Annotated in this window: 95 protein-coding genes and 2 tRNA genes; 43 read left to right on the top strand and 54 right to left on the bottom strand. The window is 57.7% G+C overall.

What is annotated here, in order from left to right:
* Positions 1 to 686 precede the first annotated feature (686 nt).
* Both HJW02_RS05400 and HJW02_RS05395 read right to left on the bottom strand, forming a co-directional pair.
* Complete coding sequence (locus HJW02_RS05400) at positions 687 to 1,193, bottom strand: hypothetical protein (protein ID WP_102721587.1); 507 nt, start codon at positions 1,191 to 1,193, stop codon at positions 687 to 689.
* Position 1,194: 1 nt separating this feature from the next.
* Positions 1,195 to 7,005 carry an RHS repeat-associated core domain-containing protein gene (locus tag HJW02_RS05395; protein WP_240454362.1) on the bottom strand — a complete coding sequence of 1,937 codons (5,811 nt, stop codon included), beginning with the start codon at positions 7,003 to 7,005 and terminating at the stop codon, positions 1,195 to 1,197.
* A 109-nt stretch (positions 7,006 to 7,114) separates the two neighbouring features.
* Here HJW02_RS05395 and HJW02_RS05390 point away from each other — a divergent pair, with 109 nt between their 5' ends.
* Complete coding sequence (locus tag HJW02_RS05390) at positions 7,115 to 7,408, top strand: hypothetical protein (RefSeq protein WP_146018249.1); 294 nt, start codon at positions 7,115 to 7,117, stop codon at positions 7,406 to 7,408.
* Between the two features lie 73 nt (positions 7,409 to 7,481).
* Here HJW02_RS05390 and HJW02_RS05385 read toward each other — a convergent pair whose 3' ends face one another.
* The gene (locus HJW02_RS05385; RefSeq protein ID WP_102721707.1) at positions 7,482 to 7,976 is read right to left on the bottom strand and encodes a low molecular weight protein-tyrosine-phosphatase; all 495 of its coding nucleotides are present in this window, start codon (positions 7,974 to 7,976) and stop codon (positions 7,482 to 7,484) included.
* Between the two features lie 192 nt (positions 7,977 to 8,168).
* Between HJW02_RS05385 and guaB the strand changes: the two genes are divergently transcribed.
* The 7 genes from guaB to HJW02_RS05350 all read left to right on the top strand — a co-directional run bounded on the left by guaB (position 8,169) and on the right by HJW02_RS05350 (position 15,310).
* Positions 8,169 to 9,620, top strand: coding sequence for an IMP dehydrogenase (gene guaB, locus HJW02_RS05380; protein WP_102721588.1), 1,452 nt, complete (start codon positions 8,169 to 8,171; stop codon positions 9,618 to 9,620).
* A 12-nt stretch (positions 9,621 to 9,632) separates the two neighbouring features.
* Positions 9,633 to 11,156, top strand: a complete 1,524-nt coding sequence (gene guaA, locus HJW02_RS05375; protein ID WP_102721589.1) for a glutamine-hydrolyzing GMP synthase — start codon at positions 9,633 to 9,635, stop codon at positions 11,154 to 11,156.
* 272 nt (positions 11,157 to 11,428) lie between these two features.
* Positions 11,429 to 12,235 carry a methyltransferase domain-containing protein gene (locus HJW02_RS05370; RefSeq protein WP_102721590.1) on the top strand — a complete coding sequence of 269 codons (807 nt, stop codon included), beginning with the start codon at positions 11,429 to 11,431 and terminating at the stop codon, positions 12,233 to 12,235.
* Between the two features lie 69 nt (positions 12,236 to 12,304).
* Entirely contained in the window at positions 12,305 to 12,907 is a 603-nt protein-coding gene (locus HJW02_RS05365; protein WP_022396388.1) for a sugar O-acetyltransferase, read from the top strand.
* The gene (locus tag HJW02_RS05360; protein WP_102721591.1) at positions 12,904 to 13,551 is read left to right on the top strand and encodes an HAD hydrolase-like protein; all 648 of its coding nucleotides are present in this window, start codon (positions 12,904 to 12,906) and stop codon (positions 13,549 to 13,551) included. The genes HJW02_RS05365 and HJW02_RS05360 overlap by 4 nt, the downstream gene beginning before the upstream one ends.
* A 54-nt stretch (positions 13,552 to 13,605) precedes the next feature.
* The gene (locus HJW02_RS05355; RefSeq protein ID WP_022396390.1) at positions 13,606 to 14,592 is read left to right on the top strand and encodes an AEC family transporter; all 987 of its coding nucleotides are present in this window, start codon (positions 13,606 to 13,608) and stop codon (positions 14,590 to 14,592) included.
* A gap of 235 nt (positions 14,593 to 14,827) precedes the next feature.
* Positions 14,828 to 15,310, top strand: a complete 483-nt coding sequence (locus tag HJW02_RS05350; protein ID WP_102727931.1) for a hypothetical protein — start codon at positions 14,828 to 14,830, stop codon at positions 15,308 to 15,310.
* Positions 15,311 to 15,450: 140 nt separating this feature from the next.
* Here HJW02_RS05350 and HJW02_RS05345 read toward each other — a convergent pair whose 3' ends face one another.
* The 8 genes from HJW02_RS05345 to HJW02_RS05310 all read right to left on the bottom strand — a co-directional run bounded on the left by HJW02_RS05345 (position 15,451) and on the right by HJW02_RS05310 (position 21,356).
* A complete protein-coding gene (locus HJW02_RS05345) occupies positions 15,451 to 16,518 on the bottom strand; it encodes a 3-deoxy-7-phosphoheptulonate synthase (RefSeq protein ID WP_022396392.1) in 1,068 nt (355 codons plus the stop codon).
* A 158-nt stretch (positions 16,519 to 16,676) separates the two neighbouring features.
* Positions 16,677 to 17,318: a prepilin-type N-terminal cleavage/methylation domain-containing protein gene (locus HJW02_RS05340; protein ID WP_022396393.1), complete on the bottom strand. Its 642-nt coding sequence runs from the start codon at positions 17,316 to 17,318 to the stop codon at positions 16,677 to 16,679.
* Positions 17,319 to 17,483: 165 nt separating this feature from the next.
* The gene (gene secG / locus HJW02_RS05335) at positions 17,484 to 17,963 is read right to left on the bottom strand and encodes a preprotein translocase subunit SecG (protein WP_022396394.1); all 480 of its coding nucleotides are present in this window, start codon (positions 17,961 to 17,963) and stop codon (positions 17,484 to 17,486) included.
* 41 nt (positions 17,964 to 18,004) lie between these two features.
* Entirely contained in the window at positions 18,005 to 18,343 is a 339-nt protein-coding gene (locus HJW02_RS05330) for an aspartate 1-decarboxylase (protein ID WP_067569353.1), read from the bottom strand.
* A 73-nt stretch (positions 18,344 to 18,416) separates the two neighbouring features.
* A complete protein-coding gene (gene ribF / locus HJW02_RS05325) occupies positions 18,417 to 19,352 on the bottom strand; it encodes a riboflavin biosynthesis protein RibF (protein WP_102721594.1) in 936 nt (311 codons plus the stop codon).
* A gap of 4 nt (positions 19,353 to 19,356) precedes the next feature.
* Complete coding sequence (truB, locus tag HJW02_RS05320) at positions 19,357 to 20,073, bottom strand: tRNA pseudouridine(55) synthase TruB (RefSeq protein WP_240454363.1); 717 nt, start codon at positions 20,071 to 20,073, stop codon at positions 19,357 to 19,359.
* Between the two features lie 14 nt (positions 20,074 to 20,087).
* A complete protein-coding gene (locus HJW02_RS05315; RefSeq protein WP_146018248.1) occupies positions 20,088 to 21,101 on the bottom strand; it encodes a bifunctional oligoribonuclease/PAP phosphatase NrnA in 1,014 nt (337 codons plus the stop codon).
* Between the two features lie 87 nt (positions 21,102 to 21,188).
* Positions 21,189 to 21,356, bottom strand: a complete 168-nt coding sequence (locus tag HJW02_RS05310; RefSeq protein WP_022396399.1) for a hypothetical protein — start codon at positions 21,354 to 21,356, stop codon at positions 21,189 to 21,191.
* A 220-nt stretch (positions 21,357 to 21,576) separates the two neighbouring features.
* Here HJW02_RS05310 and HJW02_RS05305 point away from each other — a divergent pair, with 220 nt between their 5' ends.
* Together HJW02_RS05305 and HJW02_RS05300 are read left to right on the top strand one after the other, a co-directional pair.
* A complete protein-coding gene (locus HJW02_RS05305) occupies positions 21,577 to 22,428 on the top strand; it encodes a metallophosphoesterase (protein WP_102721597.1) in 852 nt (283 codons plus the stop codon).
* A gap of 112 nt (positions 22,429 to 22,540) precedes the next feature.
* Positions 22,541 to 23,575, top strand: a complete 1,035-nt coding sequence (locus tag HJW02_RS05300) for an SIR2 family protein (protein ID WP_180971088.1) — start codon at positions 22,541 to 22,543, stop codon at positions 23,573 to 23,575.
* Positions 23,576 to 23,588: 13 nt separating this feature from the next.
* Here HJW02_RS05300 and HJW02_RS05295 read toward each other — a convergent pair whose 3' ends face one another.
* The 4 genes from HJW02_RS05295 to rfaD are packed head-to-tail and all read right to left on the bottom strand — an operon-like array spanning position 23,589 to position 27,598.
* The gene (locus HJW02_RS05295) at positions 23,589 to 24,572 is read right to left on the bottom strand and encodes a glycosyltransferase family 8 protein (protein ID WP_102721599.1); all 984 of its coding nucleotides are present in this window, start codon (positions 24,570 to 24,572) and stop codon (positions 23,589 to 23,591) included.
* A gap of 21 nt (positions 24,573 to 24,593) precedes the next feature.
* On the bottom strand, positions 24,594 to 25,619 hold the full coding sequence (locus HJW02_RS05290) for a glycosyltransferase family 2 protein (RefSeq protein ID WP_102721600.1): 1,026 nt from the start codon (positions 25,617 to 25,619) through the stop codon (positions 24,594 to 24,596).
* On the bottom strand, positions 25,616 to 26,590 hold the full coding sequence (locus HJW02_RS05285; RefSeq protein ID WP_022396404.1) for a glycosyltransferase family 9 protein: 975 nt from the start codon (positions 26,588 to 26,590) through the stop codon (positions 25,616 to 25,618). Before HJW02_RS05285 ends, HJW02_RS05290 begins: the two co-directional genes overlap by 4 nt.
* Before the next feature lie 21 nt (positions 26,591 to 26,611).
* A complete protein-coding gene (gene rfaD / locus HJW02_RS05280; RefSeq protein WP_102721708.1) occupies positions 26,612 to 27,598 on the bottom strand; it encodes an ADP-glyceromanno-heptose 6-epimerase in 987 nt (328 codons plus the stop codon).
* A gap of 301 nt (positions 27,599 to 27,899) precedes the next feature.
* On the opposite strand from rfaD, the gene HJW02_RS05275 reads away from it, so the two are divergent.
* From HJW02_RS05275 to HJW02_RS05250, 6 genes are all read left to right on the top strand, one after another.
* Positions 27,900 to 29,054: a glycosyltransferase gene (locus tag HJW02_RS05275; RefSeq protein ID WP_102721601.1), complete on the top strand. Its 1,155-nt coding sequence runs from the start codon at positions 27,900 to 27,902 to the stop codon at positions 29,052 to 29,054.
* 27 nt (positions 29,055 to 29,081) lie between these two features.
* Positions 29,082 to 29,888, top strand: a complete 807-nt coding sequence (locus HJW02_RS05270; protein ID WP_102733212.1) for a hypothetical protein — start codon at positions 29,082 to 29,084, stop codon at positions 29,886 to 29,888.
* A 452-nt stretch (positions 29,889 to 30,340) separates the two neighbouring features.
* Positions 30,341 to 31,615 carry a glycosyltransferase gene (locus HJW02_RS05265; RefSeq protein WP_146017830.1) on the top strand — a complete coding sequence of 425 codons (1,275 nt, stop codon included), beginning with the start codon at positions 30,341 to 30,343 and terminating at the stop codon, positions 31,613 to 31,615.
* A 122-nt stretch (positions 31,616 to 31,737) separates the two neighbouring features.
* The gene (locus HJW02_RS05260; protein WP_102721709.1) at positions 31,738 to 32,736 is read left to right on the top strand and encodes a glycosyltransferase family 10; all 999 of its coding nucleotides are present in this window, start codon (positions 31,738 to 31,740) and stop codon (positions 32,734 to 32,736) included.
* A gap of 92 nt (positions 32,737 to 32,828) precedes the next feature.
* A complete protein-coding gene (locus HJW02_RS05255) occupies positions 32,829 to 34,904 on the top strand; it encodes an acyltransferase family protein (RefSeq protein WP_180971087.1) in 2,076 nt (691 codons plus the stop codon).
* 158 nt (positions 34,905 to 35,062) lie between these two features.
* Positions 35,063 to 36,094, top strand: coding sequence for a glycosyltransferase family 10 (locus HJW02_RS05250; RefSeq protein ID WP_022396411.1), 1,032 nt, complete (start codon positions 35,063 to 35,065; stop codon positions 36,092 to 36,094).
* 39 nt (positions 36,095 to 36,133) lie between these two features.
* Here HJW02_RS05250 and HJW02_RS05245 read toward each other — a convergent pair whose 3' ends face one another.
* The 7 genes from HJW02_RS05245 to HJW02_RS05215 all read right to left on the bottom strand — a co-directional run bounded on the left by HJW02_RS05245 (position 36,134) and on the right by HJW02_RS05215 (position 42,811).
* Positions 36,134 to 36,646: a hypothetical protein gene (locus HJW02_RS05245; RefSeq protein WP_102721605.1), complete on the bottom strand. Its 513-nt coding sequence runs from the start codon at positions 36,644 to 36,646 to the stop codon at positions 36,134 to 36,136.
* Positions 36,647 to 36,731: 85 nt separating this feature from the next.
* Positions 36,732 to 36,968, bottom strand: a complete 237-nt coding sequence (locus HJW02_RS05240; protein ID WP_022396413.1) for a hypothetical protein — start codon at positions 36,966 to 36,968, stop codon at positions 36,732 to 36,734.
* 123 nt (positions 36,969 to 37,091) lie between these two features.
* Positions 37,092 to 38,957: an SLC13 family permease gene (locus tag HJW02_RS05235; RefSeq protein WP_102721607.1), complete on the bottom strand. Its 1,866-nt coding sequence runs from the start codon at positions 38,955 to 38,957 to the stop codon at positions 37,092 to 37,094.
* A 231-nt stretch (positions 38,958 to 39,188) separates the two neighbouring features.
* Positions 39,189 to 39,274, bottom strand: a tRNA-Tyr gene (locus HJW02_RS05230).
* Between the two features lie 208 nt (positions 39,275 to 39,482).
* Positions 39,483 to 39,968: a bifunctional nuclease domain-containing protein gene (locus HJW02_RS05225; protein WP_022396415.1), complete on the bottom strand. Its 486-nt coding sequence runs from the start codon at positions 39,966 to 39,968 to the stop codon at positions 39,483 to 39,485.
* A 19-nt stretch (positions 39,969 to 39,987) separates the two neighbouring features.
* Entirely contained in the window at positions 39,988 to 40,515 is a 528-nt protein-coding gene (locus HJW02_RS05220; RefSeq protein ID WP_240454364.1) for a gamma carbonic anhydrase family protein, read from the bottom strand.
* A gap of 136 nt (positions 40,516 to 40,651) precedes the next feature.
* Positions 40,652 to 42,811 (bottom strand): transglutaminase-like domain-containing protein, encoded by a 2,160-nt coding sequence (locus tag HJW02_RS05215; protein WP_146018247.1) that lies wholly within the window; start codon positions 42,809 to 42,811, stop codon positions 40,652 to 40,654.
* A 358-nt stretch (positions 42,812 to 43,169) separates the two neighbouring features.
* On the opposite strand from HJW02_RS05215, the gene HJW02_RS05210 reads away from it, so the two are divergent.
* On the top strand, positions 43,170 to 43,823 hold the full coding sequence (locus HJW02_RS05210; RefSeq protein ID WP_102721610.1) for a nitroreductase family protein: 654 nt from the start codon (positions 43,170 to 43,172) through the stop codon (positions 43,821 to 43,823).
* An 8-nt stretch (positions 43,824 to 43,831) separates the two neighbouring features.
* Entirely contained in the window at positions 43,832 to 44,404 is a 573-nt protein-coding gene (locus tag HJW02_RS05205) for a tyrosine-protein phosphatase (RefSeq protein WP_102721611.1), read from the top strand.
* An 82-nt stretch (positions 44,405 to 44,486) separates the two neighbouring features.
* Here HJW02_RS05205 and HJW02_RS05200 read toward each other — a convergent pair whose 3' ends face one another.
* On the bottom strand, positions 44,487 to 46,418 hold the full coding sequence (locus HJW02_RS05200) for a beta-galactosidase (protein WP_205597360.1): 1,932 nt from the start codon (positions 46,416 to 46,418) through the stop codon (positions 44,487 to 44,489).
* 203 nt (positions 46,419 to 46,621) lie between these two features.
* On the opposite strand from HJW02_RS05200, the gene gpmA reads away from it, so the two are divergent.
* The 5 genes from gpmA (at position 46,622) to HJW02_RS05175 (ending at position 53,344) form a co-directional block, all read left to right on the top strand.
* Positions 46,622 to 47,386, top strand: coding sequence for a 2,3-diphosphoglycerate-dependent phosphoglycerate mutase (gene gpmA / locus HJW02_RS05195; RefSeq protein ID WP_102721613.1), 765 nt, complete (start codon positions 46,622 to 46,624; stop codon positions 47,384 to 47,386).
* Positions 47,387 to 47,402: 16 nt separating this feature from the next.
* Positions 47,403 to 48,425, top strand: a complete 1,023-nt coding sequence (locus HJW02_RS05190) for a 2-hydroxyacid dehydrogenase (RefSeq protein WP_102721614.1) — start codon at positions 47,403 to 47,405, stop codon at positions 48,423 to 48,425.
* A 1,081-nt stretch (positions 48,426 to 49,506) separates the two neighbouring features.
* Positions 49,507 to 50,397, top strand: coding sequence for a hypothetical protein (locus tag HJW02_RS05185; RefSeq protein ID WP_102733210.1), 891 nt, complete (start codon positions 49,507 to 49,509; stop codon positions 50,395 to 50,397).
* A 264-nt stretch (positions 50,398 to 50,661) separates the two neighbouring features.
* Entirely contained in the window at positions 50,662 to 51,819 is a 1,158-nt protein-coding gene (locus HJW02_RS05180; protein ID WP_102721617.1) for an acyltransferase, read from the top strand.
* A 115-nt stretch (positions 51,820 to 51,934) separates the two neighbouring features.
* Positions 51,935 to 53,344, top strand: coding sequence for a DHA2 family efflux MFS transporter permease subunit (locus tag HJW02_RS05175; RefSeq protein ID WP_102721618.1), 1,410 nt, complete (start codon positions 51,935 to 51,937; stop codon positions 53,342 to 53,344).
* A 28-nt stretch (positions 53,345 to 53,372) separates the two neighbouring features.
* Here HJW02_RS05175 and HJW02_RS05170 read toward each other — a convergent pair whose 3' ends face one another.
* Positions 53,373 to 53,840 carry an acyl-CoA thioesterase gene (locus HJW02_RS05170; protein WP_022396427.1) on the bottom strand — a complete coding sequence of 156 codons (468 nt, stop codon included), beginning with the start codon at positions 53,838 to 53,840 and terminating at the stop codon, positions 53,373 to 53,375.
* Between the two features lie 178 nt (positions 53,841 to 54,018).
* Between HJW02_RS05170 and HJW02_RS05165 the strand changes: the two genes are divergently transcribed.
* The 5 genes from HJW02_RS05165 (at position 54,019) to HJW02_RS05145 (ending at position 57,852) form a co-directional block, all read left to right on the top strand.
* Positions 54,019 to 54,660 (top strand): hypothetical protein, encoded by a 642-nt coding sequence (locus tag HJW02_RS05165; protein ID WP_102721619.1) that lies wholly within the window; start codon positions 54,019 to 54,021, stop codon positions 54,658 to 54,660.
* Between the two features lie 132 nt (positions 54,661 to 54,792).
* The gene (locus HJW02_RS05160) at positions 54,793 to 55,029 is read left to right on the top strand and encodes a hypothetical protein (RefSeq protein ID WP_146017825.1); all 237 of its coding nucleotides are present in this window, start codon (positions 54,793 to 54,795) and stop codon (positions 55,027 to 55,029) included.
* 381 nt (positions 55,030 to 55,410) lie between these two features.
* Entirely contained in the window at positions 55,411 to 55,980 is a 570-nt protein-coding gene (locus HJW02_RS05155) for a chromate transporter (RefSeq protein ID WP_102721621.1), read from the top strand.
* The gene (locus HJW02_RS05150) at positions 55,977 to 56,543 is read left to right on the top strand and encodes a chromate transporter (RefSeq protein WP_102721622.1); all 567 of its coding nucleotides are present in this window, start codon (positions 55,977 to 55,979) and stop codon (positions 56,541 to 56,543) included. The genes HJW02_RS05155 and HJW02_RS05150 overlap by 4 nt, the downstream gene beginning before the upstream one ends.
* 409 nt (positions 56,544 to 56,952) lie before the next feature.
* On the top strand, positions 56,953 to 57,852 hold the full coding sequence (locus HJW02_RS05145) for an SDR family oxidoreductase (RefSeq protein WP_218957693.1): 900 nt from the start codon (positions 56,953 to 56,955) through the stop codon (positions 57,850 to 57,852).
* 144 nt (positions 57,853 to 57,996) lie between these two features.
* Here the strand turns inward: HJW02_RS05145 and feoB are convergent, their stop codons facing one another.
* The 3 genes from feoB to HJW02_RS05130 are packed head-to-tail and all read right to left on the bottom strand — an operon-like array spanning position 57,997 to position 61,056.
* Positions 57,997 to 60,138 carry a ferrous iron transport protein B gene (feoB, locus tag HJW02_RS05140; RefSeq protein ID WP_102721623.1) on the bottom strand — a complete coding sequence of 714 codons (2,142 nt, stop codon included), beginning with the start codon at positions 60,136 to 60,138 and terminating at the stop codon, positions 57,997 to 57,999.
* A gap of 8 nt (positions 60,139 to 60,146) precedes the next feature.
* A complete protein-coding gene (locus tag HJW02_RS05135; RefSeq protein WP_102721624.1) occupies positions 60,147 to 60,371 on the bottom strand; it encodes a FeoA family protein in 225 nt (74 codons plus the stop codon).
* A gap of 28 nt (positions 60,372 to 60,399) precedes the next feature.
* A complete protein-coding gene (locus tag HJW02_RS05130) occupies positions 60,400 to 61,056 on the bottom strand; it encodes a metal-dependent transcriptional regulator (RefSeq protein ID WP_022396434.1) in 657 nt (218 codons plus the stop codon).
* Positions 61,057 to 61,249: 193 nt separating this feature from the next.
* Between HJW02_RS05130 and HJW02_RS05125 the strand changes: the two genes are divergently transcribed.
* Entirely contained in the window at positions 61,250 to 62,272 is a 1,023-nt protein-coding gene (locus HJW02_RS05125) for an alginate lyase family protein (RefSeq protein ID WP_102721625.1), read from the top strand.
* 94 nt (positions 62,273 to 62,366) lie between these two features.
* Here HJW02_RS05125 and HJW02_RS05120 read toward each other — a convergent pair whose 3' ends face one another.
* On the bottom strand, positions 62,367 to 62,960 hold the full coding sequence (locus HJW02_RS05120) for a thermonuclease family protein (protein ID WP_146018246.1): 594 nt from the start codon (positions 62,958 to 62,960) through the stop codon (positions 62,367 to 62,369).
* Positions 62,961 to 62,966: 6 nt separating this feature from the next.
* Here HJW02_RS05120 and HJW02_RS05115 point away from each other — a divergent pair, with 6 nt between their 5' ends.
* Positions 62,967 to 63,170 (top strand): hypothetical protein, encoded by a 204-nt coding sequence (locus HJW02_RS05115; RefSeq protein WP_146018245.1) that lies wholly within the window; start codon positions 62,967 to 62,969, stop codon positions 63,168 to 63,170.
* A 69-nt stretch (positions 63,171 to 63,239) separates the two neighbouring features.
* Here HJW02_RS05115 and HJW02_RS05110 read toward each other — a convergent pair whose 3' ends face one another.
* The 5 genes from HJW02_RS05110 to HJW02_RS05090 all read right to left on the bottom strand — a co-directional run bounded on the left by HJW02_RS05110 (position 63,240) and on the right by HJW02_RS05090 (position 66,233).
* The gene (locus HJW02_RS05110; protein ID WP_102721627.1) at positions 63,240 to 63,434 is read right to left on the bottom strand and encodes a hypothetical protein; all 195 of its coding nucleotides are present in this window, start codon (positions 63,432 to 63,434) and stop codon (positions 63,240 to 63,242) included.
* Between the two features lie 17 nt (positions 63,435 to 63,451).
* Complete coding sequence (locus tag HJW02_RS05105; protein WP_022396438.1) at positions 63,452 to 63,967, bottom strand: ParB/RepB/Spo0J family partition protein; 516 nt, start codon at positions 63,965 to 63,967, stop codon at positions 63,452 to 63,454.
* Complete coding sequence (locus tag HJW02_RS05100; RefSeq protein WP_102721628.1) at positions 63,964 to 65,259, bottom strand: DUF3440 domain-containing protein; 1,296 nt, start codon at positions 65,257 to 65,259, stop codon at positions 63,964 to 63,966. Before HJW02_RS05100 ends, HJW02_RS05105 begins: the two co-directional genes overlap by 4 nt.
* Positions 65,256 to 65,465: a hypothetical protein gene (locus tag HJW02_RS05095; protein WP_102721629.1), complete on the bottom strand. Its 210-nt coding sequence runs from the start codon at positions 65,463 to 65,465 to the stop codon at positions 65,256 to 65,258. The genes HJW02_RS05100 and HJW02_RS05095 overlap by 4 nt, the downstream gene beginning before the upstream one ends.
* A 693-nt stretch (positions 65,466 to 66,158) precedes the next feature.
* A tRNA-Asn gene (locus HJW02_RS05090) sits at positions 66,159 to 66,233 on the bottom strand.
* Positions 66,234 to 66,398: 165 nt separating this feature from the next.
* Between HJW02_RS05090 and leuB the strand changes: the two genes are divergently transcribed.
* The 4 genes from leuB to HJW02_RS05070 all read left to right on the top strand — a co-directional run bounded on the left by leuB (position 66,399) and on the right by HJW02_RS05070 (position 71,247).
* Positions 66,399 to 67,508, top strand: coding sequence for a 3-isopropylmalate dehydrogenase (leuB, locus tag HJW02_RS05085; protein WP_022396095.1), 1,110 nt, complete (start codon positions 66,399 to 66,401; stop codon positions 67,506 to 67,508).
* A 129-nt stretch (positions 67,509 to 67,637) separates the two neighbouring features.
* On the top strand, positions 67,638 to 68,678 hold the full coding sequence (locus tag HJW02_RS05080) for an FAD-dependent oxidoreductase (protein WP_102721675.1): 1,041 nt from the start codon (positions 67,638 to 67,640) through the stop codon (positions 68,676 to 68,678).
* An 84-nt stretch (positions 68,679 to 68,762) separates the two neighbouring features.
* Positions 68,763 to 69,638, top strand: coding sequence for a rhomboid family intramembrane serine protease (locus HJW02_RS05075; RefSeq protein ID WP_180971120.1), 876 nt, complete (start codon positions 68,763 to 68,765; stop codon positions 69,636 to 69,638).
* Between the two features lie 73 nt (positions 69,639 to 69,711).
* Positions 69,712 to 71,247: a YifB family Mg chelatase-like AAA ATPase gene (locus HJW02_RS05070; RefSeq protein ID WP_102721677.1), complete on the top strand. Its 1,536-nt coding sequence runs from the start codon at positions 69,712 to 69,714 to the stop codon at positions 71,245 to 71,247.
* Between the two features lie 110 nt (positions 71,248 to 71,357).
* Here HJW02_RS05070 and HJW02_RS05065 read toward each other — a convergent pair whose 3' ends face one another.
* The 10 genes from HJW02_RS05065 to lysS form a co-directional block, all read right to left on the bottom strand.
* Positions 71,358 to 71,942 (bottom strand): PEP-CTERM sorting domain-containing protein, encoded by a 585-nt coding sequence (locus HJW02_RS05065; RefSeq protein WP_180976232.1) that lies wholly within the window; start codon positions 71,940 to 71,942, stop codon positions 71,358 to 71,360.
* Between the two features lie 569 nt (positions 71,943 to 72,511).
* Positions 72,512 to 73,801, bottom strand: coding sequence for an aminotransferase class I/II-fold pyridoxal phosphate-dependent enzyme (locus HJW02_RS05060; protein WP_102721678.1), 1,290 nt, complete (start codon positions 73,799 to 73,801; stop codon positions 72,512 to 72,514).
* Positions 73,802 to 73,999: 198 nt separating this feature from the next.
* Positions 74,000 to 75,247: a radical SAM protein gene (locus HJW02_RS05055; protein WP_102721679.1), complete on the bottom strand. Its 1,248-nt coding sequence runs from the start codon at positions 75,245 to 75,247 to the stop codon at positions 74,000 to 74,002.
* The gene (locus tag HJW02_RS05050) at positions 75,240 to 76,301 is read right to left on the bottom strand and encodes a radical SAM protein (RefSeq protein WP_102721680.1); all 1,062 of its coding nucleotides are present in this window, start codon (positions 76,299 to 76,301) and stop codon (positions 75,240 to 75,242) included. Before HJW02_RS05050 ends, HJW02_RS05055 begins: the two co-directional genes overlap by 8 nt.
* 72 nt (positions 76,302 to 76,373) lie before the next feature.
* Positions 76,374 to 77,192: a hypothetical protein gene (locus tag HJW02_RS05045; protein ID WP_146018276.1), complete on the bottom strand. Its 819-nt coding sequence runs from the start codon at positions 77,190 to 77,192 to the stop codon at positions 76,374 to 76,376.
* Positions 77,193 to 77,339: 147 nt separating this feature from the next.
* Positions 77,340 to 77,774, bottom strand: a complete 435-nt coding sequence (locus HJW02_RS05040; RefSeq protein WP_022396104.1) for an exosortase system-associated protein, TIGR04073 family — start codon at positions 77,772 to 77,774, stop codon at positions 77,340 to 77,342.
* A 57-nt stretch (positions 77,775 to 77,831) separates the two neighbouring features.
* Positions 77,832 to 78,842: an NAD(P)H-dependent glycerol-3-phosphate dehydrogenase gene (locus HJW02_RS05035; protein ID WP_102721682.1), complete on the bottom strand. Its 1,011-nt coding sequence runs from the start codon at positions 78,840 to 78,842 to the stop codon at positions 77,832 to 77,834.
* Position 78,843: 1 nt separating this feature from the next.
* The gene (gene plsY, locus HJW02_RS05030) at positions 78,844 to 79,500 is read right to left on the bottom strand and encodes a glycerol-3-phosphate 1-O-acyltransferase PlsY (RefSeq protein ID WP_102752951.1); all 657 of its coding nucleotides are present in this window, start codon (positions 79,498 to 79,500) and stop codon (positions 78,844 to 78,846) included.
* Between the two features lie 269 nt (positions 79,501 to 79,769).
* Positions 79,770 to 80,555 carry a protein phosphatase 2C domain-containing protein gene (locus HJW02_RS05025; RefSeq protein WP_102721684.1) on the bottom strand — a complete coding sequence of 262 codons (786 nt, stop codon included), beginning with the start codon at positions 80,553 to 80,555 and terminating at the stop codon, positions 79,770 to 79,772.
* Between the two features lie 17 nt (positions 80,556 to 80,572).
* Positions 80,573 to 82,054, bottom strand: a complete 1,482-nt coding sequence (gene lysS / locus HJW02_RS05020) for a lysine--tRNA ligase (protein ID WP_102721685.1) — start codon at positions 82,052 to 82,054, stop codon at positions 80,573 to 80,575.
* Between the two features lie 356 nt (positions 82,055 to 82,410).
* Here lysS and nifJ point away from each other — a divergent pair, with 356 nt between their 5' ends.
* Positions 82,411 to 85,989, top strand: a complete 3,579-nt coding sequence (gene nifJ / locus HJW02_RS05015) for a pyruvate:ferredoxin (flavodoxin) oxidoreductase (protein WP_102721686.1) — start codon at positions 82,411 to 82,413, stop codon at positions 85,987 to 85,989.
* 281 nt (positions 85,990 to 86,270) lie between these two features.
* Here nifJ and HJW02_RS05010 read toward each other — a convergent pair whose 3' ends face one another.
* From HJW02_RS05010 to hisF, 4 genes are all read right to left on the bottom strand, one after another.
* Positions 86,271 to 87,338, bottom strand: a complete 1,068-nt coding sequence (locus HJW02_RS05010) for a hypothetical protein (RefSeq protein WP_022396111.1) — start codon at positions 87,336 to 87,338, stop codon at positions 86,271 to 86,273.
* A 1-nt stretch (position 87,339) separates the two neighbouring features.
* Positions 87,340 to 88,995, bottom strand: a complete 1,656-nt coding sequence (locus tag HJW02_RS05005; RefSeq protein WP_146018277.1) for a hypothetical protein — start codon at positions 88,993 to 88,995, stop codon at positions 87,340 to 87,342.
* Positions 88,996 to 89,586: 591 nt separating this feature from the next.
* Positions 89,587 to 91,719, bottom strand: a complete 2,133-nt coding sequence (locus HJW02_RS05000; protein ID WP_102733233.1) for a glycoside hydrolase domain-containing protein — start codon at positions 91,717 to 91,719, stop codon at positions 89,587 to 89,589.
* 54 nt (positions 91,720 to 91,773) lie between these two features.
* Positions 91,774 to 92,541 carry an imidazole glycerol phosphate synthase subunit HisF gene (gene hisF, locus HJW02_RS04995; RefSeq protein ID WP_022396114.1) on the bottom strand — a complete coding sequence of 256 codons (768 nt, stop codon included), beginning with the start codon at positions 92,539 to 92,541 and terminating at the stop codon, positions 91,774 to 91,776.
* A 457-nt stretch (positions 92,542 to 92,998) separates the two neighbouring features.
* Here hisF and HJW02_RS04990 point away from each other — a divergent pair, with 457 nt between their 5' ends.
* The 4 genes from HJW02_RS04990 to HJW02_RS04975 all read left to right on the top strand — a co-directional run bounded on the left by HJW02_RS04990 (position 92,999) and on the right by HJW02_RS04975 (position 98,998).
* Positions 92,999 to 93,772 carry a PEP-CTERM sorting domain-containing protein gene (locus tag HJW02_RS04990; RefSeq protein WP_102721691.1) on the top strand — a complete coding sequence of 258 codons (774 nt, stop codon included), beginning with the start codon at positions 92,999 to 93,001 and terminating at the stop codon, positions 93,770 to 93,772.
* 77 nt (positions 93,773 to 93,849) lie between these two features.
* Positions 93,850 to 96,300: a sialate O-acetylesterase gene (locus HJW02_RS04985; protein ID WP_102721692.1), complete on the top strand. Its 2,451-nt coding sequence runs from the start codon at positions 93,850 to 93,852 to the stop codon at positions 96,298 to 96,300.
* 234 nt (positions 96,301 to 96,534) lie between these two features.
* Positions 96,535 to 98,283: a potassium transporter TrkG gene (locus HJW02_RS04980; RefSeq protein ID WP_102721693.1), complete on the top strand. Its 1,749-nt coding sequence runs from the start codon at positions 96,535 to 96,537 to the stop codon at positions 98,281 to 98,283.
* A 10-nt stretch (positions 98,284 to 98,293) separates the two neighbouring features.
* Complete coding sequence (locus tag HJW02_RS04975) at positions 98,294 to 98,998, top strand: TrkA family potassium uptake protein (RefSeq protein ID WP_022396118.1); 705 nt, start codon at positions 98,294 to 98,296, stop codon at positions 98,996 to 98,998.
* 33 nt (positions 98,999 to 99,031) lie between these two features.
* Here the strand turns inward: HJW02_RS04975 and hrpA are convergent, their stop codons facing one another.
* From hrpA to HJW02_RS04960, 3 genes are all read right to left on the bottom strand, one after another.
* Positions 99,032 to 102,721, bottom strand: coding sequence for an ATP-dependent RNA helicase HrpA (gene hrpA, locus HJW02_RS04970; RefSeq protein ID WP_156340824.1), 3,690 nt, complete (start codon positions 102,719 to 102,721; stop codon positions 99,032 to 99,034).
* A 68-nt stretch (positions 102,722 to 102,789) separates the two neighbouring features.
* A complete protein-coding gene (gene ilvN / locus HJW02_RS04965; RefSeq protein ID WP_022396120.1) occupies positions 102,790 to 103,272 on the bottom strand; it encodes an acetolactate synthase small subunit in 483 nt (160 codons plus the stop codon).
* A gap of 124 nt (positions 103,273 to 103,396) precedes the next feature.
* The gene (locus tag HJW02_RS04960; protein ID WP_208050609.1) at positions 103,397 to 104,860 is read right to left on the bottom strand and encodes a trypsin-like peptidase domain-containing protein; all 1,464 of its coding nucleotides are present in this window, start codon (positions 104,858 to 104,860) and stop codon (positions 103,397 to 103,399) included.
* Between the two features lie 250 nt (positions 104,861 to 105,110).
* Here HJW02_RS04960 and holA point away from each other — a divergent pair, with 250 nt between their 5' ends.
* Positions 105,111 to 106,217 (top strand): DNA polymerase III subunit delta, encoded by a 1,107-nt coding sequence (gene holA, locus HJW02_RS04955; RefSeq protein WP_180971122.1) that lies wholly within the window; start codon positions 105,111 to 105,113, stop codon positions 106,215 to 106,217.
* On the top strand, positions 106,217 to 108,103 hold the full coding sequence (gene mnmG / locus HJW02_RS04950; RefSeq protein ID WP_156340822.1) for a tRNA uridine-5-carboxymethylaminomethyl(34) synthesis enzyme MnmG: 1,887 nt from the start codon (positions 106,217 to 106,219) through the stop codon (positions 108,101 to 108,103). Before holA ends, mnmG begins: the two co-directional genes overlap by 1 nt.
* 354 nt (positions 108,104 to 108,457) lie before the next feature.
* Here mnmG and ribD read toward each other — a convergent pair whose 3' ends face one another.
* Positions 108,458 to 109,513, bottom strand: a complete 1,056-nt coding sequence (gene ribD, locus HJW02_RS04945) for a bifunctional diaminohydroxyphosphoribosylaminopyrimidine deaminase/5-amino-6-(5-phosphoribosylamino)uracil reductase RibD (protein ID WP_102733234.1) — start codon at positions 109,511 to 109,513, stop codon at positions 108,458 to 108,460.
* Positions 109,514 to 109,843: 330 nt separating this feature from the next.
* On the opposite strand from ribD, the gene HJW02_RS04940 reads away from it, so the two are divergent.
* Positions 109,844 to 110,749, top strand: a complete 906-nt coding sequence (locus tag HJW02_RS04940; protein ID WP_102733235.1) for a hypothetical protein — start codon at positions 109,844 to 109,846, stop codon at positions 110,747 to 110,749.
* 91 nt (positions 110,750 to 110,840) lie between these two features.
* Here the strand turns inward: HJW02_RS04940 and HJW02_RS04935 are convergent, their stop codons facing one another.
* Positions 110,841 to 111,554 (bottom strand): hypothetical protein, encoded by a 714-nt coding sequence (locus HJW02_RS04935; RefSeq protein WP_102721699.1) that lies wholly within the window; start codon positions 111,552 to 111,554, stop codon positions 110,841 to 110,843.
* A gap of 480 nt (positions 111,555 to 112,034) precedes the next feature.
* On the opposite strand from HJW02_RS04935, the gene dnaN reads away from it, so the two are divergent.
* Positions 112,035 to 113,135 carry a DNA polymerase III subunit beta gene (gene dnaN / locus HJW02_RS04930; protein WP_022396127.1) on the top strand — a complete coding sequence of 367 codons (1,101 nt, stop codon included), beginning with the start codon at positions 112,035 to 112,037 and terminating at the stop codon, positions 113,133 to 113,135.
* 304 nt (positions 113,136 to 113,439) lie between these two features.
* Here the strand turns inward: dnaN and HJW02_RS04925 are convergent, their stop codons facing one another.
* Together HJW02_RS04925 and HJW02_RS04920 are read right to left on the bottom strand one after the other, a co-directional pair.
* Entirely contained in the window at positions 113,440 to 113,880 is a 441-nt protein-coding gene (locus tag HJW02_RS04925; protein WP_022396128.1) for a hypothetical protein, read from the bottom strand.
* 102 nt (positions 113,881 to 113,982) lie between these two features.
* The gene (locus HJW02_RS04920) at positions 113,983 to 115,041 is read right to left on the bottom strand and encodes a hypothetical protein (protein WP_102733237.1); all 1,059 of its coding nucleotides are present in this window, start codon (positions 115,039 to 115,041) and stop codon (positions 113,983 to 113,985) included.
* Positions 115,042 to 115,343 lie beyond the last annotated feature (302 nt).

Raw genomic sequence — 115,343 nt, 5'->3', positions numbered from 1 at the left:
TGGCAAGTTAATATTTTTATTATATAATCATTACATTGTAAAATTAGAATATTAACGTTTATTATTTTCTTTAAAAAAAACATAAAATAAACCTTTATTTCAGCTCTTTGGTCCGAAAATAAAAATTTCTTATTCTATAGCTTTTCCCAGTTTTTTAATATTTTTCTTAATTCCTTCATGTGATAGATCCAATGAATAACGATCATCTGATAAACATTCTCAAATTCCTTGTCGTCCAGTGTTTCGTTTTTAAATATTTTTATCAAGGAATCCATCTCATTGATAATGTCATCAAGATGAAATGCCAATTCTTCTTTCTCCCGATTACTATATACATTTAGCGACGACGAGTTTTTAAATATTTCAAGAATTTTTTCTGAAGTTATCATAAGATTATGGCCTGGGACATATAGTAATCCAGCCTACGCTCGTCATCGGCATACTCTTTCAAGAAGCAGCACGAATTTTTCTGAGACGTGTTCCCCTCTATTTTAATGGATACTACCAGAAAGATCAGACTTACGAGCTGTCTCCGGCTGAAATACGGTATAGAGCCGTCATATGCCTTAGCAGATGGGATCATGTAATGTAGACTTTCCACATAGCTTCCCGCCCTGTTGAAATTTCCATCACTATCATTTGCATATACAACTTAAACAATATATAGAATTTCCTTTTTAGAAAATTTAATATAACGAAATCCTATTTTTTAGCACATTGTAATTTTCACATAATTCTTTATATAAAATTTTATTATAATTATCATCATCACTTTCCTCTTGTTCCCTTGTGCAGAGATTAAAAACAAAATCAATGCAAAATGGATATAATTTTATTAAATTCAACAATATATCTTTATCTAAATAATCATCTTTATTTAAGAATCCAATATATCTTTTACAAATATTATTTAATCCATAAAAAGACATATAAGTATCTACATCTTCTTCTTCCAATCTTATCTTGAATATGTCCGAGTCAATATAATCAAAAAATGGAATGCAGTAATAAGCAAATGCTTTATTTCCCATATAAGATATTAATTCACTATATAGAAGAGGATCTATTTTTCTGTCTACAAGCAATTTATAGGCATCTTCCGTTGATTTATTTTCAAAAACTTCTAATGCCCACTTAATATCCAAGTCATCTTGTCCATCTAATATATCCTGCCTAGTAGGTAAAAAATTCATATTATTCTCCACATATTTTTTTCATTCTTTTCTTACACTCTCTTACAGAATTAATTCTATTTTTTAATTCCTGCACATGATTTCTTGGATATTTTTGAGCCCCTGGCAAATAATCATCGCAATTATTTTCTAAATATTTCCTTCTGGAATCAACTAAATTTTGCTTACAATTTACACTCTCTTTAAGTTGTTCACAACATGTTCCTGTACAAGGAGGACACCCTTTTTGACTTAATTCGTGATATTCATTATATATCTTCTCACATTCTCTTATTTTTTCAATATTTTCAATATCTACCCGAGGCAAAGCTATAGGAGGTTTAGGAATTACATTCTCCGATATTTTTTTAATAACTTTCTCTGTTGTACCTGGAGCAATAACTTCAGTAATAGCGACAGCAGTTACGGCAACGGCAGCAACTATCAATCCAATTGGATTTAATAATGCCGGTAATGCAAACCCAAACTCTCCTCTTACGTCAATAAAAGCACTAGTTAAATTGTCTACATATCCATATAGATTTTCCTGCGGCCCTTCCATCATTGGATCTCTACTCACCCACCTGCCATCATTTGGATTATAATACCGATAATTGTAAAACATCAGACCAAGTTCGTCATCAGTGTACTCGCTGGAAAACCGGAACGGATTGCCCTGGGCGGCATTGCCTTCCATCTTAAGAACATTCCCATATGCCCCATATTCATACAAGGCACGGCGTCCTGCCTGGATGCCAAACAGGGCCGTTGTGTTTTTCAACAGGTCATGGGTATAGTAGAGGTCTTCGTCATAAACTCCTGTTTCGTTAAATATGGTCATCGCCAGAATACGCGTGGCGACCGGTTCCATCGGATCCCACAGGTAGGTTTTACGCAGGATGGGTACTACCGTTTCCGTTCCATTAGTAGCGTCCAGTTCCGCGATTTGCAGGTACCCGTGATAGATAAAGCGTTTCTTCGACATGAGAGCTTCTCCTTCATAGACGGCTTTTTCTACACGCCTGTTCAAATAATCGTAGCGGCATTCCACACGCTGGCTACCCTGCGTGAAGACAACCGCCTGGTTCAACGCATTATAGACGACTTCCCATTCCCCAGTGGAAGTTTGGAGCTTTGTCTGGTTGCCGTCGGCGTCGTAGGTTGGCACAAAAGGCGTTTCTTCTCCCTGGGTGATGTCCGTGTATTGGTTAAGCCGGTTGGCCGTGTATATCGTGGATAACCCTGCCGCTCCTTCCTGAGAGGTCATGCGGTTTCCGATGTTGTCATACGCATAAGAATACGTTCCTCCCCGGCTCATCGCGTCGGCAATCAGCTCGCTGCGGCCATTGTAGCTGTAACTATGCGTCAGGTCGGGAGCCGGCGTATTGAAGTAGTCCTTCTTTTCCGTGGGACGCCCCAGCGCGTCGTAAGCATAGTCGGTTTTGGCCGGGTAGTTGGCACTGCCGGGACGCAGGTAGTCGATCCTGGTCAACAGGTCCCGCTTCTCTTCCCGCGTGTACCATCTCCTGAGGGTATTGGGATAGTCAAGCGTTTCCAGGAGCCCGTGGCCGGCGTTGTAACCGTACACGAAGGGGGAGGAGACATTGTTGAGCGAGACAGAGGAAAGACGTCCGTAACCATCATATCCCCAGGTCGTTTGCTGGACTATACTCTCCCCATAGTTCAGACTGTAACCCGAGGCACGGCCCAAATTGTCGCGCCGATTATGGAGCGCACTTGCCACCAAACCCGTCGTGTTTTCCGATTCCGCTTCATTGTACTGGTTGTAGGCCAAGATCCGCGTACCGGAACCGTCCGTGACCTGCGTAATCAAGTTAAGGTGGTTGTATGCACAACCGATGGAGGGCGTTGCATCATTGTGAGTGATGGAAACCAGATTGCCCGTCTGCAGGTCGTAGCCGTAGGTGGTCGTCAAAGGTATCGCCTCTTGACCCACCGTCCGCGCCTGTTGTTTGGCCGCCAGCCTGTTCCAGTTGTCATAGGAATAGCTGTCTCCATGGCCGTCAGCATAGGTTTTAGCCGTCATCAGACCGGAGGCGTCGTCGTAGCTCCACACCGTCACATCCCCGTCTGTCCGTTCCCGAGGATCGGTAATGATTGTTTCTCCCGGGATCCGGAACGTCGTGAGGGAAACCAGCCTGTCCGCGTCATCATAGGCAAACACCGAGGGCTGGAGGGCCGTACCGTATTCGGCGGTTTTGCGCCCGCGCACATCATAGGCATAGCAGGCCGTGTTACCCAACGCATCCGTGATGCAGGAGGGGGACGCCGTGGACGGGTCATACTGGATGGTGGTGGTGTTGCCGACGGCATCCGTCCTGACGGTTTCACGGCCGGCCAGGTCAAAGACGACAACGGTGGAATTTCCACGGACATCCGTATAGGTTTCCGTGCTGCCGCTGGCCGTATAGATGCGGGAAGAAGTAGTCACCGTTCCCGCATGATCTTTCCGGGACACGGGGTAACCGTCTATGACAACAGTTTCCGCAATGACGGAAGAAGCCAGAGTTTGCGTTTTCTCCGTCCGTTTGGCCGGCGCCGTGTATTCCGTCCATTGCAGGGTCTCATTTCCCCGTGGATCGGTGTCAATCCTTTTTCCGGCCAGGGAGGCAGACAGGAAGGAAGCCAGCTCGGCCGTGCTTTCCGCGTAAGTCGTTCCCTGGCTGTTGTAGTGGGTCGCCGTTGTCACCCGGTAGACGCCGTCTTCCCGCTGTTGGCAGGCATAGGCGTATTCCGTGACGAGGGAATTGGCGGGAGTGGGGTCTTCGGCCAGCTTGAGCGTGGTTTTGACAATATTGCCAAACGAGTCATAGTCATAGAGCACCGGAGCCATCCCGTCCATTTGCTGCTGTAAAAGCCTGTTGTTCAGGTCAAAAATGCGCCGGTCATGGATAAGGCCGCCGTTGGCATTCGCCCGGGAGATGCGCACTACGTTGTCCCTTCCGTCCGTGACGGTTTGTTCCATCACCACCGGCTCTCCCTTCGCTACGGGAATAAGCGTAGAACGGGCAATGCCTTCTGTAGAGTACTCCGTGCGGTAAAGAAGATGCCTCTGTCCCGTGCCGCTCTGTTTCAACACAGTTCCGTCCGCATGGCGGATGGTGACGAGCGTCGCGCCTGTCGGCGTCGTGACGGTTTCCGTCAGACCGTCCGCACTGTAGGCGTATGTATTGGTCCTCCCCAGTACGTCTGTTTCCTGTGCCAGCTGCCCCAGCAGATCGTAAGCCTTGCTCTCCGTCGTGGTCATGGGTCCAACGTCCCGGCGCGTTTGAAGGATTCTGCCGAAGGCGTCCCGAGTGTAGCTGACGATGGTTTCAGGAGTGGTTTCCGTAGCCGAACGAATGGTTTCCACAAGCTGGCGGGCCGTGTTGTAGGAGTAGGTGGTCACGATGCCGTCTTCATCCTTTTCCCACAGGGGGCCGCAGCACATCATCTCCCGTTCCGTTACCCTGCCGTTGCCCCGCGTGCGCTTGATCCACCGGTTTTCCTTGTCGTATTCATAGTCCGCCGTGTCCGTCAACGCCCAGGTTCCGTCCGTCAGCAGCACATATTTTTCTATGTGCGTGTTGTTGCCCTGCGTGGAGACGTACGTGATTTTTCGCGTGCTGTGCCCCGGCACGGCCTGCCCCGCTATCTGCGTTTCCCTGGTTTCCTTGTAAAGGGCGCCGTACTGGCTGGACGCCTCATAGCGGCAGGCCGTCTGCACGCCGTTGACGGCCTGTTTCATCTTCAACCGTCCCCGGGCGTATTCATTGGGCGCCGTGGGCAGCCACGTTTCCGTCACTTCCAGCTGTTCTCCCTCCGCACCCAACGCCGTGGTGCGTTTTTCCACACGGCGCACATGGTTGGCTTCAGAGTAGGTGTAGTGCGTGTCCGTCAGCCGGGCAGCATTGATGGTGAGCACCACGTACTGGTGCACGATATCCGGATCGGCATGGTCGGAGTAGCGATAGTAGGTGTAGGTTCCCTTCCTTCCTCCGCCTGACCAAGGTTCCATCCGGACAGTTTCACGCCCGAAGGCGTCGTAGGACCAGGTCTTCACGCTCCCGTCGGGAGCCGTTTCCCGGACCAGTTTGCCCATGGCGTTGTAAGCATAAGTCGTTTCACGGGCATAGTCGGTTCCATAGGCCTCAATACGGCTGGTGCACAGGTTGCCGCTGCGGCCCTGTTCATAGGTTTCACACATCCGGGAAATAGGCGTGCCGTTTTCCCCGCGCTGCACAGTAGTGATGAGCTTCCAGAGACCGAAGGAGACCGCCTGCTTTTCCCTGATGGTGTAGATGGCGTCTTCCCCTTCCCCCTGGGACATGCACCACGCCCCTCCCGTTCCCTGCCAGTAGCACGTGACGTAAGGCGCACGCCCTTCCGTTTGTTCCGTAACGGTGAGCTTGTTGGTTTCCGCATCGCCGGCAATGGTGAAGGTTTTAAACGGCGTCCCCGTGACGGAGTAAAGACCGGTGGCGGCGTCCTTGGCCCTCACCTGCTCGGGCAGATAGAAGGCGATCATGTAGCCCGTATCCACCACATTTTCAATGTTGACGAGACCATCCCACAGGTTCCAGACCTGGCGGATGCCGTCGTCAGCGCCCCGGACAACGTCCAGATACTTGGAAAAATCCTGCGCCGTCCAGGAAGAACCCAGTTTGGTCTGGTAGCCGGAGGCCGCCCCCAGGGCGGAAACGGAAGGACCGCCGTACATGACCGTATTGCCCCTGCCGTTGCTGACCCTCATTTCCGCCGCATAGGCGGAAGCGGCGCGGCCGGATACCCCGGCATATGCCATGGAAACGGAACCTGTCCTTTTTTGAGAACCGCCGATGGAGCCCGCACTGGCTGCGCCGGCATAGCAATAATAGTTGGCATTGGTGCCGCCGTTCTGGATCTGGAAGGCCATGTTAGCCCCCAGCGCACCTCCGGGAGGAGGCAGAACGCGGCTGGCCATTGGATGCAAATATTGCAGGGCGCCGGGTGCCCACAACTTGGATGAGAAGTTGTAAGCCACGATTTCCAGCATGCCGTACGGCACACCCTCCATGCCGCGGAAGGAGCCGAAGTTGGTGCGCCAGACCATGCTGGTTTTCCGCGTCTGGGTAGTCACCCGCCTGCCTGCGGAGGAGAACTTTCCATCCACGGAGGCGGATGAAGCCAGGCTGCGCGCCGTGGGCGGACTGCCGGAGCCGCCCCGGTTGTCCGCACAACCGTCCGAGGAAGAGGAATCTTCAGGATCGGGGTCTTCCTCATCTCCGCCGTTGTCATCGTCCGGGCACGGGTTGCTGGAACTGCTGTTGGGGGAACTGCTGCTGCCACCGCTGCTCGTTCCTCCACAGGGATCTTCTTCGCCCTCGTCGTCATTGTCCACAGGGTCCGTTTCCGTCTCCGGAGGCACGTAGGAAGAAGAGGAGCCCGTCTGCTGGTCGGTGATTTCCACCTTCAGGGCGAAGGTGAATTTGGCAATGTTGTAGTCGGGATTGGGAATAGAGATGTTGCTGTAATCCACGTGGGCCTGGTGCGTACCCGGTTCAATACTGAAGGAGATGTCCTGCGGTTCGTAGGTGCCGCCGCCGTATTCGCCGCGCGGACCGATGTCCAACTTTTCTTCTCCGTCCACCGTCAGCTTCGCCAAATCGTCGGCTCCCATGGTTACCTTGCACTCGGCCGTTTCATTCGGTCGCAGTTCCCGGACCTCAAAGGACCAGTCCCAGCTTTTTTCAAAAGCGTCCGTTGGCGCTTTTTCGTCAATCGTGGTGGGCGCGCTGTTGGAACTGCGCATTCCCGTCAGGGAATTAATATCGTCGTTGAATGATTCTTTCATAGTGATAATCGGGTTAATCGTTGGTTATTTTAAAATATTTTGCTCTATTCAGGAAATATCTGAAGTAAATTTCCTTATTTAACGTTTCCCTTTTATCAACTAAATTTCCATGAAGCAATCCCTTAGAAGTTTTTATTTGTCATACATTATTTTATTCTTGAAATATGGATGGGACATCCATCTTGCATTTTCAGCCGGAACAAAAAAATGGCAGCTTCTGCGCCAATTCCATCCGTTGCCGTACCATGGTCGTCTTTTCTCTTTTTCCGGAATATTAGCCACCGGAGACTATCCATTCCTACTTGATGGATTTTTTGGCAAAAAGAGGTTTACGGTAGCCCCAAGGCAAATCACCTATCAAATTTCCGTTGACAATCAACGGAGTCCGAACGAACCGGCATGAACCATCCCTTCCTGTGCTCTGGAAAAGGCTGCCAGGTCAAACGGACAGGCCACTCCGGCATGACTGCCGCTTTTTATACGTTCAGCCTCTTTTCCAATTCTTTCAGCAAATGGAAACAACCGTCTTCCAGAAGCTCTACTACGTGCTCAAAACCTTCCTGCCCTCCATAGTAGGGATCCGGCACTTCCTCATCCAGAAAACGGGTGGTGAAAAAGCACATCGGCACGATCTTGCCTTCCCATTGCCCGTTTTTATCCAGCTGCTTCAATGCCCGCAGGTTTTCCCGGTCCATGCCCACAATCAGGTCGAATTGCTCCAGATCATCTTTCCTCACGGGCCGAGATTTGATACCCGGATCAGCGTATCCGTATTTTTCCAGGGCCGCAAGCATCCTGGCATCCGGAGGACAGCCGCGATGATAGCCGATCATGCCGGCGGAATCGCTTTCAATCAGGCTTTCCAAACCTTGTTCCTTCACCATCTTCTTAAAAATGATTTCCGCCGCGGGAGAACGGCAGATATTGCCCAGGCAGACAAACAGGACTCGGTAGGGTTCGGAAGCATTCATGAGGGACAATTCTTTTTTTCAGGATAGGCAAGACGTTTCCCCGGATCAAGAGGGAAGAGTTTCCTGTACGGAAAACAGATACACGCCGGGACAACGCAGGGAGCAAAGCGCAGAACGCCGCCGTGCCGTCCCAAAATAAGATTCCCCTGTGTTTCGGCTTGCGTCAGAGGGTGTCTGGCTGTAGATTATCGCATGGCAGATTTCCCTCTTGGATTAAGTTTTGATGACGTGCTCCTGCTGCCCCGCCTGAGCGCGATTCTTCCCGGTGATGCGGACATCAGTTCCCAGCTTGTTCCCGGTTTTGACATGAAAATTCCCGTGCTGTCCGCAGCCATGGATACCGTTTCCGAATCGGAACTGGCGATCGCCCTGGCACGGGAAGGCGGCCTGGCCGTCATTCACCGCAATAATCCCATCGACATCCAGGCGGCCATGGTTTCCCGCGTGAAGCGTTTTGAAAACGCGGTCATCCCGAACCCCGTCACGGTGAACAAGGACATGACGCTGGAAGAAGTCCATCAGATCATGATGGACCAGGGTTACTCCGGCTTCCCCGTGGTGGACGCCAACCGCAGGCTGGAAGGCATCGTCACCGGACGCGACATGCGCGGCGTGGACGATTACCAGAACATCCGGGTCAAGGACGTAATGACCCCCCTTTCCCGCCTGATTACGGCGGCTCCCACCACCACCATTGAGGAAGCGCGCCACATTCTTTACACCCACCGCATTGAAAAGCTTCCCCTGGTGGATGAAAACGGCGTGCTGGCCGGCCTCATCACGGAAACGGACATCCAGAAGCGCGCCATGTTTGCAGACGCTTCCAAGGACGAGCACGGCCACCTGCGCTGCGGCGCCGCCGTGGGCGTGGGCCCTGATTACCTGGACCGCGCCAAGGCGCTGGTTTCCGCCGGAGCGGACGCCCTGTTCATTGACGCTGCCACCGGCCACACCACCCGCGTCATGGACGTGGTTTCCAACCTCCGCAAGCTGACGGACCGCCCCATCGTGGCCGGCAACGTGGTGACGGCGGAAGGAGCCTCCGACCTCATCAAGGCGGGCGTGCAGGCCATCAAGGTGGGCGTGGGCCCCGGCTCCATCTGCACCACCCGCGTCATTTCCGGCGTGGGGATGCCCCAGTTCACTGCCATTCAGGAGGTAGCCTCCGTAGCGCGTCCCGCGGGCGTCACCGTCATTGCAGACGGCGGCATCCGCTATTCCGGGGACATCGTGAAAGCCCTGGCCGCCGGCGCTGACCTGGTGATGCTGGGCGGCCTGCTGGCCGGCACGGAAGAAAGCCCCGGCAAGGTGGTCCACTATCAGGGCCGTCACTTCAAGCAGTACCGCGGCATGGGTTCCCTGGGCGCGATGCGCCGCGGCTCCGGCGACCGCTACGGGCAGAACAGTTCCGGCAAGCTCGTTGCGGAAGGCGTGGAAGCGCGCGTTCCATACAAGGGCATGCTGGCGGACGTGGTTTTCCAGCTCATGGGCGGCCTGCGTTCCGGCATGGGCTACCTGGGCGCACACAGCCTGACGGAACTCCGGGACAAGGCCCGGTTCGTCCAAATCACCTCCGGCGGCCTGAAGGAAAGCCATCCCCACGACATCACCATCACGGAAGAACCCATCAACTATTCCTGTTAAACCCTCTCTCACATGGACGACAAGCACCTCGTAGCCGTCATTGACTTCGGCTCCCAATACACCCAGCTCATTGTGCGCCGCGTGCGCGAACTGGGCTACATGGCCAAACTGTACGCGCTGGAAGACCTGGACCAGATTCACGAACCCGGCGCCGTCATCCTTTCCGGAGGTCCCAAAAGCACCACGGACGCAGACGCCCCGGATATTGACTTTGAATGGCTCAAAAGCCTGAACGTCCCCGTCCTGGGCGTGTGCTACGGCATGCAATTGCTGAACATCAAGCACGGCGGTTCCGTCAAGGCCAGCAACAAGCGGGAATACGGCCCCGCCGCCCTGCTTCCGGAAGCCTGCACGGGCCTGTACCAGGACATGTCCCCCTCCTCCCAGGTATGGATGAGCCATTCGGATACGGTGGACCACCTGGCGGAAGGCTGCCGGGTGATCGCCCGCAACGCAGAAGGCGTCCCCGTCTCCCTCCAGTGGGGAGAAGCAACTTTCGGCATCCAGTTCCATCCGGAAGTGACCCATTCCCATGAAGGGCGCACCATCCTGCGCAACTTCCTCTCCTGCGCCGCCAACCTCAAGAAATTCGATATCGGCGACTTCAAGAGGCAGCTCATCCGGGAAATCCGGGAACGCGTGGGCAGCAAGCAGGTGGTCTGCGGCGTCTCCGGCGGCGTGGACAGCACCGTGCTGGCCGTCCTGCTGCATGAGGCAGGCGTGAACATGCGCGCCATTTTCGTGGACAACGGTCTGCTTCGCAAGAATGAGGCCGATGAGGTACGCGCCAATTTCGCCCGCATGAACGTGGAAATTGAAACGGTGGACGCTTCCGAACGCTTCCTGACGGCCCTGGCCGGGGAAGGCGACCCGGAAAAGAAGCGCCGCATCATCGGCGGCCTGTTCATCGACGTATTCTGGGACGCTGTGGGAGACGCGGAAATGCTCGCCCAGGGCACCCTTTATCCGGACGTGATTGAAAGCGCCTCCAACGCCAAGTCCAAGGCCTCCGTCATCAAGACACACCACAACCGCGTGGAGCGCGTGCTGGAACTCCAGGCGCAGGGGAAGGTGCTGGAACCCCTGGCGGAATTGTTCAAGGACGAGGTGCGCGAACTGGGCGCCTCCATGGGCATCCCGCACGACATCCTGTGGCGCCACCCCTTCCCCGGCCCCGGCCTGGCTGTGCGCTGTCCCGGCGTAGTCACCAGGGACCGCCTGGACATCATCCGGGAGTGTGACGCCATCTTCATCGGCAACCTGAAGAAATACGGCTGGTATGAAAAGGTCTGGCAGGCCTACGCCGGCCTCATCCCGGTGAAAACGGTGGGCGTGAAGGGAGATGAACGTTCCTATGAATGGGCCACCAACCTGCGTGCCATCGTGTCGGAAGACGCCATGACGGCGGACTGGGTAGAACTGCCCCCGGCCCTGCTGCGTGAAACCAGCAACCGCATCCTCAATGAAGTGAAGGGCATCAACCGCGTCCTTTACGATATTTCCACCAAGCCCCCGGCCTCCATTGAGTGGGAGTAATACTATACCGCCCCTAAAAGGGAGGCTGTAAAGTCCCATGAATACAGGTCTTTCGATCTCTATTGCATGGCGAGAGGATAAACCCAGCGATGTTAAAGTTTAGTTTATCCTTAACCTTTTGTTTGCCACAAAGCGCAGGCACCGTTCCTTGCCAATGGCAAGGGGCGGTGCACCGCTGCTCCCTGCTGGTAATTTGCAGAATAGCATCGTATATCACTTCCTGCGATGGATGAGTAAAAAAGGTATTTATAATAACAAGAAGGCAATATCGTATGATTGAAATTGAATCTAACAAGCAGGCTTGGGGTAAAATATCAGAAGAGCATTATCATCACTTTAAAGCTTTACTAAGTGATGATGATCTTCACTTGAACTATTATATACAGGAAGAACTGGGTGACATATCAGGCAAGGAAATAATCCATTTACAGTGTAATACCGGTGCAGATACATTGATACTTGCCAAAACAGCTAAAAGCGTGGTCGGGGTAGATTTAGTTCCTGACAACATATTTTTTGCAAATAAACTTGCCGGCGATCTTAATTTTAAAAACGTAAAATTCATTGAAGCCGACATCATGACTTTATCAAAAGTTCATGGTGAAAAATACGATATTGTCTTTACCTCGGAGGGAGTATTGGGATGGCTTCCCGATTTGAATGTATGGGCGAATACCATTCGCAGCCTTTTAAAGGATAACGGCTATTTGTATGTATTTGATTCACACCCATTTTTTCTTTCCTTTGATGAGAGCAAACTGGACAAGGAAGTTTTCGAGATTAAATACCCCTATTTCAGTAAAATTCCCTCTGTGGATAGTTCCATCGGCGGATACGCCTGTGAACCGAAAGATGGCGTAAAATCCTATTTCTGGATGCATACGGTTTCGGATATTATTAATTCATTGACGAGGGCCGGTCTGCACATTGAATATTTTAATGAACATGCTGAAAACTTTTATGATTCTGGAAATATGCAGGCTTCTTCTTCAAAGAAAGGGCTATATGCGTATAGCTGCAACAGGGACAAGTATCCCATGTCATTTAGCTTGAAAGCATCTGCATACCCTGCAAAATGAGCATTCATTCACGATCGCTCGGCAGAATGGCTGCCACAGTCCATAATCAACAACAAAGGGAAAAAGACAATGACTGAACTGGAAAAATGCATGGCGGGCGAATGGTATGACTGCCATGACCCGGTATTTCTGGAATTCAAGAGCAAGACCCACCGGCTCCTGATGAAGTACAATTCCCTGCCTTACGACCATAAGGAGGAAAAGCGCCAGGTGTTGAAGGAAATGCTGGGCAGCATCGGCGCCAAAGTATCCATCGGTCATTCCTTCACCTGCGACTACGGGCGCAACATCCACATCGGGAACAACGTCACCGTCAATACGGGCTGCACGTTCGTGGACTGCAACAGGATCACCATCGGCAGCAATGTGCTCATCGCTCCCAATGTGCAGATTTACACCGCTACGCACCCCATTGAGCTGAATGAGCGCCTCACTCCCGTGGAAACGGCGGAGGGCATGGAATACATTCGCCATACCTTCGCCCTTCCGGTGACGATAGAAGACGGCTGCTGGATTGGCGGCGGCGTCATCATCCTGCCGGGAATCACGATCGGAAAAGGCAGCGTCATCGGCGCCGGAAGCGTGGTCACCAAAAACATTCCCCCCGACAGCCTGGCGGCGGGGAACCCCTGCAGGGTTATCCGTAAAATCAACGGGAATCGCGAACAATGATTAAACTGATCGCTTTTGACCTGGACGGGACGATAGGGGAGACGGTCCCCATGTGCATCCGGGCGTTTGAAAAAGCAGTTTCCCCCTACGCGGGCCGTACGCTGAGCGAACGGGAAATTACGCAGACCTTCGGCCTGAATGAAGTAGGAATGATTAAAATGGTCGCCGGGGAAAAATGGCAGGAAGCCCTTCATGATTTTTACCCGGTTTATGAAAAGATGCATGAGGAATGCCCGGAACCGTATGAAGGCATTCGCGAATTGATCAACACCTTGAAAAAGGAGGGAATATTGGTTGCCCTGATTACCGGAAAAGGAGAAAAGAGCTGCCGCATCACGCTTGAACAATTCGGCATGCAGGATCTGTTCTGCTCTGTCAAGACCGGTGCGGAAGACAGGCCGAACAAGGCGGAAGCCATTGGGGAACTGCTGCATGACTGCCACCTGGCAAAGGATGAATTTTATTACGTCGGGGATGCGGTATCGGATGTAACCGCCTGCAGGAAAGCGGGCGTGACCTGCCTGTCCGCCGCCTGGGGAACTACCGCGGACATCCGCGGCCTGGAAGAAGCCAACCCTTCAAAAGTATTTTTCAGCATCAGGGACCTGTCGCATTTCCTGCTCCGGACGCGGGAAAACACATAACCTGTTCCGTTTTTTTATTTGCCTTAATCAATCGCGCCCTGCAATCCTGCCGCCATGGACACCGGTTCCATCATCCTCACTTCCTTCCTCTCCACCATTCCCGTTTATCTTTTCTTCGCCACGGGTTTCTATCTGCGCCACAAGCAGGTCATCCAGGCGGACCATGACGCGCCCATCATGCGCATCGCGATGGATGTGGCCTATCCCTGCCTCGTCTTCCACAGCATCATGAAGTACATGGTGCTCTCCGGGAATGAAACGCTCAGCAGCGTTTCCTTTTCCCTCCAGGCTATTGCAGCCGGAGCGCTGGAACTTCTGCTGGGCATCGCGTCCGCATGGCTGGTCGCCAAAATGTTGCGCATGCGCATCGGCACGGGCCTGCGCACCTTCACCCTGACGGCGGGGGTGCAGAACTACGCCTTTTTCGTCATTCCCATTATCCAGATGCTGTTCACGGCCAGCAATGACCCCACGCTGGGCGTCCTTTTCGTCCACAACGTGGGGTGTGAACTGGTCGTATGGAGCATCGGCGTCATCATCATCGCAGGCGGTCCGGGCAACCTGAACATGGGCGTCTTCTTCCGCGGCCCCCTGCTGGCGGTCATCGTGGGCCTGGCGCTCGCCTGGTCCGGCCTGGGAACCTATGTAGCCCAGCCGCCTCTCATGAAAACCTTTGAAATGATCGGCAACTGCGCCACGCCCCTGTGCCTGATCCTGTTCGGCTGTTCCATGAGAGACCTGTGGCACAACATGAAGTGGGAGCCCAAACCCATCATCTGCGGGCTGCTGACGCGCTTGGGACTGGCTCCGGCGCTGCTGCTCCTGATGGCCTATTTCCTGCCGGTGGACGACTATATCAAGCGCGTCATCATCATCCAGGCGGCGATTCCCTCCGCCGTCATCCCGGTCATTCTGGCCAAACGCTTCGGCGGCCATCCCGACCTGGGCACCCAAATCCTGCTGACCACTACCGTGGCTTCCTTCCTTACGCTGCCCTGCTGGCTGGCTCTGGGTTCCTCACTGGTCGTGCCGTTGTATTAAAGGCGGCGCGGCAGCGTCATCGCCCGGCTGGGACACGGGGCAGTCAAACGGGCCAGCTCCGTGCTTCCGGAACCTTTCCCGTTCATGGATGCGGTTCCCTTGTTGGATACTCCATCAGCAGAACCATTCCAGTCCTGGAACGCCTTTATTCTTTCTGGGCCCCACCACATTTCCATGCTGAAGCTTTCCCACCTTTGTGTTGACTCCCCCGGCGGATGTGTATTGAATGGGCTCCATGAAGTTTCCTGCTCCCCTTTGCACTGCCGCCGTACTGCCGGTCCTGTTTTCCTGTGCGGAGCAGGTTTCCCGGATTGAACATGTGCGGGAGGTTCCCTTGAAAACCACGGTGGTTCCTGCAGAAGATGTAGGCATGCACCGCTCCCAGGCTACTTACCTGCTGCATGGCGCCGTCTCCCAGCAACAGCGCCTCCAGCGTCTGGGCCAATACTACTTCGTCACCTGGAATGATGCGAACCCGGAACAGGCGGCCACCCTGGTCATGATGTACCGCCAGGGAAAAACAGGTTCAGCCGTCCTGACGAAATCCATTTCCTACCCTGCCGGGAGAAAGGGAGGCACGCAAAATTCCGTTTTTGAATTCATCGGGGATGAAGCCAAAACAAAAGGGGAGATTCTCGCATGGAAGCTCGTCCTGAAGGACAACCACGGCAAAACAATCTCCGAACGCCATTCCTACCTGTGGGGAGACGACCATTGACCCTCCGGCAAAAACGCCGAAGGGCCAATGAAAAGTAACCGGATATAAAGGATTGGAACTACGGCTTCCGGGTACAATCACCCAAGGCGTACCCCCTGGTCCTTAATCACTAGGAATGTCTTCCGCCAACACCGGAAGACTTACGCTTCCTGCCGTTTGGCACGGCGCTTGCGGACGGCGGCGGCAAGGTTTTCCAGCACTTCCACCGTGGTGTCCCAGCCGATGCACTGGTCCGTGATGCTCTTGCCGTACACCAGGTCGGAACTCAGCGGCTGGGCCCCTTCCACGATGTTGCTCTCAATCATCACGGCCACCACCTGGTCGGAACCGTCGGAAATCTGTTCCGCGATGCTGGCGGCCACCGCCGGCTGTTTGCGGTAATCCTTGCAGCTGTTGCCGTGGGAGCAGTCCACCATAATGCGGTTGTTGATGCCGGCCTTCTGCAAGGCTTCCGCTGCTTCCTTCACATGTTGGTCATCGAAATTCGGGCCCAGGGAGGAACCGCGCAGAATCAGGTGGCAGGATTTGTTGCCCGTGGTGGAAACGATGGCGGAAACACCCTGCTTGGTCACGGAAAGGAAGCAGTGCGGGCAGGAGGAGGAAATGATGGCGTCCACGGCAATCTGGAGGCTGCCGCTGGTGCCATTCTTGAATCCCACGGGCATGGAAAGCCCGGAGGCCAGTTCACGGTGCACCTGGCTTTCCGTGGTGCGCGCGCCAATGGCTCCCCACGTAATCAGGTCCGCGATATATTGCGGGGTGATGGTGTCCAGGAACTCCGTGGCGGCGGGAATCCCCATGTCACCCAGGCGCAGCAACAGCCCGCGGGCCATGTGGAGGCCGCGGTTGATGTCAAAGGTATGGTTCATGAACGGGTCATTGATGAGGCCCTTCCAGCCCACCGTGGTGCGGGGTTTTTCAAAATACACGCGCATGATGATCACCAGATCCTTCTCAAAGCGCGCCATCTGCTCCTTCAGGCGGGAGGCATAGTCCACTGCGGCCTGGGGATCATGGATGGAGCACGGCCCCACCACCACCAGCAGGCGGTCGTCGTGGCCGGAAATGATGTTCTCCGCATTCTTGCGGGTCGTAGCCACCATTTTAGCGATTTCCGTGGTCGCCGGATAATCCTTGATCAGGATGGCGGGGGAAATCAGGGGCTCGATGTCTTGAATGCGTACGTCGTCTGTTTTGAACCAGTTCATGTCTGGGACTTATTGAGGGGTTTTTGAGAGTGGTTGAAAAGAAAAAAATACGGTTTGGAGGCAATATGCCTGAATATATCGCGGGGCCTCGCGGCCATAAGCCGGAAGCCCCGCAAAATAAATCGGTCCCGCCTCTCAACAGGCGGTCCCGGAATGCGTTACCAGGAAGTCACGTTGTCTTCCGTCATTTCCGGATTGTTGATGTGGCCATCCTCCGTGCTGCCCTGCTTGTCCTTGCCGACGCTGTAAACGGCCACGTTCTTGGTCACCATGCGGGAACCGACCTGGACGCGGGGGGTGCGGTCGTCGGGATTGGCATTCAAAATGATGTGGTAGGGGGATTCCCACGGGTCCATCAGGCCCACGCGGCCGCGGCTTTCAAAGAACAGGCCGGGAGAACCTTCCACATCCGTGGTCGTGGTGTTGAAATAGGCCGTTTTCTTGGGATTCAGCTTCCTGTCTTCATCCCCGCGGTCCATGTAGTTGGTCAGGATGCTCATGATGCGGCTGTCGTCATCCACGGCGGTCGTCATGTAATACTGTCCGTCCTTGCGGGCCTGCTTGGCCATTTCCCGTCCGCTCCAGGCTACGGGAACGCGGCCGTTGTCCAGCATGTAGTTCTCAACGGCTGTCTGCAAACCGTTGCAATCGCTCCGCGCCGTGGTAACCCGTGATTTTTCCATCACGCCGTTCACCACCGTCATGGCAATGCCGGCCAGCGTCAGGATAATGGCGATCACCACAAGCAATTCAATCAACGTGAATCCCTTGGATTTACGGTTCAAAAAAGGTGCCTTCATACTTTGCCAAGAGTAGCGCAATTACGGTTCAGGGCAAGCGGAAAACAACCGGAACCGCCAATTTCAAAGCGTGTTTCCGGAGCGGCAAACATGCGGCGCATGGCCCCGGCATGCAAACGCCCCGGCTGTCGGAAGACGGCCGGGGCGTTTAAAAAGAACATTCTTTTAATTAGCGGGAGCGGGAGCTTCCGGAGAGACAGGAGCGGGAGCTTCCGGCACAGCGGGAGCCGGAGCCTGTGAAGAAGCGGCTTCCGCCTCAGCGGCGCGCCTGCGCAGCTCCTCCTGCTGGAGTTCTTCCGGCGTCTTGGCGGGAACGGAGGCTTCCTGCTTGGCGGCGGCCTTCATCATTTCCGGGCTCAGCAGGCTTTCCGAGCTCTTGACGTGCTGGCGGTTGATCAGCATGCCCAGCACCAGGCAAAGAATCATGAAGGCGGAGCCGAAGTACACCGTAGCTTTTTTCAGCACATCCGTAGTCCGCGCGCCGAAGGCCTGGTCCGTGATGGCGGCGCCGAAAGCGGCTCCCAGCCCTTCCTGCTTGGGTCTCTGCATAAGCACCACGCCCAGGAGGAGAAGTGACACAATCACCAGAACGGCAAAGAGTAACTGAATGCTGATATTAAGTGAATTTGCTAAAAAAAGGTTCATGAACGCGGGGAGTATGTGTGAATTCAGATGGTTTGTAAAGTCTAGGAAATGATTTCGTTATGCTCGTTGCAAACGATTTTCTTGGGAACGATGGGCTTGTCCGACAGGGCAAAGCTCATGATAACCACCCGTTCGCCCGTCTTGATCAAATGGGCCGCGCCGCCGTTCATGATGATGTTCCCCGTACCGGCAGGCCCCTGCAGGGCATACGTTTCCAGACGGTTTCCGGACGTGACGGACGCCACGAGGACCTTTTCTCCGGGCCACAGGTCCACAGCGGCCATCAAATCGGCAGGAATTTCAATACTGCCTTCATATTGAACATCGCCACGGGTAATCATGGCGCGATGGATTTTTGATTTTAACTGCTCAACCAACATGACGTCCGAACAACAAACCCCCGATCGCTCTTTCGGTCAAGCCGTCATCCTCCATTTTACGGTTTTCTGTGTCTTACTTATCCCGTCTCAACACCTCAGCGGCCTGGGCGGCGTCCCGGGCAAGCTGGCTTTTCAGTTCTTCCAGGGAGGGGAATTTGGTTTCCGCCCTCAGGAACCGGACCGGCACCACTTCCATTTCCTGTCCGTAAATGTCCCCCGGCTGGCCGAACAAATGCGTTTCCAGCAACAGTTCCCCCGCATCCCCCTCCACCGTGGGACGCACCCCCAGGTTGGCGACGCCCCCATATTCCGCCCCGTTCACCCGGGCGCGTACGGCGTAAACGCCATGAGGAGGCTGCAACCCGCAGCCGGGCTTCATATTGGCCGTGGGGTAGTCCAGCAGGCGTCCCAATTGGCGTCCATGAATCACCGGGCCCCTCCAGCGGTAGGGACGGCCCAGCATGCCGGCCGCCTGTAAAAAATCCGCCGCACGCACGGCTTCGCGAATCCGGGTGCTGCTCACGCGCTCCCCGTCCCGCAGGATGGGCGGAACGGCCGTCACCCGGAACCCGTAGCGGCCGGACAAAAGGCGCAGGGTTTCCACATCGCCCGCGCGGCCTCGGCCAAAGTGCCAGTCTTCCCCCACGGCAATCTCCGCCACGCGGCAGGAAGCGCAGAGCTCCCTGATGAATTCCTCCGGGCTCATGGAAGCCAGCCGGGAGGAAAATTCCAGCGTCAGCACCATCTTCACCCCCAGCTCTTCCATCAGGGCGAACTTTTCCGCATCCACCGCCATAATGGCAGGCGGCACGCTTTCCGGGCGGACACGGGCCAGCGGATGAGTGCGGAACGTCAGCACGGCGGCAATGCCTCCGTCACGGGCCGCGCCTTCCACCGCTGCGGCAATCACTCCGGCATGCCCCAGGTGCAGCCCGTCAAACATCCCCATGGCCCAGTGCACGGGGGAAGAAACACCCTTCAGTTCCTTGAACTCCCGGTAAATGACCATGCTGCTACCTGGCAATCAGAATGTCCGCCAGCTCCTCCAGGGAAAGCATGGCCCGGAACAGCTCCTCCCTGGGGGCGGTTTTCAGGGTATCCACCGTAACGGCGCGCTCCAGCGTAAAAGAGCCGGACCTGGTGCGCCGGAGGGCGCTCAAATGCGCTCCGCAGCCCAGCGCCTTCCCGATGTCATACGCATAGGAACGCACGTAAAAACCCTTGGAGCATTGAACGGTAAAGTCCACTTCCGGAACGGCCACGCGGGAAATTTGATGGCCGAACACCTCCACGGGCCGCGGCTCCCGCACAATTTCCTGACCCTTGCGGGCCAGCTTGTACAGCGGGACGCCGTCCTTTTTAATGGCGGAAACCATCGGGGGAATCTGCTCAAAAGCGCCGTCAAACCGGTCAAACGCCTCGCGCACGGCCTGTTCCGTCACGCCGTCCACGGAATACTCCGCCACCACTTCCCCCATGGCGTCCTGGGAAGAGGTCTCCACTCCCAGCGTCAGGGTTCCGGCGTATTCCTTGTGTTCGCACATCAGCTTGTCCTGAAGCTTGGTTGCCTTTCCCACCACCAGCATCAGCAGCCCCGTAGCCATGGGGTCCAGCGTGCCGCAGTGGCCGATCTTCTTAATCCCCAGGGAGCGGCGCGCAATCGCCACCACGTCGTGGGAGGTCATGTCCTGCGCCTTGTCAATCAACAGGACGCCCGAGGGAGCTTGCATGGAATCTGAAGCGTTCATGAAATCTGCTGTTGGAGCACGCGTTCCACTTCCTCCTGCATGGCCTTCAGGATGGTGAGGCGCACTTCTTCAATGGGTCCCCTGATGCGCACTCCGGCGGCCATGGCATGTCCGCCGCCTCCAAAACGGGAGGCAAGCTCCGCCACGGATATTTCAGGGGTCTTGGACCTCAGGGAAATGCGGATGCGGGGATCGTCCGCCGCCTCCTCCAGATAAGCGGCCAGCCAGACCCCCTGCACAGAACGCAAAAGGTCGATCAGGCCTTCCGTGTCCTCCGGACGGCTGCCGATCCGTGCCTTCGCCTCATTCGTCAGGCAGAACGTGCAAATCCTGCCGTCCGGCGTCAGCCTCATGCCGTTCAGCGCCTCGCGCATCAGCTGCATCTTCACCCAGGGCTTTTCCTGGTAAAGCTGGCGGTTGATGTCCTGGACGTCAACGCCCATCCGGATCAAATCCGCGGCCAGCTCCATCACGGCCGCCGTCGTCATCTGGTACTGGAAGGAACCCGTATCCGTGCTGACGGCCACGTATAGGGCGTCACGCATCACCGGGGTAATGGGAACGCCCAGATACTTGAAAAAATAATACAGCACCGCACCCGTGGCGCACTCGTCCGGCAGAACGCATTGCACGTCCCCGAACAATTCATTAGTCTGGTGGTGGTCGATGTTCGCCCACACCTTCACTCCCGCCAGGGCCTTCAGACTGCGTTCGCCCAGCCTCTTGAACGCGCCGTTGTCCACGGAAACGGCCACTTCCACGTCCACCGGCTCATCGGGCGTGGGGATGATATTTTCCACGCCCGGCATAAAGGCCAGATTGGAAGGCACGCCGTCCTCGTTCATCATCACCACCTTCTTGCCCATCTGCTTCAGGGCTTCCCCCAGCGCCAGCGTGGAACCGATGGCGTCACCGTCCGGATGCACGTGCGCAATTACCGCAAAGCTGTCATGTCTGCGGAACAGGTCCGCCAAAGGCGCAAATTCGGGACAATGTTTCCAATCTTCCATATGTTCTGCCGCATTTTTATAGAAAAAGCCGCACTTGGACAATCACCAAGTGCGGCTTGAAAAGTCGTACCTAATCCCGGAAGAGGATTACTTCTTGGACTTCATGACCACCGGAGCCACATCCACGGCGGGCTGGTTCAGGTCATTGAACTTGGGAAGGGGGGTCAGGGGGGGAGCACCCTGATCCTGACAGCAGCAGGAAGCCATGATGCTCGCCGCAAAAGCGGCAAGAGCCATAACGGTAATCTTCTTCATATGCGTGGTTAAATGATGGGTGATAAAGGATATGGAAATATCTTGGAGCATAAAAGCATACCATGCGGGCGCCCGTCAATCAAATTTGCTAAAATCTCCCAAGGGGGCGCCTTTCCGCCTGCTTCTCCCCGCAATCGGGCCTTTCTCAAATGGCAAGACGCATAAATCGCTCGCCTGCGGTCCTCAGGAATTATAGTCTCTGCCAAGCCGCTTCCCTTCCATGCCCTTCTCCGTCAGAATACTCCGGCTTTTCGGCACCCTGCTGCTGGGCGTCTGCGCGCTCGGCGTAGCCGGCATTACCTGGGCGTACCTGATAGAACCCAATCTTCTGTTCGTCCGGAAGGTGGACTACCGCGTCCCCCAGTGGAACGGCCGCGGAAAACCCGTTAAAGTCGTCATTGCCGGAGACCTTCACCTGATGCCCACGGCCTTTGATGAAGTGAGGGCGCTGCGCTACGTCCGGAGAATCATGCAGCTTCAGCCGGACTTGATCCTGCTGGTAGGGGATTATGCCCGCGGCGCCAGCAGAAACGCCAGCATGAGCCCCGCCGCGGCCGCCCGGCTGCTGCGGGGGCTGGCAGCGCCCTGCGGCGTCTTCGCCATCCAGGGGAACCATGACTTCACCTTCGACTGGGACAACTGGCGCAAGGAACTGACCCGGGCCGGCATCACGGTGCTGGAAGACCAAAGCGCGCTTGTCACGTTCAAGGACGGCAGGCAGCTCCAGCTATCCGGAATGCTGGACACCTCGCGCAATTCCAAAAAACGGCTCCCCAAGCGCCAGTCCCCGGATATACCCCATTTCCTGCTTTCCCACCGTCCGGAAGCGGATCACATGCTTTCCCATGGGGACGCGGACATCGTCATCAGCGGCCATACCCACGGCGGCCAGATACGCCTTCCCTTCAATCTCCTGTGGTTTGAAGCCAGCCCGGAACACGCCCAGCCCTACACCTACCCCTGGCATATTTCCGGCGGCAACACCTATCTGATTACCAAGGGGCTGGGAACCAGCACGCTCCCCCTCCGCTTCAACTGCCCTCCGGAGATCTATCTGCTGGAACTGCACTGACGCCGGCAGCCCTTTTCATGCCGGACTAGACGGCGGCGGGAAAAGGATTTTTCTTTGTTTCTTGATTTTTCGCGGCCATGGACCAGCATGGAGAATGGTTCCGCTGTTTTCCATGATGACTCCTTCCACCAATACCAAATCCACCCTCAGAAAGAACGCCGTCCTGTTTGGCAACGGTTTGATCCGCACACTGGGAAGCCCAAGCAGCATTGACCTGCTCAAGGAAACCGTCTGCCCTCCCTGCAACGGCGGTGAAGGCTGCAAGCAAGACATCTATTGCCCGTTCAGAGACCAGGGGGACTATCTGCCTTTTCCCCTGATTTACGAGTATTTGATCCTGAAAAAACAAAAACGGCATCCGGAAGCCGACATGGGCAAAGTATCCTCCGATGTGCGTGACCGGCTCAAGAAGAAACTGGAAGAGTTCACCCCGCAGAAATATCCCGGCTCCGTTTTACACCAGCTTGCCGCCCTTCCAATAGACGACTATCTGACCACCAATTACGACACGTTCCTGGTGCAGATCCTGGAATCACAGCATTACAAGACAAGCCAGCGCCGGAATTCGGAAACCAAATACAGCATCCGCCGCCATGTCTGCATGGAGAAGGAACGCCGCTCCCTCCGCATCTGGAACATTCACGGCACCTATAATGAAAAACCCTCCTCCTTCACGATTCAATACGGGTATGAGCACTATTGCGGCTGCATCGGTAAAATTGACAGCTATTTAAAGGGAACCTACACTTACTGGGTCCAAAAACAGAAAAAAGAAATAGCGGGCATCCCGGAAAAGCTGCGCAAGCCGCAGCTTCAACTGGAGGAATCATGGATTGACCTGTTTTTCTTTTCCAACGTTTACATCATGGGGCTGAATCTTTCTTCGGAAGAAATAGACCTGCTGTACATCCTGAACCTCCGGTCACGATGGCTGCGCGATTCAAAAAAGGCGCGCTGCATCCAAAACCGCATCGTTTTCTACGGCCAGCCCGCCAAAGCCATGAAAGCCCTTCTGGAAGAATTTGATGTGGAGGTTTGCTCTTCTTCGCCCACGCCTCCCGGAAAAAACGCGAAAGGTACGGATTACGAGAAGTATTACCGGGCGGTTTTACGTGATATCCAGTACAGAATAAAACAGGCACATTAACCCGCATCCGGCTTCAGGAGCATGTGCCATCCTCCTTCTCAAACTGCTTTTGCAACCTGAGAATTTTATTCCTGGTCATCCGGTAAACAGGCCGGTAAAGGTGCTTTTTCAGGATGGCCGGGAGGGTTCTTCCGGGCAGCGGGCCATGCAGCAGCCCGGCTTCACGCATGGCGCGTTCGTAACGTTCCCCTTCATAGCGCCAATTATACCGCCAGGGCTTGTGCACCCCCTGGTAATGCAGAATGCCCGGTTCCAGCGCCGCTTCCACCGCCTGGCGGGGCGTCACTCCTCGCCAGAACCGTTCCCTGGGGTCGTTCTTCAGGATGCGGCGCGTCAGGCCGTCATGCCAGTTCCAGCGCGGATGCAGCGGCACGGTCAGCTCGCACAGGGCGCCGTTCAGCGCGTCCTGGTCCGGACAGGTCAGCCTGTCCCGGTGGCTGACGGCATAATCCAGCACGGCCCTGACCAGGTTCTTTTCCCGGAAAACGTCCACATTCATCAGCAGCACGCCGGAATTGAAATACCCCGTGCAGGTCAGCGGCATCTCCAGGCGCTCGTTGAAATGGGAGCCGGGCCTGGAAAAATTCTCAAACACCACTCCCACCGCGTTGCCGGACATATCCGTCCGGAACAGCTCCGTCAAATCCCGGCAAACCAGAACGTCAATGTCCAGATACAGGATGTTGCCCCGCTCCTCCTTCAATAACTCCGGGATGAACACGCGGCCCCAGGCGGGCACGGGCCACTGTTCCGTATGGGGAAAGTCGTGCTCCTCCAGAATGCCGGAAACGTCTATGAACTCCAACCGGCACTCAAACGGGGCCGCCAGGCGCTCAACGCTGTTCCGGTTCTCCCCGTCAATGCCGTCGGAAAGGATGTAAATCTTGTAAAAGGTTTCCGGAGCAGCGGTGCTCAGCAGGGAAAAGACGGTAACGCTCAAAGGCAGGATGCCCCGGTTGTCACTGGCCAGGACGACGGCAAATTCATTCTTCTTCATCGGTCGATCGTTCGGGTGGTGTCAGCGGCGCAGCAGCCGGGCGCCCGCTTTGCGCATTCTCTTCCAGTAATAGGAAAAGTCCAAGCCGGATTTTCCGGCCAGCCAGGTTTTCAGCAGTTTTTCTTCCCGGCGGGACAGGCGGGAATCCTCCTCTCCGGGACGGTACAGGTTTTCTTCACGGAGCATTCGGAACACTTTCCGGGTGACCTCTTTCTGGACGGCATGGGGGGCGTACTTGCGGATATTCCGCACGCCCATCACCAGCATTTTCAGAAAAGCCGCCCTGTATTCCTCCAGGATTCCGGCTCGTTTCCACTCTTCCAGCACCAGTTGCGCCACCGTCAGGTAATCCAGCGACTGAAGGGAACTGCCGGACGCAAAGCCGCTGGTGATGGACCCGGCGCGCTTGCGGTAAACGTATGCCGCCCTGCTGACCACACACACCCTTCTGCACCGCGGAAAGGCGGCATAGTGGAAATACAGGTCCTCGCAGGCAACGCCCTCGGGGAACCGGATGCCATGCTCCTCCACAACGGAACGCCGTATCATCATGCCGCCCGCTCCATGGTGTATTTTACCGATGGTTTCCGGCGTACAGGGAATCCATCCCTTTCCGGGGGGCGCGATGTCCTCCGGCAGGAACCGGTCCTCCCTTCCGGGGTCGGACTCATAATAATACCGGAACCCGCACACCAGCTTGTCGGCGTCCAGCGCCTTCGCACGGCTGTACATCTCCTCCAGCAAATCCGTTTCCAGCCAGTCGTCTGAATCCACCAGCACCAGGTATTCTCCCTGCGCATGGCTCATCGCCAGGTTCCGGGTGCGGGAAAGGCCGCCGTTTTCCGGGGCCTGCACCACTTTCACCCGCTGGTCCCGCTCCGCAAACTCCCGCAGGATGGACAGGGACCCGTCCGTGGAAGCGTCGTCCACGCAAACCACTTCCAGCTCCCGGAGCGTCTGTGCGCAGATGCTTTCCAGGCACTGGGCCAGATACGGTTCCACATTGTAAACCGGAACCAGCACGGAAATTTTCACGGGAGCCGTCATGACGCCTGCGGAGTGGCCGCCATTTTTGCAGGTTCAAGCTCTTCCTGCGGGGGCAGGAAGGGCTCCAGCGTGGACCACGCCTGGTCCACCGTAATTTCCTCAATAGAGCCGGGGGAAATCAGGTTGGAAATGCACCGGGCCGTAATGGCGGACTTGCGCGTCCGGTGGCAGAAAATAGCGGTCACCGGGACCCCGGCATAGGCGCACATGTGCGTAGGCCCCGTATCATTGCCCACACAGGCCAGGGAACGGAGCGCCATCTGGGGAATATCCATCAGGGTGGACTTGCCCAGGAAACTGACGGCCAGGGGGGAGCTGGCGGCAATGGCCTCCACCTCCGCAGCCTCCGCCCGGGTGCCGATCACGACGGAGGAAATGCCCCTTTCCGCCAGGCGCCGGGCCAGGGCGCAGAAATTCTCCACGGGCCAGCGCTTGTAGGGATGGCTGGGGGAACAGCCCGGAATCATCATCACGTAGCGTTCCGGAAGCTCGTCAAAATGCAGCCCTTCCCCGTGCATGAAGGAGAGGTCCGTCAGGACGCGTTCCAGGTGGAACGGTTCCTTCACCACCCTGCCAAACCGGAAGCCGCCTTTTTTCAGCAGCCTGCGCCGTTCCCCGGAATTGCAGGCCACCCAGTCCATGTCATGGTCCAGCAGGAAGCGGACGGCGGGATAATAACGCTTCCTGGTGCGGGAAGATTCCTGGAGGTCGTACACCACGTCAAAATTCCCTTTCACGATGGAACGGATGGCCCCCCACGTGGCGCCAAGCTTCCGGTAGGGCAGGCGGTTGTCCACAATGAAATCGTCAAACACCCCGAGCTGTTCCGCCATGGGAACAAACATCCCCATGGTCATCAGGGTGATATGCGCCTCCGGATGGAGCTCCCGGAGCCGCTTCATCGTCCCCATGGCAAGCACCACGTCGCCAAGGGCGCCGTGCTTGATCATCAGAATGCGCTGTGCGGGCATGGGCGGAAAAAGGAATGCGGGTTAAACGTAGCTGTCCTCCCTGTCCAGATATTTCTGCACGTACTGGCGCACGCCGTCCTCCAAGGAAGTCATGGGGGCTGCATAGCCGGCGGCGCGCAGCCTGGAAAGGTCCGCCTGCGTATAATACTGGTACTTGCCCTTGAGCTCTTCAGGCATCTCCCGGTAGGCGATCTTTTCCTGGAGCCCCAGCGCATTGAACGCCGCCTTCGCCAGATCGTAGAAGGAGCGCGCCTCCCCGGACCCCACATTGAACAATCCGCTCACCTCCGGATGGTCCAGCAGCCAGAGCACCACGTTCACGCAGTCACCCACCCACACGAAGTCCCGGAGCTGCCAGCCGTCCCGGTAGTCGGGATGGTAGGACTTGAACAGCTTCACCGTTTCATTCACCTTCACCTGGGGGAAAATGTGGGCCACCACGCTCTTCTGCCCCCCCTTGTGGTATTCATTGGGGCCGTACACGTTGAAAAACTTGAGCCCGGCGTACTGGGGGGGAACCGGCCGCCCTTCCTTCACCTCCCGGGCCACCTTGCGGTCAAACAGGGCCTTGCTCCAGCCGTACGCGTTCAGGGGGCGCAGGGCATTGACGTGCTCCAGGGAGGAGTCATCGTCAAACCCCATGGAGCCGTCCCCGTACGTGGCCGCAGAAGAGGCGTAAATAAACTGCTTGCCGTACAGGGCGCAGAACTCCCACAGGCGCCAGCTCAGCGTGAAATTCGTCCGGATGATCAGATCGGCGTCCGTCTCCGTGGTGGCGGAAATGGCCCCCATGTGAATGACGGCCTCAATCTCCTCCGCATGCGCCTCCATGTAGTCAAGCATGTCCTCCGGAGGAATCACGGCGCACAGCTCTCTCTTGGCGATGTTTTTCCACTTGTCGGAAGAGCCCAGCTCATCCACCACCACAAGATCCTTTTTACCGGCTTTTTCCAGAGCGGCGACAATGTTTGAGCCGATGAAGCCGGCCCCACCCGTGACAATAATCATAAGAGAAGAATAAATGAAGAAGTTGTACGGCCTTTTGTACCACATCCACCCGGCCCTAGGCAACTGCCATTTGAGGCGTTCCCGGACTCCAAATTCTCAACGAATTTACAATCCGGATACTCCAACCCCTGGCCGGTCCACGCGGAAAACCGTTGGAACGCAATCCCCGCGCATCCCGGGGAATCCCCGGCCTTCATCCCCTCTTTTCATGCTGACAACGTTAAAAACCTTCGGTAATATTTATCTTGCAAAAATTATCATTGACCACGGATTGTAAATCCGTTACATACATTATAAGCTTATGCGTCCCGACGTTTCCATCATCGTTCCCTGCTACAATGTAGCCGCTTATGTGGACGACTGTCTGGACAGCCTGGTTCGGCAGACCCTCCGGAACATTGAAATCATCTGCATCAATGACGGCTCCATGGACGATACCTGGGCGCACCTGCTCCGCTGGAAGGAAAAGGACGGCAGAATCATCCTCCTGAACCAGCAGAACGCGGGCGTTTCCGCCGCAAGGAACGCGGGGCTGGATGCGGCGCGGGGCCTTTACGTCGGCTTTGCGGACCCGGACGACTACGTGGCCCCGGAAATGTACTCCCGCCTTTTTTCCGCGGCCCTGGAACATGATGCGGACATCGTGGAGTGCGGCAACCATGTCTTCGAGGACTCGTCGGACCGGCTCATTGAGGCCAGAAGGAGGTCGCCCTCCTGGCATTTTGAAAAGGACGCCTCCCCGGCCAGCTTCTTCCGGGACTCCATCTGGGGTAAAATGGACATCTGCGTATGGAGCAAGCTGTTCCGGAAAAGCATGCTGGACGCCCACCGCCTCCGCTTCAATGTGAACCTGAAATCCGGCGCGGAGGATGAAACCTTCCGGCTGATGGCCGTCCCCCACGCCTCCCGCCTCCTGTTCATTCCGGACTGCCTGTATTACTACCGCCTCATGCGGAGCGGTTCCCTTTCCCGCCGCTGCAATGACCCCACCTACTTCAAATGCGTGCAGGAATTCCAGCGTCTGCTGTACATCGTGGACTACTGGAAGGAACACGGATGGCAGAATGAAGGCCTGTTCGCCTACGGCGTGCGGAAAATCAGGCCTTTCTTCGTTTCCAAGCATCCTCTTTTCCACCAGATGACCGCCGTTCAGCAACAGTCCCTGCTGGACTGGTGGCACCTGTTCTACCGGAACGCGGAAGGGGCTCGGTTCCTCTCCGTCCTGCCGGGCCGGGACAGGCAACTGGTGGACCTGCTGAACTCGGCGCAGCCGCCATCCAACGGCTGGGGCCGCATCCTGCTGGCGGCCTGTTCCCTGCTTCCCGGACAGAAGGGACGCTATTATTCCTGCAAAAGAATGCTCGCGGAACATTTTTCCCAAGCGCATTCCAACGGTTCCCAAGGGAAAAACGCCTCGCCGGAAGAGCCGTTTGACACATCGCCGCCTTCCCTGTAAATTGCCTTATCCCTACCTTCCGGACCAATGAACCGCTTTCTCTCATTCGCAGACTCCCGCATGGCGGCCGCCCTGGAACGGCTGGGCAGGCAGGCGGAAGCGCTGAAATTTTTCGATGAGATCACGCTGTTCACGGAACATGACCTTTCCGCGGAATTCACCGGCCGCATGGGCAAATACCTGACGCCGTCCTGCCGGGGATTCGGGTACTGGTCCTGGAAACCCTGGTCCATCCACCACGTCCTGCAGGACATGCAGGAAGGCGACCGCCTCCTGTACCTGGATGCAGGCTGCCATATCAACATTAACGGAGCGAAGCGTTTCCGGGAATATGTGGACATGCTGGACCGGGACAGCCGCGGCATGCTGGTTTTCACCAACGGGCAGCCGGAATACAAATGGACCAAGGGGGACATCCTGCGCCACTTCGGCGTTTCCGGGGAAGACGTCCATGTCACGCACACCCAGCAAATTGCGGGAGGGCACGTCTTTCTGAAAAAGAACCCGGTCACGGAAAACCTGATCCGGGACTGGCTCCATGTCTTTTACGACCATCTGCACCTGGCGGACAATTCTCCCTCCGCCTCTCCCAACCTGCCGGGCTTTGTAGAAAACCGGTATGACCAGAGCATCTTCTCCATCCTGTGCAAGCTGCAGGGCATCACCGCCCTGGACGGTACGGAAACCTATGCGGAGGACTGGGAACAGCTTTCCTCCTTTCCATTCCAGGACAGGCGCGACATGGGAATCCCGCGGACCGCAAAAAAAGGCTGGCTGCAAAAATGCAGGCAGCTTCTTCTTCCCGCCAAAAAGGGCGGATTAGGAATCCGGTAAGGATGCCACAGCTCGGAAAAGCTCTCCTTTTCCCCCCTCCGGGATGGTCCAATTGCCGCTCCATCAACATTCTCCCCATCTCCCTTTCATGGTCGCGTACCTCCCGGGAGCCACGGCCTCCCGGCCCTGATACCTATCGCCTCCGGAACGCAGCAACGGCTATTTAATATTATTTATACTATTATATACAATGAGTTATATCTATTATAGCCAGAAATCTTCCGCTCCCAGGCGCCGAAGCCGCAAAACACCGTCAATCAAAATATCCTTTCACAGCCGCGGCCCCTCCGTGAGCCAGCTTCCCCTGCTTCTTGTTGAAAGAAGAAGCCTCCCTGACATCAGGGCCAGCGTCTGCCGGTTCACGGAATAACGGCAAGCGAAATCTTCCCAAAACGTTTTTCTTTCAGATTTGCAGGCTTGACGCCGGATTCCTAATCCTCATACTCCCCTATGTGACTTCTCCTCAACGCAGGACAGTATTCCAAGTCTCCCACAGCGTATCGGCCAGCTCCGCTCCCTACCGGTTGAATGATGCCCTGAACCGGAATATTTCCGATATGGAATCCGTCCTTCTGCTCAGGAGGCGCAAGGGAATAGACGGCCTGGAAATCAGCAGATCCGCCGCCAGAAGAGCTACGGACGCGCTGCGCCGCCATCTGGCGCATGGATTTGACGCCCTGCTGCCGGAAAGAAGGAGGGACCTGCCCTTCTCCCTGAACGTGCTGGGCATGGGGTTCGACACCGCCCAGATGGAGAAAGCCGACCTGGTGCACCTGCACTGGATAGGCGGCCGAACGGTGGATTTCACGCGGCTGAGCCACATCCGCCGCCCGCTGGTCTATACGCTGCACGACATGTTTGCCTGCACCGCGGGGTGCCACTGCACCATGGACTGCGACCGGTTCCGGGACGAATGCCGCGGCAGTTGCCCCCAGCTCGGCACTCCCCGCCTCTTCCGCGGCCTTCCGGCGTGGCTGTTCTCCCGCAAGCGCCGCTCCTTCGCCCGCATACCGTCCCTGACGCTGGTGACGCCCTCCCTCTGGCTGAAAAGGGAAGTGGAAAAAGGCTGCATGTTCCCCGGAAGAAGGATTGTCCAGATTTACAACCCCGTGGATACGGACCTCTTCCGCCCGGCGGAAGACCGGGAGGCCATCCGTGCGGCCCTGGGCATCCCGTCCGGAGCCTTTGTCATTGCCTGCGGCGCAACCGGCCTGTTCAATCCGGTCAAGGGAGGCCATTTCATCCCCCTGGTGCTGGAGGAACTGTACCGGCGCGGGCACAGGAACCTTCATCTGCTGCTCTTCGGCAACCAGGAAAAGAACGTGGAATTCCCCTTCCCCAGCACAAATGCCGGCTTCATTACGGACATGAACAAGCTGGCCGGGCTTTACAGCGCGGCGGACATCTTCCTGAATCCCACGCTTCAGGACGTCCTTTCCAACGTAGCTCTGGAATCCATGGCCTGCAAGACCCCCTCCGTCACCTTCCGGACGGGCGGAGTTCCGGAAGTGGTCCTGGACGGCAGGACGGGGCTGGTGGCTCCCCAGGGAGACCTGGATCAAATGGCAGGCCACTGCGAACGGCTCATCCGGGACGGAAAGCTCCTGCTGGCCCTGGCGGAGGAAGGCCGCCAACACGCCGAACAAACGTTTTCCTACCCCGTCATTGCCGCGCGGCACGCCGCCCTGTATGAAGAAACGCTCCGGGAATACCGTCGCGAAGGGTGAAAAAGGCTGATGTTTAACCGCCGGGCAACCTTCCCCCAATACGCCCGGCCGGCCCCTGCCTTTGTCATTGACAAGAAAGAGCCGCCCCATACACTCTCAACCACTCCGACCCGCCTTCTCCCATGAAAACGCTTAAAATCTCCTTTTTACAGTCCACTCCGGATTTCGGCAGGGAAGGCATTTACCAGCTCCTGAAAGACCGTTACCGCGTGGTGGAAGACGATTCCGACTTCGACTACCTGATCGCCACCCCCTGGTTTTACGTCAACCGGGAAGCGTTCTACGATTTTCTGGAACGGGCCCCCGGCCATATCACCGTCATGTACGGCTGCCATGAAGCCATCGCCCCGGACTTCATGCTGTTTGACTACTACATCGGGCTGGATACGGTGCCCGGAAGCGACCGCACCGTCAAACTCCCCTTCCTGCGCCACCATTTGCAGGAAGTGCACGGCGGCAAGGAAGGCCTGGACGTCCGCGCCCTCCTGGCCTCCAAAACGGGCTTCTGCAACTTCATTTACGCCAACCGCAAATCCCATCCCAACCGGGACGCCATTTTTCACAAGCTCTCCGCCGTCCGGTTCGTCAACTCCCTGGGGCCCCACCTCAACAACACGCCGGGCGACGACCACCGGTCGGAAGACTGGTACGCCTCCTCCATCCGGATGAAAAAGCCGTACAAATTCTCCATTGCCTTTGAAAACGCTTGGTACCCCGGCTACACCAGCGAGAAAATCGTCACCAGCATGCTTGCGGGCACCATCCCCATTTACTGGGGCAATCCGGACATCGGAAGGGAATTCAACTCCGCCGCGTTCATCAACTGCCACGACTTCCCCACCCTGGACGACGCCGCGGCCTACGTGAAGAAAGTGGACGAAGACGACGGCCTGTGGTGTGAAATCATGTCCCGCCCCTGGAAAACCCCGGAACAGGAAGCCCTCTTCCTGGAAGAAACGGAACGTGAAACAGCCAAACTCTACCGGATATTCGACCAGTCTCCGGAAGAAGCGCGCCGCAAGGGGGACGGCACATGGATTGCCTACTACCAGCGCTTTTTAAAACGCGGCCACAGGCTGCGCCTGGCATGGCGGCGGCTGAAGAACCGCCTGAGCCGCTGACCCAGGCTCCCGGACAAATCAACTCCATCCCGGCTTCTCCCTCCCCCTTTTCACTTTCTCCCCCATCCCTGTATTTTCCTCCTTTCCGCCTCATGAACAAATGCCTTTCTGAAAACTTTTGTTCACCTTCCCTCCAGCAGGCCGGAAATGCCGCCCACGGAACCTACTTTCCGCACATCGACGGCCTGCGCACCTTTGCCGTGCTGGCCGTCGTCCTGTACCATTTGCAGGAATGGATCTGCCCGGGAGGGTACACGGGCGTGGACATCTTCTTCGTCATCTCCGGCTACCTGATCGGCGGCGGCCTTGTCCGCAGCCTGAAGGAAGGGAACTTCTCCCTGTCCTCCTTTTACTACCGGAGAATCAGGCGCATCATGCCCGCCTATTTCTGCCTGATTGCGGTCGTGCTGGCCTTCGGGTGCGTGGTGCTGGCCTGCGACGACCTGCGGACCCTGGGGCGCACCGTGAGGTCAAGCGCCCTCTTCATCACCAACATTTATTTCAGCAGGACCGCAGGAAACTATTTCAGCCCGGCCGCAGAAGAAAACCCGCTGCTGAACCTGTGGTCCCTGAGCGTGGAGGAGCAATTCTACCTGACGATTCCGCTCGCCCTGTGGCTGCTCTGGAAATTCAGGAAAAACGCCGTCAAGCCCGTTCTCTGCGGAGCCCTGGCGCTCTCCCTGTTCGCCGCCGTCTACCACATGGGGAATCTGGAGCATAACAAGGCCTTTTACCTGCTTCACTGCCGCGCCTGGGAACTCCTGGCAGGCTGTCTCCTGGCACTGGCTCCCGCCGCTACGGAACAGGGCCGGGGAATACGCTGGCTGCGGCTGGCGGGGTGGGCCGGCATCCTGCTCCCCTTTGCCTGTTATTCCTCCTCCACCCCCTTTCCGGGATATACGGCCATTCCTTCCGTCACGGGGGCGGCCCTTCTGATCCGCTACGGAAGCCACGGCTGGTCCGGGCGCATCCTCAGGCATCCGCTCAGCACGGGCATCGGCAAAATCTCCTACTCCCTGTACCTGTGGCACTGGCCCGTCATCGTGTACTGGACCTACTTCTGCTTCAATGAATGCGGTCCGCGGGACTATGCGGGCATGTTCCTTCTCTCCCTTCTTCTCGGTTTCCTTTCCTGGAAATTCGTGGAAACCCCCTTCAGGACAGCCGCCGCATGGCGGAAGCCCGCAAAAGCGTTCCTGCTCACGGCGGCAGGGTGCCTCACGCTGGATTTTGCCGGAGAATGGCTCAAATGGACGGACGGCGCACGGGACTACTGGCACGTGGCTGCCAACAACATATCATTCCCGGAATACTGGAAGGGGCCGGCCTTCCCGCCCTCCTTCGGCATCACGCCCCCTGACCGTGCGGTGGTGGAAAAGGGAAACGCCATCCAGCCCCATCATCCGGAGCTGGGAGACGTGACGGACTACCCCTTTGTACTGCTGGGTAAAACCGGGCAGCCCCCTTCCTTCCTGCTTATGGGAGACAGCCATGCCATGGCCAGCTCTCCGGGCTTTGACGACGCCGCGCGGCTCCTCAACCGGTCAGGCCTGTTCTACCGGGCGCGGCTATGCCCCCTGAGCGGCATTTCCGAGTCCGGAGACGCGGATTCCCTCACGCTGCTGCGCATGATGTACCCGCACTGGGAGCACAACATGGACCTGATTCTGGACTGGCTGGAAAACACTCCCCAGATACACACCGTATTCATCCACAACCGCTGGATTGAACTGGTCAACAGCCACCGGGACATGCGCCTGAAACAACTGGTTGCGGACGGCCTGCTCCACACCTGCGCACGCCTTCGCAAGGCCGGCAAGCAAATCGTGCTGCTGGGTCCCGTGCCTGAATGGACCTTCGGCCCGCGCAAACTCATGCGGCGCAATGCGCTGCTGAACGCCAACCGCGCGGACCGCCTGCTGGGCGGAGACTTCATCACGCGGCAGCGCCCCGTATTCGCCCTGCTGGAGCACATGGAATCCACGGGCCTGTGCCGCTTTATCCCGCTGCACGGCGCCTTCCATAAAAACGGGCGGTGGCTGGAAGAAGACGAGGGGCACCTGATGTACTGTGACGACAACCACCTTTCCCCTTACGGTTCCAGGAAAATGGTTTCCGGCATCCTCGACCAGCTTTTTCCGGGGATGGAAAGCACGGTGTCCAACTGACGGAAGCTCCGCACGGAAAAACGCCCAATCCTTTGACATTGACAAGGAAGGAAGGCCCCCTACACTGACGTCATGCAGCGCCGCCGCCGCGATGCTTCCGGACGGGTTGCCCGACGTACGGCGGAAAGCCCGCGCGCCGCTTCAACGCCTCCATTCCCATGACGGATTCCTCCCGCCCCATACGCATCAAGGTCATCAGAAAATCCACCAAGGCCTCCCCGGATAAAACGGAATCCCTGCTGTGGGGCGACTGCCTGTTCTGCACGGACGCCGCCATGACGGACTATGACTGGGTGCTGGTATACGATGAATTCCCCAGGAACTCCATAGGCACCATCAAGGATGAAACGGAACCCCTGCTCTGCCCCCCGGACCAGACCATCCTGATCACGGTGGAACCCCCTTCCATTAAAATCTACAGCCGGGCATACACCGGCCAGTTCGGCACCGTGCTGACTACCCACTCCGTCCGGGACCTCCCGCACCCCAACCATACTCTGGGCCGCGGATGCCTGGAATGGCTGTACATCAAGCCCATGCAGGAGATTCTGGACCAGACGGAATTCCCGAAAACCAAGATGCTTTCCACCATCTGTTCCGCCAAGCAGCACACGCATACCATGCATAAAATGCGTTATGACCTCACGCGCTACCTGGCGGACCGCCTGCCGGAGCTGGACTGGTTCGGGCATGGCATTCAGGAAATAGAAAACAAAACCGTCGCCATGGACGGCTACAAGTACCATCTGTGCGTGGAAAACCATCTGGAACCCCATCACTGGACGGAAAAACTGTCCGACGCCTTCGTCGCCATGACCCTTCCCTTTTACGCCGGGGACCCGCTGGCGACGGAATGCTTCCCGCAGGAAAGCTTCATCCCCATCCCCCTGGACGATCCGCAAAAAGCCTTTGAAATTATCCGCAAGGCCATGGACGGCGGGGAATATGAAAAGCGGCTCCCCGCCATTCGCGAGGCTAGACGCCTGGTGCTGGAAAAGTACAACATGTTCGCCCAGACAGCCGCCGTCATCCACAACCACCGGGGAACGGGAACCGTCCGGCCCGGCGCCACGCTGAAAGGGCGCCACGTCCTGCGGAAAAATCCGCTCAACGCCCTCCGGGAGCTGGCGGATACGCTGGCCTATAAAATCAGGTCACGCGGCAGGCGCGGAACCGGAGCCGGAGTGTAGCCCGGCTGCCGGCCCCAGGATAAGGGCCAAAACTCCCCCCTACCAGTAAATGGAAGTGCTGGACGGCATTTTGCCGATGGCCTTGCGGCAGGCGGACCGGGCCGCCTCCATGCGGTGGAAGGATTCGGAAGGAACGCTTTCCCCCTGGTATTCAGCCAGCTTCCTGCCCGCCAGATTATGCACGGTCACGGTAACCTTCGTCCTGTAGCCGGGCCGCGTATTGGGACCGGGCAGCGTGGTGAAATAATTCCCGTTGCGAATCAGCACATGCTCCTGCGCCGTCTTGCTGACGGTCGCCACGGCTCCGTAGCCGTCTTCTCCGGGGTACATGACCCGGAAACCCTTGGACGAGAGGGAGGCGGCAGCCGTATCCGCCATCTCCCAGTCGGAGCACTGGACCCTGATCTTGCGGTATTTGACCCGGCGTTCGGCGGCGGCCCGCTGATTCTGCTCCATCTCCTTGTTAAACTGCGCCCATTCTTCCGCCGTACATGCAGCCAGGGAGGCAAACACGGCCGCAGCGGCCCATCTGGTCCAAATTCCGTATCTCATCGCTTTAACAGGCATACGTTCTCCCTCCAGCCTGAACCCGGTTCAAGCCGTCTGAAAAACAGATTGTCAACGAAGCCGTAAAACCTTAATCGGATTTGCGGGAGGCGTGCTTCCTGGCCCGTTCCTCCTCCTTCTGCTTCTTCAGGTCCTCCTTCATCTTGGTCTTCTCCTCGGAATCCAGCTTGCCGTCCTTATTGGTATCATACTTTTCAAGGAGGGCGGCCTTCTTTTCCGCGGAAGTCATTCTCTTGGGAGCGTCTTCCTCCGCCATGGAGGGCATGGCGAACGCAGCGGCCATAATAATAAGCAAGTACTTCATCATTAAATGGGGGTTCTTAAACAATCCTCTTCTACTCCCACGCGCTTCCCTTGTCTCTCTTTTTTTAGTAATGCATGTAAATTACACTGCCATGCGCCCTTTCCTCCTCGTGAACGGCTCTCCGGCCTAGGCTTTCACGAACGGGAAAAACAGAGGGATCACCACCACCATGACCAGCCCCATGATCACCTGGAGGGGAACCCCTACCTTCACGTAATCCATGAACGTGTACTTGCCCGCCGGCATGACCAGGGCATTGGGCGGCGTGGAAAAGGGAGAGGCAAAACACATGCTGGTGCCCACGGAAACCGCCAGCAGCAGCGGATAGGGGCTGATGCCCATGCTCACCGCGGATTGCAGGGCGATGGGAGCCAGCAGCACCGCCGTGGCCGTATTGCTGATGAACATGGTCAGCAGGGAGGCCGTGAAATAAACGCCCGCCATCAGGGCGAACGGCCCGAATCCCCCCAGGCCGGCCACCAGGCCGTGGGAGATGGCCTCCGAGGTGCCGGTCTTCTCCAGCGCCACGGACATCGGCAGCATGGCGGCAATCAGCACGATGCTCTCCCAGTTGATCGTCCGGTACGCCTCCTCCACGTTGCGCAGGCATCCGCACAGCACCATCAGGACGGCGGCGATCAGCACCGCGGCCACCGCGGGCACCCAGTTGAACACCATGGCCGCAATCATCAGCAGCATGATGCCAGCGGCCAGCGGAGCCTTGTGCGTCAGGGTCACCTTGGACGCCTCCGCCAGCGGCTGGCCCACCACGACCCATTCAAAGGTTTTCTCACTCAGGCGCGCAATATCCGCCCAGGTTCCCTGAATCAGCAGCGTATCCCCGTACTGGAGCTTCACATCCTTCAAATTGTGGAAAATGTAATGGTTGTCCCGCTGGATGGCCAGAATGTTGACCCCGTACTTGGCGCGGAGCCCGGAAGACTTCACGGGCATGTTGATGAGGTCCGAGTTGCGCATGAGCAGCATCTCCGCAATGCCTATCTCGTCAAACTTCAATTTGCTTTTCAGCAGGGAATCCGTATCTTCCGACGTCTTCCGGTTAATCATCACCGCCCCGTATTCCCGGGCGAAACGGTCCACGTCCTCAAACTCCCCCATCACGTAAATGACGTCTCCCCGCGCCACGCGGGTGTCCGAGCCCGCCATGGTCTGGCTGACCGTTTGCAGGAAGGAATGCCGGCTGGAATGCCTGCGGCGCACTTCCACGATGTTCACGTGGTAGCGGTCCGGTATCTGGAGGTCGTGCAGGGGGTTCTCCGTCAGGGCGGAATCCTCCAGCACCCGGAGACGGTAAAGATTGCTGATGATCTGGTACTCGTCTATCAACTGGCTGAGGGACTTGCCCTTGGCCTCGTGTTCCGTCTTGTCGTCATGACGGCCCAGGAACTTCCTGCTCAGGGGAATCAGCAGCAGGACGCCCGTCACGATGCAGACGAGGCCGATGGGGGTGAACGAGAAAAAGCCCAGCCCCTCCATTCCCGCCTCCTGAAGCTGGTTGTTGATGACCAGGTTGGGGGGCGTGCCGATCAGCGTCAGCATGCCGCCCATGCTGCTGGCAAACGCCATGGGCATAAGCAGTCGGCTCGTCTGGATGCCGCCGTCCGCGGCCAGGCTCACCAGAATAGGCAGCATCAGCGCCACCGTTCCCGTATTGCTGACAAACGCTCCGATTCCGGCCGTAACGAGCATGGTCAGCACCAGCAGGCGCAGCTCGCTCTTGCCGGCCAGCTTCATGATCCTGCCGCCCAGCATCTTGGCCAGTCCCGTCCGGAAAATGGCTCCCCCCACCACGAAAAGCCCCACCATCATGACTACGATGGAGTTGGAAAAGCCGGAAAGCGCCTGCTCCGGGCTTAAAATCCCGAACACGATCAGGCACAGCAGGGAACACAGCGCGACAATATCTGAACGGATTCTCCCCTGGACGAACAAAACGGCGGATACTCCCAGAATGAGCAGCGTGGTCAACATGTCAATAAACGGCAGAGATGAAAAATCGGCAAGAGAGAATATCTAACATGTCCTGCGCGCCTTGTCGATAGGCTGAACAAGTCATCCGCCTCCCCATCCTCCGCGCGCATGCTCGTTTCCTGCTTCTCCTACAGGGCGGCGATTCCCTTTTCCCGTTGAACATCACGAACCCGCAACCGCGGAAACAATAAAAAACGCGTTCTTCCGGAGAACGCGTTATGAAAGTAAAAGTGGTGGGTAGAGAAGGATTCGAACCTTCGAAAGCGAATGCTAACAGATTTACAGTCTGCCCCCTTTGACCGCTCGGGAATCTACCCACTTGAAGTGATGTGCGGCGAATGTATAGGGATTCCGGCGCCTTAGCAAGTTTTTTTTGTAAAAAGTAGGTATGCCCAAGGACCGGAAAATCTTATGCCGCAATCATGCCTCCGGGCGGCAAACCGGGAGACGGTTCCTCAAGCCGCCGCCGCGCCGGATGGCGTGCCCGGGAGGCGGGAAAAGGTCCGGCAGCCGGAAGCGCCGTTCCTACGGCTCTCCCACATACACCGGCGCGCGGCTGTCCGGGGAATCCGCGTCCAGCTGTTCCAGCTGGGGCAGGATGTTCTCCATGCTTTCCCAGACGGCGGGAACAATCTTGATTCCGGTCCCGAACTGGGCCGCAATCATCAGGGCGTCCGACGGGCGGGCGTCCAGCTCCACCAGCTTGTCCATGACCTCGTTGGCGGCCTCCACCGCCACGCGGGCGTAAAAAACTTCATCCTTGCGGCCATTGATGAGCACCAGCCTCACCCGGCACTCCATGGCGGATAAAAAATGGGACAGCAGGGAGGACGTGTCCGGCCGCACCGGGCGTTCCCCGTTCAGGCTGCGCTCCAGCGCCATGCCGTCCGCCAGCTCCATGAAGATAACGCCCGCCTTGCCGGTCAGCGGATCACGCAGGCACACCCCTGCCCCGGCCCGGGTATAGAGCAGGGCATACGGTTCCAGGGTGATCAGCTTTTCATCCGGCATGGCGTGCGGAAATCAAATGTTAAAAACCGGGATTGATGACTCGCTCCGTATACCGGGTAGCCACCTTGACGTATTTCTCCGCCCACTTGCGGTTATTATCCGCGGATTCCGGGCCCAGATCCTTCACCACCTTGGCGGGGGACCCCAGCACCAGGGAATTGGGCGGAATGACGGTGCCCTTGGTGACCAGCGCGCCCGCGCCCACCACGGATCCCTGGCCGATTACCGCGCCGTCCAGAATGATGGACCCCATGCCGATCAGGCAGTTGTCCTCCACCGTGCAGGCGTGCAGAATCACACCGTGGCCCACGGTCACGTACTTGCCTACATGGCAGCCGAAGTCGTCCGCCAGATGGATGCAGCTATTATCCTGGATATTGGAGTAATCTCCAATGACGATCTTGTTGATGTCCGCGCGCAGCGTGGTGTGGTACCAGATGCTGGCGTGCTCTCCAATGGTGACATCTCCGATCAGGTCGGCGCTTTCCGCCACAAAAGCGGTATCCGCCACTTTGGGCCAGAAGTTCGCGTAAGGTTCTCTTGCCATATAGGTCATGTATTAGTTGAAGATAAGACAGCATTCCAGCCTAAAAACGTTCATTCCACGGGTATGCCGCAGCCGGAGGCGGCCAGGGCCGCGCGCCTGGGGAAATGATGGGAGGAGCCGCAGGCGGCCTGCCGGGCTATCCCTCCTCCCGGATGCCCTTCTTGCTGTTCTTCTCCCGCTTCTCCGCGTCCTTGCGCAGGGAAGCGGCCTTCTTTTCATTGCCGCCCTTTTCATAATATCCGGCTATCTTCCTCTGGATGGCAACCTCCTTCTTCACCTTGAAGTAGTCGTCCGACTTGGTCCGGATATACCGGTTGTAGGAGGATTCCGCCTCCTTGGCGAGCTGAAGAACGGCCTCCGGCTCCTGGGAGACATACCGGTAATACTGCCCCATCAGCGCCTCGAACACTTCCGCGCGGCGCGCGTAATCCTTCATGGACTTGCGGTACAAGGAAGCCACGCCGGCCTTGTCCCCGTTCTCCATCAGGATGTCCGCCTGCCGCTTGATGGCGGCGGAAGTCAGGTCGCTGCGGCCCTCGTCCGTCTCCTTTTCCAGCTTTTTCAGGTCCCGGGCCACATTGCGCTTGTTGGTGGAGGCGTCCCGCATGGGGAAAATGTATTCATCCTCCACGCGGGCGGCCATGGCCAGGTAATCCGGCCGGGAGCGGAACTTGCGCTTGATCATGGTCACCAGCGCATCCCATTCCTCCAGCTTCGTGCCGCTTTCCGGACGGCTCATCAGCGCGATCAGGCGTTCCCAGCCCAGAGGGCTTCCGGGGGTGGCCTGCGTGGCGGCTTCCAGCATCACCCGGACGCAATCCGGCTTCTGCATCTCTTCAAACAGGTCCGCCAGGGAAAGGTAATCCAGGGAGGTGTCCAGCCGGGAGCCGTTCACCTTCTTGTCCATGCCCTGTAGAAGAGTGGATTCATGCTTTGACTTGCGGTTGTGCGGATGGGAAAAATGCCCCGTATTGTACCCATACCCGCCATAAGACTGCCAGGTTTCGTCCGTCGTCAGCAGATTGATCCAGGCGTGCGGGCCGCGGTTGCCGTCCCCGGTGACGTAGGCGGAGGGAATGCCGTTGCATTTGGCGGTATTCACGGCAAAATAGGCTTGGTCCATGCAGATGCCGCCTTCATCCAGAATCTCCTGGAAGGTGTAATTCGTGTAAGGGTCCTTGCCCAGGGCGGCGCGGTCCATCCGGTAGCGGATCATGGAATAGGCTCCGCCCCAGCCCTTCCGGGTAAGCCGCACCTTTTTGCGCGCCCAGTCCATCTCCGACCTCGGCAGGCGCACGTCCACCACGAACAGCAGCTCGGAAGGGCTTAATTTGGTAATATCTGTCAGAAGTTCATGGGCTTCATCCATCTCCACGAAGTACTCGAACACCTGTTCCAGCGTCAGGGGAGTAGTGGAAATATTGGTGGAAGAAGAGGCCCGCAGCCTGGACGGACTGGAGGCGATGCGGGGGTCCAGCATGGCGCAGGCCAGCGCCAGGGAGGAATACTTGCTCCGGGGCATGGCGGAGGTTTTCATCCAGAACTCCGCCCACTTCCGCAGGATGCCTCCCCATTCCTCCCTGGGAGTCTGTTCCCGCGCCATCGTGCGCAGGAAGAGCCGCAGAGGGTCGGAGGGGTCTGAAAAAAGCCACGGATAAAAATATCTGGGGGAACTCTCCTTGAGCTGCTCCTGAATGGTTTCCGCCCCCACTTTGCTGATGAGCTGGTACAGTTCATTGGCGCGCATGAGATAGGGGCTTTGATCGTACATGGACACGTCGAATTTGCCGAATTTGATGACCTTAACGGCGTCACGTTCCAGATTGGACCGCAGGAAACCGGCGTACAAGTCATAGCGGCCCGTCTCCAGGGCCAGATTGAAGGCGTCCGTAAACAATTTCCTGTTGGCGGCGTTATTGGCCTTCAGGCTGACCAGCAGAACGGGCTTTTTGAAAATCTCCAGGCGCGGGTCTTCCTCCTGGACCACGGGCTCTTCCTTCGGCTCTGCGGGAGCCGGCTCCACCGCCTCCGGTTCCTTCTTCTGCCGTTTTCTGGCGGCTTCCTCCGCGGCCAGGCGTTCCGCTTCCAGCCGTGCTTTTTCCGCCGCCTCCGCACGCGCCCGTTCCTCCGCAGCCTTGCGCGCTGCCTCCAGCTCCGCGGCCTTCCTTGCGCGCGCCGCTTTCGCTTCCGCCTCCCTTCTGGCCGCCAGCTCTGCGGCCTCCGCCTCCCGTTGAACGGAAATGCGGTGGTAAACCACTCCGCCGCCGGCAAGAGCCAGCACCAGGATAATGGTCATGACAATTCCCCCGGAGGAGGATTTTTTACGCTTGGGAGAACCGGGACGCAAGGGATTAACAGGATTCATGGGATAAGGCTTGAACGGGTTGGAGCAAATTGGGCAGGGAAGGAAAAAAGATTTCCATCCCTGTTCCGTTTGACATAAAAGCGCAATACCCTCCCAAGGTCAACTTGAAACAACGGTCTTTTCCGGTGAGTCCATCTTCCGGAACCCGTTAAGAATCAAACCAAGGGATTTTTCCTTGTGTTTTCATAGCCATTTTATAGGATTAGGTTCTCACGTGTTCCCAAAAACATGAGAAAAATACAAGTATCCTGCTAATTATTCCATCATCTTTATCCATCTTTTGCCGCCTATGAATATTTCTCATGCTCTCAGCCCGCTTCTGGCCATCATTTCGGGAAGCCTCCTCTCCGGAACGGCCCTCAGTGACAACATCGTGCTGCCTCCGCCGGACAAAAAGGGCGGCAGGCCGCTCATGCAGGTTCTGAATGAACGGCATTCCACCAGATCCTTCGCAGACAAGCCCATTCCGATGGAAATCCTGTCTTCCCTGCTCTGGGCGGCTCAAGGCGTCAACCGGGACGATCCTGATTACCGTACGGCGCCGTCCTCCCGGAATTCCAACGAAATAGAAATCTATGCCGTCCTGCCGCAGGGCGCCTATCTTTACAAGCCGGAAACCCACCAGTTGGAGCGAGTGGTTCAGGGCGATATGCGTGCCGCCACGGGAACGCAGGAATTCGCGGCTACCGCGCCGCTGAACCTGGTCTATGTGGTGGACCAGTCCAAACAGCCCGGAGACTTTGACGCCAAAAGAAAACTGGTCACGGCCTGCACGGGCGTGGGGTTCATCGGAGAAAACGTCTATCTTTTCTGTACTTCCGCGGGCCTCGGCACCGTCTTCCGCGCCATGATTGACGCCGACTATATCCAGCGGCGCTTGAAACTCCCCGTCTTTAAAAAAGTCCTGTACGCCCAGAGCGTCGGTTACCCGTCCGATTCCTGAAAGAAGCCATGAACCGGAACGCTGTGATACTCGCCGTTCTGGCGGCGCCCCTTCCCCTTGCCTGCGCAGAAACCTTGATGGAAACCCCCGCTCCCATCAAGGTAAAAGACGCCAGAAACTGCTACCGCCTCAGCCCGGAGCTGTACCGTTCCGGACAACCCGGCGGCGACGGGTTCAAGGCCCTGGAAAAGCTGGGGCTCAAATCCGTCCTGAACCTGCGGGAATACCACAGCGACGCCGATGAGGCGGAACATACCGGACTGCGCCTGTACCGCATTAAACTGGCGGCAGGGAAAGTGACCCGGGAAGAACTCATGGACTGCCTGCTGGTCATCAGCAGAGCGCCCAAGCCCGTTCTGGTGCACTGCTGGCACGGGTCCGACCGCACCGGCATTGTCTGCGCAGCCTACCGCATCGTCATGCAGGGCTGGACGCCGGAAAAGGCGCTTGAAGAGCTGATGGACGAACGCTTCGGGCACCACCGGTCCTACTACTCCAACCTCGCGGAACTGGTCAGAGACACGGACTGGAAGGCGTTCAAAGAGGAATTCCGGAGAAAAAGGCAGGCTCAGGGCGTCTGACACGCAGGCTGCGGCTCCCCCCATGGCGCGGGTTCATGGAAAAAAGCTTTTTCCGGTGACGCGGGCAGAAGGCCCGGCGGTTTTACCACTGGTTGTCCAGGTTTTTGGTATCTATCTTTCCAGGCTCCTTGTTGCGCTCCTTCATGCCGCGGATGGGCTTGGGCTCCTTCTCGTGAAGGTCCAGGACATCAATCACATTCTCCCCTTTTTTCAGGAAGGGGGCCGGAACGTACAGCCTTAATTGAGGCCCCACATTCCAATACCGCCCCACATTCACGCCGTTCACCCACACGTATCCCTTGGCATAGCGGGACATGTCCAGGAACGTGTCCTGCGGCTCTTCAATGTTCACGACGGCCCGGAAATGCGCTCCTTCCCGTTTCCGGGAAGGGCCCTTTCCCTTGGGCGCCTGGACGATGGAGTCAGCCTTCAGGGGAAGGGCCCTCACCGTCCAGTTCTTCAACTCGCGCGTTCCCAGCTTCACAGGGCCGTGCAGCCCCTTGCGGTCGCTCTCCATGCTGATGTGGAAATTGATATGTCCCATGGCCTCCACCAGGATTTCCAGCGTTCCCGGCTTCTTGCGCTCCGGCAGCTCCACGCTCTTCTGTCCCAGGCGTCGGTCCAGCGTGCCGACCGGCTCTCCGTTCAGGTACACCTGGGCATAGTCATTGACGTTGGCGAATTCCAGCGTTTCAGACGGTCCGGCCGGAACGGTGGCGCTGTAAACGGCGATGCCCTGGTTCTGGTTCCACTGTTCGAAATAGGGCGGCTGCGGGAACTTGGACCGGAAGGGCTTGGGCAGGTTCTCCCAAAGGCCGGCATGGACCACGGGCGTGAACTCCGGAATCTCCATGGCCGGGATGTCCGCGGGAGGTTCCGGCACGGCGGCTTCCGGAGGCAGTTTTTCCAGGATGATTTCCCTCATCTGGGCGTAATATTCATTCATCCGGCCCTGTTCGTCCACGGGAGAGCCGTAATCGTAACTCGTCAGGTCCGGCTGGTATTTTCCCGGCCCCCCGTTGTTGGCGCCCGCCGTAAACCCGAAGTTGGTGCCACCGTGGAAAACGAACAGGCTGAAGGAGCGCCCCTTGTCCATAAACCAGCGGACGTGGTTGACAATGCCTGGGGTGGGGGCCCAGTTCCCCTCCCCCCAGTGCCGCAGCCAGCCCGGATACGTTTCCGAGGAAAAAACGGGAACGCCCGGATTGCACTTATTAGCCACCTCCCAGTGGCCGTCGTTCAGCCCCGGGTCCAGTCCCACGGCCACGCCGGGAAGCACCACCCCTTTCAGGAAATGTTCCCCCGCGCCGTCGGACGTGTAAAAGGGGCCGAAGCCCTTCCTGGTCCAGAACGCTTTCAGCCACTCCATGTACTTGCGGTCCTTCCTCTGGTAGCTCCCGTATTCGTTCTCAAGCTGGGTCATCAGGATAGGGCCTCCGTTTTTGACCAAAAAGGGCTCCGCCACACGGGCCACGGCTTCCAGATACCGCGTCTGCGCCTTCATGAATTTGGCGTCTTCCGTAGTCCTCAATTTGGCCTTGGGATCCTTCAGCAGATAATGGGGCAACCCTCCCAGGTCCCATTCCCCGCACACATAGGGACCGGGGCGGAACAGAACCCACATGCCTTCTTCCTGGCATATCTTGAGAAACTCTCCCAGATCGCGGTTGCCCGTCTTGAAGTCAAAGCTGCCGTCCGGCTGTTCATGGTCGTTCCAGAACACGTAAAACGCAATGGTGTTCAAGCCCATGGCCCGGGCAGTCCTGATGCGGTGCCTCCAGTACTCCCTGGGGATGCGCTGGGGATGCATCTCCGCTCCGCGTATCTGGAACGGTTTTCCATTCAGCATGAACTCCTGGTTCCCTTCCCCGCCGAACTTGAACACGGCGGGGGCTCCACCGGAAGGAGCGGGCTTCTGCACATTCCGGACAGCCCCGGGACCGGCCCATGCCAATGCTCCCACTCCGGCGGCCATCAGGGCGGCAGCCCAACTGAAACCATATTGCTTCATCATGCTGAACTGTTAATCCATTTGAAGACGGTTGCCAATCACAATTTTACCCGCCGCCGCCGCACCTGTGAGGCGTCCTTCCCCTCCCCCGGCGGACTGCCGGGGCCGGACGGCAGGAATTTCTCCTGCGGCGAGGAATATTATCACGTCATACGCCTCCATTCCTTTGCGCGAAAGCCGGAGGGCGCCTGTCTAAATTCAGCGATATGAAAACAATTGTTCTTCTGCGCCATGGAGAAAGCACGTGGAACCGTGAAAACAGGTTCACCGGATGGACGGATGTGGACCTGACGGAACTGGGGATAGAGGAAGCGAATCATGCGGGCGACCTGCTGAAAGACAAGGGCATGGCTTTTGACCAGGCTTACACCTCCTACCTCAAGCGCGCCGTGAAGACGCTTAACTGCGTGCTGGACCGTCTGGACCAGGACTGGCTGCCCGTCGCCAAAAGCTGGCGGCTGAATGAAAAGCACTACGGCATGCTCCAGGGGTTGAACAAAAGTGAAACGGCCCAAAAATACGGAGACGAGCAGGTGCTGATCTGGCGGCGCAGCTATGACGTGGCGCCCCCTCCCCTGGCGGAGGATGATCCCGCCAACCCCAAGTGGGACCCCCGCTACAAGGGGGTGCCGGATAACGAACTTCCGCGGACGGAATCCCTGAAGGAGGCCATTGACCGCATGATGCCCTACTGGGAGGGAACCATCCTCCCCTCCCTCCGGACGCTGGACAATATCCTGATCGTGGCCCACGGCAACACGCTGCGCGGCATGATCAAGTACCTGAAAAACATCCCCAACGACCAGCTTCTTTCCCTGAACCTTCCCACCGCCATTCCCTATGTGTTTGAATTTGACGATTCCCTGAACCTGGAGAAAGACTACTTTCTGGGAGATCCGGAAGAAATCCGCAAACGCATGGAAGCCGTCGCCAGCCAGGGAAGCGCGAAAAAAAAACCGCCGACCGCCTAACCCCCCTCCCTTCCGCATGACCGACCATTCCTGCCGCATTGCGTTTTTTGACGCCAAGCCCTACGACCGGGACTCCTTCAATCCGATCAACGAGCGCGAATTCCATTACGACATCCGCTACTTCAAGGGGCACCTCACCCCGGACAGCGTGCCGCTGACCCGCGGCACGGACGTGGCGTGCATCTTCGTCAACGACACGGCAAACCGGGAAGTGATCCGGAGCCTGAAGGAAAACGGCGTCAAACTGCTGGCCCTGCGCTGCGCCGGATTCAACAACGTGGACCTGAAAGCGGCGGAAGAAGCGGACCTGCCCGTCGTCAGGGTCCCCCAATACTCCCCCTATGCGGTGGCGGAACACGCCGTAGCCCTGATGCTCTCCCTGAACCGCAAGATACACCGCGCGTACTGGCGCACCAGGGACGGCAACTTTTCCCTGCACGGGCTGATGGGCTTTGACATGAACGGGAAAACGGCCGGCATCATCGGAACGGGGAAAATCGCCAGAATCCTCATCCGCATCCTCAAGGGTTTCGGCATGAACATCCTGGCCTACGATCCGTACCCCGACCAGCGCTTTGCGGAAGAAGCCGGCATTACGTACACCACGCTGGACGACCTGTACTCCCGGTCCGACATCATTTCCCTGCACTGCCCCCTCACCCCGGAAACGGAATACCTGATTAATGCGGACTCCATCGGCAAAATGAAGGACGGCGTGATGATCATCAACACGGGACGCGGCAAGCTGATTAATACGGAAATGCTGATTGACGGCCTGAAATCAAAAAAAGTGGGGTCCGCCGGCCTGGACGTGTATGAAGAGGAAGGTGAATATTTTTACGAAGACAAGTCCGACCGAATCATTGACGACGACACCCTGGCGCGCCTGCTCTCCTTCAACAACGTCATCCTGACCTCCCACCAGGGCTTTTTCACGAAGGAAGCCCTGCACAACATTGCGGAAGTCACCCTGCACAACATCCGGGACTTCCTGGAAGGCAAGCCGCTGGCCAACCGCGTATCGCTCCAGTCACACTGAACGCACCCGGCACCTGCTTCCGTGAGGGGAATGCGCGCGGCTCCCATCCGTGTTTTCCCCGCAGGGCCGCCGTCCGGCATCCGTATGCCGGACGGCGCATGAAGTTCATGCGCCAGGGAATGCGCCCCGGCGGAGTGAGCGGAAAAGACGCCGCCGCTTTTCCGCGCCAGAGGACAGGCACGTCATAGGAAACAGTTTCACCCCCCTCTTTCTCCACTACCGGCCGCCTGACCGCGCGCATCACATTCCCTTCATAATCCCGGCTCTCCAGCGACCACTGCACGTTGTAAATGGGCGGAGCCCGGTACACGCATTCCACGGAAAGCTCCGGTATCCGGTACGGCGGGAAGGGAGCCGGAAAACAACAGCCTTGAACCAACTGGGAGAACGGGTTGCCGGGCATCCAGGAACAACTGCCTCCCCAGGGTAATGGAACAGCCGTTCAACTGGAAAAACAATTCGGCGGCAATCCAGTCCGTTCCCGCCTTTCCATTCAGGCCCGGCCATCTGTTTGCGGCCACCTCCACCACTTGCAGCAAGCACGGCACGGACGGCTTTTCCCGTTCCGCCGGCGGAAGGCTCTCCCATATAGGCCGCCACAGGCGACAGGCGCGTTTTTTCAGGCAGGATTACGGGCTGTTCAAAAGGTTCCTCGTCAAAGCCGTCCAGGACCTTTTCAGCCTTCAGCGCTCCCGTGTCCATTCCGGACAGGAGGAAAATCAGCAAATAACGTTTCATCATCAATCATCAGGGCAGCCAGGGGGTATTCCGGCCATCGTTGATTAAATGCTCTTGACGCATGGAGAACAAGCAGCTTTTCCTCTTTCTTCCTTCTCAATATACTACTGGAAATTTCCGGAAAATTATCCGGCCCAGCGTCAAGCTTCCCAGCTGTAAAAACTCCCTTGTTAAGTCCCTCCGGAGGCCGGAGAATCGCCGGCCCTCTCGCCATTCCGGAACCATATCCGGAGGGAAGGCACGAAAAATCCTGCCCACTTTTTTATTGACGGCAACAGCGTCTTGAAGGACAAGATGAAATAGATTAACATCTGTCTTTCAACTCCAACCATCCATATCCAACATGAAACTGCTCTTAATGCTGAATGCCTCCCTCCTGCTCTGCGCAGCCGTCCAGGCCAAATTCCCGGCGGACGGACTGATTAAAACGGCAGCCTCCGGCGCCATTCAGGGGAAGACCGTCCTGATGAAGGCTGAAAATGCGGAACTTTCCAAAAGCAAGCTGGCAAAAATACGGTCCGTCAAATTCATCGCCGGCATGGCGGAAAAAGACTCCGGCGCAAGCTGGGAAATCAACGTCGCCCAAGACGGGGAATACATCCTTGAAGCCTGGTACACGTTCCCCTGGACGGCTACCGCTTCCGCCCGCTATGAACTGAAATGCGGCGACAGCGCCCCCTTCCTGTGGAATGTGCCCACTTCCGGCGGCGGTGAGGCCGATGGGGGAATCTACCATCTGGGCCGCATGAACCTGGTTAAGGGAAAACAAACCTTTACGCTCAAGAAAAAAGGGAGGGACGGCATTTACATCCGCTATATCCGGCTCATTCCCGCCTCTATCTTCCCGGTAGTCCAGCCGGCGGCCAGCGGCAAAATCACGCTCTCGCCTGAAAACTGCCTCATCACGCATGCCCTGGCAAAAGATGCGGGAAAATTCAACATCCTGTCCCACTTCAGCTCCGTCAGCTGGGAAATCTTCACCAAAAACGGAGGAACCTATACGGTAACGACGGATTATGCCATTGCCGATCCCGCCTCCACCCTGTTCAAGCTGGGTTATTCCATCAATGACAAGCTGACGGAATTCACTTTTCCGGGAACCGGCGGATGGTCCCGGTTCGTAAAGCACTCCCCCGGCGTCCTTACCCTGCCGCCGGGAAAATGCACCCTGACCGTCAAGGGAATCACCAGCGGCGCGGAAACAAAGTCCATTGTACTTGCCCCCGCGCCATAGGCGCCGGGCCTCTTTTCCTCCGGAATCCGGCTCTTTAAAGGAAAAAGGGAGAAGGAACAGCCTTCATCATTTTTCTTTACGTCTCACGCCGTCTGTGGAAGATAGGAAACGGCTTGCCTGTCCGCCGGGCAAGCCGTCTCAGTACCAGCCTGTACCGGGACTTTCCCTGCGGAAAAACCCGTTCCGGGGTTCCGCGGCCGCGCACGTAAAATACGCATCGCCCCTTTTTCTGTAAGCACAATCACTTTTCGCCGTACTTATACCATGAGCACTCCGGCCCCTCTCTCTCCCTCCGTTCTGGCTCCCAAACCGCATTATGCCGCCCTGGACGGCCTGCGCGGCGTAGCCGCCGTCATGGTGGTCCTGTTCCACATGTTTGAAGGAAGCGCCAGGGACTTCCAATTCCACACGGACCAGATCATCAACCACGGCTATCTGTCCGTGGACTTCTTCTTCATGCTGTCCGGCTTCGTCATCGGGTATGCCTATGACGACCGCTGGGGAAAGATGAGCCTGTGGAATTTCTGCAAGCGGCGGCTGGTGCGCCTTCAACCCATGGTGGTCATGGGGATGCTGCTGGGTGGAGCCCTCTTTTACTTCCAGGGGTCTGAAATCTTCCCGAACATCGCACAGACCCCCGTATGGAAAATGCTGCTGGTCATGACCGTGGGGTTCACGCTGCTGCCCGTCCCCGTTTCCCTGGATATTCGCGGATGGACGGAAATGCACCCGCTGAACGGTCCGGCCTGGTCCCTCTTCTTCGAATACATCGCCAACATCCTTTACGCCGTGCTCATCAGGAAATTCACCAGCCGGTGGCTGGCGGTCCTGGTCTTCCTGGCGGCCTGCGCCCTCATCCACCAGTGCTACACGCAGGGCAACAACATCGGCGGCTGGACGCTGGACGTGGAACAGTGCCGCGTGGGATTGACGCGGCTCATGTTCCCCTTCTTCGGCGGCCTGCTCCTGTTCCGCCTGTGCAAGCCCGGCCGGGTCAGGCACGGCTTCTGGTGGTGCAGCCTGCTTCTGGTGGGAGCGCTGGCCATGCCGCACGTGGGCGGGGCGGAAAACTTCCGCCTGAACGGCCTGTATGACGCCTTCTGCATCATCGTCATCTTCCCCGCGGTGGTCTTTCTGGGAGCCAGCGACATCCCAGGCGACATCTCCTCCCGGGCCAGCCGGTTCCTGGGAAACATCTCCTACCCCCTTTACATCACCCACTACCCCATCGTTTACCTGTACCTGGCCTGGGTGCACGATGCGGAAGTGCCCTTTTCCCGCGCTCTCCCCGTGGCGGTGGGCGTCCTGTTCATCTGCATTGCCGTGGCCTACGGGTGCCTGAAGCTTTATGACGAACCTGTGCGCGCATGGCTTTCCAAACGCGTGCTGGCGCGGCGCGCACCGGAACAGCCCAGGCCGTAAAACGGAGCCCAGGGCATAACGGCGGTTCGGGGCGCCAGGAAAACAACGGGAGCGCCGGGACAAACATCTGCCTTGCCCCCGGCGCGGCCCAGCCGGATACTGGCGGCGGTCTTCCATGGAAAAACTGCCGACATCCTCCAAAGCGCTGCGCTACCTGCCCTTTCTTGTGGCATCGGCATTCTTCATGCAGATGCTGGATGCCACCATCCTGAACACGGCCATCCCCACCATCGCCCGCAGCTTCAACAGCCACCCGCTGCAGCTTCACTCCCTGGTGACGGCCTACATGCTTACCGTCTGCGTCCTGATACCGGCCTCCGGATGGATATCCGACAAGCTGGGCTCGCGCCGCACCTTCCTCTTCGCCATCTCCGTTTTCTCCGCGGGGTCCCTGCTGTGCGCCCTCTCCACCTCCGTCGCCATGATGACGGCGTGCCGCGTCATCCAGGGAATCGGGGGGGCCTTCCTGATGCCCGTAGGGCGTCTGGTCGTCCTGCGCTCCTATCCGCGCTCCATGTTCGTCAACGTTCTGAACATCGTGACGATTCCGGCGCTGCTGGGGCCTCTCCTGGGGCCGGTGCTGGGCGGCATCATCGTCCAGTACGCCTCCTGGCACTGGATCTTCCTGATCAACATTCCGGTGGGCATCGCAGGCCTGTGGGCCACCTGGAAACTGATGCCGGACCTTAAAGCGGTCCGGGAACAGAAATTCGACTGGGCGGGCTTCTTCCTCTTCTCCTCCTCCGCCGTGCTGGTCACCATGGGCCTCTCCACCGCAGGAGGCGCAGCCGACAAGACGCGCATGGCCCTGCTCCTGTCCTCCGGAGGCGTGTTCCAGCTCCTGTACTGGGTGCTGGCGTTCCGTTCAAAGGCGCCCATCTTCAGCCCCTCCCTGTTCCGCATCAGGAACTTCGCCATCGGCATCGCCGGCAACATCGTCTGCCGCCTGGGGGGAAGCTGCCTGCCGTACTTGATTCCGCTCTTCTTCCAAGTGGTGCTGGGTTACTCCGCCCTCCAGTCCGGCATGTCCCTGATTCCCCTGGCGCTGAGCAACCTGCTGGCAAAAACGGTCGCGCCGCGCCTGCTCGGCAAATTCGGCTACCGGAACATCATGGTCGTCAATACCTTTACCATCGGGACGCTGCTGGCCGCCTTCTACTTCATCAGCCCCGGCACCCACGAACTCATCCTGCTGGGCATGCTCGCCCTGCTGGGCGCGGCCAACTCCATTCAATTCACCTGCATGAACACCCTGACGCTGATTGATCTCCCCAACGCGGACGCCAGCAGCGGCAACTCCCTGCTCTCCACCATCATGCAGCTCTCCATCGCCGTCAGCATTGCCGCGGCCTCCCTGCTGCTGGACAGCTTCGGCGGCCATTCAGCCACTTCCGGAAAGGCCGTGGAAGCCGCCTTCCACGCCACCTTCGTCACCATCGGCGCCATTGCCGCGGCCAGCTCCTTCATCTTCGCCCTGGTGGATAAAAACAAGGGCATCACCCGCAGACGGAAAAAAGCGGCCTGACGCGCGGGAACGCGGCCCCCGCCTCTGTTCAGGAACAGGAAACGCTGTCCCCCGTTTCAAGGGAGCAGCACTGCGCGAACTGGGCGCGGGACTCTTCCAGGGTAATCGGCTTCTTGTCCGCCCCCAGCGCCACGTAAACCAGCTCCGCCTCCGTAATCTTGGCAATATTATTGCAGAGCTTCGTCAGGCGTTCCGCGTACACCTCCACCTTTACGGTGACGGAGGTGCGCCCCACCTTGATAATCTCCGTATAAAAGGAAACCACGTCGCCCACCAGCACGGGAGCTTCAAACGTCAGGCTGCTGACTGCACGCGTCACGATGTAGCGGCTCAACGCATAACGCATGGCCGTATTGGCTCCCGCCAGGTCCACTTGGCTCATCACCCAGCCGCCGAACACTTCCCCGCTCTGATTGGTGTCCGCAGGCATCGGTTCCACGCGCAGGGCGGGAATGCGTCCCTCCGGAAGCTGGGTATGGTGGTATGTATTTTCCATAAATAAGAACAATTATAAATTAACGGGCTCATGCTCATCTATCCCGGCCCTCTTGTAAAGAGCAAAACGCGGAAACGGAAGGCGGACAGCCCTGGAGGATTCCTCCAAGAAAGGAGAATACGTTTTCGCAGGACAATAAAGTATTGACGATAGATGTGTTATCAGTTTAAAAGGAACCATGCGGATTCCTCCTTCCCCGCCCATTGCCCTCGTCTCCCTTTCCCTGCTGGCCGTGCCGGTTTCCATGGCTGATACAACAGACTCCGGAACCTCCCCTTCCATTCAAAATGAGGGAAAAGAAAAAAAGGCGCCTCAATTCAAATTCACGCTGAGGGAATATACCCATCCCGGCGGAGAAGCTACCTGCGTGTTACGGGACAGTTCCTTCCCTTATCCCAAAGACTACATGCTGCAGGATTACCTGGCGGCCCTGGAGCAATTCCTGAAAGAACAGCAGGCCAGGGGAATGCCGCTGGAAAAAATCACTTGCTTTTCCACGCCTTCCCTGGGGCGGGCAAAGGACGTCCAGGAAAAATTCAAGCAGCTGGCGAGGGAGGGGAAAAGCCGTGTCTCCAAAAAGGACGGCCATTACATGAGCCTCTGCGTGAGGCTGGTACGGGAGGAAAAACTGCTCGCCCCCTACAGGGAAACCTTCAAGCGCTTCGGATTGGAGGTGGACGACACCCTTTTTGGAGAATCCAAAATGGCAAGGGCTCCCTTGGACGTGCCGGGAAGAAAAACCCCCGTCTATTATTTTACGGGAGGGATGGTGAACCTGAAGCAGGCTCCCCTGAAACAGCTGGAACAAAAGGCTCCATAAAAAATAAAAATGCGCCGGGACAAGCCGCTTTTACACCGGACGGTTGAATTTGTGCGTCTTATCCCGGCCTTTTTTACAATGGCCCGCAAGGACGGTTGTCCATTCCTTATGGACCGCGACCATGAACCCAAAATGAAAAAAGTGGACGGGGAGGAACATCCCGCTTCCGACTTCGCCTATGTTCCCGACCCGGAAAAGCCCTCCACCTGGAAACTGCCGATTTTCAACATGCATCATGTAGGGGGCGCCCTGGCCGCCATGACCAGTGACTACCGCGGCAATCCCGTGGAAATCCCGGAAGGAGACCGCCACGCCGTCATGAAAAAAATCCTGGCCCGGAAAGCGGAGCTGGAACAGGAAGAAAGCTGACTCCGGCTTCTTGCATTCCTTTTTTCTTCCGCCTGGAAACAAGCCGGGAAGGATGGCTTTCTCCCCTGGCTCCCTTGATTCTTTGCCATCCGGCAGGGTAAAACCTGCCGGACTTTTTTTGTTCCGCCGCCTGCTGCGCGCCGCGGGAGGCTCCGCAATTGTTCCCCCCGCTTATAAAAGAGGCAGACCTTCACCTCTTTTCTCCCCTTTATCCGTGTAATGGCATGGCCTTCCACCGCCGCCTGTGATAGAATCCCTCCACCCCTTATTCCGGGAAAACGGGAACGGCGCGGCGTTTAGCCGCCTTTTCCCGGACAACGGCTGCCGAATTTCCCGCAAAGGCGGAATACCCGGAACGCCATTCCTTCCTCTTTAAACGCCATGACCGGAGAAAAAGTGAAAAAATGCCTCTGGCTCTTCTGGATCAACCTCTTTATCGGGGCATTCACGTTCGGGGGCGGCTACATTGTCGTGCCGATGATCAATAAATACTTTGTCTGGAAAAAACGGCTGTTTTCCAAAGAGGAGCTTCTCTCCATGGCCGCCATCGCGCAATCCACGCCCGGAGCCATTGCCGTCAACCTCTCCGCGCTGGCGGGGCACCGCACCGCAGGCATGGCCGGAGTCGTTTGTAGCTGCCTGGGCGCCATCATCCCGCCGCTGGTCATTCTTTCCATCATCACCGTCTGGTATGACGCCTTCAGTTCCAATCCCGCCGTGGAAGCGGTCCTCCGGGGAATGCAGGCAGGCGTGGCGGCCCTCATTGTGGACATAGTCGTGGACATGTGGCAGATGATCCTGCGCAGAAAATCCGCCCTGCTGAACGCGCTGGTTCCGGGCGCGTTCCTCGCCAGCTTCGTCTTTCACGCCAACATCGCCGCCATTCTGGCCGTGTGCTGCCTCCTGAGCCTGTGGCACGTCCGGAAAACGCTGGGAAGGAGGGCCGGATGACTCAGGCATTATGGCAGCTTTTCAGCGTCTTTCTCCAGATCGGAGCGTTCAGCATCGGAGGCGGCTACGCCGTCATCCCGATGATCCGGGACCAGGTGGTCATTCACCAGGGCTGGATTACCCAGAAGGTTTTTACCGATATCATCACGATTTCCCAGATGACGCCAGGCCCTCTGGCCATCAACACCTCTACCTTCGTCGGGCTGCAAATCGCCGGCATTCCCGGCGCCGTGGCGGCCACCCTGGGATGCATCATTCCCGGCGTGGCGGCGGCGCTGCTGCTGCACCTTTTCTTCCAAAGGCATAAAAAATCCGCTTATGTTTCCGGGGTGCTGGAAGGGCTGAAAGCGGCTTCCGTGGGCCTGATCATGTCCGCGGGCGGCACCATCCTGCTGCTGACCTTCTGCGGCACTTTTGACTGGCACGCCATCGCGGAAGTGGACTTCCCGAGCATTCTCCTGTTCGGCGCGGCCCTGTTCGTCCTGCGGAAATGGAAAATGAACCCCATCCTGCTGATGACCCTGACGGGAGTGGCCGGATACTTCATTTACGGACTGTCCTGAAATCCGGCGCGGACGCGCTGAAAAACGGAGGAAGGTTCCCGCCCTCCCTCGGCGCAAATAGGATGAAAGGATCAAATCATTTGATCATCAAGCGGGTTAATCAGCACAACATAGCGGCTTTTCCCGAAAACGGATTGGAGAAATTCAACAGGATTCAAGGAAGACCAGTGAATGAACGGCTCTATCAGGATCAATGGAAATAACATTCAGAATAATCCTATATAAGTGAATATCAATGACATGCTGAAATAAAAGCATGTCTTCCCTTGAACAGGCTATCCAAATCCCGGTCATCACGGATAGGAAATGCGGAACACCGGAGAAAGGGACGCAGCCAGCTATCTTACGCATGGCGGGCGGCGCCTTCCTTCTCCCGGCAGTTTCACGCCAAAACATGACTGATGAAAAAATGAGCACTAAAGACATTCACGAAATGCAGGACCCGCGCGACGAATTCCGCCAGGAAGGGTATGAAAAACAGCAGCAGAAAGCTCCCGGGCTCCAGTCCGAAATGGAACCCGTGCCGGACGCCGGGGAACAGAGCTATCATGGCTGCGGCAAGCTCCGTGGACGGAAGGCCCTGGTCACGGGGGGAGATTCAGGCATAGGCCGTGCGGCCGCCATTGCGTATGCACGCGAAGGAGCCGACGTAGCCCTGAACTACCTTCCCGAAGAACAGAGCGATGCCGAGGAAGTGGCGGAGCTCATCAGGAAGGAAGGGCGGAACGCCGTCCTGCTGCCGGGCGACCTCAGCGATGAAGCCTTCTGTCAAAAACTCGTCAGGGACGCTCTGGAAAAACTTGGCGGCCTGGACATTCTGGCCCTGGTGGCCGGCAAGCAGGTAGCGGTGGAGGACATTCAGGACATTACCACGGAGCAATTGACCAAGACATTTGAAGTGAACGTTTTCTCCCTGTTCTGGATTGCCAAGGAAGCCCTTCCGCACCTCAAGCCGGGAGCGAGCATCATCACGTGTTCTTCCATCCAGGCCTACCAGCCCGGCAAGAACCTGGTGGACTATGCCTCCACGAAAGCGGCCATCATCGCCTTCAGCCGCGCCCTGGCCAAGCAGGTAGCCTCCAAGGGTATCCGGGTGAACGTGGTAGCTCCCGGCCCCATCTGGACGGCTCTGCAAGTGACCGGAGGCCAGTTGCAGAAGGACCTGCCGGAATTCGGGCAGAAAACGCCCCTCAAGCGGGCCGGACAGCCCGTGGAGCTCTCCGGCCTGTACGTCTTCCTCGCCTCTCAGGAATCCAGCTTCATCACTGCGGAAGTCTTCGGCGTCACCGGCGGCATGCATCTGGCCTGATACGGAAATCCGCGGCCCGGGAAAAGGCTTCATGCTGCCTGCCCGGCAAACCCGGAACCATGGCCCGTTCCCTTTCCGGACTCCCGGAAAGGGAAACTTTTGCCGCCTTCATCCCTCCGCGGAAGCATGAACTCCATTCATCCGTCAGGCAAACCCCAGCAGGCGCGCCGTTCCCGCCACCAGAAGGCACATCACGACGCCGCAGGCCGTCGGAATGGCGAAGGCAAGAACAGCCCACTTCCATTTGCCCGTCTCCTTGCGGACGGTGAGAAGAGCCGTTGAACACGGCCAGTGCATCAGGGAAAACAGCATGGTGCACAACGCCGTCACCCAGGTCCAACCGTTATTGGTCAGGAGGGACTTCAGCTCGTTCATATCGTCCATGTCCATCATGTTGTCGGAAGCCAGGTAACCCATGATGATGAGGGGGAAAACGATTTCATTGGCCGGAATGCCGAGGATGAACGCCATCAGGATCACGCCGTCCAGACCCATCAGCCGCCCGGCGGGGTCCAGCCACTGCGTGCCGTGGACAAGCAGGCTGGAGTCTCCAACGCGGATATTCGCCATCAGCCAGATGACGATTCCCGCCGGAGCCGCCACCATTACCGCGCGCCACAGGACCGCCAGGGTTCTGTCCAGAAAGGAGCGGACGATCACGCGGCCGATCTGGGGCTTGCGGTAGGGGGGCAGTTCCAGGGTAAAGGAAGACGGAGTTCCCTTGAGAATCGTATGGGACAGGAGGGCCGTTATCGCAAACGTCATTCCCACGCCCAGCCCGATCAGCAACACCAGGCCCGCCACGGAAGCCAGCGGCTGCAACCCGGACGCCACCGTCCCCGCAAAAAACATGGTCATGAGGGCAATCAGCGTCGGGAACCTGCCGTTGCAGGGGACGAAATTATTCGTCAAAATGGCTACGAGCCGTTCCCGGGGGGAATCGATAATCCGGCATCCGGTGATGCCCGCGGCATTGCAGCCGAACCCCATGCACATGGTCAGCGCCTGCTTGCCGCAGCCGCAGCATTTCTGGAACACCTTGTCCATGTTGAACGCCACGCGGGGCAGATAACCGGAATCCTCCAGCAGCGTGAACAGGGGGAAAAAGATGGCCATGGGCGGCAGCATGACGGATACGACCCACGCCACCACGCGGTAAACGCCCAGCACCAGCACGCCGTGCAGCCATTCCGGAGCATGCGCCAGGCGGAACAGGTCCGTCAGCGCCTCCTGGCCTTTTCCAAGCAGGTCGGCCAGCCATTGGGAAGGATAATTCGCCCCCACGATGGTGATCCAGAAAATCAGCACCATCAGGGCGAACATCAGGGGATAAGCCGTCCACCGCCCCATCAGCACCTTGTCGATGCGCCTGTCGCGCCCCAGCCCCCCTCCGTCCGGCAAAGCGACCACTCCCCTGCACAGGCGTTCCGCCTGTTCCACGAACACCGCCGCCACGCGGTCGCCAAAAGAACTGCCTGAAGAACCGGCTTCCGCGGCGGCGGCCTCACGGAGAATCTCCTGCACCTCCTTCTCCTCTCTCAAACCGGTTCCCGCGTACTGCTCCAGAAGCCGCAGCGTTCCTTCGTCCCCTTCCAGCAGCTTGACGGCTGCCCAGCGGGGCGACAAACCGCGCCACGGAAGACGCCCGGCCAACATTTCCAAACGCGCCAGCCACGGTTCCACGTGCTCCCCATAGGGCAGCCGGAGGGGGGGGCGCCTCTCTCCGGACCACGCCATCCGCTGCACCGTATCAGCCAGAACGTCCAGGCCTTCACCTTTCGCCGCCGATGCCGGAACCACGGGAACCCCCAGGCGTTTTTCCAAGAGCGGGCAGTCGATGCGGATGCCCTTCCGCCGGGCCTCATCCATTAAATTGACGCAGACCACTACATTTCCCGTCGTTTCCATCACCTGGAGGGCCAGGTTCAAATCCCGTTCCAGATTGGTGGCGGAACAGACGACAATGACGGCATCCGCGTCACCGAAACAAATGAAATCCCGTGCCGCCTCTTCATCCGAAGAACAGGCCAGCAGGGAATACGTGCCCGGCGTATCCACCAAAAGGTACTCCCGGGGACCGCGCCCCACAATGCCTTCCGCGCGGACGACCGTCTTGCCGGGCCAGTTCCCGGTATGCTGCCTCAGCCCCGTCAGCGCATTGAACACCGTGCTCTTTCCCACGTTGGGAGCGCCCGCCAGGGCCACGACGGGCATGCGTTCTTCCGCCGCGCCGGAAGATCCGCCCTTCTCCGTTCCGCTGTCCAGCCTCACCCGTTCTCCTTCCATGGCTGATTTCACGCGGACTTAACGGTAATCATTTCCAGATCGGAAGACCTGAACGCCATGACCGTTCCGCGCACAAGAAAAGCGACGGGGTCTCCGAACGGCCCCCGTTCCAGGCATTCCACCCGGGTGCCGGGAATCATGCCTATATCCATCAACCGCCGTCTCAAACGGCCTTCCATCCCGAGAGACTCAATCCTGGCAGTCTCCCCTTCAGGCAACTGGTTCAATGTCATTGTTAATTTTCTCCTTTCCGTTAATTGTTCATGCAGAAACTTCCACGAGGATGGCGTCAGCGGCGGCGGCAGGCAATTCCAGCCGCTGTCCTTCTTCCGCCTTCACCAGAAACGCTCCGCTGTGCGCTTCCGCCTCCATCAGGGCTACCGTTTCATGAAGATGGATGCCCAGGGAGGTGAGAAGCTCCAGCAGCTCTTTCGATTCGGGAACGCGCCTGATCACGGCCGGAATCCCTGCCGGGATGTCGGACAGGCGGGAAAGCGGCCCTTCCGGCAGCGGCCCGTCCTCCCTCCCCGGAATCCTCCTTCCGTGGGGGCACATCTCCGGATAACCGAGAAAACGGTCCAGTTTTTCCATCAAGCGGGGGGAAGCCGCATGTTCCAGCTTCTCCGCCTCTTCATGAACGTCCCCCCACGAATACCCGAGATGTTCCACCAGGAAAACCTCCCACAGCCGGTGAATGCGCACCAGCTGCATGGCGGCTTCCTCTCCCTTCCGCGTCAGGCGGATGGAGCGTCTTTCCATGCTCTCCACCAGGCCTTCCTTCTCCATCTTCCGGATAATCTCGCTGACGGAAGCGGCAGAAACGCCCAGATAATCAGCAATATGCCTGTTGCCGACCCTCTCCCTGCTCCGCTGGAGCTCGGCGATCGCTTTCAAATAATCTTCACGGCTGCTGGTCATGGCTCTGATGATCTCCTTCGTTATAAGGTATACCTAACAAAATGATATTTCGCTCAAACAAAAAAGCCTCTCCCGTGTCAGCAGAGCCATTTTTTTCCATTACGCAAACGGCAGGGAACGGCTTTGAAAAGGAATTAGGCGCATTCCTTCATTTCCCGGTTGTCCCCGCAGAAAGTTCCTGCTTGAATAAGGCATGTCCTTCGGCGGCACTGCTCTGTCTTTTCTTCTTTTAACGGCCCTGCTCCTTCCCACGGCGCATGGCGGCCCGCTGGATGCTCCCGTCATCACCCTTGGAGAGAAAAAAAGCCTGTTCGGAGAAAAGGCGCAGGCTAATGAATACGTCAGCTATGCCCTCTACTACTGGCCTGACCCCGCCAATCCGGAAGGCCCCTACAAGCCCATTGACGGCAAAAAGAACCAACGGCTCCGCAGCATGGACGACAGCGGCAAGATGGCCGCTTTTATCGGTACGGTTTGCAGCCTGGGACGCCAGTACGAACTCAACAGGGACCCGCGAGCCGCTTCCCGTGCCGGGGAATGGCTGAGAGCCTGGTTCATTGCTCCGGCAACCCGCATGCAGCCCCACCTGAAATACGCCCAGATCCGCCCCGGACACCGGACGGAAGGCGACGGAGGCGGCATCATAGACCTTTACCGCATGCCCGATTTTCTGGATGCCCTGGCGGCGTTGAAACGCTCCGGGGCCTTGACAAAAGAGGAATGGAAGCGGGTGGACGCGTGGCTGAACCAGTACTACGCATGGCTGGCCACCAGCAGGCAGGGCAGGCATGCGCATACGCGCAGCAACAACCATTACCTGTTCTATGTGGCGCAATGCGCCCATCTGGCTCACTTTCTGGGCCGCGACAACGAAGCGCGCCAATGGCTGGCGGAAGCCTTCGCCAACATGGACCGCCACATTGCCCCCGACGGTTCCCAGCCGGAAGAACTCAAGCGGGCGGAACCATGGCAATACAGTGTTTACACCCTTCAGGCCTGGGGCTACCTCGTGCAAATTGCGGAACGCATGGGAGATAAAAACTACCGTTACCGGAAAACGGCCGCCGGGGCTTCCATCCAGAAAGCTGCGGACTACCTCCTGCCGTTCCGTACCCATCCGGAAGCGTGGCCCTGGAAAGGCTCCAGGGCAGGAACCCCGCTTCCCGCCATCTTTGAACCGTCCCGGCCGGATAAGGAAAAACAGGACCGCCCTTGAACAACGGCAGCTATTAAAATTGCCTTTGATTCATTGGAAAAACCCTTGTTCGGTAGCATCACGGCACCCGGAAAGAGACGTTTTCCCGGGCAACCTATTCAGTAAGGAACTTTCCGGCGGCATCTTCCCTTCTCTTCGCGGCTTTCCATTCCCACGGCGGGATGGGATTCGGCTCCGCCCAAAGGCCTTTTTTGGACTTCCTGGCCTCCGCTTCAAGGGAAGCGAGTTTCCGGCTGGCGGAAAATTTTTTATAGATCCACGCCCATCCATCCTTCACCAACTCCTCATTGACGAACACCTTTCCATACCAGACTTCCCCCAAAATACGGCCGTACCTGTCATGCTGGCTGTACTTGACTGTAACCGTCTCTCCACAAATCAGCTTTTCCAGATACTCCTTGGCTCCTTCATACCCGTTTTGCCCCCTTTCCGGCGTATCAATTCCTTCAAGCCGTATCCGGCAGGTCCGCTTCTGTTCGGGCGTTTTTTCCAGGAGAGTAATGGTATCGCCGTCAATCACGTTAATCACAACTCCCCTGATACTTTCACCAAAAGCCATGCAAGAGCTCATCAGGAAAACCAGCAGCCATCTCATAAAAAAATGATATAATTCAAAAAATTGCAACAAGCAATCATTCTTTGGAGAAAGTCTTTCCCGCACCGGCCGTCCGGTCGCAAATGAAAACAAACATCCATGGCAGCACCGTTGGAATATGAGGTTCCAGAACGTTCATTGCGCTTCCCGGCACACCACACCGCAATCCCTGAACCTATTCCGAACCTGGCCGGAGCATTGATAGGCCAGACTGCATCACTGCTCCGCGCGGAAAAGCCTGCATTCCGCTGCCGGCTTAAGGATAACAGGAAGTTTCATGCAGTTACCCATGAAACCGCTTGAGAAAACCGCGCGTCCAGCAGGGAACCGGATGCCCGGCGGCATTCAGCAGGATGAAACACGGAACCCTGTTCACTTCTTCAATTCCTCGGCAATTCTGCCGAGGTTCTTTTCCGTTGCCTTCCTCAACTTTTCCTGCTGTTTCCAGTTCCAGGCTGTTCTTTCGGATACTCCGGCCTGTTCCGCCAGCCAGCGCACGGCGCTGCTCGTGTCACAGCCCGTTTTCTTCTGGATGACTTCCAGCAGTTGAGTGACATATTTGTTCATGGTTTCCCGGGTTGACGTTATTTCGATTCCCACGCCCGGCTGAATTCTCCGTCCCGGAACAGGGCCGCAATGCCGCTGAGCTGCTTGAGGCGCAACAATTCCTCCGCATCCATGCCGAGGTTTTTGAGTATCCACGCATCCGACATGCCCGCTTCCGTCAGTTCCTGGATAATGCTGGTCATCAGTCCGATATTGTGAGACCCGCGGGCACGGTTGTGCCTGATGGTGGAGGCCATGCGGTTTCCAAGAGGCTTGTCGATAACGGCCACCGGCATCATGCCATCCTCCCGTTCGTAGATGTCGCGGTAAGTTTTCATGATCTGGCAGCGGTGGAAGCCGTCAACGATTTCATAGGTGCCGTCCTCCAGTTGATAGCAGACAATCGGCATCGTGTAGCCGTCCTCCTTGATGCTCTGGTAGAGCAGCTTCATTTCAGGCGGCGCCACACTGTTCGGGTTATAGGCATTGGAGCGAATTTGATCCAGCGGAACGCGCCGGATTTGATAAACGGGGGATTGATAGGGGGGGTTCATGAAATGTTGCGGTATTTGTTGACGGCGGCACGGCGCCGGGCAATCGCTCCCTTGGTTGGACTGAATCCGGCATATCTGCAGAAATAGTCATTTTTCATGATGCAGATGCACATGCGCTTGTAAGAGGGCACCTGCCGGAAATTGCTGACGGGCATGTCGTCGGGATAACCCATGAATTGAACGATATCGCGTCCATCGTAGCGGCCCGATTTTCCCGTCACGGCAGCCAGCGGGTAGGCCGCCAGCACTTCATCGGCGGTTCCGGGATCGACGGTTCCCCCCTGCATCCAGTACCTTTTGGATTTTTCCAGGATGTTGTTGTAGTGGGCCGCCGTCCTCGCATCCATCGTGGAAAGCAGGAATTCATAATACGATTTCCAGGTATGGCCGGGCGGCAGCTTGATGGTTTTCCAGCCCATGGCCGTCGTGCCTCCGTACAGGCCCGTAAAATTGACGCCGTTGACCCGGCCGATCATGCGCGCCCAGTTGGAGGGATCGATCACTTTGTAGAGCTTCAGGCTTTCCTGGGCACAGTCGTTGAATGGGCTTGCCACCCGCATCTGCCCGGCAGTAAGGCCCGCCTGGTACAAGAGGTCATAAAGACGGTTGTAGTCAAAACCAAAGCGGGCGGTGGCCGTCCAAATATCGCTGACGCGCCAGTCATAGAGAGGGTAAACGTTGGCCGTCACGGCACTGGTCTGCGTAATCCACTTCCTGCCCTCGTAGGATCTCCTTTTTTTGCCGCGTGCCACGGCCGCGTACCTGTTGAGGCTTTCATCCGCCCGCAGCCCCACCATGACGGCGGTGGTGCCGCGCTTTTTGGCAAAATGGCGCGAGAGCTTGTCCTGGAATTCGTAGTCCACCATGCCGTGCCGGAACGGAACGTCCAGATTCCCTTCGTGAACCACATAGGGATTTTCCGGCATGGCCCGCACCCACAGTTTTTTTTTGGCGGCGTCCCACGGCGTCCAGTAAGGTTCCCCCAGGGCGCATGCCGACTGGGCCTTGATCGGCACGCAGTACCACATTTTACGGATGCCCGGGAACTGTTCCAGGAACGTCCGGGTCACATACTCGGTCGTCATCTGGTACTGGGCCTCATAATCAAGGTGGTACATGGTCAGCTTGTCCAGCAGACCGTGTTCGTCGGCGTAATTGTAGCACAGATTGAGCAGGACGCCGCTGTCCTTGCCGCCCGAGAAGGCCACCAGAACATTGTCAAACTCCTGGAAGCAATAGGCTATGCGCTCCAGGGCCGCTTCATAGACGTTTTTGTCCAGGTAGGTTTTCACAATTCTTCCAGAGCCTTTCTTCCGTCACCCATCGTCAATTCCCTGCCGGGCGGAAACACGCCGGCCCGGATACTATTGACGGAGGCCATGTATTTTTCCTGAAGTTCTTTTAGTGGCTTGCAGTCGATAGGGATATCCCATGCTTTTCCAAACAGGGCTGCAACGCCTTTATGCCCGCATAAGTAAATAACATCATGTTTTTCCATGTTTTAAAATACGCAGTAGGTGATTGTTCGCTGTTTTCCTGCAACAACGCCAACCTACTCAATTATTATAGCAGGTCAATGCTTTTACTGCAATTATTTCAGTAATTTTATTTCCATTCGCCTTCTTCTCAAAATACCTATGCTTTTTAGCGAGTAACGCCATTCCCGACGTTCCGCGTCCATGGAGGCATGGCCGCCCCCACTTCTCCGGAGCGTCCGCATTATTTTCAGCATCAATGTTCCGCTATGGGAATCACGGCCCTGAGCCTGGGGATGCAGGAGCAATTACATCCTTGGGCGTCACGTTGAATGGACAAATTCTGCGATGACGGCGTTATGCCCGGTCTCTCGTCACGAACGTTTTTCCCAAGCGCCATCCTGCGTCCGCATTTTTCAGATTGGCGAGGCAGCCTGCTGTTCCCTATTGAAGGAAAGATATCTGGCCTTTCTTTTTCAAAAGTCCGGAAGCCTGGCGGAATACGGCTCTGCCAGTCACGCTTTGAGCAAGTTGCCAGGTTCTCCTTCAGTGTTTCATGATGCCCTCCGGCACGCCAATTTCATGCCAAGACGGAATCAAAATCATGCTTCACTATGATTCACGGCCGATTTCGCATGAATTCCGCCTTTTTCACCCTGAACCGGGCAAAAAACAACCCTCACAAGCAGTTGCACTTGTGAGGGTTAGAAAATTAATGGCTCCCCCGGTTGGGCTCGAACCAACGACCTAGTGATTAACAGTCACCCGCTCTACCGCTGAGCTACAGGGGAGTTTGCGTTCCATGGAGCGCGGAGGGATTTTTACTGGAGGCACAGGCGTTTGGCAAGTACTTTTTTGTTTCTGTAGGCTTTTTGACGCAAAAAGGCTTCCGCGGCGTGGGCATGCCAACGGTGCTTCTTGACCTTTGAGGGGAGAATGCCCAGACTTTCAGCGACATGAGTGAACATCACCATCATATTGCTGTTCTGGCCGGCGACGGCATCGGGCCCGAGGTCATGGCGGAGGCCCTGAAAGTTCTGGACGCCGTAAGCGCCAAGTTTGGATTTACCGTGAGCCGCAAGGAGGCTTTTGTGGGCGGCGCGGGCATCGACCATTGCGGCAAGGCCCTTCCGGAAGAGACCATCCGAGCCTGTGAAGAGGCGGACGCCGTCCTGTTCGGCTCCGTAGGCGGCCCCAAGTGGGAGCACCTTCCCGCCAATGAACAGCCGGAGCGCGGCGCCCTGCTGCCGCTGAGAAAGCATTTCGGCCTGTACGCCAATCTGCGCCCGGGCGTATGCCTGCCTGCCCTGACCCACGCCTCTCCCATCAAGAATGAATTGATCGAAGGCGGTTTTGACATTTTATGCGTCCGGGAACTGACCGGCGGCCTGTACTTCGGCCAGCCCCGTTTCCGCGAACAGGAGGGGGACGACGAAGTCGTCGTGGATACCATGCGCTACCACAAGAGCGAGATGGTGCGCATCGCCAAAGTGGCGTTCGAGGCCGCGCGAGGGCGCCGCAAGCGCGTCACCAGCGTGGACAAGGCCAACGTGCTGACCAATTCCCTGCTGTGGCGCGAGACGATGATTGAGGTTTCCAGGGATTATCCGGACGTGGAACTGCTCCACATGTACGTGGACAATGCCGCCATGCAGCTGGTGCGCAATCCCCGCCAGTTTGACGTGCTGGTGACGGAGAACCTGTTCGGAGATATTCTTTCCGATGAAATGGCCATGATTTGCGGCTCCCTGGGCATGCTGCCCAGCGCCAGCCTGTGCCAGGGCGCACAGGACAACGGCCTGTTCTTCGGCCTTTACGAGCCCTCCGGCGGTTCCGCCCCGGACATTGCCGGCAAGGGCATTGCGAACCCGATCGCCCAGATTCTTTCCCTCTCCATGCTGCTGCGCTACTCCCTGGGAGAAAAAGCCGCGGCAGACGCCATTGACGCCGCCGTCCGCCGCGTGATTGACCAGGGCTGCCGCACGGGCGACCTGGCTACGGGCGCTCCCGGAGAAATCCGCGTGAATACGGCGGAAATGGGGGATGCCATCATCGCAGCCCTGTAAAAGGGCCGTTTTTCCGGCTCCGCAGGCGCTTCCATCCCCTGCGGGGCATTTTTCCTTCCGGAGGAAGGCTGGACTGCTCCTCTGTTTTTTCCTCACTTCCGGGTTTCTCCGGTTCTTCATCCATCTATCATGAACGTTCTTATCATTGGCCAGGGAATCGCCGGCAGCTGCCTGGCGTGGGAGTTGAAACGCCGCGGCGCGGATTTCACGATTGCGGACCGCCCCATCGCGGAAACGGCCTCCCGGGTGGCGGCCGGATTGGTGAATCCCCTGACGGGCCGGGCCTTCCGCCCCGGCTGGCGGCAGGAGGAATGCCTGTCCGCAGCGGAGGCCTTTTATCCGGAGACGGAACGGGAACTGGGCGGCCCCTGGTGGCAGAAGACCCCTATTTTCCGGGAACTGGAAACGGAGGACCAACTGGAAATCTGGCAGGAACGCCAGACGGCCCCGGAGTCCTGCGCCTATGCGGGCCCCCTTTTCCCATGGCCTGAACACTGGGAAGGCCGCGGAAAAGCCGCCTATACGCGCGGCTCCGCCGTGCTGCACGTGGAGGACATGGTCAACGCCATGCGGAGGTTTTTCACGGAACAGGGCCGTTTTGTGGAAGCGGACGTGTCCCCTGCGGATATCCGTCCGGATGAAAACGGCCTTTTCCATTGGAACGGCCAGACGTTTTCCCATATAGCCTGGTGCACCGGCTGGGAAGCCGGATGCCACCCGGACATGGCTCCCTTGAAGGGACGCCCTTCCAAGGGCACTATTCTGGACCTGGACCTGAAGGAGCTGGACTGGCACGCCGGCATCCTGCATTTCGGCCACTGGCTGGTTCACAACGGTTCTTTCTGGCGCTTCGGCGCCACTTACGCGTGGGCGTGGGACGCTCCCGGCATTCCGGAAGCCCCCGCCGTCCAGGAATTGATGCTGGACCTCGTCAAACGCTATTCCGGGGAGACGGGCTTCCTCCGCGCCCGCGCCGCCGTGCGCCCCATCATCCGGCGCAGCCAGCCCGTCGCCGGGCCCATTCCCGGCCTGAACGGCCAGTTCGTCTTCTCCGGACTGGGCAGCAAGGGAGTGACCACTTCCCCGTGGGCCGCGGCCCAGCTGGCGGAACATCTTGTGCACGGGGCGGAACTGCCGCCGGACCTGCTTCCCGCCGCGCTATGGAAATAATGCGGCGCGGTTCCCGTACTTCCTTGAACGGGACAGCTATTTTCCTTGTCAAAACGCCCTGAACACGATTACATGCGGCCTTATATGCGAGCGGAGAACGAGAACTGGGGAGATACGGTACGGGAGCATTTGTTTGACCAGCGCGGCGCCGTGATGGTGCACTGGCTGATCCTGCTCAATGTGGTCGTCTTTATCCTCGGGTTTTTCTTCCAGGTGGATATTCCACGGGATATTTACCCGCCGGGCCGTCTGGACCTGATCCAGCTTTACGGGGCCTACAGTGAATACACGTGCTTTCATGAAGGGGAACTGTGGCGGTTGTTTACCTACCAGTTCCTGCACGCCAATCTGGGGCACATCATGTTCAACATGATCGCCCTGTGGTTTTTCGGGCCGGTCGTGGAGGAACGCTTCGGCCATCTGCGCTTCCTGCTGTATTATCTTTTCTGCGGCGTGGCGGCGGCCCTGTTTTCCTCCCTGCTGGGGTACATGGGGTTCTTTGATCCGGAATGGCGCTTCATTCCCATGGTGGGGGCCTCCGGCTCCATTTACGGCATCATGGCCGCGTGCGCGGTGCTTTTTCCGCGCGCCCGGGTGCAGCTTCTGTTCCCTCCGGTCAATTTGAGCGTGCGCCAGTTCGCCCTGGCCGTCCTCGGCATCGCCTGCGCCGTCATTATTTTCCAGTGGAACAACGCGGGCGGGGAAGCCGGACACCTGGGCGGCATGTTCGCCGGGTTCATCCTGACATTGCTGATCCTGTGGAAGGAAAAACTGTCCTCTCCCAGGCGGAGGGTCGTTTCTTCCTCCCACCATTCCGCCTCGCACTCCGCACGCCGCCCCGCCGGTAGCCATCCCTCCGAAGAGGAGGTGGATGAAATCATGGAAAAAATATCCCGCTCCGGCCTGTCCAGCCTGACGGAAGAGGAACGGGAAGTTCTCCGGCGCGCCTCTCGCCGTTGAATTATTTGTTAGATATTCCCCGTATTTTTGTTATTTTTCTTTCTTTTTCATTATTTCCTCCTAGCATGGAGGAATGATGACGCGGCTGTATTCCTCCACCGTTCTGGGCGTGGATGGCGTAGAAGTGGAGGTGGAAGTGGATTTCCGCCCCATGGCGGAAAAACGCACCTTTATCGTGGGGCTGCCTGATGCGGCCGTGAAGGAGAGCGGGCAGCGCGTGGATACGGCCATCCAGAACAGCGGGCTGCCCTTCCAGCAGGGCGTTTTCGTCGTCAATCTGGCTCCGGCGGATTTAAGGAAGCAGGGACCGGGGTTTGACCTCCCCATCGCCCTGGGAATGGTCGCCGGAGCGGCGGAAAGGGACATGGACGCTTCTTCCTGGTGTATCGTGGGGGAATTGGCCCTGGATGGCGCCGTACGCCCCGTGCAGGGCATTCTGCCGCAGATTATGGAGGCGCGGCGCATGGGCAGGAAGCGCATCATGCTGCCACGTGCTAACGCACACGAAGGAACGCCCGTGCAGGGCGTGGAGATTTACCCCGTGGCTTCTCTGAAGGAGGCGTGGGCACTCCTTACCTCCTCCGTTCTGCCCCCTCCCTTCACGGCTTCCGGAAGAGAGGACCGGGAGGCCGAAGACAAGGAGGCAGCCGTTGACTTCGACGAGATCAAGGGGCAGCCCTATGCGCGCCGCGCCATGGAGATTGCGGCGGCAGGCGGCCATAACATCCTTCTCTGCGGTTCTCCGGGTTCGGGCAAGTCCATGCTGGCGCAGAGGCTCCCGACCATTCTCCCTCCGCTGAATCCGGAGGAAGCTCTGGAAACCAGTAAAATCCATTCCGTATGCGGACTGCTGAAACGGGGGAACGGCCTGGTGGCCCGGCGTCCGTTCCGGGCTCCGCACCATACCATTTCCGATGCCGGGCTGATGGGCGGAGGAGCGAATATCACGCCGGGGGAAGTGTCCCTGGCCCACAACGGCGTGCTCTTTCTGGACGAATTGCCGGAGTTCCGCCGCGCCGCGCTGGAAACTCTGCGGCAACCGCTGGAATCCGGCCAGGTGGTCATTTCCCGCGCTTCCGGCACCATGACGTTTCCGTGCCGCTTCATGCTGGCAGCCGCCATGAATCCGTGCCCCTGCGGCTATCTGGGCGACAGGAGAAGAACCTGCACCTGTCCCCCGGCGCAGGTCGCACGCTACCGCCGCAAGATTTCAGGACCGCTTCTGGACCGGTTCGACTTGCTGATGGAAGTTCCCGCCGTGGACCCCTCTATTCTGGCCTCCGTACCCGCCGGGGAATGTTCCGCCGGCATCAGGGAACGCGTGATGGCCGCCCGGCAGCTCCAGTGCAGCAGATATGCGGGCACTCCCTTCCGCAGCAATGCGGCACTTTCCGGAAAAGCGCTCCAGAGGCATTGCCGCCTGCTGCCGGAAAGCCGCGCCATCCTGCTCCGCGCCGTGGAAGAACTGGCCCTTTCCGCCAGAGCCTACGACCGCATTCTGAAGGTGGCCCGCACCATAGCGGATCTGGAGGGCAGCCCTGATATTCAGGATTCCCATTTGTATGAGGCCGTGCAGTACCGGGCCTTTGAACATTCTCTCCGGGAATAAACCATTCCGGAATGCCGCGTTACGCCATGCCAAAGCGTGCCTTTTCCGAACGGAAAAAGGAAAGGAGGCGTTTTTCAGGTCGCCTCCTTCCCGATTGAAAAGTGTACCGCTCACCGGTTCCGGGAACGCCGGAAGACGAGGGCTCCCAGGCCAAGCATTCCCAGAGATGCGGTAGCCGGTTCCGGAACGGTTTCATAGGATACCTGGATGTTGGCAAGCGTATAGGGGGAGGTGGCGCCGCCCGCGCCGCCGCGCACTCCGGCAACCAGCTTGTATCCTTCCCCCCACGCCAGGGGAGAATCCGCCATGTCCAGGGAAACGGTCGTCGTTCTTGAAGTGGAATCAAAGGTAAAGCTTTCCACGGTGGAAAGGTTCCGGACCAACGTTCCGGCGGAGTCGTAAATCGCCAGCACCATGGTGTAGCTCGTGATGACGGAGGTGGGCGTGTCACAGGAAAAGATGATGGAGGAAACAAGCTCTCCCTGCCGGGGGCCGCCCAGCACCATGGCAAAGGAGTCTCCGGCCACGCCGCTTCTGCCGCACAGGATGATGGAACCGACGTCATCATGGTTGACCCAGGTTCCCTCCCCATTCTGGGGCCAGTTGGCCAGGCTGTTGTTATTGCCTCCCGCATAGACGCCAAATTCACGGCCTTTTACTTTATCCAGCAGCTGGTTTCCCGTTTGCGGCGCCATGGTCGCGGTTTGCGACAGATTGGCTGATTCGGGCAGTTCGGCAATGATGGTAGCAGCATTTGCAGCCAGCACACTGGCGCAACTTATTAATACAGCACAATATCTATTTTTCATAAGTTACACACCATAATAAATTTATTATGGTGTGTCAATTTACATTTAAGAAGAAAAGTCTTTGAATTTTCCGCTTTTTCTGAAATCTGGCGCATCTTCTTGAGGTTGAATGGCCGAGCCGTTCCCCGTAATTCGCCGTTGCTGGATTTTTCTTTATAACCCTATTAAAATACCTGTTTTACGTGGAATTAAACTTTGGAATAAGGAGAACATGAAATGAAGTTATTTTTCTGCGGAGTTTCCGCAGGTTTTTACAGGAGCCGGGAGGCCCCTGCTCCCGGAAACGGTCTTTCCCCAGCGGGAGCATATGCCTCGCCCTCCCGTCTGCCGGCGCTCTTTTCCGGAAACGTTCAATACGCCGGGCCATCCCGGCTTTTTCACCCGTCACCCACGCAGAACAGCCGCTCCGCGGACATGCGCGGAACGGCTGTTCGCACGAGAAAGGAAAGACCGGTTTAACGGATGGCTTCTAGAGCCTGCTTGAGGTCCGCAATGATGTCTTCCGCGGCTTCCGTTCCCACGGAGAACCGGATGAGGTCTGGCCGGACACCCGCCTCCATGAGCTGCTCATCCGTCAACTGGCGGTGCGTATGGCTGGCGGGATGGAGGACGCAGGTGCGGGAATCCGCCACATGGGTAACGATGGCGGCCAGTTTCAGGCTGTCCATGAACTTGATGGCGCGTTCACGGCCGCCCTTGATGCCGAAGGTCACTACGCCGCAGGATTGCCCGTTGCGGAATTGCTTCTGCGCCAGGTCATGGTATTTGTTGGACGGCAGGCCCGGATAATTGATCCAGGCCACATCCTCCTGCCCTTGCAGGAATTCCGCCACCTTTTGCGCGTTTTCACAGTGCCGCGGCACGCGCAGGTGGAGGGTTTCCAGGCCCAGGTTGAGCAGGAAGGCATTCTGCGGGGATTGAATGGAACCCAGGTCGCGCATGAGCTGGACGGTCGCCTTGGTGATGTAGGCGCCCTTGCCGAAGCTCTTGCTGTAAGAAAGCCCGTGATAGGAAGGGTCCGGCTCCGTCAGGCCCGGGAATTTGTCCCTGTGGGCTTCCCAGTCAAAGTTGCCGCTGTCCACGATCACGCCGCCCACCGCCGCGGCATGGCCGTCCATGTACTTGGTGGTGGAGTGGGTGACGATATCCGCCCCCCATTCAAAGGGGCGGCAGTTGATGGGGGTGGCGAAGGTGTTGTCCACGATCAGGGGGACGCCGTGCGCATGGGCGATGTCCGCCATTTTGCGGATGTCCAGCACGCAAAGCGTGGGGTTGGAGATGGTTTCCGCAAAGAGGGCCTTCGTATTGGGACGGAAGGCTTTGGCGATTTCCTCCGCCGGGGCGTCCTGGTCCACAAAGGTGACCTCAATGCCCATTTTCCGGAACGTGACGGCAAAAAGGTTGTACGTGCCTCCGTAAATGGACGCGGTGCTGACGATGTGGTCCCCCGCCTCGCAGATGTTGAAGACGGCAAAGAAGGAGGCCGCCTGCCCGGAAGAGGTCAGAATGGCGGCCACGCCGCCTTCCAGTTCGGCGATTTTTCTGGCAACCGCCTCATTGGTGGGGTTCTGGAGGCGCGTATAGAAGAATCCGGCTTCCTCCAGATCGAACAGTTTGGCCATTTGTTCGCTGGTTTCATACTTGAACGTGGTGCTCTGGTAAATGGGCAATACGCGGGGTTCACCCTTTCTGGGGGTCCAACCCGCCTGCACGCACAGGGTTTCCGGTCTCAATTCCTGACTCATGATGCAGGGATGCTATGCCATGCCGCCTCCCTTGTAAAGCAGGGAAAGGAGGCATTTCCAGCCGCTCCCTGCCTCCCCGCCTTCGCGGTTACAATCAGCCGCGTTCAAGTGCCGGGAGGCTCTTGTTCCCAAAGACGGCCTGAGAAATATGCCACCGTATTTGGAGCTTCTTCCGGAGAAGGGAACAGCCTGCGGATTTTACCTGATTTCCGGCAGAGGGGTGGAAATTTCCTCTTCCGTCAGGTAGCAGCCGGGATCGGACCCGTACCAGTGCCCGTTGGCAAACGCGGCGCGCGTGCGGAAGCCGCCGCCGCACAGGGCAAAGTGCACGCAGCGGCCGCAGCGGCCTTCAATTTTTTTCTGCCGTTCCAGGGGATTGTCGGACCCGCGCAACTCAGGCAGCATCTCCGCCGCGGCCCCCGCCTTGGCGTCCCACAGATCGGAAAACAGGTTGTTCTTCACATTGCCCAGCGTGACGGATTGCCAGAATTGGTCCGGGTGCACCACGCCCTGCGTGTCAATGTTGGCGATGCCGCGGCCGGAGCTGTTTGCCCCGCCGCCGTTCCATTGAAGAAGGTTCAGGGTTTCCTTCGCCAGCGGGGAGCCTTCCCGGAGCTGGCGTAGCAGCAGGTAAATGCCGTCCGCTGGCTGGGTGACGGTCAGCACTTCACGGTTTTTGCCTTCCGCCTTCCATTCCTCCACGCGGGCAATCAGCGTATCCATGGCGTTCCGCGCTTCCTCCTGCGTCAACGTCTGCACTTCCACGCCGCGGCCCGTGGGCACCAGATGGTAGAAGCAGACGCGCTGGATGTCATTGGCGTCAATGAAGTCCAGAATCTGGTCCATGCACTGCACGTTGTTGCGGGTCAGCGTCAGGCGCAGGCCCGTCTTCTGCCCCACTTCACTGCAGAGCTTGAACCCGCGCACCGCCTGTTCAAAGGAGCCTTCCACTCCGCGGAACTTGTCATGAACGGCGCCGATGCCGTCCAGGGAAATGCCCACGTACGCCACGCCCAGTTCCTTGAACCGCGCGGCGGCCTCCGGCGTGATGCGGGTGCCGTTCGTGGAAATGGTCACTTTCAGCCCTTTTCCAGTGGCCCGTTCCAGCAGCTCCATGAAGCGCGGGTGCACCAGCGGCTCCCCGCCGGAGAACAGCAGGGCGTTCACCTTGTAGTCCGCCAGATCGTCAATGACCGCGCAGCACTGGTCCCAATCCAGCTCCCCTTCAAATTTCCGGGCGGAGGCGTCCGCATAGCAATGCACGCACTTGAGGTTGCAGGTGCGCGTGATGTTCCAGACCACAATGGGCTTGCGGACGCGGGACGAAGCCGGAGCGCAGGATTCCACGGCGCCTCCCGCGGAGCGGCCGTGCCCGTGGCCCTGTCCGTATCTCAAATGGTCCGCGGGCTGTTCCGCCCCTGTCCAAAGTCTGGTAATGTTAATCATGGTGTTGTGAAAGCCTGGGCTGGTAGGGGCAGAGGTTGTCTTCCGCCATCATGTCTCCGTAAACGGCATAGGCGCGGGAACGGGAGCCGCCGCAGACGGTGCGGTACTCGCACCGTCCGCATTTGCCTTCCAGTGCATTGTCATCCCGGAGTTTGAGGAAAAGGGGGTGCGTGCGGTAGATTTCCCCCGGATCATCCGTCCGCACGTTTCCCGCCGTAATGGGCAGGAATCCGGAAGGCTGGATTTCCCCGGTATGGGAGATGAACATGATGCCCTTGCCGTCCCGGGTGGGAACGGCGCGGCGCGCGGGCTTGCTCCCCTGCGCGCGGGCTTCCTGAAGCGCCACGCGGCGGTAATGGTGCCCTTCCGTGGTCTTGACGCCGAAGGGGACTTCACGGCTTACCTTGCTGAGTTTTTCCCAGACGGCCTCCACTTCTTCCGCCGTGGGCATTTCATCCATGGCGGCCCGGCCCGTAGGCACCAGCAGGAACACGCTCCACATGCCCGGCTGCATCTTCTTCATCAGCTCCACAAAGTCGTCAAACTCGCCCAGGGTGCTCTTGGTGATGGTGGTGTTGATTTGCAGGTGCATGCCCGCTTCCTTCGCCATTTCCGCCGCGCGCAGGGTCCGTTCATACGTGTGGGGAACGCCGCGGAAGGCGTCATGGGTGGCTTCATGCGCGCCGTCCAGGCTCAGGGACATGCTTTGAACCCCCGCCTCCTTCAAGGCATGGAAGTCCGCATGCAGCAGCCGGGCGGTAGCGGCGGGGCTCAATGCCACATGCAGCCCCTTGCCGGCCGCCGCGCGGATCAATTCCAGAATGTCCGGCCTCATGACAGGATCACCGCCCGTCAGCACCAGCATGGGGGGACGCAGCTCCGCCAATTGGTCAATCAGGCGCAGGGCTTCCTCATGGGTCAGTTCATCGGGATGAGGCCGCGGCTGGGCTACGGCGCGGCAATGCTTGCACGCCAGCGCGCAGGCGCGCGTCACTTCCCAGAAAACCAGGAAGGGGCGTTCATTGAGATCTGTTTCACTAAAAATCGGTCGCATTCCTCAGGACAGCCACTTTAGAACAATTATAATTTTTGACCAGTCCAAAAGAGGGGCATTCCCCCAAAAAGTTCACTTGGCCGCCTCTTCACGGATTTTCTGAACTTCCTTGGGCAGTTCGGAAAGGGAATTCAGGGCCTCCTTCAAATTCCTGGAGGCATCCGGAGAAAGCATGATGGCCGTCACATGCTTGACGATGGGCTGCATCATTTCCACAAGCTGCTGCTGCACTCCCGTCAGCTTGGCCTGCTGGTTGCGGGTGAGGGGCGGCAGGGCGGCCTGTTTCTTGGCGATGTCCAGCAGGGCGCCCCGGTAATGCCCTATCTGGTCCACGGCGGCCTTGCTGGTTTCCTCATCCTTCACCCTGGAAAGGGAATCATCCAGCTTTTTGACTTCATCCACGGTTTTTGCCAGCAGGGTTTCATGCGTGTTGCCCTCCGCATCCTTCGGGAACGGCTCCGCCTGCGCGGCCTTGTCCCGGGAAGCCTGTGCCAGTTCCGTCTGCACGGACTGCAAATCCATCAGGGCCTTCTGCAAGTCGGGCGTGAGCAGCCCTTCCTTTTTCAAGCGCGCAAGGGATTTCACCAATTCCCCGGAAATCTTCTGCACTTCCGTCATCTGGGCGGAAATCTGCGCCTGCTCCTGGGGCGTGGCGCCGGGCAGTTCCAACTGCCTTTTTCCGAGGTCCACCAGTTTTTCACGCACCTTTTTGACCGTTTTCACGGCGTCCGCCGCTCCGGGCTCGTCCGTCACCTTGTCCAGCGCCGCCGTAATTTCATGCATGCTGGCAACGCTTTCCTTGGTCAGGGAAAGATGGGTGTCCTGGGCAAATGCGGGGGCCGTCATGCAGACGGCAGCGCCCAGGCCGATGAAAGAAACTGTTTTATTCATGATGGGAAAGCCTTTCCGGTACGGAAGAATACGTTTTCCCCTTTTTCCCGTCAATGGCGGCTATTGTCAAGACCACTCAACCGCACCATATAAAAAGGGCTGTCTGCTTCATTACAGACAGCCCTTTTGAAATTTTTAACAGTGACCTTAGTCGCGCTGCTGGCGGGAGTACTTGTAGTAGCTCTGGAAGCTGAGTTCCGCAGGGAATTCGCTCAGGCCGCCGTTGGGATTGTATTCCTTAAGGCCGCTCATGCCGCAACGTCCCTGATAGGGGGGCTTGTACGTGCACTTGTAGGTGGGAGCCCAGAACGTGACAAGTTCATAGATGCCGTAGCCCATGCGTTCAAGCATGGTGGTGGTGCCATCAACAATGCCCACGGAAAAACCGGCATAGTCACCTTCGCGGCTCGTCCAGTTGATGATTCCCAGGGGAATTTCTTCAACGGAGTAAATGATGTTGGCGATGGCGCGGCCCAGCTTGCGGGTGGGGGTGTATTCGGAAGCGGGTGGAGCCTGAATGTCCGCACTGGCGACACCGATGGCGCCGGCGGCAAAAAGAGCTGAGATGATGGCACGTTTCATACTGATTGTTTATATAGTATAATTTGTCGAGGGAAAGCAACTCAAAAAAACAAAAAATCAATCTAATTCCGGACGGGGGTCCCGCGTCATGAGCTCCACAAGCGCTTCCATGGGCGGCTTGGATTCATAAAGAACGGAATAGACGGCGTCAATCAGCGGCGTCCTCACTCCCAGCTTCCGCGCAATTTCATAGACGGAGAGCGTGTTGGGCACCCCTTCCGCCACCATGCCCAGGGCGTCCAGAATTTCCTGGAGGCTTTTTCCTTCCGCCAGCCTCCGCCCCACCGTCTGGTTGCGGGAGTGGCGGGAATAGCAGGTGACGATGAGATCGCCCACGCCGGAAAGGCCCATGAAGGTTTCCCTGCGGCCTCCGCTGGCTACGCCGATGCGCGTCATTTCCGCCAGGCCGCGGGTCAGCAGGGCGGCCTGGGCGTTATCTCCCAGGTTCAGCCCCTCGCAAAGTCCGGCCCCGATGGCAAAGACGTTCTTGATGGTTCCCCCCAGCTGCATGCCGATGATGTCCGTAGCGGAATAAACGCGGAAGGTCTTGGAGGCGAATATCTGCTGCACCCAGTCTGCATATTTCGGATCCTCAAACCCGATCAGGGAGGCGGACGGGAGGCCCAGGCAGATGTCTTCCGCATGGTTGGGGCCGGAGAGCACGCCTATGGGATTGGAGGGCAGATATTCCTGAAGGATTTCCGTCATTCTTTTATGGGAGCCCTGTTCAATGCCCTTGGTGCAGGAGACGATGACGGCGTCCGGCCTCACCGGCAGGCCGCGCAGCCGCTGCGCTACGGAACGCATGGCTACGGAAGGCACCACCACCACGATGAGCTCCGCGTCCTTCACCTGGTCCAGGTCGCAAGTGGGATGGATGTTGGGGGCCAGGGGCGCGGCGGTTTCCGACAGGACCGGGCTGCGCCTGGTTTCAGCAAGCTGCCGGGCCTGCGCTTCTTCCGGCGTCCACAGGACGACTTCACATTCCCGGGTCGCCAGAACCATGGAGAGGGCCGTACCCCAGGAACCGGCGCCGATGACTGCTATTTTATGTAACCGATTCATCATCTTACTTGGACTTTTTGGAGTAGAAGGAGTGTTCCGTTCCATTGAGGAGCCTCACGATGTTGGAACGGTGCTTGAGAATGACCAGAGCCCCCACCACCGTGAAAAAGGCAATGTAAAGTATCTGGGGAGAAACGGTCCCGCCCTGGCAAAGCGGGTAGAACCACCATCCGGCGGCGATCATCGCCACGGCAGCCACCAGGCTGGCCAGCGACACGATGCCGGAGATTCCCATGAATACCAGCCACGCACCCAGGGCCACGCAGGCCACCACCGGATTGAGGGCAAACAAGACGCCCGCAGTCGTCGCCACGCCCTTTCCGCCCCTGAACCCAAGGAAACAGGTATAGGTATGGCCGAGCACCACGGCGAAACAGACGAGGACGACTACGGCGTTGAAGTCCCAGCCGCCTGCATCCCCCGTCAGGAACGGCAGCCAGTTCAGGGCGCCGAACACGGGCACGAACCCCTTTAAAAAATCCAGCGCAAAAACGGAGAGGCCCCACTTCCAGCCCAGCACGCGCCATGCATTGGTAGCGCCTATGTTGCAGGAACCCTCCCGCCTCAGGTCAAGGCCCCTGATCCTGCCGGCAAGGTAGCCGAACGGAACCGCTCCAACCAGGTAGGAGGCTGCAATATAGAGAACTATCCAGGCAATCATGTCGTGCGGAGAGTATTCTACCCCCCCGCCCGTCAAATGACAATGGGGAAATCGTCTCCGGGACGCTTCTTTCCGGCGGCCTGCTCCCGCGGAACAGCGGAACGTTCAACGGCCTTCCCCGGCACCGGATTTCCAGAAGGCTTCCTGCACCGCCCCCGTCCGGAGGAAAGGCCCTCTTTTAAAAAGCGACGCAGTAAAAACGGCACAGGCTCGCCCCGTGCTCGTGGGGAACATGCCCCCGGTCTTATTTTTCCTTTGCCGGAACGGGTTTATTTACCGTCCGTGCAGGGTTTCCGCATCACGGCGGCCCAGACGGAGGCATTGTCCTGCTGCGGTTCCAGCATGTCCTTCACCTGCTCCATGATGGTTCCCACCAGCTCCCGGCTGGAACAGTCCCTGGCCTTTTGGAGAGCCAGGAAAGAAGGCTCCCTCAGCAGTTCGCTCCAGACCTGCAAGCCGTCCGAGCAGGCCAGCACCGCATCCCCCGGATGCAGAAGCAGGGGCATCGCGCTGATGTCCACCAGTTCCATGGGCCCCCCCATGACGGCGGACCGCAGAACGCAGCGCTGGCGCAGAGCGCCCTGGAGGGACATTTCCCCCTTCCGGTAGAGGCAATCCGCAATGGGCCTCATGGAGTGGTCTTCATTCAGGCGGTCCATGCGGAAGCTGTCCGCTCCGCTCCATAAGTACAGGGGGGAATCCCCCACGCTGATCCACCACAGGGAATGGCCGCGGATGAAGACGGCCAGCAGCGTGGTTCCGGATTCCTCCGGCTCCTTCTGGATGGCGGCCAGCGCCCGGTTGGCGGCATGCAGCGCTTCCGTCAGACGCTCCGGAATATCCTCCACGCCGCTTTCCGCAAATACTGCGGCAAATTCCTGCGCCACCACGCAGGAGGCGCAGTCTCCGCGGAGATGGCCCCCCATGCCGTCGCACACGATGCCCAGCATCCCGCCGGCGGCGGGAAGGCTTTTAACCACGTCTTCCTGCTCACGGCGTTTGCCGATCCATTGGGCGGAAGCGCAGTCCAGGGTATCCGGGGTGGGGGGGGCCATGCGGCTGGTGGGCTGAATTAACTGTCCTTCCGTTTCAGTTGCGGGAAGAGCAGGACGTCGCGGATGGAAGAGGCGCCCGTCAGCATCATGATGACGCGGTCAATGCCGATGCCGATGCCGCCTGCGGAGGGCATGCCGTATTCCAGCGTTTCAATGAAGTCGTAGTCCACGCGCTGGGTTTCCCCGGCGGCCTGGTGTTCCAGGCGTTCCTTCTGCACGTCCGGGTCGTTCAGTTCCGAATAGCCGGGTGAGATTTCCTGCCCGTTGATCACCAGTTCATACACGTCCACCACGTCCGGGTTTTCTTTGTTCAGCTTGGCGAGGGGAACCAGGTCCTTGGCCACATGGGTGACGAAGCAGGGATTCATGGTTTTTTCCTCCACCAGCTTTTCATAAACCTGCTGGGAAACGTCCACATCCTTCATGTCCGGGCTGATTTCCACGTCCAGCTCCTCACAGCGGGCGCGGCGCGCCTCGGGAGAAATGTCAAACCAGTCCTGCCCGGCCACGGCGCGGATCAGGTCCTGGTAGTCGGCGCGCTTCCAGGGGCGGCTGAGGTCGATCGTGTAAAGCACGTTGCCTTCCGCGTCCTTGTGGTCAATCTGGAGGCCTCCGCAGAATTTTTCCGCCAGATGGCAGATGAGTTCCTCCACCATGTTCGCCATGGTTTCAAAATCGCCGCAGGCGCAGTAGGCTTCCAGCATCGTGAATTCCGGATTGTGGCGGCGGTCGATGCCTTCATTGCGGAAGCTGCGGTTGAGTTCAAAAATCTTGGTGAAGCCGCCTACCATCAGTCGCTTGAGGAAGAGTTCCGGAGCAATGCGCAGCGTCAGCGGCATGTCCAGCGCGTTATGGTACGTTTCAAACGGCTTGGCGGCGGCGCCCCCGGCCACGTCCTGAAGCATGGGGGTTTCCACTTCCAGATAGCCGCGTTCCTGGAGAAAGCGGCGGATTTCCGCAATCATGAGGGAGCGCGTGACGAACAGGGACGCGCTTTCCTCATTGGAAATGAGGTCCAGATGGCGCTTGCGGTAGGTGACCTCCTTGTCCGCCAGGCCATGCCATTTGTCCGGCAGGGGGCGGAGGCTCTTGGAAAGAATGGTCAGGCCGGAGACCTTCACGGTGGGTTCTCCGGTACGGGTCAGGAAGGTGGTTCCTTCAATGCCGATCCAGTCCCCGCGGTCCAGGAGCTTCCACAGCTTCCAGGTGGTTTCATCCACTTCATTCCTGTGCAGGAACCCCTGGATTTTGCCACGTACGTCTCCAATGACGAAAAACTGGGATTTGCCCATGTCGCGAATAGCCAGCAGGCGGCCGGCCACGGCTACCTGTTTGTCTTCCTGGAAATCGGCTTTCAATCCGGCGGGGGTAGTGGTCACGTCAAATCTTGCGCCGTAGGGATCAATCCCCAGCTCGCGGATTTTGGCGAGCTTGTCGCGGCGCACGGCAATAAGTTCGGATTCCGTCGTATTCGGATGTGCCTGCTGTTGTTCGGACATAGTGCGGGGATTTTAAAGGCTTGCCTCCGTTTTGGCTAGTGCATTGTCAGGCAGGGGGCATTTTTGGCGGCCTGTCCGGAACCGGGGACCGTTTTGCCCTCCTTTCCGGAGTCCGGGCGCCGGGGGACGCACCCGCCGGGGTGGATGCCCGTCCGCAGCCTCTGTAAAAAGGAGCGGGAGAACCACGCAAGGCACGATATTCAAAGGAATTGAAAAGAAACTGGTCTTATTATTAAAAAATAGCCGCCAAAACCCCACATACGCATAATTGCTTTTACCTTCGGCGTCAGACATGTTATAAATAACTCCGTTAAGGCGCACCTTATTTATCAATTATATACTATCCGTGCAGACTTATGAGTGATCAGACAACCGTAACTTACAGCACGATTGACGCTAACGAAGCCGTAGCCTCCGTAGCCTATCGTTTTTCTGAAGTCATTGCCATTTACCCCATTACACCGTCCTCTCCGATGGGTGAATCAGCCGAAAGCTGGGCCGCTGTCAACCGGAAGAACCTGTGGGGCACCGTTCCCTCCGTGGTGGAAATGCAGAGTGAAGGCGGCGCGGCAGGCACCGTTCACGGCGCCCTCCAGACCGGAGCCATGGCAACTACCTTCACCGCATCCCAGGGCCTCCTGCTGATGATCCCGAACATGTTCAAGATCGCAGGGGAACTGACTCCGGCCGTGTTCCATGTGGCCGCCCGTTCCCTGGCCTACCAGGGCCTCTCCATTTTCGGCGACCACAGCGACGTGATGAGCGCCCGCTCTTGCGGCTGGGCCATGCTGTGCGGCTCCTCCACGCAGGAAGCCGCGGACTTTGCCGCCATTTCCCACGCCGCCACGCTGGAATCCCGCGTTCCGTTCATGAACTTCTTTGACGGCTTCCGCACGTCCCATGAAATCGGCAAGATTGCAGATATCACGGACGATACGCTGAACGGCATGATCAAGCAGGAATGGGCGGACTCCTTCCGCGAACGCGCCCTGACGCCTGACGCTCCCGTGCTGCGCGGCACCGCCCAGAACCCGGACGTTTACTTCCAGGGCCGTGAAACGGTCAACCAGTTCTATGAAGCCACCCCCGCCATCGTGCAGAAGGCCATGGACAGGTTTGCGGACCTCACGGGCCGTTCCTACCATCTGGTGGACTACTCCGGCGCCCCGGACGCTGAACGCGTGATCATCCTGATGGGTTCCGGCGCGGAAGCCGTGGAAGAAACGGTGGAAGCCATGATCGCCCGTGAAAACGCCAAGGTGGGCGTGCTCAAGGTGCGCCTGTTCCGCCCCTTCCCCGCCGCGGAACTGATCAAGGCGCTCCCCTCCACGGTCAGGAAGATCGCCGTGCTGGACCGCACCAAGGAACCCGGCTCCCAGGGCGAACCGCTCCACCAGGACGTCATCCAGGCCCTCTTTGACGCCCAGGGCTCCGGCACGCTCCCCTTCACCAACGGCATGCCCAAGGTGGTAGGCGGCCGCTACGGCCTCTCCTCCAAGGAATTCACTCCCGCCATGGTCAAGGGCGTCTATGACAGCCTGGAACAGGACGCTCCCAAGAACCACTTCACCATCGGCATCAACGACGACGTGCTGGGCACCAGCATCCCGTACGATGAAGATTACTCCACGGAAGCGGACGACGTGACGCGCGCCATGTTCTTCGGCCTCGGTTCCGACGGTACCGTGGGCGCCAACAAGGACGCCATCAAGATCATCGGCCAGCACACGGACCTGTACGTTCAGGGCTACTTCGTGTACGACTCCAAGAAGGCCGGTTCCTCCACCATCTCCCACCTGCGCTTCGGCCCGCGCCCGATCAAGTCCACGTACCTGATCACCAAGGCGAACTTCCTGGCGCTGCACCAGCCCACGCTGCTGAACCTGTTTGACTTCCTGAAGAACGCCGCCAACGGCGCCACCTTCCTGATGAACAGCCCGCACCCCGCGGACAAGCTGTGGGACACGTTGCCCGCCCGCATGCAGCAGCAGATTCTGGACAAGAACCTCAAGCTTTACACGATTGACGCCTTCTCCGTGGCCCGGAAAACGGGCATGGGCGGCCGCATCAACATGATCATGCAGACCTGCTTCTTCAAGCTGGCCGGCGTGATTCCCGCTGATGAAGCCATCGGCTACATCAAGAAAGCCATCGCCAAGACCTACGCCAAGAAGGGGCAGGAAGTGGTGGACAAGAACATCGCCGCCGTGGACGCCACGCTGGAAAACCTGCACCGGGTGGACACCACCGGCAAAACCATCACCGGCCATGCCATTCCGCCCGTCATGTCCGCAGACGCTCCGGACTACGTCCAGAACGTCCTCGGCAAGATGATGTGCGGCGAAGGGGACAGCATCCCCGTCAGCCAGATGCCCGTGGACGGCACGTTCCCGAACGGCACTTCCCAGTACGAAAAGCGCAACCTGGCCCTGGACCTCCCGGAATGGGATCCCGCCCTCTGCATCCAGTGCGGCAAGTGCACGGCCGTTTGCCCGCACGCCGCCATCCGCAGCAAGTTCTTCTCTCCGGACGCCCTCTCCGGCGCGCCGGAAGGCTTTGAATGCCTGGATGCCAAGCATCCGGACTGGAAGGGTGAAAAATTCGTCATCCAGGTCTCCCCGAACGACTGCACGGGCTGCACGCTCTGCTCCGACGTCTGCCCGGCCAAGAGCAAGACGGACCCCACCCACAAGGCCCTGACCATGGTGCCCACCCTGAAGATTCACGACAAGGAGGAAGCCAACTGGGACTTCTTCATGAGCCTTCCGGACGTGGACCGCACCAAGGTAAGGACGGACAACATCCGCTCCATGCAGGTGCTGCGCCCGCTGTTTGAATTCTCCGGCGCCTGCGCCGGCTGCGGTGAAACCCCGTACGTGAAAATGCTCTCCCAGCTCTTCGGCAACCGCCTGGTGGTCGCCAACGCTACGGGCTGCTCCTCCATCTACGGCGGCAACCTGCCCACCACCCCGTGGTCCCATGACTCCGAAGGGCGCGGACCGGCCTGGTCCAACTCCCTGTTTGAAGACAACGCCGAATTCGGCCTTGGCTTCCGCGTCTCCCTGGACAAGCAGATGGAACACGCCATTGAGCTCCTCCATGAAGCCGCCGGCATCGTGGGCCAGGAACTGGTGGACCAGATCCTGACCAACCCGCAGAAGGATGAGGCGGACATCGCGCAGCAGCGTGAAAACATCGCCGAACTCAAGAAGAGAATCACCGGCAAGCCGGAATGCGCACGCCTCCTGACCATGGCGGACAAACTCGTCCGCAAGAGCGTCTGGATCCTCGGCGGCGACGGCTGGGCCTACGACATCGGCTACGGCGGCCTGGACCACATCCTGGCCAGCGGCAGGAACGTGAAGGTGCTGGTCATGGATACGGAAGTGTACTCCAACACCGGCGGCCAGTGCTCCAAGTCCACCCCGCGCGCTGCCGTGGCCAAGTTCGCCACGACCGGCAAGCCCGGCGTGAAAAAGGACCTGGGCCTCATGGCCATGACCTACGGGAACGTGTACGTGGCTTCCGTCGCCCTCGGCGCGAAGGACGAGCATACGCTGAAAGCCTTTGTGGAAGCGGAAGCCTATGACGGCCCCGCCATCATCATCGCCTACTCCCACTGCATCTCCCACGGCATCAACATGGCCAAGGGCCTGCAGCAGCAGAAGGCATGGGTGGATTCCGGCCGCATCCTGCTCTACCGCTACAATCCGGACCTGGCCCTCCAGGGCAAGAATCCGCTGATCGTGGAAGGCAAGGGACCGAAGGGCGACCTTCGCGACGTGCTTCTCAGCGAAAACCGCTTCAAGCTTCTGGCGAAGACCAACAAGGAAGGATTTGAAAAACTCCTTGAAGAAGCCCAGAAGGACGTCTGGCACCGCTGGAACCTGTACCAGAGCATTGCCAACATGGGCGCCGACAAGTCCGCGGAATAAAGCGTACAGCCGCTGAATTTCAACGCCCCTGCACGGTTCGTCCGGCAGGGGCGTTTTTATTCATTCAACAGGAGGGAGCTCTTTCCCGCGCTCCGGATACGGGCACCTTCCATGAACCCGGGCGCGCATTTGCGCTTCATGGAAGAAAATGGCCTGCTTACGTGGAAAGTGCATGCGGAAGTACCTCCGCGGAATGTACCCATTCTGGCCCCATGTCCCCGCTGGGGAAAGCCTATCAGCAAATGACCACGCCAAGCCCGCAGATCAAGGACATTCCTATTTTACGGTTCTTCCCCGCCCATGGGACTGCCCGGCGGCGTTTTATCATCTTTCAATGCGGTTTCAGCCGGAGATTGGAATAAGGGACAATTTTTTACCCCTTGGGGATTCTTCACGTTAAGAAACGCATCCATAGCCTGCACGGCTTCTTTCTGATTCCATTTCCGGGATTGCTCAAGGGCAGGACCGGAAATTTTCCTCCATTCTTTTTCCGCCTCTTTTAAAGAAACCGCCTTAAAACATTTCCACTGGGGAGCATCCTGTGTAAGAAGTTCAAAGAGGGACACAACCCAAACCGTTTCAGAGGGCATGTCCTCTGCCAATTTTTCCTGTTCAGGTGATGCAGGCGATTTTGTCTTTTCTTTTACTATTGTTTCAAACGGATCTTCACCCTCGGTTTCCTGGGAAAGAGGCACCCGGCGGCTGCCTGGGGAAAGGGAGCATGTTTTCTTAATGACGCCCGTATTTACATAAACGCTTTCCGTCTGCTCCATGCCGCTTTTCCAGCGGGTTCCATCTTTGGGATTGGTCTCTTCACAGCCGCTCCATTCCAATACCCTGCCATACTGTCCCGTCAGTTCCCATTGCTTCCATCCATAGGTAAAGCGATACCTGTTAACATACCTGTCAGGACAAAAATAATAAGCTTCTTCACCACGAAAAACACTGCCGATTTTCTTCCCGTGCAGGCAAAAGGAAGGAACCGTATAAAGATAAGAGTTATCCGCATTGCAGATAAACCTTACATGTTCATCCTGCGGGGGAGGAGTTCCAGCTATTTCAGGGTTCCGGTACAGGAAAATTCTTTCTTTTCCATGGTCTCCCACAAGATCAATTTCCTGCATAAAAACAAGGCCGCCGTTGGGGCCGTCTGAATTCTTTAATGCAGGATTCCAGCCCGTCCATGATTCAATAAGATCGCCCTGTCCGGAAACCTGTTTGCGAATATTCCACTGGAGAAAAGAAGGAAGCTGGGAAAAATGAAGGGAAAAAACAGGCGGCTGCTCTGCCGCCTTTAACAAGGCGGCAGAGCAGCATAAAAAGCATAATCCTGTGATTAAAGCATTCATTCTAAATTTGATTTACCCTGGACAGAACCCTGTCCACATAATCAAAATTATTGCTATTATATCTGGAAATGCACCATTGTCTAGAAGTATTCATCCAGGCGCAGTAGTGGCCGCTTTTTCCGGGATCATAAAGAAAACCGGGGGAGCGTACCTTGGTGCCGGGTTCGTTAATCTGCCGGGAACATTTGGAAGCTCCGTTATATGCCTTAAGCGTGCAAAGCTGGGCGATGGTACAGGCCGTTCCTTCCGCAAATGAATAATCATACGGAACCCCCTGGCCTGGATTGGTATCGGCCGCACGATAAACCGGGAGAGCACTTTCAGGCGCTTCCGCCTGCTGCTGCTGGAGTTGACGGAGCATCCACCTGTGCGCCTCATTGTATTTGACAAGGATGATTTGAAGGGCTGCCTGGATGTTTTTCTGCCAGTTCCATATTTGCTCCCTTGGGATGGCGGTATATATGCCGTCTCCCCCTGCCGTTCCCGTCACTTGAAAAATGCCGTAACCGCCGGCGCCGGCGGTATCCTGGCTATGAAGCGGAATTCCTTCCGCCCCGGGCTCCCTCCGGTACTTGCCGCCTCCGGCCAAAAATTGATTGTACAAGGATGACGGGGCATTACTCCAGGAGAAGGGGTAATAAACCGCCTCGCCGCCATATCCAAATGATTCGCTTTTGCCTACGGCGGGAAGACACCATTCCATGGAGGCCAAAGTATCCGGATACATTTGAAGCACGTAGGACTGAATATACCGGGTGCACATTTGATCGTCCGGATTCTGCCCTCCGATGCGGAAACGATAGATATCCGCTCCTGTATAGGAGGAGTGGCCGTTTTTGGATTTAATTTCAAATTCCAGACTGGCATTTCCTCCAAAAAAGCCTTCATTCACCTCTTCAAGCCAATCCGTATCCTCCGCAATATTCCATAAGGACACTGGCTGTTCTTTCCAATTTTCCTGAATGGAAGGGATATGTACTGTATCTTTATCCAAAACGGCCCGGTTGCGATCCCGGGTTCCGGCAGGGGCATCTGCATATTGGATCGCCGGGCGGCTGTAGCTTACCGTCAGCCTGGTTTTCCAGGAAAAACGCCCGGCATCCAACCCTTTTATTTCAAAATGCAAACTGGGCATTCTAGGACTGCTTTCCTGGCCGGAACCTGTCTCTGCATAATCAATCCATGCAATCGTGTCAGTATTCCTGCCGTCCACATATCCCAGCGCATCGGAATGATCATCTTCCTGCGGTACGACCAATCTTTCCGATACTCCAAACAGCGGAGCCGGAAAAGCCTTCAAGGTGACGGGATGAATATCCACTTCCGTAATCAGAGTTCCAAAAGTTCCGCCTTCCTCACATTCCATGGAGAGCCATATGTCCTCCCTTCCCGTATTGAATTCCTGGGAACGCTTGAGGCGCATCAGCAAGCATCTGTCTCTCCATTCCCCCGGGATAATTTCACCCTCCTTGACATTCAACGAGGCGATTACTTCTCCGGTATTCTGCGACGGGTCTCCCAGCGTGACTTTAACATGGTAACTATTGTTAACCTTGTTGCCATCATCACCGCGCCTGCCCCGGTCCTTCCACGAAATTACATAAAATCCCGCGGCATAATCCGGAGTGTCAAACGAGTCCCTGTCTTCAAAGAACATGATCCTTTGTTTGATGCCTCCGGAAGTTTTGTCAGAATCCAGCTCTGCACATGTAACATGATCACTTTCTACGGACCAGTATTCTATTTTTGTTCCGCGGAGGGCATACCATTTCCGGATTCTGGAAGCACGGTCGGAAGTTCCTTCCGTGGAAGAAATGAATCCATATTTAAATTCGACGCCTTCCGCATATCCCTGATCGTGTTTCTGATTTAATGCTCCCGTTGAACCCATCTTCCCGTTTTCAATCTTTATTTCATGCCGGGAATCACCGTTATTTATTGAAATTGCGTTATTCATTGCATTTAGTATTTTTATGGAATGCCATCGTAAATATCGGTTTTTTGGGATTCAACCATTACTTGACGAATTAAACACGGACGATACGTGCCTCTACTCCCTCCTGTTGAAAATAAGCAAATTCCATAAATGCTGCCACTACGGGCGGAAAGTCCAAAGGACTACCCAAACTGCTCGCTCCCAGAGGCGGAAGAACAATAAATAAAGCTTGCCCGTTGTCCCCCAGCAACCTGAAAGACAAGGACAAGCTTTTTATAAAAATAAAGAATCGAAAACGCGGAAGCTATAAAATCATCTAGCGGCTTCCGCCGTTTTACGGATGATTTCACGGGCCTTGCGCACGTCGTCCTCATGGGAATCGCCGCGGCTTCTTTCCACGGTGAAGAGCTTGGAAAGTTCCTCATCCATGCGGGCCACGGCGGCTTTCGCCTTCGGGTTCTTCGCGGCGCGGGCGCGCAGGATATTGACCTTTTCAAATTCTTCCAGCCCGTCGCGGAGTTTTTCAAACCGCAGGGAACTGAGGTTGCCGGGATAAACCAGGTAGCAGTCTCCCGCGGGCCAGTTGCCGAAGTCCGTCTTTTCAAACGGATTGCGGTTCCAGGAGTTGTAGGCCCACCTCAAAAAGCCGTCCAGATGGTTGGCGGCGGCAAAGAGGGGCAGCCATTCCGCCTCCGCCAGCGGGGAGATGGTAAAGGTGTTGGGCTTTTTGGGATGGACGCAAACATAGAACGTCGTCTTCTTCCCCTCTTTCTTGCGCTGCGCCAGGAGATCGCCCGTGACCGTGTCCGCATGGTCGAGCACGGGAGAGACGTCATACACGTCCCGGGTCATGGCGGTAGGCCGGTTGACGGCGGAGACGATCTTGAATTCCGGAGCATACTTGTCCAGCACGTTCTTGGCCGCCTTTACCATGGCGTCCGGCCGTTCATCCAGCCCGATGCAGGTCTTGTCCAGCCATCCCTTGCTCTTGACGTGCTTGCGGAAATCCGTCAGGAAAGGCCCCCAGATGGCTTCGTAGGAAGGGTCGTTCGGCTTGAGGTCCAGGAACTTGTATTTTCCGGTAGCTTCATCCAGATAACGGACTTTCATGTTCCACGGAATCATGGTGTAGCAGGATATCTGGCCCTTGACGCCCACCTCGTTGATCATGAAGGAAACCCATTTGTCAAAGTTGGCGTAGTTCCAGCGCATGGTTCCGTTCTTGCCCTTGATCCATTCGATCATGGGGGGGAACCAGTCGTAGGTCTGGGCGTTCCAGGCTTCATCAATCAGGGAGCAGGTAATGGCCTTCTGCCCGGCATCCGCCAGCCTCTTCATCACCGGCTTCATCAGCGCGAAATGTTCCGGAGACCACGGTTCCACATCATGCCAGCGCGCCACAGCCTGCGGATGCTGCCAAAGGTCCAGGTGAACCTGCCAATTGGCGGGCGCAGGCAGAGATTCCGGAGCCACTTCCAGAACTACGGGAACGCTCACGGGAGAGCCGCTTTCCGCGGAAACCACTATTTTTCCCTTGTACACGCCGGGTTTGGCGGACGGGGGAATGTTAACTTCCACCCAGACGGGACGCACGCCCCCGGCCTGCAGGTCACAGCTGTTTTCACTGCCGATGATATCTGAAATGAGCCTGTTGCCTCCCTTGGTGTAGCGTATCATGGAGGTCCGGACGGGAATGACCTGTCCGGCAGCATTTTTTACCCCGGCGCAGGTAGCGGATAACTGGGGCTGCGCCTGGGAAGACCAGACGGCAATCTGTCCGGCGGCGCGTTCGCCCCTCCAGCCGGACAGGCGCACGGAATCCTGAAGCATTTCCTGCCTGGGAGCGCCGCTGTAAGGGATGCGGTCATAATCCTTCACCGCCGCGGCTTGCAGGTTCAGGGCGGCATCAGGGCCGTAGCCCTTGATTTCCACCAGGTGCCCTCCCTTGTCATTGCCGGCGTTGTTGCCCAGGAAGGTGATTTTGACGTACCGGACCGTCTGGGGATTGAATTTGAAGGGGACGCCTTCCGAGGTGGCCGCAATGCTGTTGGAAGACTGGTCCGCCAGCATTTTCCAATTTTTGCCGTCTTCCGAGCCTTCTATTTTATACTTGTAAATGCGGCCCCCCTCCCAATACGGCCAGACATGCAGGGCGGAAAGCGCGCGGGGCTTCCCCATGTCTATCTGAAGCCAGACGGGAATGCCCTCACATCCCCAGTATTTGCCTGCGTTGTTCGCCTGGCCGTCCACGGCCAGTTCCGGACGGTCGTTGCCGTAATGCCCGGAAGCGGTGACTTTGGCCCCGGCAAACAGGTTGCCCGCATCACCCGTCGCTCCGGCGGAAACCAGGGCGGGTTCATATAGCGGGTGCCTGTCCGGCGACTGGGCCTGAACAAAAGACGTTAAGGCAATAACGGAACACAGAGGAAAAAGAAAACGGCGCATGCGTATATTACGTGCAGGAATTCCGTTTTCTCTCAAGAAAAAAGAGTGTTTCCGCTATTCCGCCAAAGGACGCACCGGAATGCCCCTGGAGGCAAAGTAGGTTTTGGCTTCCGGCACCGTGTATTCGCCGAAGTGGAAGATGGAAGCCGCCAGCACGGCGTCCGCCTTGCCCTCCACCAGCACGTCCACCATGTGGTCCAGGCTGCCCGCTCCTCCGCTGGCGATCACGGGAATGCGCACCGCCTCGCTGACGGCGCGGGTCAGTTCAATATCGTACCCGGTTTTGGCCCCGTCCGCATCCATGCTGGTCAGCAGGATTTCCCCGGCACCGCGGCGTTCCGCCTCCACGGCCCATTCCACGGCATCCAGCCCCACGAATTTACGGCCGCCATGAGTGGAAACGCCCCATTTGCCGGGCGCCTGCCTCTTGGCGTCAATGGCTACGACGATGCACTGGCTGCCGAAGGCTGCCGCGCCTTCATTGATCAGTTCCGGACGGTTGATGGCCGCCGTATTCAGGGACACCTTGTCCGCGCCCGCCAGAAGCATTTCACGCATGTCCATTACGGAACGGATGCCTCCTCCCACGGTCAGCGGCATGAAGCAGCAGGCCGCCGTGCGGCGCACCACGTCCACCATGGTGGCGCGGCCGTCGGAAGAAGCGGTGATGTCCAGAAAAACAAGCTCGTCCGCCTGCTGGGCATCATATGCCCTGGCGCATTCCACCGGGTCACCGGCATCCCTCAGGTTGACGAAATTGGTCCCCTTGACGACTCTGCCGTCCGTTACGTCCAGACATGGAATGATTCTTTTTGCCAGCACGGCCTTATCAAGCCATCACCGCCAGCAAAGGGAAAGCCTAAAATACGGCTTGCCGCAGGATGCCTATGATGGGAAAAAACGTCTCTTTCCTATAAATATCCCGTTGCAAGCTTTCTTTGTCATCTCCATCAAATTTGAAGACAATTCCTTGAATTTCAATAAATGGATAAATGTATAGAAAGCATTTTACACACGCTTTCCTCCTCCTGTTCAATAAATGTCTGCGGATTAAGAATCCGCAAACAATAAAAAATGTTAACAATTAATTTACTGTACATTTTAATACATTGAAAATACTATCATTATAGTATTCCTGGTCTTTTTTGAATTCATCCTTTCCATACTTGCTCCGCAAGTTATACAAAATTTGTATTTCACATAAAAAAACCGGATTCTTAATCCGGTAAACGGGTGGAAATACTTCCTTCCAGTATTTTTGACTCAAAAGTTTAATAAAATGAAGAAAACACTTTCTCTTCTGGCCGTCACGCTCCTCGGCATTTCCGGCGGCCACGCCGCCGTCACCCTGGTTTCCGGATTTTCCCGGTTTGACCAGACTTCACCGGACAGCGGCACCGCTGTTTCCGACCTGGGAACGAAGTCCCTCAGCTGGACGCTTAACGACGCTCTCTGGAATAACGACGGAACATGGACGTCCAATGCGACCAATTCAAAGAAAAACGGGCTTGACGTTTCCTCCCTTCAGCTTTCCGGAGCTGCCGGCTATACGGTGAACATTAACTTCTCCAGCGCCGCCAGCCTGGACAACACTGATTCCCTCTTCTGCGCTTCCATTGGCGGAACCGGTCTTAATTCCATTGTAGGACGCTATGAAAGCGGCAAGATAGGCATCGCCAACAATGGCGGCAGCTCGGGACGTCCCGCAAGCGGCTTAAGCAGCACCGCCATTGACTTCAACAGCCCGTTTTCACTGACTCTCTCCGTTCAGGCAGGGGGAGCCTACAGCGTGTTCATTACGCAGAACGGCACCACTCAGACCGTATCCTGGCCCAACATGGCCCAAGCCGGAAATCTGGACCAGCTCTATATCGGCTGCTGGGCAACCTTGAACGGGAACCAGAGTTCCCCGACGGTATCCGGCCTCAGCTTCTGGGAAGGCGCGGCAACGCAGGATGACCTGGCAGCCATCATCAACGTTCCGGAACCGGCCACTGCCTCCCTGAGCCTTCTGGGGCTGGGCGCACTGCTCCTGCGCCGCCGGAGAAAGTAAAATTTCCTCCTGTCGGGCCGCTGGCGGTTTCATGCAGCCAGCGGCTTTTGTTTTTTATCCCTTTGAATCCAACTGCCATGAAATTTTCATCACTTTACCGCAGTCTGCTGTTCATCCCCATAACGGCGGCTTTCATCGGCGCGGCAGAAGCCAAGACGCTTCAATTATACATCCTGACAGGACAATCCAATTCCCTGGGAGCCGTCAAGGGGTCTCCGGCGTCCGCGGAGCTGCTGGAACAGTACAGGTCCGATGGAAGCACCAAATTCTGGCACAATAATTTCAACAAGATCACCGGCAGTTCCGTAGACTGCAATCCGCCAGCTTCCTCTTCCTGGGGTTCTATCGTACCCCAGGTGTGCGGAACGGAGTCAAGCAATTACAACTGCATGGGGCCGGAGTACGGCTTTGCCGCCATGATGGAGCGCAAGGGATGGTCCCTGGGCGGCCCTGGCTCCGGACATGCGGACATGGGAATCGTCAAGGCTGCTCTGGACGGAGGAGGCAATTCCTATTGGAACAAAGGCACGAACGCCTATAATGCCATAGTGGAGACCGTCAGGAAGGCCTGTGAAAACGCCCTGGCCAACGGTTACGACAAGGTGGAGATCATGGGCGTAATGTACCTTCAAGGAGAGTCCAATACAGTCACTGACAGCAGTAATGCCGCCAATTCATTTTTAACGTTTCTGGACAACTTGCAGGGGGACCTTGCCCGGGATGGAGTGGACACCGGCCCTCTGGCGGCACATCAGGCCATTCTGGGAGAACAGGCCAAGTGGGGCACAACCAACGTCACGAATGCTGAAACGGGGGACGTCACCGGAGGATTCAACGGCAATGAAGGTTCTTCCGGAACAACCCGCGACCAGCAGGAAGCCCTGGCCCGGGCAAACGACAACATGGGCTGGGTTCCGACACGGGACCTCGCCAAAATCACCTCCGGCGACAACATGGGCGTCCATTACGACGGAAAGTCCCAGATCACCATCGGAGCGCGGTATGCCTATGAGGCGGCCAGGCTGGCCGGGTACGATACGGGTACGGTCCGCAGCGGAAATTACGACGCCGCTCTCTCTTCCACGGAAGCCTGGATGAACGGCAAGCTCCCCGTGGACAGCACGGCCGTCTGGGACGCAGCCTCCTCCGCCAAGGATAACATGGTGAGTTCCGCCGCCGGAACCAACGCCGTGCTTTACGGCATCAGGATTGAAGATACATACCTGAACACCATCACCATCCGGGGCGTGGCCGTTGACGGCAGTTCCGCTCCCTCCATGCAGGACGGCCATTTGATCCTGGGGAGCGGCGGCATCGACATCGCAACCGGAAAAAACCTGAACATCGCTTCCGTGCTGGAGCTTCAGGGCGACCAGCAATGGAACCTTGCGGGAGGAAGCACCCTGTCCATCCGGGGGAGCAGTTCTTCCGGCAACCATCAGCTCACGTTCATCACGGGAACGGGAGACGTCGCCATCCGCAATTCCACCCTTGCGGCTGATCCCTCCGGAATCGCCAGAGTGGAGGTCAGCGCCTACGTCAATACGGATGCCGCCGCTTTTACGGGAAACTGGACCGTCGGTCCCGGCGTGGAATTAACAATGAACGGCACGGATACCAAGACCGCCGGCTCCGGCTGGGGAACGGGCTCCGTCACGCTCCAGGGGGCAACCGTCCTTGCCGGCTGGGAACACGTGACGTCCAATACGTGGAGCAACCGTTTCATTCTGGAGGAAGGCACCGTTTCCTCCTTCGGGAGCTCCACCAACGCCACCGGAAAAGTCCTGACCCTGTCCGGCGGGATTTCCGGAAATGGGGCCTTGTCCAAGACCACCGGCAATACGCTGGTTCTGGCCCATGCCAATACCTATGCGGGAGGCACCCAAATCCGGGGAGGCACTTTGCGGCTCGGAGACAGAAACGCCCTGGGCACGGGAACGGCGGCCGTTCACATGGGAGGAACGCTGGATTTGAACCGTTATGACGTTTCCAACACCATCCGCCTGTCCGGAGGGGAGGTGCTGAACTGGGGCACCGTTGCGCGTGTGGAAATCGGCCACCAGGTGGTCTGGGCGGACCAGCACCTGGAAGGAACGCTCGCCTTGTCCGACGGCTCCCGCATCCTGGCCGGCAATTCCATGACGCTGGGAACGGGCGACAGCCTGGCGGCGGGAAATTTTACCGTGGAGCTTTCATCCATGAACCTGGTGGAAGGAGGCGAAGGGCTGGCCTCCATCATCATGACGGGAGGCGCCTTGAACCTGCTGGACGGCCTGACTCTGGACGTCAGCGGCATCCTTGCTCGCTCCGGCACCATGTCCTTCAGGATTACGGATATTTCAGGGGGTACCCTGGAAGGGCTTTCCTCCGCGGAAGATTTTTCCCTGGCAGAGGCCGCCCATGGCTGGAATGTGCTGGATTACGACGCTTCCACGGGAATCGTGACGCTTTCCGTGCCCGAACCGTCCTGTGCCCTGCTGGGGCTCCTGGGCATGGCGGCTCTGCTGGCAATGCGCCGCAGGGCCTGACTTTTTCCCCCTGCTCCCGAAGCCAGCAGGAGCGCCGCCAGCCTTTGCGGCGCTCCGTGACCGGACCTGAACAGCCCGGGGATTTAACTGGAAGTTATGCCTTCCTCCCCCCAGCCGCCTTTCCTCTGCGCGCGTTGGAAATAACCGGAGTAAACAGGGCGAAATGGGGCAAACGGCTTAATAGCTTTTCTTTCCATGTCCAGGTGCTAGACTCCGCGCAAGGCATCTCCACCCATGACAACCACACGCTCGGGATTTACCAAACTTGCAGCTATCTGCATTGCCATCCTTCTGGGGGCCGTCATCTGGGAGCTGGGGTGGCCCCTGACGCATGCGGAGCATGAATGGTCGCGCCTGATTGCGGCCGTCGCCACGCTGGGCCATTTGACGGGCGTGCTGGGCTCCTTCTTCCGGAAGGAGATCAACCGCCCTTCCCTGAGGCTGCTGATTTTCCAGATTATCTGCTGCCTGCTGATCTTCCTGCTGATCGCCAGGGAGCAGCAGGAGGACAGTTACATGAGGTTTACGGAGCTTTCCCGCCTGGTGATTACGGCAGGGCTGATCGCCATCCCCACGCTGATGTCCCTGACCAGGATTTTTGAATGGCTGCTGGGCAAGCAGAAAAAAGGGCGCCCGCTGATGGCTCCCGCCATGCAGTTTGTGACCTCCCTGGGGGTGGTCATCCTGGCGGGCACCGGGCTGCTTCTGCTCCCCAATTCCACGTATCCCGGCATCACGCTGAGCTTTACGGACGCCCTGTTCACCAGCACCAGCGCCGTGTGCGTCACCGGGCTGAACGCCGTGGACTTCGCCAGCACTTTCACCCCGCTGGGGGAAATGTTCACGCTTGCCCTCATCCAGATCGGCGGGTTCGGCATCATGACGTTCGCCTACTTCGTGGCCATGGTGGCGGGCCAGGGCTTTTCCCTGCGTGACCGCGTGCTGCTGACGGACCTGCTGGACGAAGGGAACCTGGGGTCCGTGGTCTCCTTCATCACCACCATCGTAGTCAGCACGCTGTTCATTGAACTGTGCGGGGCCGTCCTCCTGTACTTTTCCTGGGAAGGAAAGGATATCAACCTGATGGGGGAACCCCTGTGGTGGCACTCCCTCTTCCACTCCGTTTCCGCCTTCTGCAACGCGGGTTTTTCCACGTTCCCGATGAATCTGATGGAGCCGGGCATCCGCCTGTGCTACAGCGGGCAGGCCGTCATCATGGCGCTGATCGTATGCGGCGGCCTGGGATTCGGCATTTACAAGGAAATCAACTCCCGCCTGGTCAACCGCTTTCTGGCCAAGCACCGCCGCCTGCGCATGCAGTGGACCCCGTATTTCAAACTGGTGATGATCGCCACGGGCATTCTGCTGGCTGGGGGCGCCCTGTCCATTTTTGCCGTTTCCGCCCCCCACACTTCCGAACCGCTGGGGCAGCACCTCTGGAGCTGCCTTTTTGACAGCGTCACGGCCCGCACGGCGGGATTCAATATCAGCGACTACAGCCGCTACCTGCCCGCGGCCAGCCTCATCATGTGCGGCCTGATGGTGGTGGGCGGCAGCCCCGGCGGCACGGCGGGCGGCATGAGAACCACCACCTGCGCCATTGCGGGCGCGGAAATCCTGCGCATCCTCCGCGGCCGGGACCACGTGGAATTCTTCCACCGCCGCATTGACCAGCGCACCGTGGCGCGGTGCGTGATCACGGTGGTGGTCTCCTGCGCCTGGATCGGCTGTTTCACCATTCTTATTTGCAGCCTGGAGCCCGCCATGAGCTCACTGGATATCTTCTTTGAAAACTGCAGCGCTTTTGCTACGGTAGGCGTGTCGCGGGGAATCACGCCCAATCTGAGCGACCCTTCCAAGTATCTTCTCATCATCAACATGCTCGCCGGCCGCGTGGGGCTTTTCGCCTTCCTCATCGCGCTGGCCGGCACCCCTACCCCGCGGCATTACCGCTATCCATCCGTCAAAATTCCGTTAACCTGAACATACCATCATGAGATATACCGTTATCGGCCTGGGCCAGTTTGGACAGGAGCTCTGCACGGAGCTTTCCGCCCGCAACATTGAAGTAGTGGCCGTCGCCTCCACGGATGAAGAACTGGAGCAGATCAAGGACCTGGTGACTTACGCCGTGGTGACGGATTATACCAATCCGGCCGCCCTGCGGGAACTGGAGCTGGACGACCAGTCCGCCGTGATCGTCGCCATCGGGGACAGCTTTGAAGAAAACCTCCTCGTCGTCACGCACCTCCAGAAAATGGGCGTGCGCTACATCTACGCCCGCGTGATGAGCCCGGTGCACGAGCACATTTTAAGCCAAATGAACGTGTACGCGCTCATCAACCTGTCGCGCGTGGCCTCCAAGCAGCTCGCCAGCCAGCTGGAATCCCCGGAATTCCTGCGCGTCTCCCCCATGGATGAGAACCACAGCATCGTGGAAATAGCCGTGCCGCGCATCTGGGTGGGCAAACGCCTCCGGGACGTGGGCCTGCGCACGGAGCACCATCTCAACCTGCTCACCATCCGCCGCGGAGAAGCCCAGACCCCGCAGGGGCGCCGGGAAATTCTTTCCATCCCGCGCATTCCCGTCATTGGCACCCCTTCCCCGGACCTCGTCTTTGAAGACCACGACATCCTGATCCTGTTCGGCAAGGAGACGAACCTGATTGAATTCGCCCAGTTGTCCAAGGGCCTGTAAACCCGGACCAGTCCCATTCCGGAAACCGGTCTTTCAGGACAGCTCTTCAAAAGCGGTCATCAAGCGCTTTTCAGAGATACGGCCCTTGACGGAGATAGCGGGGGCGAAGACGGCCAGGCGGTATTCTTCCAGCAGATAGCCGTACTGCGTCCAGCGCGGGTCGCCGTCATGTTCCGGCAGGGCCTGATGCCAGGGGAGGTACACGCGTTCAAAGAGGTCCAGGCGTTCCAGCTCCCTGGCCAGGGGCTGCTGGCCGATGCGCCTGATGCGTTCCGCGATGCCCTGCATGTACCGTTTCAGGTCCGGCAGATGCTCCGCTCCATGCGCCCACAGGAAACGGGGCCGGAGCAGCCAGTCAAGCTGGCGCCGGAGGTCAGCCGTGATGCGCTCCGTATGGCGCACGCCCTGCTGGGCGGCGGCAAAGTCCCTGGCGGCATGCTCCGTGGCCGCTACCAGCTCCCAAATGTCCGCCACGCTGTGGGCGGCGTCAAAGAGGTTCTGGCGCAGGCTCATTTCCGCAGCGGCGAATTGTTCCGCCGTGCGCGGGAGGGGGCGGCCCATGGCGATCTCCGCGGAGACGTCCACCAGGTCGTCCGCATTGGTGGACGGGTCCCTGCCCAGCATGTGCAGGGAAAGCTTCCCTTCCAGTTTCAGCGGGAATTTCTTGCGGAGGTGGTTGAGCTGGTCCGTCTGGCGCAGGCGCATGAAGCGCAGGCAGCCTCTCCGGTGGGCTTCTTCCGCGCGCAGTTCATCCTCAAAAACGCGGACACCTACAGACGGGCCTTCATCCACCAGGGCTACGTAACCCGGCCTTCCCGCCACGTCCACCGTGCGCTCCAAATCTCCGCAGGTCCATTCCTTCATTCCGGTTACGGATACGATGTCCGCCGCTGTTTCCCGGAACCGGCGGGAGAGCTTTTTGCCCAGCCGCGCATTCAGCTCCGCAACGTCCGTACCCATGGCAAGCTCTTCTCCTTCGTCGTCGCAGACCCAGATTTTCGTGACCAGCTCCGCCGGAATGCGGTTCATGTCAAAGAAGGAGGGAGCGCAGAAACGCCCGGTTTCCGCTTCCACGAATTCCGCCAGCTTCTGCGCCAGCGGCCCGTCCGGCTCCAGGCCATGCCGCAGCTCTGCAAAGTAGGCGGCCTTCTGGCTGATGGGCTGGAGAAAGACGCGCAAGTCCTTGGGAAGGGTGCGCAGCAGGCATTCCGCCCGCTGGGCCAAATGGCCCGGGACGCCCCATTCCGGCAGCCATTCCGGCACGTCCGGCAACTGGTCGATATGGACGCCCAGCGTCACGCCGTCATCTTCCGCGCCGGGGTCATTCTGGTAATACACGGCGTATTCCGCGCCGCCGCAGGAAATTTCATCCGGAAAGCCGTCCAGAAGGTCCCTGCCCCAGAAATCATACATGGCCTCCTGCGGCGGAACGTGCAGGGCTTCCGGGTTGTCTTTTTCCATGCTTCCGGCCCAGCGCAGAAAGGCCCTGGCCGTGCAGCAGTCCTGCGGAATGAGCCTGTCAAAGAATTCAAAAACGCCTTCCTCGCACCAGACCTGGTCCGGGCGGCGCAGCTTCAGTTCTATCTGCCGCACTTCCTCCCGGAGCGTTTCCAGATGCCTGATGCATCCGGATTTCGTACGGAAGCCGCCGCCCAGCAGCCCTTCACGGATCATGATTTCCCGCGCATGGGCGGGATGAATGCGGCCATAGTGGACGCGCCTGTTGTCAATGATGCGCAGACCGCCGCACACCACGCGCTCCACGGCGTAAACCGCGCCCTGCTCCTTGTCCCACCGGGCTCCGGAATAGTGGGATTCACAGAGATGGGGAGCCACCTGTTCCACCCATTCCGGCTCCAGCCGGGCGGCGCGGCGCATCCACAGGCGCGTGGTGTCCACCAGCTCCACACCCATCACCCATTCGCTCCGCTTCTTGCGGCGGAACAGGCCGGAACCGGGAAAGATGCCGAAGGAGCGTCCCCCGGCGCCGCGGTATTCCCGGTTGTCCGCATCCCAGAGGCCGAACTGGCGCGGAACGCCCGCCAGGATGCTCCGGTGAATCATGGCGAAGGAAGCCTGCCGTTCCACTTCCGCCTCCAGGGGGGGGATCCTGCATTTCAAGGTCTCCTTCAGCAGCCGGGAAAGGTCTTCCCACAGGTTGAACCATTCCATCATGCGGTTGAAATTGAGGAAGTTTTTCCCGCACCATTTCCGGAGCTGGTTTTTGTGCCAGCGCCGGCCTTCCCGGAACTGCCACGCAGCCTTCCACAGTTTGAGCAGGGACAGGAAATCGCTGTCTTCATCCTTCCACTGCGCGTGGGCCTGGTCCGCCTTCTGCGCGGCATCCGCCGGACGTTCCCGGGGATCCATGATGCCCAGGCCGGCCACAATCACCAGCATCTCCGGCAGGGCCTGTTCATGCTGCGCTTCCAGCAGCATGCGGCCCAGCCGCGGGTCAATGGGCAGCCGCGCCAGCTTCCTGCCCACGGGCGTGAGCTGCCGGGCCTTGTCCAGGGCGCCGATTTCCCGCAGGGTGCGGTAGCCCTCCGTGACCAGCTTGGAGGAAGGAGGGTCCGGAAGGGGGAATTCCGGCATTTCCGGAAGACCCAGGTCCTTCATCCGGAGAAGAGCCCCGGCCAGCGCGCTGCGCCTGATTTCCGGGTCCGTGAAGTCCGGCCTGTCCTCCCAGTCCTCCTCACTGTACAGGCGGATGCAGACGCCCTCGCACACGCGGCCGCAGCGGCCAGCACGCTGGCGCGCGCTGGCCTTGGAGACGGGTTCTATCTGAAGCCGCTGCACCTGCCGCGCCGGACTGTAGCGGCTGACTCGCGCCAGGCCGGAGTCAATGACGTAAATGATGCCGGGAATGGTCAGGGACGTTTCCGCCACGTTGGTCGCCAGCACGATGCGGCGGCAGCCGCGTTCCGGATGAAAAATCCTTTGCTGGTCTCCAAGGCCCAGCCTGGCAAAGAGGGGGAGGATGCGCGTATTCCTCAAATTCCGGCCTTCCAGCTTTTCCGCCACTTCACGTATTTCACGCTCTCCGGGGAGGAAGACGAGCACGTCCCCGCGGTCGTCCAGGGTATCCAGCCAGTCCACGGCGCGCGCCACATGGGCGGGGAGCTCTTCATCATCACGCAGAGGAGGCAGGTAATGAAGGTCCACCGGATAGGTACGGCCTTCCACCTGGACGATGGGGGCGCCCCTGAAGAACTCGGAAAATCCTCCGGCATCCAGCGTAGCGGAGCTGATGACCAGCCGCAGATCCTTCCGCCTGTCCAGCAGAAGTTTCAGGTAGCCCAGCAGAAAGTCGATGTTGAGGCTGCGTTCATGGGCTTCATCCAGAATCAGGGTATGATACTGGCGCAGGTCCGGATCATGCTGCGTTTCTGCCAGCAGAATGCCGTCCGTCATGAACTTCAGGCGCGTGTCCGGCCCGGCTTTTTCCTCAAAGCGCACCTGGTAGCCCACCAGGCCGCCCAGTTCGCAATTCAGTTCTTCCGCCACACGGCGGGAAACGGAAGCCGCGGCCAGCCTTCTGGGCTGGGTGCACCCTACCGTGCCCCGCACCTCCCCGGCAAGCTCCATGGCCATTTTGGGAAGCTGGGTGGTCTTGCCGGACCCGGTTTCACCCACCACCACAATGACCTGATGCTCCCGCATCGCCGCCAGAATGTCGTCCCGGCGGCGGGAAATGGGGAGGTCCGGATAAGTGATGTTCATGATGGAGGGAGAAAAAAACCCTGCAAGAACGTCCTGCAGGGTTGATGGAAAAGCCGGAAAGGATTTCTTTACTGCCGGGGTTTGGGAAGGGCGATGCGGCCGCTCCGGGTCAGCATCTGCACGTCGTAATCCTCAATGAGAGACAGGAAGCGGTCAATCTTGTGCTCACCGCCCGTCACTTCAATGGTCAGGGCGTCCCGCGTGACGTCCACGATGCTGGCGCCCAGGATCTGGCAGAATTCAATGACTTCATGCCGCGAAGCGGAATCCACGCCGATGCGGGTCAATACCGTTTCCCGGTACACGTTGTCCGTGTTGCGGAAATCCACTACTTCCACCGTGTTGACGAGTTTTTCCAGATGCTTGATGATCTGGTCCAGAACATCCTCCTTTTCGCGTACGACGATGGTCATCCGTGAAAAGCGCGGGTCCTGGCTAGGGGCAACGTTCAACGAATGAATATTGTAGCCCCGTCCACTGAACAAACCGGCAATGCGGGCAAGCACGCCAAATTTGTTTTCAACAAGTACGGAGATAGTATGACGAGTCATAAGTTTAATTTCTTAAAGGTGATGCATTATAGGCGCTTTTGACTGCCAGTCAAGCCCGCGGCATAAGGATGCCGGAAAACGCTTCTCCGGATGCGGTCTTCCGCAGACGCCGCACAGGCGGAATTCAAAGCTCCCGCGGCATGATGGCGTTGCTCTTCGTCGCCGTGGGAATGCGGGGCAGCAGCGTCTTTTCGGAAACCGGGCGGGCATCCACTTTCACGTTGAACTGCTGCCCGTCACGGGAAACGGTCAGCAGGGCCGGCCCCTCCCTCAAAGCCCTGACCAGTGCATCCATAGTGCTGACGCTCTGATGATTCACGGCAAAGACCATGTCCCCGGCCTGGAGGATCTGCCCCACGGATTTCTTCGGATTCACCTGGATGACCAGCAATCCCCGCGCGCCGATGGACTGTTCCTCAGCGGTGAGTTCACGCAGGTGCATGCCCACTCCTTCCATAAAGTCCTCCCACGGAGAAGGAACGTTCTTTAAAATGTTGTCCCCCACTTTCAGGGTGACGTTCATTTTTTGTCCCTTGCGCCAGATTTTCAGCCGGAATTTGTCGCCGATGGAAAGATTTTCAATGTGGTCCTTCACATCCTTGTCGGTCTGGATGGGAACTTCATTGAAGCTCAGCATCACGTCTCCCGTCTGAAGGCCCGCCTGCTCCGCCGGGGAACCGGGCTTCACGATGTTGACTACTGCGCCGCCTGCTTCATGGTAGTCCAGGAAACTGCGGAGCGGGGGAGTATTGCGCACAATGTCCAGCCCCAGGTATCCTCTCATGGGGCGTCCATGCCTGCAAATCTGCTCAAAGCTGTGCACCACCAGATTGGAGGGAATGGCAAAGCCGATGCCAGCGTAGTTTTTCTCCACATTGGGAAGCACCGATTTGTTGATGCCGATGATTTCACCGCGGATGTTGATGAGAGGCCCTCCGGAATTGCCGGGAAAGATGCTGGCATCCGTCTGGATCAGGTCCAGGCCGGAATCCACCAGCTTGCGTTCACGGGCGCTGATGATGCCGCGGGAAACCGTCGTCCCCAGTCCATAGGGGTTGCCGCAGGCCAGGACGATCATGCCGGGTGCAATCTCGTCACTGTTGCCGAACGGAAGAGGCGTGAAGGCCATCGGGTTTTCCACCTGCAGCACGGCGATGTCCAGCTCCGGATCCACCCCAACCAGGCGCACGGAAACGCTTTTCCCGTTGCTCAGCGTGACGCGCAGCGCATGCTTGTTCTGAATGACATGGTAGGCGGTAATGATATGCCCCTCTTCCGTGACGATGACGCCGGAACCCAGGCCATGGACCGCCAGCCTTTTTTCAATCATGGATTCGCCGTCTTCGGAAGGCTGCGGCACGCTGGTCACGCCCGTGGTGTCTATGCTGACCAGCACCCGTTCCACCAGCCGGGCGACGCGTGAATATTCTTCATTGAGCTGGTGCAGGATGGGAACGTCCTCCTCCTTGAGTTCGGACTGCTGCGCCATCGTAAACACCTCAGACCGGAAGGAAACGTTTTTCTCCGTAACGCGGCTGTTCCACCTCCAATAGGCAACGGAGACGACGGTCATCATAACCGTCATCATGATGACAAGTAAAGCCCGTGTCCATATAGTCGATCTCATGGAAATGCCCTGCCGTAGTAACGATCAAACGGTTTGCGGCTTGATCACGAGGAGATGCCTGAAAAATGGACCTGGAAGACTCCAGCCGCTTTTTGACATTCCGGTTCTATTGATACTATTTAAGCCTATTCTCTTCAAATGAAAAAACTTTCAAATGACAAATACGTCTTTTAACGAGGCATATTTTATGATACCGTATGGGTACGGTTTTATGGGTACCAGCACTTTACAACAACAAGCCATTCACCTCGTTTTCGGTACGGACGAAGGAATGGTGCGTGAAAAGGCTTCCGGCATCTTTGCCGCCCTGACGGAAGGCACGAATGAATTTTCCCATGAAATCCTGGAAGCGGCCTGCGGCGATTCCGATGAAGCGGACCAGGTGACGCGCCAGGTCATGGAAGCCCTGCGCACGCTGCCGTTTTTTCCGGGCCGCAAGGTGGTCTGGATGAAGAACTGCAATTTTCTGGGGGATTCCGTCACGGGGCGTTCCTCCACCACGGAAGCGGCTCTGGACTCTCTCAGGCATCTGCTGGAAGCGGGGCTGGGACCGGACGTCCTGCTGCTCATCTCCGCCACCGAATTTGACAAGCGCCGTTCCTTTAACAAATTCCTGCTACAATCCGCCGCCGCGGAGGAACTGAACAAGCCGGACATCACCAAGGCCGGCTGGGAAGGCAGCCTGATGCCCCTTATCAACAAGGAGGCAGGCGCGCGGGGCATGAACTTCGATTCCGCCGCTCTGGAGTTATTCATTCACCGCGTCAGCGAATCCTCCCGCCAGATTATTTCCGAAATTGAAAAACTGGATCTTTATCTGGGCGCGGACAGGCGCACCGTGATGCCGGAGGATGTGGAGCGCATGGTTCCGCTGACGCGCACGGGCGTTATTTTTGAAATTTCACGTGCTCTGGAAAACAAGAAGAGCGATGCGGCCATCTCCCTGATTGACTTTCAACTGGAACGCGGTGAAAACGCCGTCACGATCATGCGCGCAGCGTTCATCCCCACGCTGAGAAATCTGCTGGCCGCCAGGCTTTTATGTGATGCGTTCAATCTGAAGCCCACCAACTTCAAGGAATTTACGGCCCGCATCTCCTCCCTGCCCTCCTATGCCGCGGCACTGATTCCCCTGAAAAAAGACGGCACTCCCAATGCGTACCCGCTTTTCCTGGCGGCGCAGAACGCTTCCAAATTCAAGACGGAACGGTTGAAGCAGACTTTAAAGGAATGCATGAAGGCGGACAAGGCCCTGGTATCTTCTTCGCTTGATCCGCGGCTGATTCTGCACCGTCTTGCCATTTGCTCCGCATCCTGATGAATTCCTCTCCTTCCTCCGCCTCCTCCCTGTTCGACGTCCTCGTCGTCGGCGCCGGGCACGCAGGCATTGAAGCGGCGTTGGCCGCCTCCCGCCTGGGGTGCTCCGTCGCCGTTCTGACCCACAACCTGGATACCATCGGGCAAATGTCCTGCAACCCGGCCATCGGGGGGCTTGCCAAAGGCCACATTGTCCGGGAAATAGACGCCCTGGGAGGGGCCATGGGACTGAATACGGATGCCACCGCCATCCAGTTCCGGATGCTGAACGCCTCCAAGGGGCCCAGCGTGCGCGCACCCCGCGCCCAATGCGACAAAACGGCCTACCGCGCACGAATGAAAATGGTTCTGGAAACCGCCCCGGGCATACGCCTGTTCCAGGGTGACGTGGTCAAACTGCTCGTCAACGGGGAGCAGCAGGTGACGGGAGCCGTCACTTCCCTGGACTACACCATCTGCGCGCGCAGCGTGGTCATCTGCTCCGGAACATTCATGCAGGGGCTGCTGCACGTGGGCCTTCAGCACATAACGGGAGGCCGCATGGGCTGCGCTCCTTCCAGCCTTTCCACCGACCTCGCCGCGCTTGGCTTTCAAGTGGAACGGCTTAAAACGGGCACTTCCCCGCGCGTCAATGGAAGATCCATTGACTTTTCCGTTTGTGAAATGCAGCCCGGAGACGCGCCGGAGGCTCTGTTCAGTTACCGTTCCCGCGACGTACTGAAACGTGCTTCCGAACCTTTCTGCACCCTGAACACATGGGGAGACGAAGACTTCCGCATGAAGCAAATGCCGTGCTGGATTACCTACACCAATCAGACCACCCACGACATTATCCGGGACAATTTAGAATTCAGCCCTCTCTATAGCGGCATCATTGAGGGCATAGGCCCCCGGTACTGTCCTTCCATTGAAGACAAAATCGTGCGCTTTGCGGAAAAAACCAGCCACCAGGTTTTCCTGGAGCCGGAAGGCCGCAGTACGGAGGAATTCTACCTCAATGGCGTTTCCACCTCCCTGCCCTACTCCGCGCAATGCGATTTCATCCACACCATCCCCGGCCTGGAAAACGCCCAACTGATTCGTCCGGGGTATGCGGTGGAATATGATTTCTGCCCTCCCACGCAGCTGCACCCTACTCTGGAAACCAAGCTGGTGGAAAACCTGTACTTTGCAGGACAAATCAACGGCACCTCCGGCTATGAAGAAGCCGCCGCGCAAGGTCTGATGGCAGGAACAAACGCCGCTCTGAAAACTCTGGGCAAGCCCTCCCTGGTGCTGCGCCGCGACCAGGCCTACATCGGCGTCATGATAGACGACCTTGTCACCAAGGGAACGGACGAACCGTACCGCATGTTCACCAGCCGGGCGGAATTCCGGCTGCTGCTGCGCCAGGACAACGCGGACCTGCGCCTGGCCCCCCTGGCTTTTGAAACGGGCCTCATCACCCGCGAAACGTTCAGGAAAACGGAAGACAGGCAAAACGCCATTGAGGAAGGAATAGCAAAAGCAGCTTTGCTTAAACATGAAGGCGTTTCCCTTTCCACCTGGCTCAAGAGGCCAGGCAATGACTGGACCCTGCTGCCTGAAGAACTGAAAAAAATGTTCCACGTGGAACATTTGGATGCCATTGCCACGGATATCCAGTACGAAGGCCACATTGAAAGACAGAAAAAACAGGCGGAAAAAATCACCCGGATGGAAAGTAAAATCATTCCTGCCGACATTGATTACGAACGCGTTCACGCCCTGAAAAAAGAAGCGGTCATCAAGCTGGGCAGCATACGTCCTGCCACTATCGGGCAGGCTTCCCGCATTCCGGGCATTACTCCGGCGGACATTGCCCTGCTGCTTGTTCATTTGCAAAAGCGCGGCAGGCAGCAGGCATGAAAGCCTGCGCCGTTTTCATGCCGGGGCTTTAAATTTGAATACGGCCCGGCTCCTGAATGCTGAAAACTTGCATGCACGGTAAAAGCCTCATGCTCTCCCTATGACCCGTTTTCCACTCCCTGCAGGCTCCGGTTTATAAACGAGGGGGAGGTCTTTTTCCTGAATATTTTCCCCTGTATGACCGATACGCTTCCGGCTCGGTTCATGCCATCCGGCTTGTCTTAAAAAAGGGACACGAACAGAGAGGATGCACAATGATGAGAAAAACCGCCGAATGGCAGGCTCATCGGTAATTAAAGATGCTTTCCCGGTTTAAAAACATCCGGAAGGCGAATGAATAATTGGCTGTGCCCGTTACCGGTAGCTTACGTCGCCCCGGATGCACACATCGCTTCCAAAGATGCTCACAACCGGCTGCTCAAGAAAGGCTTCACGTTCCAGGAATGAACCGCCCGTCACGCCGTCTGCGCCGCCGCCCGTTATGATGGGCGCGTAAAATCCCACCCATTCATCCACCAGGCCGGCTTTCAGGAATTCCCGGACCAGGCAGCCTCCCGCTTCCAGCAGGACAGTCCCTGTTTTTCTTTCATTATACAGATTTTTTAATAATTCCAAATAACTTGAAACGTTCTCTACAATCAGGGTCCGGTCACGGAATTCATCCGTCAGGCAAACGGAATCCGCAGGAATGGATGCGGCGTTGTGAGTCAGGATAATGCGCCAGGGCTGTTCCTTAAGGGAAGAAACGGGACGGTCCGGTTTTCTGATGGTCAGGGACGGATTGTCCAGGCGCATGGTATTTCCTCCGGTAAGAATCGCATCGCACTCAGCCCGCAGGGTATGTACGAAAGACCTGGATTTTTCATTCGTCAGCCACTGGGACCGTTCCGGACTGCGTGAAATGCGGCCGTCCAGGGACATGGCGCTCTTTGCGATCACCCATGGGCGCCCCTCCAGCATGTTCAGCCTGAATCCCCGGATTAAATGATCGCATTCCTTTTCCAGAATTCCGCGGGTGACCTGGATGCCTGCTCTCCCAAGAATATCAGCCGCGGCGCCGCGGTGTCTGGGATTGGGGTCTTGAGAGCCATAAACCACCCGTTTGAAATGGTGTTCCAGAATGGCTTCCGTACAGGGTGGCGTTTTTCCGGTGGTGCTGCACGGTTCCAGAGTAACGTACAGAGTGGAATCCGCAAACAGGGCCGCGTTGCCTCTGGCCGTTCCATCGGCAATAGCCTTCCTTTCCGCATGGGGCAGGCCGGCTTTTTCATGAAAACCGGAGCCGATCACCTGGTTTTCATGCACGATGACCGCTCCCACGCAGGGATTAGGGCTTGTCAGCCCGACCCCTTTTTCGGCCAGTTTTACGGCCACGTTCATCCAGCGCGTATCCTGGTCCTCCGTGTTCATGCCGACCTTGTAGCACGAATGCGCGAGAAAGGACAATCACGTTGTGTGATTGAAGAATATTAGATTTAACAATATTAAATTCCTTCTTCTTCTACCCTGTGCCCAGTGTGAACAACGTTTTTACCGCCTGGGAATGAATGGATTGAAACCATCCGACAGTGTGAATAAATTCGGTTCATAAAAATGTGGATAACATCTGAATAACTTATTCACACCATACTCACAGTTAATTGACTTATCCTTTCACAGGGTTATTGGCAAGTGGAACCGTGAAACGGAGCCGCACGTTCCGTCTTGCGGAAGCGCCGGAAGAAAGCATACCATTCCTCCATGAGGGTTGCCAGATTGATTTACATTCCGGAAAGGGACCATACCTTTCCCGCAACGAGCCCTGAGAGGCCCTTCCGCGGCTTTTCCGTGGCCGGGGTGAGCGTAGCCGCCTATTGTGCCTCCCGGCTCCGGGAAGCGGGCTTTGAGGCGGTTTTTAATCCGGAAGCCGCCGTTACGGAAAGTGCGGCGGAAGTGGTAGAGGTGTCCATGCATGATTTTTCCCCGGAAGCTGCCGCATGGCTTGCTTCCTGCGGGACAGGGGAAGTACGGAATGAAGAAGGGCGGCTGCTGGCCCGGAAAGGGCCGGGGAACGGACTGTCACGTGTTTTTTCCGGGCGGGAGGCGGCTGTGGAGCGCCTCGTCTATCCCTGGGACCTGCTGGACTGGCAGAAGAGAGTGATGGAGGGAATGGAGGGAGACGATTTTTCCGGGCGGCCGGGCGTTTACGTCCTGGGCAGTCTCCGTGTGGGAAAGGGCACCGTGGTGATGCCCGGCGTGGTGGTTGAGGGCTCCGCATGGGTGGGGGACGGCTGCCGCCTTGGGCCCAACTGCCATTTGAGGGGATATGTGTCCATGGGAAACGGCTGTGTAGCGGGGCAGGGGGTGGAACTGAAGAACTGCATCATCGGAGACGGGACGTTTATTCCCCATCTGAGCTATGCGGGTGATTCCATCATTGGCAGCGACGTCAATTTCGGGGCTGGAACGGTGTGTTCCAATTTCCGCCATGACGGCGGGGAGCACAGGATGATGGCGGCCGGAAGGCTGGAAATTACCGGAAGGAACAAGCTGGGAGCCGTCATTGGGGATCATGTGCGCCTGGGCTCCAATACCGTTGTTTTGCCGGGCAGGGTGGTTCCGCCCGGCGCCTGGACCATGCCGGGGGAAACATTCACGGGAACATGAATTCCGGGACGGAAGTGCCGGAATACGGAAAAGGCCGCATGCGGGGGAACCCTTCCCGGCATGCGGCCTCTTGCTGGATAACGGCAAATGCTTAGCAGCTCCGGCGGCGGCGCATCAGCAGGGCGGCCAGGCCCAGCAGCCCCAGGGAAGCAGTGGCCGCTTCCGGAACAGGAAGCACAACGCCGTCGTAAAATTTGATGTTGTTGACATCTATGGTTCCGTTCATGGGACGGGTGTTTCCAAAGGAAGCTCCAAATTGGGAGCCTGTCAGGGCAGGGGAGGACGGATTCCAGCCGGTGATCGTACCTGCCAGGGCGCCGTTGACGTACACGGAGAGAGTCTGGGAGGAAAGATCGGAAACGATGCTCAGATTGTTCCAGTTGTCCTGCTGGAGGTCCGTCCAGGTCAGGCCTGTATTGATGTTTCCGCCGGATTGGCCTCCAAATCCCTTGTTGTAAAAATAAAGTTCCCCGGAGGCATTGAATTCAAGTACCATGCTGTTGGATTCTCCGGAAACCGTTCCATTGGAATACAGGCTGAAAACGTCTTTCCAGGCGTTGTTGGTGGAACTCAGGTTTTTCAGGTCGAAGCTGACGGTGAAACTGCCTGAAATTCCCGCTATGCCAGAGTTGTAGGGCGTGCCTCCGCCGGAGCCGCTGCCGAAAGTGGCATAATCGTTGCCGGTTGTATAATTGAATGAACCGTTCCAGCCGGGAGCAGCTATTTGCGTTCCTTCCGTGGTCCACTCCCAGGAATAAATGGGAGAAGCCGCATGGGCCATGCCTCCCGCAACCAGTAAAGACAAAATAATGAATGAACGTTTCACAGAAATTCTGAAAGTCTTTGTTGTTTAAAATCGCCGAAGCTTGGCTGAAAAGTAGCGGATTTCGAATCCGGATGCCGTTCTTTTTCCTCTGGAAAGCGGCAAATTCATTGAACATATACACGATCCGGAAGAAGCACTGTTTATGTTTCCTTTCATGCTTTTATTTTTCCGTGATCTTTCTTTTTGTTAACCGGCTTGTTCTTAAAAAAATAATTTGACCCCGGATTCGAAATCCGCGTGCGCGTCAACCGGGAATTGTTCGTCGGAGAACGGACTTTTAAGAATACTTAAATAATTTGAAAAACCGTTTCATGCAAGATATGCCCGGAGAAATAGCATATTACTACATATGGTATGCTTTTAAAAAAATACTGCCAAATATTAGGGTTTGACGGAGAAATGGCTTGAATCACAGGAGGCACTTGTGAGAGGATGCGAGGCAGATAAAAGCACAGACACATGAAGTTTACCATTTCCAAGCAAGTATTTCTCGACGGTCTGAGACAGGTTGCCAGCGTGGTGTCTTCCAAGACGACGCTGCCCATTCTTTCCAACGTCAAGATTGAAGCTGAAAACGGCCAGGTACGTTTTACGGCTACGGATCTTGACGTATGCATCACCGGCGTAGTTCCCGCGAACGTGCTGCGCGAGGGCACCGTGACTCTTCCCGCCAAAAAGCTGGTGAGCATCATCAGCGAGCTTCCTGAAGCCGAAGTCCAGGTGGACGTCAACCAGCGCAACCAGGCGACTGTGGAATGCGGCCGCTCCCAGTTCAAGCTGAATGGCCTTCCGGCGGACGAATTCCCCGAACTGCCGTCCTTTGAACAGGCGACCGTGTACCAGGTGGACCAGAATTTGCTGCGCGACTGCATCCGCCGCACGGAATACGCCATCTCTACGGATACGACCCGCTACGTGCTGAACGGCATTTCCCTTTCCTTCCGCAACGGCAAGATGACTCTGGTGGCTACGGACGGCCGCCGCCTGGCCCTGGCGGAAACCGCCCTGGAATTCCCGGAAGAACAGCAACTGGACGCCATTCTGCCCACCAAGGCCGTTGGTGAACTCCGCCGCCTTCTGGATGAAGTGGGGACCGTCACCGTACGGTTCACCCGCAACCAGGCCGCTTTTGAAATCAATGATACGCTGCTGATCAGCAAGCTGATTGACGGCAATTACCCGAACTACCGCCAGGTAATCCCGACGGACTGCAAGGAAAGCATTGAACTGCCCTGCGGGGAACTGCTGGAAACGGTGCGCCGCGTGTCCCTCCTTTCCGTGGACAAAAGCACGAACATCAAGCTGAACTTCCGTGAAAACGAACTCGAAGTGGCTTCCAGCGCGGAAGGCGTGGGTGAAGCTCATGAATCCATGACGATCACTTATGCCGGAAGGCCGCTTTCCATTTCCTTCAACCCGGATTTCTTCATGGCTCCCCTGAAGACGATGGCCGGGGATACGATCATTACGTTGAACCTCATTGATGAAATGAGCCCGGGCGTATTGAAGATAGGTGATGAGTTCCTGTACGTGCTCATGCCAATGAGATCTCCCAACTGATTTTGATGGTACAAAATCATTCATACGAGAACAGGCGCCGTGCTGTCACGGCGCCTGTTTTTTATTGATTGAAAATGAAAGTGATGACTGGGTTATTCACATGAATGTTCTACGTGGAACATTTTTCATTTTCCACCGTCGGCAATAAACCGGACGGTGATTTCCGGGGGAGGGATAAAAAACAGGCGTGCCGGCATGGCACCGGAAAAAACGCGTATAAACACCTTCCGGCGCCGGGAACGTGCGGTTCAGGCGCAAGGGAAGGCACGGAGTGCCGCAGCGGGTCTAAGGAGGCTCCGCCGCGTCATTCGCTCAACAACCCCGGATCGGCGAACAAATCCGGAGCAAGATGGAAAGGATAGGAACCGGAGGCTTGCAGAATGGCTTCCCGTACGGGAGGCAGGGAACCGAAGCAGGAGGATTCCACATCCAGAATACGGCCGTCTTTCAGTTCAATCATCAGTCCGGGTTCAGATTCATGATCGGGCGTACATCCTATGCGCTCAATCAGTTCCCATGGAATTTCCTTGCGTGAAATGCTGTTGCCCCAGGAGATGGAGGAGGAAGTGATTGTGAGAAAATAAGGTCTCCCCAGAATGACGGGAAGCCACAGGAACAAGAGAAGAGCGCCGAGGAGAAAGCTCCACCATCCGGACCCGAAGAATGCCCAGGCCAGGCCGCACCCCAGGGTGCCGAGGAGTCTCCCTCCCAGCCGGTAGCTGCGGTAGGAATAATAAGTGTTCATGAGTTGCGAAGTCAATGAAGCGTCAGGCCGGCCAGGGAACGCGAAGCCCCCAGCCGTACTCTGTACGATACTCCTTCATTCCTGCAAAGACAAGATGATAAGTCAGGAAATCCAGTCCAGCATGTCCGGCGGCAGGGAACCGCGGGAGCGGATCAGGGAAAGGAAAGCTTCCTCCATTTCCGGAGGCGGCGGAAAAATGCCCGGCATGGCGCGGCCTGCGGCAAGCTCCACGGAGCCCAGGTTATGGAGCGCCAGGGGAGGGTCTATGTAGCACATTTGCGTAGGGTCCGGCAGAATGAAATTAAGGGGGCGGCCTCCGTTCAGCAGGCGGTTCTTCGGGATCTCCGGCCCCCATTCGTCCTCCACGCCCATATTGGCCAGCAGAACGCCGGAGGAGCGGGTCACAGCGGGGTCAATCACTCCTGACAGGGCATGCCGCCGCCCTGTGGCCGTGACGGCGCAGAAGGCATGCCTGACTGCATTGGTGAGAGCTTCTCCATCCGTTGCGCGCACGAATGAGGCGGAGGACAGAGGGAGAGGTTTTTCCTCCACATCCGCCACGATAACGTTCAAGCCCCGCCTGAGCGCGTGCAGAACGATTCCGCGGCCCACTTTTCCGTACCCGATGACTACCAAGGTCCGTCCCGGGCCACTCTCAATTCCCAGCGCTTCCAGCGCGCGGAAAAAGCTTTCCCCGGTTCCCAGGCAGGTTTCTATCTGCTTGATTTTTCCGGCGTCCACCATCCACACGGGCTGTGTGCAGCGCGTATAATGCTGCGCTCCGGACCGGGTCAGTTCCACATACCCGCAGCGGCTGGGAACATGGCTGAGCGCCCCGGCGCAGTCCATCACCACATCATAGGGTCCGTCCGCCCGTTCCGCCTCCACCACGGGTATTCCATACCTGCCCAGCAGCGCGACCGTTTCCGGATCGTGGGGCATCACCGGAGAGACTGCTGCCGTCAACTCCGCTCCCGCCGCCAGCAGGGCGGCGTATTTGGCGCAGGTATTCCGGAATACGGGGGAGGCGTCAATCACACGGCATCCCTCCAACGGGCGGCTTTCCGCCCACGTTTCACACTGGTGCAGAAGCACGGGAAATTCTTCCTGCCGGTAGAAGGGGGACAAATCTTCCAGAATGCGCGCCGGAGATACAGGCATGGCAAAAATTGTAAGGGTTCTACGGATGGAGGGCAATCTTTCTCCTCTCGTTTTCATAGAAAAACTTCGGAAAAGATGTATTTTTTGTTTAAGGGTTTTCAGAAGTTGCGGCAAATTCGAAAAGACAAACTACTGAATCATCAACCATTCTTTCTCCATGAGAGAGACATTTTTTACAGGAATTTGACTGGCGCCAAGCAGGAATGACATCCTATTGTGGATTTTTTCTAACAAATAGATAATATTGATGTCTGTAAAAGGAAGGCGCTGATTATAAAAATTATTATATTATATTTTGATGG

Source organism: Akkermansia sp. GGCC_0220, assembly GCF_017566105.1.
GTDB lineage: Bacteria > Verrucomicrobiota > Verrucomicrobiia > Verrucomicrobiales > Akkermansiaceae > Akkermansia > Akkermansia massiliensis.
Note: the sequence above shows the minus strand (reverse complement) of the source record. Positions and strands in the feature narration are given on the sequence as shown.

What these genes read in the sequence shown, in the direction of transcription:
- ribF (WP_102721594.1), bottom strand. Translation starts at nt 19,352, where the DNA reads ATGGTCATTTACCGGGAGTTCAAGGAACTGAAGGGTGTTTCTTCCCCC.
- HJW02_RS05170 (WP_022396427.1), bottom strand. Translation starts at nt 53,840, where the DNA reads ATGGAAAATACATACCACCATACCCAGCTTCCGGAGGGACGCATTCCC.
- HJW02_RS05180 (WP_102721617.1), top strand. Translation starts at nt 50,662, where the DNA reads ATGAGCACTCCGGCCCCTCTCTCTCCCTCCGTTCTGGCTCCCAAACCG.
- HJW02_RS05010 (WP_022396111.1), bottom strand. Translation starts at nt 87,338, where the DNA reads ATGAATGCTTTAATCACAGGATTATGCTTTTTATGCTGCTCTGCCGCC.
- HJW02_RS05050 (WP_102721680.1), bottom strand. Translation starts at nt 76,301, where the DNA reads ATGCGACCGATTTTTAGTGAAACAGATCTCAATGAACGCCCCTTCCTG.
- HJW02_RS05130 (WP_022396434.1), bottom strand. Translation starts at nt 61,056, where the DNA reads ATGACCAGCAGCCGTGAAGATTATTTGAAAGCGATCGCCGAGCTCCAG.
- HJW02_RS05065 (WP_180976232.1), bottom strand. Translation starts at nt 71,942, where the DNA reads ATGGCGCCGCAAACGGGAAACCAGCTGCTGGATAAAGTAAAAGGCCGT.
- ilvN (WP_022396120.1), bottom strand. Translation starts at nt 103,272, where the DNA reads ATGACTCGTCATACTATCTCCGTACTTGTTGAAAACAAATTTGGCGTG.
- HJW02_RS05075 (WP_180971120.1), top strand. Translation starts at nt 68,763, where the DNA reads ATGCGAGCGGAGAACGAGAACTGGGGAGATACGGTACGGGAGCATTTG.
- nifJ (WP_102721686.1), top strand. Translation starts at nt 82,411, where the DNA reads ATGAGTGATCAGACAACCGTAACTTACAGCACGATTGACGCTAACGAA.
- HJW02_RS05125 (WP_102721625.1), top strand. Translation starts at nt 61,250, where the DNA reads ATGTCCTTCGGCGGCACTGCTCTGTCTTTTCTTCTTTTAACGGCCCTG.
- HJW02_RS05115 (WP_146018245.1), top strand. Translation starts at nt 62,967, where the DNA reads ATGGCAGCACCGTTGGAATATGAGGTTCCAGAACGTTCATTGCGCTTC.
- HJW02_RS05160 (WP_146017825.1), top strand. Translation starts at nt 54,793, where the DNA reads ATGAAAAAAGTGGACGGGGAGGAACATCCCGCTTCCGACTTCGCCTAT.
- HJW02_RS05215 (WP_146018247.1), bottom strand. Translation starts at nt 42,811, where the DNA reads ATGACCATTATCCTGGTGCTGGCTCTTGCCGGCGGCGGAGTGGTTTAC.
- HJW02_RS05345 (WP_022396392.1), bottom strand. Translation starts at nt 16,518, where the DNA reads ATGAACTGGTTCAAAACAGACGACGTACGCATTCAAGACATCGAGCCC.
- HJW02_RS05045 (WP_146018276.1), bottom strand. Translation starts at nt 77,192, where the DNA reads ATGAATAAAACAGTTTCTTTCATCGGCCTGGGCGCTGCCGTCTGCATG.
- HJW02_RS05340 (WP_022396393.1), bottom strand. Translation starts at nt 17,318, where the DNA reads ATGAAGGCACCTTTTTTGAACCGTAAATCCAAGGGATTCACGTTGATT.
- HJW02_RS05165 (WP_102721619.1), top strand. Translation starts at nt 54,019, where the DNA reads ATGCGGATTCCTCCTTCCCCGCCCATTGCCCTCGTCTCCCTTTCCCTG.
- HJW02_RS05095 (WP_102721629.1), bottom strand. Translation starts at nt 65,465, where the DNA reads ATGGAAAAACATGATGTTATTTACTTATGCGGGCATAAAGGCGTTGCA.
- HJW02_RS05070 (WP_102721677.1), top strand. Translation starts at nt 69,712, where the DNA reads ATGATGACGCGGCTGTATTCCTCCACCGTTCTGGGCGTGGATGGCGTA.
- HJW02_RS05310 (WP_022396399.1), bottom strand. Translation starts at nt 21,356, where the DNA reads ATGAAGAAGATTACCGTTATGGCTCTTGCCGCTTTTGCGGCGAGCATC.
- HJW02_RS05025 (WP_102721684.1), bottom strand. Translation starts at nt 80,555, where the DNA reads ATGGCCCCCCCCACCCCGGATACCCTGGACTGCGCTTCCGCCCAATGG.
- HJW02_RS05255 (WP_180971087.1), top strand. Translation starts at nt 32,829, where the DNA reads ATGAACAAATGCCTTTCTGAAAACTTTTGTTCACCTTCCCTCCAGCAG.
- HJW02_RS04990 (WP_102721691.1), top strand. Translation starts at nt 92,999, where the DNA reads ATGAAGAAAACACTTTCTCTTCTGGCCGTCACGCTCCTCGGCATTTCC.
- HJW02_RS05110 (WP_102721627.1), bottom strand. Translation starts at nt 63,434, where the DNA reads ATGAACAAATATGTCACTCAACTGCTGGAAGTCATCCAGAAGAAAACG.
- HJW02_RS04985 (WP_102721692.1), top strand. Translation starts at nt 93,850, where the DNA reads ATGAAATTTTCATCACTTTACCGCAGTCTGCTGTTCATCCCCATAACG.
- HJW02_RS05235 (WP_102721607.1), bottom strand. Translation starts at nt 38,957, where the DNA reads ATGTTGACCACGCTGCTCATTCTGGGAGTATCCGCCGTTTTGTTCGTC.
- HJW02_RS05005 (WP_146018277.1), bottom strand. Translation starts at nt 88,995, where the DNA reads ATGTTCTTTGAAGACAGGGACTCGTTTGACACTCCGGATTATGCCGCG.
- HJW02_RS04975 (WP_022396118.1), top strand. Translation starts at nt 98,294, where the DNA reads ATGAGATATACCGTTATCGGCCTGGGCCAGTTTGGACAGGAGCTCTGC.
- HJW02_RS05360 (WP_102721591.1), top strand. Translation starts at nt 12,904, where the DNA reads ATGATTAAACTGATCGCTTTTGACCTGGACGGGACGATAGGGGAGACG.
- HJW02_RS05210 (WP_102721610.1), top strand. Translation starts at nt 43,170, where the DNA reads ATGAATATTTCTCATGCTCTCAGCCCGCTTCTGGCCATCATTTCGGGA.
- rfaD (WP_102721708.1), bottom strand. Translation starts at nt 27,598, where the DNA reads ATGATTATTGTCACGGGTGGGGCCGGCTTCATCGGCTCAAACATTGTC.
- HJW02_RS05150 (WP_102721622.1), top strand. Translation starts at nt 55,977, where the DNA reads ATGACTCAGGCATTATGGCAGCTTTTCAGCGTCTTTCTCCAGATCGGA.
- HJW02_RS05290 (WP_102721600.1), bottom strand. Translation starts at nt 25,619, where the DNA reads ATGACGGCTCCCGTGAAAATTTCCGTGCTGGTTCCGGTTTACAATGTG.
- HJW02_RS05395 (WP_240454362.1), bottom strand. Translation starts at nt 7,005, where the DNA reads ATGAAAGAATCATTCAACGACGATATTAATTCCCTGACGGGAATGCGC.
- hrpA (WP_156340824.1), bottom strand. Translation starts at nt 102,721, where the DNA reads ATGAACATCACTTATCCGGACCTCCCCATTTCCCGCCGCCGGGACGAC.
- HJW02_RS05300 (WP_180971088.1), top strand. Translation starts at nt 22,541, where the DNA reads ATGATGACTCCTTCCACCAATACCAAATCCACCCTCAGAAAGAACGCC.
- HJW02_RS04980 (WP_102721693.1), top strand. Translation starts at nt 96,535, where the DNA reads ATGACAACCACACGCTCGGGATTTACCAAACTTGCAGCTATCTGCATT.
- HJW02_RS05175 (WP_102721618.1), top strand. Translation starts at nt 51,935, where the DNA reads ATGGAAAAACTGCCGACATCCTCCAAAGCGCTGCGCTACCTGCCCTTT.
- gpmA (WP_102721613.1), top strand. Translation starts at nt 46,622, where the DNA reads ATGAAAACAATTGTTCTTCTGCGCCATGGAGAAAGCACGTGGAACCGT.
- HJW02_RS05315 (WP_146018248.1), bottom strand. Translation starts at nt 21,101, where the DNA reads ATGGAAGATTGGAAACATTGTCCCGAATTTGCGCCTTTGGCGGACCTG.
- HJW02_RS05390 (WP_146018249.1), top strand. Translation starts at nt 7,115, where the DNA reads ATGAAGCAATCCCTTAGAAGTTTTTATTTGTCATACATTATTTTATTC.
- HJW02_RS05260 (WP_102721709.1), top strand. Translation starts at nt 31,738, where the DNA reads ATGAAAACGCTTAAAATCTCCTTTTTACAGTCCACTCCGGATTTCGGC.
- HJW02_RS05205 (WP_102721611.1), top strand. Translation starts at nt 43,832, where the DNA reads ATGAACCGGAACGCTGTGATACTCGCCGTTCTGGCGGCGCCCCTTCCC.
- HJW02_RS05000 (WP_102733233.1), bottom strand. Translation starts at nt 91,719, where the DNA reads ATGCGCCGTTTTCTTTTTCCTCTGTGTTCCGTTATTGCCTTAACGTCT.
- HJW02_RS05080 (WP_102721675.1), top strand. Translation starts at nt 67,638, where the DNA reads ATGAACGTTCTTATCATTGGCCAGGGAATCGCCGGCAGCTGCCTGGCG.
- HJW02_RS05240 (WP_022396413.1), bottom strand. Translation starts at nt 36,968, where the DNA reads ATGATGAAGTACTTGCTTATTATTATGGCCGCTGCGTTCGCCATGCCC.
- ribD (WP_102733234.1), bottom strand. Translation starts at nt 109,513, where the DNA reads ATGAACACGGAGGACCAGGATACGCGCTGGATGAACGTGGCCGTAAAA.
- HJW02_RS05385 (WP_102721707.1), bottom strand. Translation starts at nt 7,976, where the DNA reads ATGAATGCTTCCGAACCCTACCGAGTCCTGTTTGTCTGCCTGGGCAAT.
- HJW02_RS05305 (WP_102721597.1), top strand. Translation starts at nt 21,577, where the DNA reads ATGCCCTTCTCCGTCAGAATACTCCGGCTTTTCGGCACCCTGCTGCTG.
- holA (WP_180971122.1), top strand. Translation starts at nt 105,111, where the DNA reads ATGGGTACCAGCACTTTACAACAACAAGCCATTCACCTCGTTTTCGGT.
- HJW02_RS05295 (WP_102721599.1), bottom strand. Translation starts at nt 24,572, where the DNA reads ATGAAGAAGAATGAATTTGCCGTCGTCCTGGCCAGTGACAACCGGGGC.
- HJW02_RS05200 (WP_205597360.1), bottom strand. Translation starts at nt 46,418, where the DNA reads ATGATGAAGCAATATGGTTTCAGTTGGGCTGCCGCCCTGATGGCCGCC.
- HJW02_RS05250 (WP_022396411.1), top strand. Translation starts at nt 35,063, where the DNA reads ATGACGGATTCCTCCCGCCCCATACGCATCAAGGTCATCAGAAAATCC.
- HJW02_RS05220 (WP_240454364.1), bottom strand. Translation starts at nt 40,515, where the DNA reads ATGGCAAGAGAACCTTACGCGAACTTCTGGCCCAAAGTGGCGGATACC.
- plsY (WP_102752951.1), bottom strand. Translation starts at nt 79,500, where the DNA reads ATGATTGCCTGGATAGTTCTCTATATTGCAGCCTCCTACCTGGTTGGA.
- dnaN (WP_022396127.1), top strand. Translation starts at nt 112,035, where the DNA reads ATGAAGTTTACCATTTCCAAGCAAGTATTTCTCGACGGTCTGAGACAG.
- HJW02_RS05400 (WP_102721587.1), bottom strand. Translation starts at nt 1,193, where the DNA reads ATGAATTTTTTACCTACTAGGCAGGATATATTAGATGGACAAGATGAC.
- HJW02_RS05185 (WP_102733210.1), top strand. Translation starts at nt 49,507, where the DNA reads ATGAAACTGCTCTTAATGCTGAATGCCTCCCTCCTGCTCTGCGCAGCC.
- leuB (WP_022396095.1), top strand. Translation starts at nt 66,399, where the DNA reads ATGAGTGAACATCACCATCATATTGCTGTTCTGGCCGGCGACGGCATC.
- HJW02_RS05145 (WP_218957693.1), top strand. Translation starts at nt 56,953, where the DNA reads ATGAGCACTAAAGACATTCACGAAATGCAGGACCCGCGCGACGAATTC.
- mnmG (WP_156340822.1), top strand. Translation starts at nt 106,217, where the DNA reads ATGAATTCCTCTCCTTCCTCCGCCTCCTCCCTGTTCGACGTCCTCGTC.
- HJW02_RS05330 (WP_067569353.1), bottom strand. Translation starts at nt 18,343, where the DNA reads ATGTTGGTTGAGCAGTTAAAATCAAAAATCCATCGCGCCATGATTACC.
- HJW02_RS05275 (WP_102721601.1), top strand. Translation starts at nt 27,900, where the DNA reads ATGCGTCCCGACGTTTCCATCATCGTTCCCTGCTACAATGTAGCCGCT.
- HJW02_RS05285 (WP_022396404.1), bottom strand. Translation starts at nt 26,590, where the DNA reads ATGCCCGCACAGCGCATTCTGATGATCAAGCACGGCGCCCTTGGCGAC.
- HJW02_RS05355 (WP_022396390.1), top strand. Translation starts at nt 13,606, where the DNA reads ATGGACACCGGTTCCATCATCCTCACTTCCTTCCTCTCCACCATTCCC.
- secG (WP_022396394.1), bottom strand. Translation starts at nt 17,963, where the DNA reads ATGAACCTTTTTTTAGCAAATTCACTTAATATCAGCATTCAGTTACTC.
- HJW02_RS05055 (WP_102721679.1), bottom strand. Translation starts at nt 75,247, where the DNA reads ATGATTAACATTACCAGACTTTGGACAGGGGCGGAACAGCCCGCGGAC.
- HJW02_RS05060 (WP_102721678.1), bottom strand. Translation starts at nt 73,801, where the DNA reads ATGAGTCAGGAATTGAGACCGGAAACCCTGTGCGTGCAGGCGGGTTGG.
- HJW02_RS05270 (WP_102733212.1), top strand. Translation starts at nt 29,082, where the DNA reads ATGAACCGCTTTCTCTCATTCGCAGACTCCCGCATGGCGGCCGCCCTG.
- HJW02_RS05035 (WP_102721682.1), bottom strand. Translation starts at nt 78,842, where the DNA reads ATGATGAATCGGTTACATAAAATAGCAGTCATCGGCGCCGGTTCCTGG.
- HJW02_RS05350 (WP_102727931.1), top strand. Translation starts at nt 14,828, where the DNA reads ATGAAGTTTCCTGCTCCCCTTTGCACTGCCGCCGTACTGCCGGTCCTG.
- HJW02_RS05370 (WP_102721590.1), top strand. Translation starts at nt 11,429, where the DNA reads ATGATTGAAATTGAATCTAACAAGCAGGCTTGGGGTAAAATATCAGAA.
- truB (WP_240454363.1), bottom strand. Translation starts at nt 20,073, where the DNA reads ATGCAAGCTCCCTCGGGCGTCCTGTTGATTGACAAGGCGCAGGACATG.
- HJW02_RS05245 (WP_102721605.1), bottom strand. Translation starts at nt 36,646, where the DNA reads ATGAGATACGGAATTTGGACCAGATGGGCCGCTGCGGCCGTGTTTGCC.
- HJW02_RS05225 (WP_022396415.1), bottom strand. Translation starts at nt 39,968, where the DNA reads ATGCCGGATGAAAAGCTGATCACCCTGGAACCGTATGCCCTGCTCTAT.
- HJW02_RS04940 (WP_102733235.1), top strand. Translation starts at nt 109,844, where the DNA reads ATGAGGGTTGCCAGATTGATTTACATTCCGGAAAGGGACCATACCTTT.
- HJW02_RS04925 (WP_022396128.1), bottom strand. Translation starts at nt 113,880, where the DNA reads ATGAACACTTATTATTCCTACCGCAGCTACCGGCTGGGAGGGAGACTC.
- HJW02_RS04920 (WP_102733237.1), bottom strand. Translation starts at nt 115,041, where the DNA reads ATGCCTGTATCTCCGGCGCGCATTCTGGAAGATTTGTCCCCCTTCTAC.
- guaB (WP_102721588.1), top strand. Translation starts at nt 8,169, where the DNA reads ATGGCAGATTTCCCTCTTGGATTAAGTTTTGATGACGTGCTCCTGCTG.
- HJW02_RS04960 (WP_208050609.1), bottom strand. Translation starts at nt 104,860, where the DNA reads ATGATGACGGTTATGATGACCGTCGTCTCCGTTGCCTATTGGAGGTGG.
- lysS (WP_102721685.1), bottom strand. Translation starts at nt 82,054, where the DNA reads ATGTCCGAACAACAGCAGGCACATCCGAATACGACGGAATCCGAACTT.
- HJW02_RS05040 (WP_022396104.1), bottom strand. Translation starts at nt 77,774, where the DNA reads ATGAAACGTGCCATCATCTCAGCTCTTTTTGCCGCCGGCGCCATCGGT.
- guaA (WP_102721589.1), top strand. Translation starts at nt 9,633, where the DNA reads ATGGACGACAAGCACCTCGTAGCCGTCATTGACTTCGGCTCCCAATAC.
- HJW02_RS05365 (WP_022396388.1), top strand. Translation starts at nt 12,305, where the DNA reads ATGACTGAACTGGAAAAATGCATGGCGGGCGAATGGTATGACTGCCAT.
- HJW02_RS05190 (WP_102721614.1), top strand. Translation starts at nt 47,403, where the DNA reads ATGACCGACCATTCCTGCCGCATTGCGTTTTTTGACGCCAAGCCCTAC.
- HJW02_RS05105 (WP_022396438.1), bottom strand. Translation starts at nt 63,967, where the DNA reads ATGAACCCCCCCTATCAATCCCCCGTTTATCAAATCCGGCGCGTTCCG.
- HJW02_RS05135 (WP_102721624.1), bottom strand. Translation starts at nt 60,371, where the DNA reads ATGACATTGAACCAGTTGCCTGAAGGGGAGACTGCCAGGATTGAGTCT.
- feoB (WP_102721623.1), bottom strand. Translation starts at nt 60,138, where the DNA reads ATGGAAGGAGAACGGGTGAGGCTGGACAGCGGAACGGAGAAGGGCGGA.
- HJW02_RS05155 (WP_102721621.1), top strand. Translation starts at nt 55,411, where the DNA reads ATGACCGGAGAAAAAGTGAAAAAATGCCTCTGGCTCTTCTGGATCAAC.